Source organism: Streptomyces sp. NPDC088261, from assembly GCF_044740805.1.
GTDB lineage: Bacteria > Actinomycetota > Actinomycetes > Streptomycetales > Streptomycetaceae > Streptomyces.
On the sequence record NZ_JBIURL010000001.1, the window covers coordinates 800,951 to 916,293 of the forward strand.

General features: G+C 72.1%; 80 protein-coding genes, 10 tRNA genes, 1 other RNA gene, 1 pseudogene and 1 riboswitch (2 of these 93 running past the window's edge). Of the genes and pseudogenes, 43 read left to right on the forward strand and 49 right to left on the reverse strand.

All coding sequences use genetic code 11. The features are described 5' to 3' along the window. The 4 genes from ACIODU_RS03465 to ACIODU_RS03480 all read right to left on the reverse strand — a co-directional run. On the reverse strand, positions 1-3,292 hold the beginning of the coding sequence (locus ACIODU_RS03465) for an amino acid adenylation domain-containing protein (RefSeq protein ID WP_401763314.1). The gene continues 7,652 nt to the left of window position 1, outside the view; 3,292 of the gene's 10,944 nt are visible here — the first part of the coding sequence; its start codon is at positions 3,290-3,292; its stop codon lies beyond the left edge, outside the window. Positions 3,293-3,391: 99 nt separating this feature from the next. Further along, a complete protein-coding gene (locus tag ACIODU_RS03470; RefSeq protein ID WP_401763316.1) occupies positions 3,392-4,213 on the reverse strand; it encodes a sterol desaturase family protein in 822 nt (273 codons plus the stop codon). Between the two features lie 605 nt (positions 4,214-4,818). Beyond that, positions 4,819-4,980 (reverse strand): hypothetical protein, encoded by a 162-nt coding sequence (locus tag ACIODU_RS03475; RefSeq protein ID WP_401763319.1) that lies wholly within the window; start codon positions 4,978-4,980, stop codon positions 4,819-4,821. Between the two features lie 211 nt (positions 4,981-5,191). Then, a complete protein-coding gene (locus tag ACIODU_RS03480) occupies positions 5,192-6,703 on the reverse strand; it encodes an amidase family protein (protein ID WP_401763321.1) in 1,512 nt (503 codons plus the stop codon). Between the two features lie 572 nt (positions 6,704-7,275). Between ACIODU_RS03480 and ACIODU_RS03485 the strand changes: the two genes are divergently transcribed. Both ACIODU_RS03485 and ACIODU_RS03490 read left to right on the forward strand, forming a co-directional pair. Continuing rightward, positions 7,276-8,505: a damage-control phosphatase ARMT1 family protein gene (locus ACIODU_RS03485; protein ID WP_401763324.1), complete on the forward strand. Its 1,230-nt coding sequence runs from the start codon at positions 7,276-7,278 to the stop codon at positions 8,503-8,505. Between the two features lie 217 nt (positions 8,506-8,722). Next, positions 8,723-12,031, forward strand: coding sequence for a type ISP restriction/modification enzyme (locus ACIODU_RS03490; RefSeq protein ID WP_401763326.1), 3,309 nt, complete (start codon positions 8,723-8,725; stop codon positions 12,029-12,031). 7 nt (positions 12,032-12,038) lie between these two features. On the opposite strand, the gene ACIODU_RS03495 is transcribed toward ACIODU_RS03490, so the two are convergent. Beyond that, entirely contained in the window at positions 12,039-12,428 is a 390-nt protein-coding gene (locus ACIODU_RS03495; protein WP_401763329.1) for a hypothetical protein, read from the reverse strand. 460 nt (positions 12,429-12,888) lie between these two features. Here ACIODU_RS03495 and ACIODU_RS03500 point away from each other — a divergent pair, with 460 nt between their 5' ends. The 5 genes from ACIODU_RS03500 (at position 12,889) to ACIODU_RS03520 (ending at position 15,152) form a co-directional block, all read left to right on the forward strand. Then, on the forward strand, positions 12,889-13,218 hold the full coding sequence (locus ACIODU_RS03500; RefSeq protein ID WP_401763332.1) for a hypothetical protein: 330 nt from the start codon (positions 12,889-12,891) through the stop codon (positions 13,216-13,218). Positions 13,219-13,349: 131 nt separating this feature from the next. Further along, the gene (locus ACIODU_RS03505) at positions 13,350-13,598 is read left to right on the forward strand and encodes a hypothetical protein (protein ID WP_401763335.1); all 249 of its coding nucleotides are present in this window, start codon (positions 13,350-13,352) and stop codon (positions 13,596-13,598) included. A gap of 67 nt (positions 13,599-13,665) precedes the next feature. Further along, positions 13,666-14,298 (forward strand): asparaginase domain-containing protein, encoded by a 633-nt coding sequence (locus ACIODU_RS03510; protein ID WP_401763337.1) that lies wholly within the window; start codon positions 13,666-13,668, stop codon positions 14,296-14,298. Then, positions 14,243-14,668: a hypothetical protein gene (locus ACIODU_RS03515; RefSeq protein WP_401763339.1), complete on the forward strand. Its 426-nt coding sequence runs from the start codon at positions 14,243-14,245 to the stop codon at positions 14,666-14,668. The genes ACIODU_RS03510 and ACIODU_RS03515 overlap by 56 nt, the downstream gene beginning before the upstream one ends. Before the next feature lie 25 nt (positions 14,669-14,693). Further along, on the forward strand, positions 14,694-15,152 hold the full coding sequence (locus tag ACIODU_RS03520) for a PPC domain-containing DNA-binding protein (protein ID WP_401763342.1): 459 nt from the start codon (positions 14,694-14,696) through the stop codon (positions 15,150-15,152). Here the strand turns inward: ACIODU_RS03520 and ACIODU_RS03525 are convergent. From ACIODU_RS03525 to ACIODU_RS03540, 4 genes and pseudogenes are all read right to left on the reverse strand, one after another. Continuing rightward, positions 15,139-15,761, reverse strand: a pseudogene (locus ACIODU_RS03525) (nucleotidyltransferase domain-containing protein). The gene ACIODU_RS03520 and the pseudogene ACIODU_RS03525 sit on opposite strands and share 14 nt — an antisense overlap. Before the next feature lie 334 nt (positions 15,762-16,095). Next, positions 16,096-17,088 carry a BsuBI/PstI family type II restriction endonuclease gene (locus ACIODU_RS03530; protein ID WP_401763345.1) on the reverse strand — a complete coding sequence of 331 codons (993 nt, stop codon included), beginning with the start codon at positions 17,086-17,088 and terminating at the stop codon, positions 16,096-16,098. A 100-nt stretch (positions 17,089-17,188) separates the two neighbouring features. After that, the gene (locus ACIODU_RS03535; protein WP_401763348.1) at positions 17,189-18,952 is read right to left on the reverse strand and encodes an Eco57I restriction-modification methylase domain-containing protein; all 1,764 of its coding nucleotides are present in this window, start codon (positions 18,950-18,952) and stop codon (positions 17,189-17,191) included. 305 nt (positions 18,953-19,257) lie between these two features. After that, positions 19,258-19,345: transfer RNA gene (locus ACIODU_RS03540), tRNA-Ser, on the reverse strand. 73 nt (positions 19,346-19,418) lie between these two features. On the opposite strand from ACIODU_RS03540, the gene ffs reads away from it, so the two are divergent. The 4 genes from ffs to ACIODU_RS03560 all read left to right on the forward strand — a co-directional run bounded on the left by ffs (position 19,419) and on the right by ACIODU_RS03560 (position 27,151). Continuing rightward, positions 19,419-19,513: signal recognition particle sRNA small type (gene ffs, locus ACIODU_RS03545), an RNA gene on the forward strand. A 110-nt stretch (positions 19,514-19,623) separates the two neighbouring features. Continuing rightward, on the forward strand, positions 19,624-22,107 hold the full coding sequence (locus ACIODU_RS03550) for a DNA polymerase III subunit gamma and tau (protein WP_401763350.1): 2,484 nt from the start codon (positions 19,624-19,626) through the stop codon (positions 22,105-22,107). Between the two features lie 1,578 nt (positions 22,108-23,685). Next, positions 23,686-24,942, forward strand: coding sequence for a phosphoribosylamine--glycine ligase (purD, locus tag ACIODU_RS03555; RefSeq protein WP_401763353.1), 1,257 nt, complete (start codon positions 23,686-23,688; stop codon positions 24,940-24,942). Positions 24,943-25,282: 340 nt separating this feature from the next. Next, positions 25,283-27,151 (forward strand): hypothetical protein, encoded by a 1,869-nt coding sequence (locus ACIODU_RS03560; RefSeq protein WP_401763355.1) that lies wholly within the window; start codon positions 25,283-25,285, stop codon positions 27,149-27,151. A 171-nt stretch (positions 27,152-27,322) separates the two neighbouring features. Here the strand turns inward: ACIODU_RS03560 and ACIODU_RS03565 are convergent, their stop codons facing one another. Continuing rightward, positions 27,323-27,730 (reverse strand): AQJ64_40280 family protein, encoded by a 408-nt coding sequence (locus ACIODU_RS03565; protein WP_401763357.1) that lies wholly within the window; start codon positions 27,728-27,730, stop codon positions 27,323-27,325. Between the two features lie 1,604 nt (positions 27,731-29,334). On the opposite strand from ACIODU_RS03565, the gene ACIODU_RS03570 reads away from it, so the two are divergent. Continuing rightward, the gene (locus ACIODU_RS03570) at positions 29,335-30,795 is read left to right on the forward strand and encodes a N,N-dimethylformamidase beta subunit family domain-containing protein (RefSeq protein ID WP_356431226.1); all 1,461 of its coding nucleotides are present in this window, start codon (positions 29,335-29,337) and stop codon (positions 30,793-30,795) included. A gap of 177 nt (positions 30,796-30,972) precedes the next feature. Then, positions 30,973-31,872, forward strand: a complete 900-nt coding sequence (locus ACIODU_RS03575) for a phosphoribosylaminoimidazolesuccinocarboxamide synthase (RefSeq protein WP_401763359.1) — start codon at positions 30,973-30,975, stop codon at positions 31,870-31,872. 69 nt (positions 31,873-31,941) lie between these two features. Here the strand turns inward: ACIODU_RS03575 and ACIODU_RS03580 are convergent. The 8 genes from ACIODU_RS03580 to ACIODU_RS03615 all read right to left on the reverse strand — a co-directional run bounded on the left by ACIODU_RS03580 (position 31,942) and on the right by ACIODU_RS03615 (position 36,763). After that, positions 31,942-32,014: transfer RNA gene (locus tag ACIODU_RS03580), tRNA-Gly, on the reverse strand. A 22-nt stretch (positions 32,015-32,036) separates the two neighbouring features. Continuing rightward, positions 32,037-32,681, reverse strand: a complete 645-nt coding sequence (locus ACIODU_RS03585; protein ID WP_401763362.1) for a response regulator — start codon at positions 32,679-32,681, stop codon at positions 32,037-32,039. Next, on the reverse strand, positions 32,678-34,018 hold the full coding sequence (locus tag ACIODU_RS03590; RefSeq protein ID WP_401763365.1) for a sensor histidine kinase: 1,341 nt from the start codon (positions 34,016-34,018) through the stop codon (positions 32,678-32,680). Before ACIODU_RS03590 ends, ACIODU_RS03585 begins: the two co-directional genes overlap by 4 nt. Before the next feature lie 95 nt (positions 34,019-34,113). Next, positions 34,114-34,926 carry an ABC transporter permease gene (locus ACIODU_RS03595; protein WP_401763548.1) on the reverse strand — a complete coding sequence of 271 codons (813 nt, stop codon included), beginning with the start codon at positions 34,924-34,926 and terminating at the stop codon, positions 34,114-34,116. 17 nt (positions 34,927-34,943) lie between these two features. After that, on the reverse strand, positions 34,944-35,882 hold the full coding sequence (locus ACIODU_RS03600; protein ID WP_401763367.1) for an ABC transporter ATP-binding protein: 939 nt from the start codon (positions 35,880-35,882) through the stop codon (positions 34,944-34,946). 142 nt (positions 35,883-36,024) lie between these two features. Beyond that, a tRNA-Gly gene (locus ACIODU_RS03605) sits at positions 36,025-36,097 on the reverse strand. Between the two features lie 84 nt (positions 36,098-36,181). Then, positions 36,182-36,253, reverse strand: a tRNA-Gly gene (locus ACIODU_RS03610). A gap of 174 nt (positions 36,254-36,427) precedes the next feature. Beyond that, positions 36,428-36,763 carry an Lsr2 family protein gene (locus tag ACIODU_RS03615; protein ID WP_356431218.1) on the reverse strand — a complete coding sequence of 112 codons (336 nt, stop codon included), beginning with the start codon at positions 36,761-36,763 and terminating at the stop codon, positions 36,428-36,430. A 430-nt stretch (positions 36,764-37,193) separates the two neighbouring features. Between ACIODU_RS03615 and purS the strand changes: the two genes are divergently transcribed. The 5 genes from purS (at position 37,194) to ACIODU_RS03640 (ending at position 41,661) form a co-directional block, all read left to right on the forward strand. Continuing rightward, positions 37,194-37,445 (forward strand): phosphoribosylformylglycinamidine synthase subunit PurS, encoded by a 252-nt coding sequence (gene purS, locus ACIODU_RS03620; RefSeq protein WP_161310479.1) that lies wholly within the window; start codon positions 37,194-37,196, stop codon positions 37,443-37,445. After that, positions 37,442-38,122 (forward strand): phosphoribosylformylglycinamidine synthase subunit PurQ, encoded by a 681-nt coding sequence (gene purQ / locus ACIODU_RS03625; protein ID WP_356431216.1) that lies wholly within the window; start codon positions 37,442-37,444, stop codon positions 38,120-38,122. The genes purS and purQ overlap by 4 nt, the downstream gene beginning before the upstream one ends. Positions 38,123-38,210: 88 nt before the next feature. Beyond that, the gene (gene purL, locus ACIODU_RS03630) at positions 38,211-40,460 is read left to right on the forward strand and encodes a phosphoribosylformylglycinamidine synthase subunit PurL (protein ID WP_356431214.1); all 2,250 of its coding nucleotides are present in this window, start codon (positions 38,211-38,213) and stop codon (positions 40,458-40,460) included. An 84-nt stretch (positions 40,461-40,544) separates the two neighbouring features. After that, positions 40,545-40,760 carry a DUF4177 domain-containing protein gene (locus ACIODU_RS03635; RefSeq protein ID WP_356431212.1) on the forward strand — a complete coding sequence of 72 codons (216 nt, stop codon included), beginning with the start codon at positions 40,545-40,547 and terminating at the stop codon, positions 40,758-40,760. A 100-nt stretch (positions 40,761-40,860) separates the two neighbouring features. Continuing rightward, on the forward strand, positions 40,861-41,661 hold the full coding sequence (locus ACIODU_RS03640; protein ID WP_401763372.1) for a sterol carrier family protein: 801 nt from the start codon (positions 40,861-40,863) through the stop codon (positions 41,659-41,661). A 50-nt stretch (positions 41,662-41,711) separates the two neighbouring features. Here ACIODU_RS03640 and ACIODU_RS03645 read toward each other — a convergent pair whose 3' ends face one another. The 3 genes from ACIODU_RS03645 to ACIODU_RS03655 form a co-directional block, all read right to left on the reverse strand. Beyond that, positions 41,712-41,930: a DUF397 domain-containing protein gene (locus ACIODU_RS03645; RefSeq protein WP_356431208.1), complete on the reverse strand. Its 219-nt coding sequence runs from the start codon at positions 41,928-41,930 to the stop codon at positions 41,712-41,714. Positions 41,931-42,093: 163 nt separating this feature from the next. Then, positions 42,094-42,312, reverse strand: a complete 219-nt coding sequence (locus ACIODU_RS03650) for a DUF397 domain-containing protein (RefSeq protein WP_401763375.1) — start codon at positions 42,310-42,312, stop codon at positions 42,094-42,096. Continuing rightward, entirely contained in the window at positions 42,309-42,764 is a 456-nt protein-coding gene (locus ACIODU_RS03655) for a DUF5753 domain-containing protein (protein WP_401763378.1), read from the reverse strand. The genes ACIODU_RS03650 and ACIODU_RS03655 overlap by 4 nt, the downstream gene beginning before the upstream one ends. Before the next feature lie 107 nt (positions 42,765-42,871). Here ACIODU_RS03655 and ACIODU_RS03660 point away from each other — a divergent pair, with 107 nt between their 5' ends. The 3 genes from ACIODU_RS03660 to purM all read left to right on the forward strand — a co-directional run bounded on the left by ACIODU_RS03660 (position 42,872) and on the right by purM (position 46,587). Beyond that, positions 42,872-43,717, forward strand: a complete 846-nt coding sequence (locus tag ACIODU_RS03660) for an META domain-containing protein (RefSeq protein ID WP_401763381.1) — start codon at positions 42,872-42,874, stop codon at positions 43,715-43,717. 191 nt (positions 43,718-43,908) lie between these two features. Continuing rightward, complete coding sequence (gene purF, locus ACIODU_RS03665; protein ID WP_161310484.1) at positions 43,909-45,432, forward strand: amidophosphoribosyltransferase; 1,524 nt, start codon at positions 43,909-43,911, stop codon at positions 45,430-45,432. Positions 45,433-45,516: 84 nt separating this feature from the next. Beyond that, positions 45,517-46,587, forward strand: a complete 1,071-nt coding sequence (purM, locus tag ACIODU_RS03670; RefSeq protein WP_401763384.1) for a phosphoribosylformylglycinamidine cyclo-ligase — start codon at positions 45,517-45,519, stop codon at positions 46,585-46,587. A gap of 213 nt (positions 46,588-46,800) precedes the next feature. Here the strand turns inward: purM and ACIODU_RS03675 are convergent, their stop codons facing one another. Together ACIODU_RS03675 and ACIODU_RS03680 are read right to left on the reverse strand one after the other, a co-directional pair. Continuing rightward, positions 46,801-47,052 carry a DUF3073 domain-containing protein gene (locus ACIODU_RS03675; protein ID WP_161310486.1) on the reverse strand — a complete coding sequence of 84 codons (252 nt, stop codon included), beginning with the start codon at positions 47,050-47,052 and terminating at the stop codon, positions 46,801-46,803. A 279-nt stretch (positions 47,053-47,331) separates the two neighbouring features. Next, entirely contained in the window at positions 47,332-48,414 is a 1,083-nt protein-coding gene (locus tag ACIODU_RS03680) for a Glu/Leu/Phe/Val dehydrogenase dimerization domain-containing protein (RefSeq protein WP_356431200.1), read from the reverse strand. A 154-nt stretch (positions 48,415-48,568) separates the two neighbouring features. Between ACIODU_RS03680 and ACIODU_RS03685 the strand changes: the two genes are divergently transcribed. Then, positions 48,569-49,408 carry a hypothetical protein gene (locus tag ACIODU_RS03685; protein WP_401763389.1) on the forward strand — a complete coding sequence of 280 codons (840 nt, stop codon included), beginning with the start codon at positions 48,569-48,571 and terminating at the stop codon, positions 49,406-49,408. Positions 49,409-49,976: 568 nt separating this feature from the next. Further along, on the forward strand, positions 49,977-50,183 hold the full coding sequence (gene bldC / locus ACIODU_RS03690) for a developmental transcriptional regulator BldC (protein ID WP_003949541.1): 207 nt from the start codon (positions 49,977-49,979) through the stop codon (positions 50,181-50,183). A gap of 429 nt (positions 50,184-50,612) precedes the next feature. On the opposite strand, the gene ACIODU_RS03695 is transcribed toward bldC, so the two are convergent. The 8 genes from ACIODU_RS03695 to ACIODU_RS03730 form a co-directional block, all read right to left on the reverse strand. Then, positions 50,613-50,798, reverse strand: a complete 186-nt coding sequence (locus ACIODU_RS03695; RefSeq protein ID WP_356431196.1) for a DUF6274 family protein — start codon at positions 50,796-50,798, stop codon at positions 50,613-50,615. Positions 50,799-51,051: 253 nt separating this feature from the next. Next, a tRNA-Asp gene (locus ACIODU_RS03700) sits at positions 51,052-51,126 on the reverse strand. A gap of 88 nt (positions 51,127-51,214) precedes the next feature. Then, positions 51,215-55,183, reverse strand: coding sequence for an ATP-dependent RNA helicase HrpA (gene hrpA / locus ACIODU_RS03705; RefSeq protein ID WP_401763391.1), 3,969 nt, complete (start codon positions 55,181-55,183; stop codon positions 51,215-51,217). 268 nt (positions 55,184-55,451) lie between these two features. Then, on the reverse strand, positions 55,452-58,169 hold the full coding sequence (locus ACIODU_RS03710; protein WP_401763394.1) for an amino acid adenylation domain-containing protein: 2,718 nt from the start codon (positions 58,167-58,169) through the stop codon (positions 55,452-55,454). Continuing rightward, complete coding sequence (locus tag ACIODU_RS03715; RefSeq protein ID WP_401763397.1) at positions 58,153-65,151, reverse strand: SDR family NAD(P)-dependent oxidoreductase; 6,999 nt, start codon at positions 65,149-65,151, stop codon at positions 58,153-58,155. The genes ACIODU_RS03710 and ACIODU_RS03715 overlap by 17 nt, the downstream gene beginning before the upstream one ends. After that, the gene (locus ACIODU_RS03720) at positions 65,144-67,345 is read right to left on the reverse strand and encodes a beta-ketoacyl synthase N-terminal-like domain-containing protein (protein ID WP_401763400.1); all 2,202 of its coding nucleotides are present in this window, start codon (positions 67,343-67,345) and stop codon (positions 65,144-65,146) included. Before ACIODU_RS03720 ends, ACIODU_RS03715 begins: the two co-directional genes overlap by 8 nt. Further along, positions 67,342-68,613 carry a cytochrome P450 gene (locus ACIODU_RS03725; RefSeq protein ID WP_401763403.1) on the reverse strand — a complete coding sequence of 424 codons (1,272 nt, stop codon included), beginning with the start codon at positions 68,611-68,613 and terminating at the stop codon, positions 67,342-67,344. Before ACIODU_RS03725 ends, ACIODU_RS03720 begins: the two co-directional genes overlap by 4 nt. Before the next feature lie 99 nt (positions 68,614-68,712). Continuing rightward, entirely contained in the window at positions 68,713-69,930 is a 1,218-nt protein-coding gene (locus ACIODU_RS03730) for a beta-ketoacyl-[acyl-carrier-protein] synthase family protein (RefSeq protein ID WP_356431185.1), read from the reverse strand. A 708-nt stretch (positions 69,931-70,638) separates the two neighbouring features. Between ACIODU_RS03730 and ACIODU_RS03735 the strand changes: the two genes are divergently transcribed. Further along, the gene (locus tag ACIODU_RS03735; protein ID WP_401763406.1) at positions 70,639-73,206 is read left to right on the forward strand and encodes an AAA family ATPase; all 2,568 of its coding nucleotides are present in this window, start codon (positions 70,639-70,641) and stop codon (positions 73,204-73,206) included. A gap of 60 nt (positions 73,207-73,266) precedes the next feature. Here ACIODU_RS03735 and ACIODU_RS03740 read toward each other — a convergent pair whose 3' ends face one another. Beyond that, on the reverse strand, positions 73,267-75,090 hold the full coding sequence (locus tag ACIODU_RS03740; RefSeq protein WP_401763409.1) for a 3-hydroxyacyl-CoA dehydrogenase family protein: 1,824 nt from the start codon (positions 75,088-75,090) through the stop codon (positions 73,267-73,269). A 13-nt stretch (positions 75,091-75,103) separates the two neighbouring features. Beyond that, positions 75,104-76,447 (reverse strand): crotonyl-CoA carboxylase/reductase, encoded by a 1,344-nt coding sequence (ccrA, locus tag ACIODU_RS03745; RefSeq protein WP_401763411.1) that lies wholly within the window; start codon positions 76,445-76,447, stop codon positions 75,104-75,106. 292 nt (positions 76,448-76,739) lie between these two features. Between ccrA and ACIODU_RS03750 the strand changes: the two genes are divergently transcribed. Beyond that, positions 76,740-77,501, forward strand: coding sequence for a thioesterase II family protein (locus ACIODU_RS03750; RefSeq protein ID WP_401763414.1), 762 nt, complete (start codon positions 76,740-76,742; stop codon positions 77,499-77,501). 87 nt (positions 77,502-77,588) lie between these two features. Here ACIODU_RS03750 and ACIODU_RS03755 read toward each other — a convergent pair. From ACIODU_RS03755 to ACIODU_RS03775, 5 genes are all read right to left on the reverse strand, one after another. After that, positions 77,589-77,665, reverse strand: a tRNA-Phe gene (locus ACIODU_RS03755). Between the two features lie 20 nt (positions 77,666-77,685). Then, positions 77,686-77,760, reverse strand: a tRNA-Asp gene (locus ACIODU_RS03760). A 39-nt stretch (positions 77,761-77,799) separates the two neighbouring features. Beyond that, a tRNA-Glu gene (locus ACIODU_RS03765) sits at positions 77,800-77,872 on the reverse strand. Positions 77,873-77,953: 81 nt separating this feature from the next. Continuing rightward, the gene (locus ACIODU_RS03770) at positions 77,954-79,603 is read right to left on the reverse strand and encodes a metallophosphoesterase (RefSeq protein WP_401763416.1); all 1,650 of its coding nucleotides are present in this window, start codon (positions 79,601-79,603) and stop codon (positions 77,954-77,956) included. Positions 79,604-79,664: 61 nt separating this feature from the next. Next, positions 79,665-80,015 (reverse strand): metallopeptidase family protein, encoded by a 351-nt coding sequence (locus ACIODU_RS03775; RefSeq protein WP_356431175.1) that lies wholly within the window; start codon positions 80,013-80,015, stop codon positions 79,665-79,667. 236 nt (positions 80,016-80,251) lie between these two features. Here ACIODU_RS03775 and ACIODU_RS03780 point away from each other — a divergent pair, with 236 nt between their 5' ends. From ACIODU_RS03780 to ACIODU_RS03810, 7 genes are all read left to right on the forward strand, one after another. Continuing rightward, the gene (locus ACIODU_RS03780) at positions 80,252-80,824 is read left to right on the forward strand and encodes a CrcB family protein (RefSeq protein WP_401763419.1); all 573 of its coding nucleotides are present in this window, start codon (positions 80,252-80,254) and stop codon (positions 80,822-80,824) included. Further along, positions 80,821-81,189 carry a fluoride efflux transporter CrcB gene (gene crcB / locus ACIODU_RS03785; protein ID WP_356432208.1) on the forward strand — a complete coding sequence of 123 codons (369 nt, stop codon included), beginning with the start codon at positions 80,821-80,823 and terminating at the stop codon, positions 81,187-81,189. The genes ACIODU_RS03780 and crcB overlap by 4 nt, the downstream gene beginning before the upstream one ends. 164 nt (positions 81,190-81,353) lie before the next feature. Beyond that, positions 81,354-81,938, forward strand: coding sequence for a hypothetical protein (locus ACIODU_RS03790; protein ID WP_401763422.1), 585 nt, complete (start codon positions 81,354-81,356; stop codon positions 81,936-81,938). Positions 81,939-82,154: 216 nt separating this feature from the next. After that, the gene (locus tag ACIODU_RS03795; protein WP_401763425.1) at positions 82,155-84,509 is read left to right on the forward strand and encodes a DEAD/DEAH box helicase; all 2,355 of its coding nucleotides are present in this window, start codon (positions 82,155-82,157) and stop codon (positions 84,507-84,509) included. Positions 84,510-84,677: 168 nt separating this feature from the next. Beyond that, positions 84,678-84,750 (forward strand) — tRNA-Lys (locus tag ACIODU_RS03800). A gap of 210 nt (positions 84,751-84,960) precedes the next feature. Next, a complete protein-coding gene (locus ACIODU_RS03805) occupies positions 84,961-85,305 on the forward strand; it encodes a hypothetical protein (protein WP_401763428.1) in 345 nt (114 codons plus the stop codon). A gap of 50 nt (positions 85,306-85,355) precedes the next feature. Then, positions 85,356-85,937 carry a hypothetical protein gene (locus tag ACIODU_RS03810; RefSeq protein WP_401763429.1) on the forward strand — a complete coding sequence of 194 codons (582 nt, stop codon included), beginning with the start codon at positions 85,356-85,358 and terminating at the stop codon, positions 85,935-85,937. Between the two features lie 149 nt (positions 85,938-86,086). On the opposite strand, the gene ACIODU_RS03815 is transcribed toward ACIODU_RS03810, so the two are convergent. Next, positions 86,087-86,890: a RimK family alpha-L-glutamate ligase gene (locus ACIODU_RS03815; RefSeq protein WP_401763431.1), complete on the reverse strand. Its 804-nt coding sequence runs from the start codon at positions 86,888-86,890 to the stop codon at positions 86,087-86,089. Positions 86,891-86,900: 10 nt separating this feature from the next. Next, positions 86,901-87,791, reverse strand: coding sequence for a RimK family alpha-L-glutamate ligase (locus ACIODU_RS03820; protein ID WP_401763434.1), 891 nt, complete (start codon positions 87,789-87,791; stop codon positions 86,901-86,903). Positions 87,792-88,065: 274 nt separating this feature from the next. Between ACIODU_RS03820 and ACIODU_RS03825 the strand changes: the two genes are divergently transcribed. Then, positions 88,066-88,920, forward strand: coding sequence for an LLM class flavin-dependent oxidoreductase (locus ACIODU_RS03825; protein ID WP_401763437.1), 855 nt, complete (start codon positions 88,066-88,068; stop codon positions 88,918-88,920). Between the two features lie 278 nt (positions 88,921-89,198). Further along, positions 89,199-89,411, forward strand: coding sequence for a hypothetical protein (locus tag ACIODU_RS03830; protein ID WP_161310611.1), 213 nt, complete (start codon positions 89,199-89,201; stop codon positions 89,409-89,411). A 113-nt stretch (positions 89,412-89,524) separates the two neighbouring features. Here ACIODU_RS03830 and ACIODU_RS03835 read toward each other — a convergent pair whose 3' ends face one another. Further along, a complete protein-coding gene (locus ACIODU_RS03835; RefSeq protein ID WP_401763551.1) occupies positions 89,525-90,178 on the reverse strand; it encodes an HAD family hydrolase in 654 nt (217 codons plus the stop codon). Between the two features lie 86 nt (positions 90,179-90,264). Between ACIODU_RS03835 and ACIODU_RS03840 the strand changes: the two genes are divergently transcribed. The 5 genes from ACIODU_RS03840 to ACIODU_RS03860 all read left to right on the forward strand — a co-directional run bounded on the left by ACIODU_RS03840 (position 90,265) and on the right by ACIODU_RS03860 (position 94,877). Further along, positions 90,265-90,477, forward strand: a complete 213-nt coding sequence (locus ACIODU_RS03840) for a hypothetical protein (RefSeq protein WP_401763440.1) — start codon at positions 90,265-90,267, stop codon at positions 90,475-90,477. 95 nt (positions 90,478-90,572) lie between these two features. Then, positions 90,573-90,646: transfer RNA gene (locus tag ACIODU_RS03845), tRNA-Met, on the forward strand. A 572-nt stretch (positions 90,647-91,218) separates the two neighbouring features. Beyond that, the gene (locus ACIODU_RS03850; RefSeq protein WP_401763554.1) at positions 91,219-92,355 is read left to right on the forward strand and encodes a PP2C family protein-serine/threonine phosphatase; all 1,137 of its coding nucleotides are present in this window, start codon (positions 91,219-91,221) and stop codon (positions 92,353-92,355) included. A 264-nt stretch (positions 92,356-92,619) separates the two neighbouring features. Then, positions 92,620-92,773, forward strand: a riboswitch (cyclic di-AMP (ydaO/yuaA leader). A gap of 11 nt (positions 92,774-92,784) precedes the next feature. Beyond that, entirely contained in the window at positions 92,785-93,843 is a 1,059-nt protein-coding gene (locus ACIODU_RS03855) for a M23 family metallopeptidase (RefSeq protein ID WP_356432193.1), read from the forward strand. Positions 93,844-93,932: 89 nt separating this feature from the next. Further along, the gene (locus tag ACIODU_RS03860) at positions 93,933-94,877 is read left to right on the forward strand and encodes an aldo/keto reductase (RefSeq protein ID WP_356432191.1); all 945 of its coding nucleotides are present in this window, start codon (positions 93,933-93,935) and stop codon (positions 94,875-94,877) included. Between the two features lie 15 nt (positions 94,878-94,892). Here the strand turns inward: ACIODU_RS03860 and ACIODU_RS03865 are convergent, their stop codons facing one another. From ACIODU_RS03865 to ACIODU_RS03880, 4 genes are all read right to left on the reverse strand, one after another. Then, positions 94,893-96,182, reverse strand: coding sequence for a PrsW family intramembrane metalloprotease (locus ACIODU_RS03865; RefSeq protein ID WP_401763444.1), 1,290 nt, complete (start codon positions 96,180-96,182; stop codon positions 94,893-94,895). Between the two features lie 50 nt (positions 96,183-96,232). Beyond that, positions 96,233-97,048 carry a tRNA (guanosine(46)-N7)-methyltransferase TrmB gene (trmB, locus tag ACIODU_RS03870; RefSeq protein WP_401763557.1) on the reverse strand — a complete coding sequence of 272 codons (816 nt, stop codon included), beginning with the start codon at positions 97,046-97,048 and terminating at the stop codon, positions 96,233-96,235. Between the two features lie 630 nt (positions 97,049-97,678). Then, on the reverse strand, positions 97,679-98,959 hold the full coding sequence (lhgO, locus tag ACIODU_RS03875) for an L-2-hydroxyglutarate oxidase (RefSeq protein WP_401763445.1): 1,281 nt from the start codon (positions 98,957-98,959) through the stop codon (positions 97,679-97,681). 274 nt (positions 98,960-99,233) lie between these two features. Continuing rightward, positions 99,234-100,772 (reverse strand): sporulation protein, encoded by a 1,539-nt coding sequence (locus ACIODU_RS03880; protein ID WP_401763448.1) that lies wholly within the window; start codon positions 100,770-100,772, stop codon positions 99,234-99,236. A 645-nt stretch (positions 100,773-101,417) separates the two neighbouring features. On the opposite strand from ACIODU_RS03880, the gene ACIODU_RS03885 reads away from it, so the two are divergent. Then, positions 101,418-103,619, forward strand: a complete 2,202-nt coding sequence (locus tag ACIODU_RS03885) for an asparagine synthase-related protein (RefSeq protein ID WP_401763450.1) — start codon at positions 101,418-101,420, stop codon at positions 103,617-103,619. 1,016 nt (positions 103,620-104,635) lie between these two features. On the opposite strand, the gene ACIODU_RS03890 is transcribed toward ACIODU_RS03885, so the two are convergent. From ACIODU_RS03890 to ACIODU_RS03900, 3 genes are all read right to left on the reverse strand, one after another. After that, on the reverse strand, positions 104,636-106,600 hold the full coding sequence (locus ACIODU_RS03890; RefSeq protein ID WP_401763560.1) for a sigma-70 family RNA polymerase sigma factor: 1,965 nt from the start codon (positions 106,598-106,600) through the stop codon (positions 104,636-104,638). 1,166 nt (positions 106,601-107,766) lie between these two features. Further along, complete coding sequence (locus ACIODU_RS03895; protein WP_401763453.1) at positions 107,767-108,213, reverse strand: hypothetical protein; 447 nt, start codon at positions 108,211-108,213, stop codon at positions 107,767-107,769. Positions 108,214-109,211: 998 nt separating this feature from the next. Then, positions 109,212-109,955: a helix-turn-helix domain-containing protein gene (locus tag ACIODU_RS03900; RefSeq protein ID WP_356432180.1), complete on the reverse strand. Its 744-nt coding sequence runs from the start codon at positions 109,953-109,955 to the stop codon at positions 109,212-109,214. A 344-nt stretch (positions 109,956-110,299) separates the two neighbouring features. On the opposite strand from ACIODU_RS03900, the gene ACIODU_RS03905 reads away from it, so the two are divergent. Together ACIODU_RS03905 and ACIODU_RS03910 are read left to right on the forward strand one after the other, a co-directional pair. Continuing rightward, complete coding sequence (locus ACIODU_RS03905) at positions 110,300-111,757, forward strand: NAD(P)/FAD-dependent oxidoreductase (protein WP_401763457.1); 1,458 nt, start codon at positions 110,300-110,302, stop codon at positions 111,755-111,757. Between the two features lie 254 nt (positions 111,758-112,011). Then, positions 112,012-113,736: a SpoIIE family protein phosphatase gene (locus ACIODU_RS03910; RefSeq protein ID WP_401763460.1), complete on the forward strand. Its 1,725-nt coding sequence runs from the start codon at positions 112,012-112,014 to the stop codon at positions 113,734-113,736. A 20-nt stretch (positions 113,737-113,756) separates the two neighbouring features. Here ACIODU_RS03910 and ACIODU_RS03915 read toward each other — a convergent pair whose 3' ends face one another. After that, entirely contained in the window at positions 113,757-115,067 is a 1,311-nt protein-coding gene (locus ACIODU_RS03915) for an MFS transporter (protein ID WP_401763563.1), read from the reverse strand. A gap of 135 nt (positions 115,068-115,202) precedes the next feature. Between ACIODU_RS03915 and ACIODU_RS03920 the strand changes: the two genes are divergently transcribed. Continuing rightward, positions 115,203-115,343: the 5' portion of a MarR family winged helix-turn-helix transcriptional regulator gene (locus ACIODU_RS03920; RefSeq protein ID WP_401763463.1), read on the forward strand. 426 nt of this gene lie beyond the right edge of the window; 141 of the gene's 567 nt are visible here — the first part of the coding sequence; the start codon lies at positions 115,203-115,205; the stop codon falls past the right edge of the window.

Below are 115,343 nucleotides of genomic sequence, written 5' to 3' on the forward strand. Positions count from 1 at the left end.
GCACGCCCCCGCGCACCACGCCGCACGCGTGCACGGCGGGGGTGTCGCCGCCGGTCGCCACGGTGAAGGCGGAGGTCTGCGCGGAGAGCGACAACTGGACCGCGCGGGGGGCGTCGTCGGGCAGGAAGAGGGCCTTGCACAGTTCGACGTCCGCCAACTCGGCGTCCGTACCGCCGGTCAGGGCCCGTACCGCCTGATAAGCCATCTCCACGTACCCGGCCGCCGGGAACAACGTCCTTCCTTGGATGCGGTGATCGGCGAGGTACGGCGTGGTCTCCACGTCGAGCGCCACCTCCCACGCGGGCTCGGCGGTGGCGAGGCGCCGGCCCAGCAGCGGATGGTCGACCCGGCCCAGCCTGACCTGCGCCACGGGCGCGGGCTCGGTCCAGTACCGGTCCCGCTTCCACGGGTAGCGGGGCGGCGGCACCCACCGCCCGCCCGGGTGCAGCGCCTCCCAGTCGACGGCGCAGCCGAGGGTGTAGAGCGAGGCCAGGGACGTGGCGAAGCGCAGCGCCTCGCCCTCGGCGCGGCGGATCGACGGCAGCGCGGTCACGGTCTGGCGCGGCCCGCCGGCCCCGGACGTGCCCGAGCTCCCGGCCCCGGACGCGCCCGCGCCCCCCGCCCCGGAGGTGCCCGCCCCCGCCCCGGACGCGGCGTCGGTCAGGGGGGCGCCCTCGCGGGCCTCGCGCGCGGCGAAGCACTCCTTGATGGAGTGCCCGAGGACCGGATGGGGCCCGATCTCCAGGAACGTACGGTGCCCGTCGTCGAGCAGCGCGTCGACCGCGTCGCGGAACCGTACGGTGTCCCGGACGTTGTCCCACCAGTACCCGGCGTCGAGTTCGGGCCCCTCGGCCCGTCCCTTCCGGCCGGTGAGGTGGAGGGGCACCCGGGCGGGACGCGGGTCGATCCCGGCCAGCTCCGCCAGCAGTTCGGCCTTGATCTCCTCCATCGCGGCACTGTGGTACGGGACTTCGACGTCGAGGAACTTGGTGAAGACCCCCTCGGCCCGCAGCGGCTCCGCGTACGCGGCGAGCGCCTCCCGGTCCCCGGCCAGGGTCAGGGCGCCGGGGCTGTTGACGGCGGCGACGGACAGGCGGTCCCCGAAGGGCGCCGCGCGCCGCGCCGCCTCGGCCTCGGGCAGGCCGACGGCCAGCATCGTGCCCGCGCCGGCGAGCCGGTGCTGCAAGCGGCTGCGGTGCAGGACGATCCGTACGGCGTCCGGCAGGCTGTAGACCCCGGCCTCGTAGAACGCGGCGACCTCGCCGGTGCTGTGGCCGACGATCGCGCCGGGACGGACCCCTTGGGCGCGCCAGAGGGCGGCGAGGCCGATCTGGACGGCGAAGTTGGCGGGCTGGGCGAGCCAGGTCTGCGCCATCCGGGAGACGTCCTCGTCGGCGTTCAGTTCGGCGGTCAGCGACCAGCCGGCCTGCGCGGCGATCTCCCGGTCGACGGCCTCGACGGCCTCCCGGTAGACGGGCGAGGTCGTGAACAACTCCCGACCCATCGCCCACCACTGCGGCCCCATACCGGTGAACACCCAGGCGGGCGCCTCCTGTTGCCCTTCCCTGCGTCTGCCTCGCAGTACGCGGGGGTGCTCCTCACCCCGTACGTATGCCGCCAGCGCCCGGTCCAGATCGTCACGCGTCTCGTAGACCACGGACAGCCGGGCGTCGTGATGCTGCCTGCGGCAGGCGAGGGAGTGGGCGAGGTCGGTGAGGGCGGAGTCGGTGAGGGCGGGACCCTCGTGCGATCCCTGGGCCGTCACATCCGCTCGTACGGACTCGGCCAGCTCCGGCAGTACGGAGGCGTCGTGGGCGCTGAGCGGCAGCACGGCGAACGGCAGACCGCCGGCCGCGGGCGCCACCCCGGCCGTCGGCGGCGCCTCCGCGGCCGCCACCGGCGCCTCCTCCAGCAGCACATGAGCGTTGGTGCCCCCGAACCCGAAGGAGTTGACGCCCGCGCGGGCCGGCCCCTCGTGGGCGGGCCAGGGCGTGACCCGGTCCGGGATCTCGTACGGCGCGGCGTCCAGGTCGATCGCCGGATTGACGCGTTCCAGGTTGATGTGCGGCGGGATCAGCCGGTGTTCGAGGCTGAGCGCCGTCTTGATGAGCCCGGCGATCCCGGCCGCCGACTCCGTGTGCCCGATGTTCGTCTTGACGGAACCGACGTAGCACGCGGCGCCCGGCTCGCGGCCGACGGCGAGGGCGCGCGCCAGCGCGTTCGCCTCGATCGGGTCGCCGACCGGGGTGGACGTGCCGTGCGCCTCCACGTACTGGAGGCTCCCCGGGGTGATCCCGGCCCGCGCGCAGACCTGCTGGATCAGCGCGGTCTGGGCGTCGGCGCTGGGGACGGTGATGCCGTGGGTACGGCCGTCCTGGTTGACCCCGGTCTCGGTGATGACGGCATGGATGGGGTCGCCGTCGCGGACCGCGTCCGTAAGGAGTTTTAGGGCGACGATCCCCACGCCCTCCGCCCGTACGTAGCCGTTGGCTCCGGCGTCGAAGGTCCGGGAACGGCCTTCTGGCGAGAGGAAGCCGCCCTTGGTCTCGGCGATCGTGTACTGCGGCGCCAGGTGCAGCAGCGTGCCGCCGGCCAGGGCCAGCGCACTCTCCCCGCGCCGCAGGCTCTCGCAGGCGAGGTGCACCGCCACGAGCGACGAACTGCACGCGGAGTCGATGGAGAGGCTCGGGCCCCGGAAGTCGAAGCAGTGCGAGAGACGGTTCGAGACCATCGTCATCATCGTTCCGGTGGCCGTGTGGGCTTCGAGGGTGTCGAAACGGAGATCCGAGAACTGAAGGATCTTGTAGTCCAGGGTGAACGCCCCGACGAACACCCCGACGTCCCGCCCGGCCAGCTCGCCCGGCTTCTGCCCGCCGTCCTCCAGGGCCTCCCAGGCGACTTCGAGCAGCTTGCGCTGCTGCGGGTCCATGGCGTGCGCCTCGCGGGGGCTGATGCCGAAGAACGCCGGGTCGAACTCGTCGAACCCGTCGATGTAGCCGCCGCGCCCGCCGACGAGCCGGCCCGGTTTGGTCTTGTCCCTGCTGCCCAGGCCCGCCGCGTCGTACCGGTCGGCGGGCGTCGGCGTGATGCAGTCCTTGCCCGCGACCAGGTTGCGCCAGAAGGACCGGTGGTCATTGGCTCCGCCGGGGAAGCGGCAGCCGATGCCGATGACGGCGACCTTCTCGCGGGGCGCCACGGACACAGCGGGGGTGGCCGACGGGGACGCCGCGGGGGTGGCCGCCGCGGACGCCGCGGGAGTGGCCGGCGGGGACGTGCGAGCTTGTGCAGACATGATCGTTCCTTGGGTCGCCAAACAGGCGCACGCGAACGGGAGCGGCGCGCCGTACGAACGTGAACGGACAAGAAACAGAGGGGCGGAGGGGAGAGCCCGTCACCCGGCGGAGCGGCGCCAGGGGTGGACGAGTGTGGTGAGGATGCGACCGGTGTCCGGGAAGGTGCGGGGATCGGCCAGTCCGACCGCCGCCGGCTCACGACCGGGACGCCAGGTGAACGTACCGAAGAGCCGGTCCCACACGGACAGGTCGGAGCCGTAGTGGCCGGCTTCCGCCAGGTCGGTGCTGTGGTGCAGCCGGTGCTGCTCGGGGCCGGCGAGGACGTGGTTCAGGGGCCCGAGCCGCACGCGGACGTTGGCATGGACGAAGTACCCCTGCGCCACCACGAAGAGCCCCACCGCGAAGACCGCGCGCTCGGAGAATCCGACCAGCGCGAGGGCCAGTTGGACGAATCCCTGTGAAATGACGACGTCGGCCACGTGGTTGACGCTGTTGTTGCCGACGTTCACCTTGTCCGGCACATGGTGCACTCCGTGCAGCCGCCACAGCCACGCGTAGGTGTGCCCGGCCCGGTGCACCCCGTAACTCGCGAGGGAGCCGAGCAGCAGCGCCAGCGGGATCTCGCCCCACAGCGGAAGCACGGGATACGGATTCGCCACCGCGCCGACGGCCAGGAGCACCAGATTCTGCCCGAGCGCGCCCCCGGCGGCGGTGAGGACGTAGTACACGGCGTAGTGCCCCCACTCCCGCCGGACCGGCCGCCACGCGGGGTTGTACGGAATCACGAACTCCAGCACCAGGAGCAGCCCGAGCACGGCGAACTGGAAGAGGAAGGTGGCCACGCCCGGCTCCCATCCGCGCCACACGGTGGGGACGAAGACGGCGACGGCGGCGAGCAGCAGAAGGGGTTGGGCGGCCACAGCCAGTACTTCTCGCACCGTTAGCCGGGGCATGGCGCACTCCTCTTCAAGGTGACGGAGGGGACACGTATGAGAGCGCTCCCGGCACACGAAAAGCCAAAGAGGCGATTACAGTATGTAGTTTGATGAACACGGAAAGCAATGCCCACCACCCCGGCGCACGATGCCCCCAGCGCACATCCCGCACCCCACACGCCCCCGAGGCGCACACCCAAAACCCGTCCCAACCCGGCATAGTTCGCGACGCGTTGACATGCGCGGCTTCGCAGCCGGCCGTCCGTGACCTTCCTGTACGAATGCGTACTAATACGTACGAGCGCGTACGAGCGCTCACGCGGGGGACGGGCCGGTCACGTCCAGATCGGCGCGCATGGTCGCGCGCATCCGTGAAAGGTCCGCCCAGCACGTCTCGATCCCGGCTCGCGCGGCGGTCACGTCCTCGCCCTCGCGTGCCGTACCCCGCGTGACAGGCCAGGGCGCCGTAGACCGACCCCAGCCCGGCGTCGACCCGCCGCACATCGGCCAGCACCTCGGTCAGCACCGCGTCCGGCGCGAGCACACGGCCGCCAGCAGGCCCGCCACCGCCGAATCCATCATGGCCTCCCTCAGTGTCCCCGCCAGGAGAAGGCCGCCCACAGTTCCAGCGCCGCCGAATCGCCGTCGTGCAGGACGTCGGCCACTGTGCGCGGCATGTCCCCGGGGACCTCACGGTCCGGGTCCAGCAGCCACACTGCGCCCCGGCGAGGACGGCCGGGGGCCCTGCTCAAGCCGTCGTCGGACCCCTCGCTGGCGCTAACACCCCTGCGAACCGGTACTACTTGAACGACCTCCTCGCACCACTGCGCATCCGGGTCGAACACCCCCGCCGACGCGCGTGACCTGGGCTCCCTCGTGGCCGGGCCCGCCGGCGCCCGGCCGGCGGACCCTCGCGACGCAACTGCCGGGGATGCCGCGGACCCCCGCTGAACCGGCGCGCCGTCAGGGCGCGCAGGTGTCCCCGGAGCCCCCGGAGTCCCCGAGGCCCGTAAGAGCCGTGCAGCGATACGGCGCCGGATTGATCACCGTCGGCGGCCGGCGCAGCTTGGTGGCCTGCTCGTAGTCGTGGGCGTAGCCGACGAGCGTGGGCTCGCTCCACGCCTGGCCGAGGAACGAGATGCTGAACGGCCGCCTGTTGGCCGCCTGGTAGCCGGCCGGGACGCTGATCGAGGGGTATCCCGCCTTCGCGCCGATGCCCGCGCTCCCGCTGTTGGCGAAGAGCAGTGCCGTCAGGTCGTTGTCCTTCATGACGGCGTCGATACGGTCCTTGCTGTCGGCCAGGTCCTGGGCCCGGCTCGCCTTGTAGGCGGCCGTGTCGGCGCTGTCGGGGCCGAGGTCCTTGGCCTCCGAGTTGAGCGCGTTGACCTGCCCGAACTTCAACGCCGCCGGTGCGTGTGCGCTGTTGTACGCGATGATGTCGGCGAGGCTCTTCATGGGCGCGTTCCTCGGCAGCCGCGCCAGATACGCGTTCAGGTCGCGCTTGAACTCGTACGACAGGACCGTCGAGGAGCGGCCCGAGGTGTCCAGGCTGACATCGACGAGCGTCGCGCCCTGGTCCGTGAGAGCGGTGACGGCGGCGTCCCAGAGGGTCCGGTTGTCGGTTCCGGCGGCCGGGACCTGGCTCGCGACGACGCCGATACGGGCCCCGCGCAGCGCGGTGGTCGACAGGTCCTGGCCGAAGTCGTGCCCGACGAGCGGGTTGGCGGCGGTGGCGGGGTCCGCCGGATCCTTGCCGTCGAGCGCGGTGAGCGTGGCCGCGGCGTCGGCGACCGTACGGGTGAGCGGGCCGGCCGTGTCCTGGCTGGCGGCGATCGGCACGATGCCCGTACGGCTGACCAGCCCGACGGTCGGCTTGATGCCCACGACGGAGTTGGAGTACGCGGGACTGAGGATGGACCCGGAGGTCTCGGTCCCGACGGTGACGGCGGCGAACCCGATCGAGGCGGCGACACCCGACCCGGCGCTGGACCCGCTCGGGGTCTGGCTCGTGTCGTAGGCGTTGAGCACCTGCCCGCCGAGCGAGCTGTAGCCGCCGGGCATCCCGCTGGTCAGGTAGTTGGCGAACTCGGTGAGGTTGGCCTTGCCGAGGATGACCGCGCCGGCTTTACGGAACCGCGCGACGATCGGCGCGTCCTTGGCCGGGTACGAGTCGGCGAGCGCCACCGAACCGGCGGTGGTCGGCATGCCCGCGACATCGATGTTGTCCTTGACGATGACCGGGATGCCGAGCAGCGGGCTGTGCGGCCCCTTGCCGCGCAGCGCCTTGTCGGCGGCCGCGGCTTCCTTCAGCGCGTCGGGATTCACGGAACGTACGGCGTTGAGCGAGGGCCCCTGCGAGTTCAGGTCCCGTATGCGCTCCAGGTACGCCTTGGTGAGCGCGGCACTGGAGATCTTGCCGGAGCCGAGCAGCCCGCCCAACTGCGCCACGGTCGCCGTCTCGAGGTCGACGGACACGGGTCTCCCGGAGGGACGCCCGGTCGCACCGGCTCTGGACGTGGTCGCCGACGCCGTACCGGCGACCAACAACACGGCTACGGAAAGGGCTACGGCGTGGCGCCGGTCGAACCGTTCACGAGCCGAGAGGTAGTTCTTCACCGCAAGCTCCCATCGAGGCACGAATCTCTGGCCCCAGCATGCAAACGGCGATCCGCGTCCACCACGTATCCCCCCGATATCGATCAAGTTGCCATCCCCGCACGCGCGTCCGGCCCCCCCGGCCAACGTGGACGTGACGGCACCCGACTACGCGAAGTCGGGGGCGTGGCCGTCGGCGACGACCCGCTGAAACCTGCGCCCAGGACGAGGGAAGGGAAGGGCGGCCAGGTGGCACCGACCGCGTCGGCGGACCGCGACCGCGCGGTCGACCGCCGCGGTCGGCCTCGACAGTCGGCCGGAGGGCGGGCCCGGCCTGTCACCATGGACGGACCGGGCAACCGGTGGCGGTCGGGGCGGGAACCGGCGATATCGCGGTACGGCTTCAGCGGACAGACAGACTCACCCCCCACCACCCACGAAGGGCTTGGACCATGAGAGAGAAGACCTCCGGCGCCTCGGCCGAAGAGGTGGCTCACACCTCCCCGTCCGCCGTCGCGTCGAATGCTCCGGTCATCCTGAGCAACGAGCCCGGATCGTTCGCCTGGAGTGTGCTGGCCAAGCGCCACCCCGCGCTCATCCAGCAGGTACGGGACGCCTTCCCGTACGGCCCGCGCCAGCACGAGGCACTCGACGTCTTGCTGGAGGAGATCACCAACGGTGTCGTCCAACCACTTCCCCCCGAGGAACACGACCACGAGAGCTGGGCGGCTTGGGGGGAGGAGCACTTCGGCCGTTCCTGGTACGACGCTCCGTTTCTGTGGGCGGAGAGTTACTTCTACCGCAGACTCCTCGGCGCGGTCGGGTACTTCGGCACCGGCCCGTGGCAGGGAGTCGACCCGTTCGCTCCGTTCAAGAAGGCCGAACTGCGAGGCGACACGGTGGAAGAGGAACTGCGCGCCCTGGACGCGCTCGCGCACGTGCCGCCCCAGGAACGGGCCACGGCCCTGCTCCACGCCTCGCTCTGGGGCAACCGCGCGGACCTCGGCTTCCGCGTCACGTCGGCGGAGCCGGAGGCCGGGGACGCCGCCGCCCCCGCGCTGGTCGCCGACGACAGCGACCTGCTGTGGCAGCTCCTGCCGGTCGGAGCCGGCTCTACGGTCGCCGTGGTGGCGGACAACGCGGGTCGAGAGCTGCTCCCCGACCTGATCCTCATCGACCACCTCCTCGCAGAGCGGCACGCCGAACGGGTCGTGCTCCACGTCAAGCCGTACCCGTACTACGTCTCCGACGCGATGACGTCGGACGTCGCCGACTGCCTCCGCCGCCTCACCCACGCCCCCGGCGAAGCCGGCAGGGTCGGCGGCCGCCTGTGGGAGGCCATGGCGACGGGCCGCCTGGACGTCCGTACCCACTCGTTCTACTGCGCTCCGCTGCCGTACGAGGAGATGCCCGAGGACCTGCGCAAGGAGTTCGAGGCCGTCACGCTCACGATCCTGAAGGGCGACCTCAACCACCGCCGCCTCGTGGGCGACCGGATGTGGCACGCCACGACACCCTTCGCGGAGCGCACGGCATATTTCCCAGGACCGGTCGCGACACTCCGAACCCTGAAGTCCGACGTCGTCGTGGGCCTGAAACACAAAACGCTGGAGTCCCTCGACCAATCCAACACCCCCTGGCGCACGACCGGCACCCACGCACTGATCCTGGTCCGGCGGTAGACCCCACCCCCAAGAGCCCACGGCGGGAGGCACCGCCACCCACTTTCACGGGTCGGCCGGGCCCCTGTCGTGTGCAATGGGCCACTTCGCGGGGCGAACGAACACCGGTCTCGGTCGGGTGCAACCAAGTTGGCCCCGTGGGGAGTTGGCGCCTTCTCCCACCCCTTTGGGACTGACATACTCCTCACGCCATGATCGATAGCGCGGGGGTACGACAGTGACGCACGACCAGGAACTGGGCTGGCTCACGGAAGCCATATCGGCCTTCGGGGCATCATGCAAGGCCATGGTGAATGGTCCAGGCGACCCCGAGGCGTCCATCCGTCCACCTCTGCAGAACCTCTTGGAGGCAGTGGGCAGTCACGACGCCATGGACGGCGTCTTATGGCACTCCGAAACGCCTCTGCGTGATGTGGGCGTGCGCCCCGACTACGCGGTCGAGGTGCACGGTGACATCGTCGGCTACATCGAGGTCAAGCGCCCCGGTCACCCGGTCGATCCGGACAAGTTTACAGGGCGTAACAAGAAGCAGTGGGAACGGTTGCGTGACCTGCCGAACGTGCTCTACACCAACGGCACCGAATGGCGTCTCTTCCGCACCGGGGAATTAATCGGTTCCCCGGTCGTCTTCAACGGCGATCTGGCCAGTGCGGGACGCTTGTTGACCGCCCGCGAGCCTGCCGCGTTCCATAGCCTCCTGAAGACCTTCTTGCACTGGGTTCCCGAGCCGATCCGTCACGCCTCCGCTCTGGTCCGGCGCACCGCGCCGCTGTGCCGCCTGTTACGTGCGGCGGTACTGGAGCAGTTGGAGCGGGAGGGGCGGTACGCGGCAGAGGGCGCACGTCCCGAGGAACTGCGTTTCACCGGGCTCAAGAATGACTGGCGCAGGCTGCTCTTCCCAACGGCCGACGACGCCACCTTCGCCGACGGATACGCCCAGGCGGTGACCTTCGCGCTGCTGCTCGCGCGCACGGAGGGCATCTCCCTGAAGGGGGTGGGGCTGCACGAAGTCGGCCGACGCCTCGACGCCGGACACGCCTTGATGGGCAAGGCTCTTCAGCTCCTCACCGACAACATCACGGTGAGCTTCGAGGTCAGCCTCGACCTCCTCATCCAGGTGATCGACGCGGTCGACTGGGCGGCGATTCGCAAGGGCCGACGGGATGCGTACCTGCACCTGTACGAGTCGTTTCTGGAGGTGTACGACGAGAAGCTGCGGCAGAAGAGCGGCTCGTACTACACCCCACGCGAAGTGGTGGAGGAGATGGTGCGCCTCACCGAGGACGTGTTGCGTACCCGTCTGGGACGCGCGGACGGATACGCGGACGAGAGCGTACGCATCGTCGATCCGGCGATGGGGACGGGCACGTACCTTCACGCGGTCATCGAGCACGTCGCCGCCTGGGCGGCGGAGAACAACGGCCCTGGTGCGACGCCGGACGCGATAGGCGGCCTGGCGCAGCGCCTGATCGGGTTCGAGCTGCAGATGGGGCCCTTCGCCGTCGCCGAGTTGCGAACTTCCGATCTGCTCAAGCGGCATCACGCGGTCGCACCGCCGGACGGCATGAAGCTCTTCGTCACCGACACGTTGGACGACCCGTACCTGGCCGAGGAAACGCTCGCTTCGACGTACGGCGTGATCTCGGAGTCACGCAGGCGGGCGAACCAGGTGAAGGCCAGAACGCCGGTCACCGTCGCGATCGGCAACCCACCCTACGACGACAAGGCCAAGGGACGCGGTGGCTGGGTCGAGAAGGGAACCCCCGCGCGAGGCACCGCCCCCATCGAGGATTTCAAGTGGCCCGGCAACGGCCGCTACGAGCACGTGCTGAAGAACCTGTACGTCTACTTCTGGCGCTGGGCGGCATGGAAGGTCTTCGATGCCCACCCCCAGGACCAGCAGGGGGTCGTCTGCTTCATCACCCCCTCCGGCTTCACCACCGGACCCGGCGGGCGAGGCATGCGGAACTACCTGCGGCGCACCTGTGACGAGGGCTGGATCATCGACCTGTCACCGGAAGGGCACCGCCCGGACGTGGCCAGCCGAATCTTTCCCGGCGTCGCCCAGCCTCTGGCCATCTGCATCTTCGTCCGTAGCAAGGATCCTGATCCTGAGCGGCCGGCCCGTATCCACTACCGCGCTGTGCACGGTAAGCGAGTCGTCAAGTACCGCCAGCTCAAGGAGATTCAACTGGATGACGACGGCTGGCAGGACGCGCACTCCGACGCCATCCGTCCTTTCCGCCCTGTCACGGAGACGGGGTGGGAGGACTATCCGGCTCTCGATGATCTTTTCGTCTGGGGAAGTCCCGGAGCCAAGGCCAACCGTTCGTGGGTGAATGCCCCCAGCGAGCAAATTCTTCAGCGACGCTGGGCGCGTCTGATCCACGAGACCGATCCGGTGAAAAAGTCGGAGCTGTTCAAGGAGACGAGAGATCGCTCGCTGCACGACACCCGGGCCCCTCTGCCCGGGCAGCCGAATCACACCCAGGAGCTCGCGAACGAAACCGAGCTGGCGCCCGACCTGGTGCGCATTGCCATGCGCAGCTTCGACCGGCAGTGGCTGATCTCCGACAGCCGTGTCATCGACTTCGCCCGGCCCACGCTGTGGGAAGCCCTTCAGCCGGGCCAACTCTTCCTCAACCAGCAGTCCTCCCATGAGATCGAGACTGGGCCGGCGATCGTCGCCACCGCCCTGCTCCCCGATACTCACCACTTCAACGGTCGTGGCGGCAAGGTAATGCCGATCCTCCATCCGGACGGCACCCCCAACGTGCACCCGCGCCTCCTTGCCCACCTGGCGACCGAGCTGGGCCTCGACCACCGGATCACGGTGCACGACCTGGCCGCGTATGCGGCTGCCGTCGCCGGGCACGCCGGATTCACCGAGCGGTTCACGGAAGAACTGCTCACCCCTGGGGTACGGCTGCCGCTCACTCGCGACCCCGCCCTTTGGCGCGAGGCGGTGCAACTGGGCAAGCACGTGCTGTGGGCTTCGACGTACGGGGAAGCCTATGCCGATCCAGACGACGGCCGGCCGGCCGACGACATCCTCTTCCCGCAGGGCGACCCGCGTCGGCTCCGTTACGACCAGCACATCGGGACGGATGTCCCTGCCGAGATTCGCTACGCCGAGATGAACCGGACCCTGCACCTGGGTGCCGGATATGTCAGCCCGGTTCCCGCAGAGGTGTGGAACTACGACGTCGGCGGCATGCAGATCGTCAAGAAGTGGTTCGGTTACCGCAAGGCAAGCCCCAACAGCCGCAAGACCAGTCCCTTGGACGACCTGCACGTGGAGTCCTGGCCGGCCGGCTGGTCACGCGAGCTGATGGAACTGCTCTCCGTGCTGCGCCGGCTCGTCGACCTCGCTCCCGCGCAGCAGGATCTACTGGACCGGATCGTCGCGGCCCCCACGGTGACGGCAGCCAGCCTTGAGACGTCCGGCATCTTGCCGGTGTCCGTCAAGGCCCGCAAACCGCGGCGTCGAGTGGAGCTCCTCGCCGACGCCGACGATGAGTCGTAGAGGTGGCTCAGTGCTCCTTCGCTCGGCGGTCCACATATGCCGCTGCTTCCGTCACGCTCCACGCTCCCTCGGCGAGCTGACGGAGAGCGTGCATTTGCGCGTCGAGTGAGGGCGTACGGCGCTGCAGTTCGTCGGCGAAGACGCTCACCTCGACCAAACGTTCCGCAAGCGCGGCGCACTCGGCTTCGAAGTGCGCTGCCTTGCCGCGCGGCGTGATGGTCAGACGCGTACCCGTGACCTCCAGCAGGCCCATCCAGCTGAGAGTCCGCACGTCATCCGTGACGCTTGCCTCGTCGAGGTCCCGGACTGCCACCGCTGTCGCGTCGACGGATGGAATCTCCGCGGTCACGAGGTGGCGCAGGAGGTGAAGCTGCGAAGGGGAGAGAGCGGAGTGCACGGTTCCTGTTTAGCAGCAGTCGGGACCGTCCCGCGCATCAGGACTGATCTCGATCACATGACATCCTGATCGGATCGGTATCTCCGGCCTGCCCGGCGTCTGGCAGGGTCAGGGCCCACCGCGTCCGCCGCGTGCCAATGGGAAGCTGTTGGAGTTCTTGGCAGAGTCCAGGCTCATTACGGTCAGCACCTCAGCGGGGTCGATGGCCAACGCGAGCGAAGCCGGGTTTGCGGGACATCGTCGGGTAGCGACTCCCAGCGGCTTCGTTGACCGGACCGCGTGGTCGCCAGACCGCTACTGGGTCCTTGCCCGGCGTCGCGGACGTATGCGGCAGTGAAGTCGCCGCCGATCAGTCTGGATCTTCTTCGGTGGCTGCGAACAACAAGGCTGACCGCCCCGGAGTCACGAGGTCGTCCTTCACGTCGTGGGCGGGGCCGCCGAGGGGTGACTGCCCGTCGACGTGGCGCATGAGGCAGGCTCCTGGATGCTCATCGGCTCGGAGACCGCGGCCCGGTCCATCCTGGGCAACCGGGACCACCTGGGCGACGCACCCGTCTTCTGGACCAGGGAACAGCGTGGTGAAGAGGCCGCCACATGGCTGTTCTTCGGGCACAAGCGCCGCTACCTCGAACGAATGGCCCCCCGAACGACCGGGCGGCACCAGCGGCCGGGGATTCTGCGTCCCCGAGACGGCGATTGCCTCCTCGCCGGCATACGGACGCGTCTGCTGTTCCTCGCCATCGCGCTCATGGAGTCCTTCGGCATCCGCACCTGGGTGACCAACGGCTGAGGCTTCGCACACATTGACGGTTTCGCCTCTCCCCCGGGCGCCGGGCTGTCATCGCCTCTTGGGTACGGACCCAGGGAGCGTCCCAGCTCGCGGTCACCGCGCGGCCGGGAGCCCTGCGGACGTTCGCGGATGTGACGGGCCACGTCAGCCAGCACTCGGCCACGGCGGCCGAGCAAGCCGGACAGCACCTCGCGGCAACTGCGGAGTACCTCGGCCTCGACGGTTCCTGGCTCGGCCGCCGGTTCGCACAGTTGTCGGCCGTCGGCACGGAGGCGCTCGCCCGGCCACGCAGTCGGTTGCACGGCCTCGAAGGGCTGGAGGCGGCCTGCCGGTTCGTGGCCAAGCAGCTGGTGATCATTCCGCGTCCTGGACGGCGCTGACCCGATAGCTTGCGTGAACCACTCGTGAGACCGTGCTCGGCGGGGTCCGGACAGGGGAGCAGGGGATATGACGGAGTCGGTCAGGAACGTGGCGGTCTTCTCTCTCGGCGGCACGATCGCCATGACCACTGATCCCACCACCGGAGGTGTCGTACCCGCGCTCTCGGCCCCCGAACTCCTCGCTGCGGTACCCGCCCTGGCCACCAGCGGCATCGGCCTCAAGGTACGGGACTTCCGACGTCTGCCCGGCGCCTCCCTGAACTTCGAGGACCTCACCGCACTGTCGGTCGCGATCGCGGCGGAGCTGGAGACCGGAGACGTCGATGGCGTGGTCATCACCCAGGGCACCGACACCATCGAGGAGACCGCTTTCCTCCTGGACCTCTACCACGGCCACGAGCAGCCCCTCGTCGTCACCGGCGCGATGCGCAACCCCACTCTGCCCGGCGCCGACGGTCCGGGCAACCTCCACGCCGCCGTCCTGGCCGCCGCCGATCCCGGACTCAGCGGCGCCGGCTGCCTCGTCGTACTCGGCGACGAGATCCACTCGGCGCGGACCGTCCGCAAGTCCCACACCACCAGCCCCAGCATTCACTTCGCCGGCGAGTGGCCCGATCGCGCAGATCGCGGAGAACCGGGTGTGGATGGTGGGGGGCGGCCTGCCGTCCCGTGGCCCCCTGGTCGGTGCCCCCGACCGTGAGGCGCGCGTCGGGCTCTACACCGTCACCCTCGGCGACGACGGCACTCTGCTCGACCTGTGGGACGGCAACTGCGACGGACTCGTGGTCGCGGCCTTCGGCGTCGGCCACGTCCCGGACCGTCTCGCCGAAGGGCTCACCAAGCTCGCGTCCCGCATCCCCGTGGTCCTCGCCTCCCGCATCGGCAACGGGCCCGTCCTGTCCGACACATACGGCTTCCCCGGCTCCGAGAAGGACCTCCTCGGGCGAGGACTCATCGGCGCCGGAGACCTCAGCCCGTACCAGGCGCGGCTCCTCCTGCATGCTCTGCTCGCCCAGGGCGCCGACGGAGCGACGGTCCGCGAGACCTTCACCACCGCCTTCGCCCGCTGATCAGCTCGTCAGGAGACACCCGCACATGCGTGCTCACGAGCTGACCGTCGGCCGTACCTTCGGCGTCACCTTCGAACACGGGGAGGACTTCTTCGAGGCGCTGTCCACCTTCTGCCGGGACAACGGCGTACGGCAGGGCTACATCCCCTCGTTCATCGGAGCATTCGCGGAGGCCGAGATCGTGGGCGCCTGCGAGAAGCTCGCGGACCCGGACGCACCGGTCTGGGCGAAGACGTACGTCACCAATGTCGAGGCGTTCGGCGCTGACACCCTCGCCCACGACCCGGCCACCGGCGGGATACTCCCGCATATCCACGTCTCCGCCGGCCTGAAGGCCCAGTCGGCCGCCAGCAGGACGAGCCACCTCCTCAGCGCCAAGGTCCAGTTCCTCAGCGAACTGCTGATCGTGGAGGTCACGTCGCCCACGACGACCCGGCCCCGGAACCCTGACCTCTACGACGTTCCGCTGCTCACGTTCGGCTGACCGGCAGGAGCCGACGGAGCCAGGGATCATTGGGCGCGATCACCTTGATCGCGCCCGCAAGCCAAGCGCGTGCGGGAGCGTCGAGCAGCGGCAGTACCGCTTCGAAGTCTGTTCGTCCTTGTCCCGGGTTGCCTTTGCCTTGTAAAAGAGCTGCACTTCGGGCGCGAGATACGGGATGCCCTCCTTGCTCGTTCGCCCGAGCTGGTCGATCGGGAGCCGGACGACAGGGGCGCGCCGAGAGACCCACTGGGCGCCCTCGACGTCGTCCAGCATGAGCTGCACCGACCAAGGCGCTTTGGGCGTGCGGCGGCACCAGATGTCGTGCAGCGGCGGCCGAAGGACCTCACCAGGACGCCAAGGTCGCAACTCCCCCTGGCCGGGCGGATCCGCCACGTGCAGGTCCCAATCGGCCAGCGGTTCATGCACGAGTACCAGGTCACGCCAGGGGACGAGGACGTCGAGATCGTCGTGTGCGCGCAGCTCGCGGCCGACCACGAGTTCGATCGCGTAGCCACCGGCGATCCACCATGGGAAGTCCGCCTTGGCGAAGACCGCGGCCACATCCTCGGGGCGCTCCGTCACCCAGCGTCCCAGCACGTCAGCACTCACCCGCCCATACTCCCAGCGATCTAGACGGGCGGAGGCGAACCGACGGCGGGTCGGCGGTCTCGCTGAAGTGCCTTCCCGGGCTGGTCAGGATTAATCGTACCCACGGCTTCCGGATTTTACGCGGGCCTGCAACGAATTGGTTAGGGGCTGTCACCCAGACCCTAGACCAGGAATCAGAATAAGAATTCGATCATGCCCTCGCCGTACCCGAACGGCCATGCAGTAGTCGCGGAGACGGCCAGTCACCTTAGGGTGCCGCTCGACCTCTCACTCGGCCGTTCTTCACCTCGGGATCCGCGAAATGCATGGGGCGTGAAACAGTATAGCCGTGGAGCTACTCATCCGATCCGGGAATTATCTGATACCAGGCCAACTCATGACCCGGCTCGTCAGCGAACCACGCCCAAGTGCCGGTGGCCAAGTCTTTGAGGCGCTTCTTGGCTGGTGCTGCATTGCGGGATTGAAAGGCGCTCAGGAACGAACAGTCGTCGGCTTTAATGTTCTGCTGCGCGGCCCATTGCAACAGTGCCTTCTTGCGTTCGTTAGTCACCGGGCCATCAGACGACACCGCTTCAATGATCCAAAATTGGACTGGATCTGGATTGGTATCAGCCATCAGCACGTCAGGGAGGAGTTCTTTGGGATCAATTTTGATACCGAGCGCCTGCAGCGTCTTTTTGTCTCCAAGGTGCACTTTATCGCCCGGCTCCGAGATGGCGAGAAGGACCGGTTGCCCCAGACGTTGGTGTGACCACTCCTCGACAACGCCCTTGATGATCAGGGACGAAACGCCAGCCTCAAGGGTCCTTGTTGTGCCGTCAGGAAGATGAACGATGACAGCATGCTTAGCTGATTCCGTATCAAGCGCGCGGAGCGCTCTGAGTTTGGCGCCCGGAGTCATGTTCTTGTTCCGCCATTGATCAGCGGCTTCTGAAAAATCCTCATCGGTCATATCCGGGTCAAAAAGATCCGCGAAATCCGCCAATAGTGACCATCTGGGCCGACTGCTGTTGTTCGGGATTCCGGGCCGCTTGCGAATAGCGTTGTGCTGACGCCAGGACCGGAACGTCTCGTCGCGCAGCGTCTCGCGAGTGTTATCTTTGTACTTCGGGTGAAATGGGATATCCCATGAATCCTGAACCTCTGTCACCTGCTTACTGCCCTTGGCGGCAGCAGTGCGCCACGCGAGACGTTCGTCGACCGAGGTTCGGCTCAAGACAGTTTCGGACATCCATACGACGGTGGAAGGGCGTGCCCACTGGGCGCTCTCCGCATCATCAGTTACTTCGCATACGGCATCGACGTAGACCAGCGCTGCGACAGCCATGCCTGCAAGAGGTGATGAAAGCACAGGGTCGAAGGCGGCCCGAGGGAAGATAACTCGGAGTCTCCTCTCCGCTTCCTCCGGACTGATTGTCTTCCTCATCTCAACTGCCTTCCAGCCTGTATGCGGAGGCAACAGCGCCTTCGAGCGCTTCGCCTTCCAATTCGTTCCAGGTCCGCACAACATCGCGGTCTGGCAATGGAATTGACTCCAGCTCATAGGCGCTAAGCGCAACTGATCCTGAAATGCATCGGACGACGCGATCGAGCGTCTTAGTAGCCAATAGTCGCGTCATCGCCTCATGCGTGAGTTCGGGCTCAGGAACAGTAGGCCGCAGCACGTTGACGTGGTTCTCAACTGTGACGCGGCCGTTCCGCTCGTTCAGCGCCTCCTGGCTCAGGAGAGCTGCAACCAACCTCCGTGATTGCTCGGGTGCCGTCGTGCGCTGAACCAAGATCGCTGGCTTGTCCAATACCATGACCTTGGGATCCGAAGGCGCGGTAAGCGACATATAGCGCATCGAATCGCGGGCTGCGTCACGATGCAATATCCCACCGTCAAGGTCGGCTGCCCAGACGACATGCGAGCGGGTCGGCCCCCAGGCTGCGTGTAGGTCTGCGCTCCGACGATTCCAGACAAGCGGACCAGTAGACGCGCTCCAGCCAAACGAGGCGAGGGACTCGGTCATAGCTGAGGCTGCTGCGGCGATAACTGCATCATCAGACCGACGCGGCAGAACCCAGGGCTCGCCAGTCCGCTGCGCTTTCACGCTTGCGATCGTTGTCTCGGAGCTGCCCAGGCTGCTGATCCGCGTCTTCCTTCGCCTGCGTCGTTCGAAGGTGGCGAGGCAAGTCTCTTGAAGGACCGACGTGAATACGCCGCTGCGGTCTTCCACGAATGTGACTGCACTCATCCCAGCTTCTCGCCCCAAATAGGTGCGTAGCTTTGAGAAATAGCGTCCGCTCGTAAAGCTGGTAGGTACTAGTGCCGCCAGCACTCCCTGACTATCCAGGCTCGCGACGGCTGCCGCCATGAACAGGCCGTACAGATTTGCATGTCCGTACAGTACGTGCGCGTATTTATCGCGTTCGCTCGGTGAAAGTCGGACCCGGCCGTACGGCGGATTTAGTAGCACGACTCGACTTGGTTGCTGAGCGTCCGTAAGGCCATCGCCCACTCGAGCCAGTGCGGGTAGGGGTCTCCGTACTTTGTCGGGCACACGAGCGAGCGTAGGAAGCATTTCCGCAGCAAAAACAACGTTGGCCACCCACACGGCGGCCGGGTCTGTATCGACGCCTCGGACCAGGTTCGGAAGGCGGGCCAGCGTCAGGGCGGGGTCCACCTCGAAGGAAGCACGCAAATGCTCACGCAGCGCCGGCAGCAGCAGAGCCCCCGCTCCACAGGCTGGGTCGACTACCAGTCCAGGCAGCACCTGGTTCGTCGGAGGGAGGTCCAGGGACGTGCGGGCCAATCCCCACAGGCTGCTTGCTAGCTCTGGTGGCGTGTAGTGGCGGCCATGACGGGAGCGGGTGGAGGCGGAAAGAGCCTCTACGTAGGCAGCCCCGACTTGCTCTGGGATGAGTTCGCTCCAAGAGTCCCCCAGTGGGGGGTCGTTCGGGACATCGACGGGTGGGCGAGCCTGTAGTGCCGTCTCGATATCCAGCCAGCGGCCTTGGAGCCCGGCCGCGGTAGCTTGCGCTGCCCACCATGCTGGAATCTCGCTCAACACGGCCAAAGCTGTCGGCGTGAGCTCGGCAGGACCGCCGTCTGCAAGCTCGCCCCGTGAGCCTCTGGAACCAAGGGGACGTGCGGCCGAGGCGTTTTCCGCGGCCTCTGACAGTGCCGCGACAACGAGCAGGTCGGGCATCACGACAGCGTCCTCCGAAGATAGGAATCCGAGCCACACTATCCAACGGGATCATGGGATGTCTGCATCACGGAACGGGGAGACGAGGAGCATCTTCTCCGGGCTCAGATGACGTCATGGCGCCGAACGCCGAACCGCCAGGCACCGTCTGAAGGGCTGACCGCGACGCGACAGTCTCCGTGGGCAACATAGGTGCAGGTAGCGGGATGTGCGGGGGTGTCGAATGAGACCAGAACTGAGACCACACGCGTTGATGGCCCCCGCTGCGAGCAGCGGGGGCCATCAACGCGTGCCCGGTGAGGCACTGGCGGAGGATACGAGATTCGAACTCGTGAGGGGTTGCCCCCAACACGCTTTCCAAGCGTGCGCCCTAGGCCACTAGGCGAATCCTCCGCGACGAACCATACAAGATCCTGGGGTGTGCTCGCGAACTCGTATCGGGGGGTGGGGATCGGGTATTGTGTGCGGAGCCCCTCACGTGGCGCTATCTGACTGAACTCCCCCAGGGCCGGAAGGCAGCAAGGGTAGGTTGGCTCTGGCGGGTGCGTGGGGGGCGCTTGCGTGTGGGGGGTAGGGAGTGGGTGGGGGAGGACGTGGTGGGGGACACCGGGTGGGGATGTGGGGGGCGCTCGGCGGGGGCGTTGTCCTAGGGGGCCGATATCGTCGTAGGTGTGTCGTCCCTTGCGTTGTATCGCCGCTATCGCCCCGAGTCGTTCGCCGAGGTCATCGGGCAGGAGCATGTCACTGACCCGTTGCAGCAGGCGCTGCGGAACAACCGGGTCAATCACGCGTACCTGTTCAGTGGCCCCCGCGGCTGTGGGAAGACGACCAGCGCCCGGATCCTCGCCCGCTGTCTGAACTGCGAGCAGGGGCCCACGCCGACACCGTGCGGTGTGTGTCAGTCCTGCCGGGACCTGGCCAGGAACGGGCCGGGGTCGATCGACGTCATCGAGATCGACGCCGCGTCGCACGGTGGCGTGGACGACGCCCGTGACCTGCGCGAAAAGGCGTTCTTCGGGCCGGCGAGCAGTCGATACAAGATCTACATCATCGACGAGGCGCACATGGTCAGCCCGGCGGGCTTCAACGCCCTGCTGAAGGTCGTCGAGGAGCCCCCGGAGCATCTCAAGTTCATCTTCGCGACGACCGAGCCCGAGAAGGTCATCGGGACGATCCGTTCGCGTACGCACCACTATCCGTTCCGGCTGGTGCCTCCCGGGACGCTGCGCACCTACCTCGGCGAGGTCTGTGCCAAGGAGCAGATCCCGGTCGCCGACGGCGTGCTGCCGCTGGTCGTGCGGGCCGGCGGCGGTTCCGTACGTGACTCGATGTCCGTCATGGATCAGCTGCTCGCGGGCGCGGCCGAGGACGGTGTGACGTACGCCATGGCCACCGGCCTGCTCGGTTATACGGACGGGTCGCTGCTCGACGCGGTCGTGGACGCGTTCGCCTCCGGGGACGGGGCCGCCGCGTTCGAGGTGGTGGAGCAGGTCATCGAGGGCGGCAACGATCCGCGGCGCTTCGTCGCCGACCTGCTGGAGCGGCTGCGGGACCTGGTGATCCTCGCCGCAGTGCCGGACGCCGCAGAGAAGGGGCTCATCGAGGCGCCCGCCGACGTGGTCGAGCGGATGCAGGCCCAGGCGTCGGTGCTCGGTGCGTCCGAGCTGAGCCGGGCGGCCGATCTGGTCAACACCGGGTTGACGGAGATGCGTGGCGCGACCTCGCCACGGTTGCAGCTGGAGCTGATCTGCGCGCGCGTGCTGCTGCCCGCCGCCTTCGACGACGAGCGGTCCGTGCAGGCACGCCTCGACCGGCTGGAGCGGGGGGCCGCGAACGCGGTCTTCTCAGGTGGGCCGGGGGTTGGGGGCGGGGGTCCCGGGCCGGGAGGCGCGGGGGGTCCGGGGAGCGCGGGAGGCCCCGGTGGTGGGCTTTCCGTGGGGTACGTGCCTGGGCCCGAGGGGCATGCGCCTCCCGCGCCCCCGGTGCCGGCCGCGAATCCCGTACCGCCGACCCATTCCGTACCGCCCGCCCCTCCCGTACCTCCGGCTGCCGCCGAGCCTCAGCGGCCCGGGGCGTGGCCCGGTGCCGCCGCGCCCAGCCCTGGCGCGCCCGCGCCGTCCGAGGCCGCGCGCCGGCCCGGCGGCTGGCCCACGGCCTCCACGCCCGGGCAGGGGCCGGTGGCGCCGGCGCCGGCTTCGGGTCCGGCCGCTGCCTCCGGGGCCGGCGGGCAGCAGCCGTCCGGGTCCGCCGCCGCGCCCGCGCCCTCTCCCGCCATGGGGCAGGGCGCCCAGCAGGTACGGAACATGTGGCCGGACATCCTGGAGGCCGTGAAGAACCGCCGCCGCTTCACCTGGATCCTGCTCAGCCAGAACGCGCAGGTGGCGGGCTTCGACGGTACGACGCTCCAGATCGGCTTCATCAACGCCGGCGCCCGGGACAACTTCACCAGCAGCGGCAGCGAGGACGTGCTGAAGCAGGCGCTCTCCGAACAGTTCAACGTCCAGTGGAAGATCGAAGCCATCGTCGACCCGTCGGGTGGTACCGCCGGGCCGCCCCTCTCGGGCGGTGGCGGTGGCGGCAGTGGTGGGTACGGCGGAGGTGTCGGCGGCGGTACGGGCGCCGGGGGGTACGGCGGGAACGGTGGCGGGTACGGCGCCGGCGCGGCCACGGGCGCCGGGCCCGGCGCGGGGTCCGGCTCAAGTGGCGGTGCGGGTGCAGGTGTTGGCGGAGGTTCCGGAGGCGGTACGGGGGGGATGGGCGGCGGCGGATACGGTTCCCGGGCCACCGGCTCCGCCCAGGCCACCGCATCCGGCTCCACCGCCCCCGGTCCGTCGGGGGCGTCCGCGTCCTCGGGCGGGTACGGATCCCAGGCGTCTGCCCAGGGGCAGGGGCAGGGGCAGCGACAGGGCCAGGGTTACGGTCAGGGCCAGGGTCAGGGCCAAGGTCATGGCCCGGCGTCGTCCTCGTCCGGCGGTCCCGGCGGCCCGGGCCGTCCAGCCGCCGGGCCGGGTTTCTCCGCGCCCAACCCCGTCGCTCCCGAGGACGACACCCCCGAGGAGGACGACCCCGACCTGGTCGACTCAGCGCTCTCCGGCCACGACCTGATCGTGCGCGAGCTGGGCGCGACGATCGTGGAGGAATACTCGAACGAGTAGAAGGCCCTTGCTGGCGCCCCTGCCCCTGCCAGCGACCCGCCCCCCTGTGGGGATGGCCCCCTGGGACAACTCCACGCTGCGGGGGATCACCGGCTCCCGGCTCCCAGCACCTGCGGGGATGGACCCGCTGGGGTGGGCCACACTGCCGGCACGATCAACTGCTCCCCGCGCCTACGGGGGATGAACCCAGGTGCGACTGCCGGACGGTGGACTGCGGCCCAGCGCCCCGTCGGCCCCCCCGCCGGCCAGCGCTGCCCAGCGGTCACCCCCAGCACCTCCAGCGCCCCCACTACGGCCAGCGCGGCCCCCCACCCCCGCCATGGCCAACGCTCCCGCCCCTCGCCAGCCCGTCCCAGCCCGGGCCAGCGACCCCGCCCCGCCGCCGATGTCCTCGTCGCCCCCGACCTTGCCCCGCCAGCACCCTGCCGCGCCCCCGCCCGGGCCGCCGCCCCCCGCCAGCACCCGCCTCGCCAGCGCGCCCCCTCGCCGCCCCCGCCCCACCGACAACGTCCTTGCCACCATCGACCCCGAACCGCCCCGCCGCCAGCGTCCCCGCCCCGTCGCCGACGTCCTCGTCGCCCCGACCTCGCCGCGCCAGCGCCCCTCCGACGCCCCCGCGCCCGCCCGGGCCAGCGCGCCCCTTCCGGTGCCCCCCGCCAGGTTCAGCGCGCCCCGCCCAGCCGCCGCTGCCGCTTGCCCTCCCGCCCCGCCGACGATGTCCGCCCCGCCCCGCCCTCGCCGACGCCCCTGCCCCCACCGGGGCCAGCGCGCCCCGTCCCGGACGCCGCCCTTCCCGCCCCGCGCGGTCACCCTCGCCACGGCCAGCGCGCCCCCCGCCGCCGCCAACGTCTCCGCCCCTCGCCGGCGCCCCCACCCGGGCCAGCGCCTCCGCCCCACCACCCACCGACGCCCTCGCCCCGGCACCGCCCCACTGGCGCCCCCGGCACCTCCAGCGCCTCCGTCGACGACCTTGCTGCCGTCGCCCCGCCCCACCGACGACGTCCTCGTCGCCTCGACCTCGCCCCGCCCCGCCCCGCCGCCAGCGTCCCCGCCCCGCCGCCGACGTCCTCGCCGCCCCGCCCTCGCCGGCGCTCCTGCCCCCACCGGGGCCAGCGCGCCCCACCCCCGACACCGCCAAGGCCTCCGCCCCTCGCCAGCGCGCCCGCCCGCGCCAGCACCCCGCCGCGCCCCCGCCCGGGCCGCCGCTCCCGCCAGCACCCCCGCCGCGCCAGCGCGCCCCCTCGCGGCCCCCACCGACAACGTCCTCGCCGCCCTCGACCTCGCCCCACCGACGCTGCCGCCGGGCCCCCGCCACGGCCTGCACCCCCGCGCCGCCGATGCCCCTGCCAGGGCCAGCGCGCCCCGACACCGCCCCGCCGACGGCGTCCTCGCCGCCCCACCCCCGCCCGGGCCGGCGCCCCCCGCCCCGCCCGCCAGCGCCCCCTCCCGGGTCGACGCCCCCGCCAGCACCCCCGCCCCGCCCCCCGCCACCGCCAGCGCCCCCACGGCCAGCGTCCCTGCCGACGCCCCCGCCCCGCCGCGACACCCCCCCACCCCCCGCCCCGCTAGGCTGCCCCCGTGAAGGTCCTTGTCATTGGCGGCGGTGCCCGCGAACACGCCCTGTGCCGCTCTCTCTCCCTCGACCCCCAGGTCACCTCGCTCCACTGCGCGCCCGGCAACGCCGGAATCGCCGACGTGGCCGAGCTGCACCCGGTCGACGCCATGGACGGCGCGGCCGTCGCCCGCCTCGCCACCGAGCTGGAAGCCGGGCTCGTGGTCGTCGGCCCCGAGGCGCCCCTGGTCGCCGGGGTGGCCGACGCCGTACGGGACGCGGGCATCCCCTGCTTCGGCCCGTCCAGGGAAGCGGCCGAGCTGGAGGGCTCCAAGGCCTTCGCCAAGGACGTGATGGCCGCGGCGAACGTCCCGACCTCCCGTAGCTACGTCTGCACCACCCCCGAACAGATCGACGACGCCCTCGACGCGTTCGGAGCCCCGTACGTCGTCAAGGACGACGGTCTCGCCGCCGGCAAGGGCGTGGTCGTCACCGACGACCTCGCCGTGGCCCGCGCGCACGCCCTCGCCTGTGACCGGGTGGTCATCGAGGAGTTCCTCGACGGCCCCGAGGTCTCCCTCTTCGCCGTCACCGACGGCGTCACCGTCCTCCCCCTCCAGCCCGCGCAGGACTTCAAACGCGCCCTGGACGGCGACAAGGGCCCCAACACCGGTGGCATGGGCGCGTATTCACCGCTCCCGTGGGCGGACCCCAAGCTGGTCGGCGAAGTCCTCGAGACGGTCCTCCAGCCGACCGTGGACGAACTGCGCCGCCGCGGAACGCCGTTCTCCGGACTGCTGTACGCGGGCCTCGCGATCACCAGCCGCGGCGTACGGGTGATCGAGTTCAACGCCCGCTTCGGCGACCCCGAGACGCAGGTGGTCCTGGCCAGGCTCAAGACCCCGCTGGCGGCGGTCCTGCTCGGCGCGGCGGAGGGCACGCTCGCCGACCTGCCGTCACTGACCTGGCGCGACGACGCGGCCGTCACCGTCGTGGTCGCCTCGCACAACTACCCGGACACCCCCCGCACCGGCGACCCCATCGGCGGCCTGGACGAGATCGCGGAGCAGGACGCGCCCGAGGCGTACGTACTGCACGCCGGGACCCGCCTGGACGACAACGGCACGATCGTGACCGCGGGTGGCCGGGTGCTCTCCGTGACGGCGACGGGCAAGGACCTGGCGCAGGCGCGGGAGCGCGCGTACCAGGCGCTGGGCCGCATCCGCCTGGACGGCGCGCAGCACCGTACGGACATCGCGCGGGCGGCGGCGGAGGAGGCGTAGGGCCTCAGTGGCGGGCACCAGCCAGGAACAGTAAGCCAGCAGGAACAGCAGAGGTACGGGCGGCTCGGTCAACCGGGTCGCCCTTCGCCGTCCACCCCGTCGTTTCCCCGCTCCGCCGGCCCCGGCGAAAACGCTGCTGTCCGGCCGTGTCAGCAGCTCTGACCAAAGCCATTCCATCGAGTGACGAGTAGGCCATCCGGATGACGGTCGGCACAGCGCCAACTAGGGTGCGGCGCAAGCATTCCGGCACTTGGCCCACCGGCATTGCGATGTCAGTGGCGGGTGCCACAGTGGGGGAGTGAGCAATCCCAGCGCGGGGCGGAGGGGGTGAGGTCCGGCCATGTCAGGTTCGGTTGTCGGTGAGGAGATCGGCATGCGGGGCGCCCGTTCCCGGGCCCTCGCCGTGCTGCGCGTCCGCGGCAGAGCGCTGGGGATCGCCGTCCTGCCCGCGGCCGTCGCCGTCGTGCTGCTCGCCGCCGGTGCGTCGGGTCATCTGGTCGGCGGGGGATGGGACACGGCCCGCTGGGCGGTGACCGCGCTCGCGGTCCTCGTGCTGGTGCTCGCGGCCGCCGTGGGCTTGGTGATCGCCCACGCCAGGCCGGCCCTCAGCCCCACCGTCCCGGTCACGGAGCGTGCCGCGCCCGACCTCTACCGGCTGGTCCGGGACCTCGCCGACCGGCTCGACGTCCCCATGCCCTCCGCCATAGCGCTCACCCCGGACTGCGACAGCTGGCTGGAGGACCGTACGCATCCGGCACACGCCCGCCTCCTCTCCGGCGGCGCCCGCCGGCGCCGCGTCCCCGCCGCGCCCGTCCTGGTCATCGGATCGCCCTTCCTGTGGTGGATGCGCGTCGCGGAGCTGCGGGCGGTGCTGGCTCCCGTGGTCGCGGGTACGGGGCCGTCGGCGCATCCGGACATAGCCGCCGCCCGCCGGTTCGTACGGGGGCTGGACGCGGCGGTGGCCGTGGCGACCCGCCCCGGTCGGAGTGCGGTACGGCGCGTGCCGCTCGTTCTCGTCGGCCTGGTGGCCCGGCTGCTGCTGCGCGCCTGCGGCGAGCACGCCGCGCTGATGGAGCGGGGGGTCGCGGCGGCGGCGTCCGAGCGAGCGCAGGGGGTCGACTACGGGCTGCGGATCCAGGCGCAGGAACAGGTCGGCCTCGCCTACGCCGGCTGGGACCGGCTGCTGACCCGGGTCGCGCTGCCCGCGTGGCGCATGGGCCGGTGGCCCTCCCGGCTGGACGCGGGCGTGGTTTCCGCGCTGACGGAGCTGTCCCGCCGCGACCGCCTCGCCGAGGGCTTCACGTCGCGGCTCGGCGAGCGTCCCGCCTGCGACCTGCTCGAAGAGCCCGGTCTGGTGGACGAGGCCACGTCGCTGCTGGCCGCCCGCCTCTTCCACGGCGGGCCGGCGGAGGCGGGTCCCGACTGGTCGCCGGTGGACTGGCAGCAGTATCCGGAGGAGGTCGTGGACCGCAAGTGGCGGGCGGAGGCGGCGCGGCTGCACCGGGTGCTGGACGGGATGGGGGTACGGCGGTCGCCGGGCCAGCCGGGGCCGACGCTGGACCGCGTGATGGATCACCTGTCGGAGGCGGGGGCCCTGGGGGGTGCGGGCTCGGATGCACGCGCAGGCGAGGGTACGGAGCGTGCGGGGCACGCGGCCGGTGACGAGGCCCGGGTCCCGCACCTGGGTCAGGACGGCATGTCCGCGGCCGCCAGCGCGTCGTCCGGCCCGTCCGGCCCGTCCGGCCTGAGCGAAGACGAAGGCGACGACAACGCGGGTGACGCGGACGGTGACGGTGACGTTGAGCCTGGTGGTTCCCCCCGGGGTGACGCCCTCGCCGCTGGGATCAGCGCGGAGGTGGCCCGGGAGGAGGCCGCGACGCCGCCGGTGCCCGCGGAGGCGGTGGGCGAGGTGCTGGTGCCGTGGGGGACGGACCCGTTGCCGCTGTTCCCGCTCCAGCCGCCCCGTACCGGCCGTGAACTGCTCGCCGACCACGTCACCGCGATGGTCTGCTGCTCCGCCGTCGACACGGCGGGCGCCGCGCCCGGTCTGGACTGGCTCGACGGCCCGACCCTCCTGATCGGCGGCGAACGCCGGGTGGACCTGGCGGGTCCGGTGCTCAGCCTGGTGGAGGACGGCGACGCGGGGCCGCTCCGCTCCTGGCTGACGGCGGTGGGCGTACGAGCGGAGAAGCCGGTCCGCCTCGTCTAGGGCGTGTCCGCGAAGCGGTGTCCGGCTCGCGGAGTCTGGCATACGCGCTCGCGGCGTTGCCGGACGGAGCGAGTACGTCCCGCACGCGCTCGGCCCTCCGCCTTGCGCTCGCACGCACCAGACACCGCGAGCCCCCCCTCCGGGCGAACGACCCCACTTCGCGGACACCCCCTAGGGCGCTCCCCGCTCTTTGCGCGTGACGCCGGGTGCTTGGGGCAGGGCTGCGTGGAGGGCGGGTTGTGCGGCGGCGCCCAGGATTTGGCGCTCCGAGGTGCCCGGGAGGACCGGCAGTTCGGCCCAGTGGGTGACCTGCTCGGGCGTCGAACCGCCGTACGGCAGGCGCACGACCCTGTCCGAGTCCACGAAGCAGTTGTGGAACAGCGTTCCGGTGCGCTCGTCGGTGTGACGGGAGTGGAAGTAGGTGGGGAGGACCAGCCAATACTCCTCGCCCGCCCGCGAGTCGGCGTCCTCCCCTTCGGGATCGCCGGGATAGCGGCCGGTGATCGCCCCCATCACACAATCGCTGTCCTTGGGCAGCCGGTCGAGAGCACTGACCCATTCCACTTCCACGGTGTGCACCGCGCCGCCCCTTCTCCGCTACCGTCGAAACGGCGTATCGCCGAATCGCCGTACCACTCGCCGAGTTGACCACCGTCGCACCGACGGGACCGTGCCCAGGATGCCACCGCGCCCTAGCCCTGTCCGACGAATATCGCCCGCCGCGCGACGCCTGGCACGCGCGTTCGCCACGGTGTGGGAGCCGTCCGCGTATGTCCGGTACGAGCACGGTCCTCCGGGCGGAGGCGGTGACGGCCGAGGCCTGGTCGCTCACGCCGAGACGCCTGTCCGGCGCGACGCCGGTCGGTCCTGAGGCACCAGCGCGACACTTTGGCCGCCCCTGCCTCGCGCTGTTCGCGGACGACCTCAATCCCCGGCTGCGGCACGTCGCTTGGACGACCCGGAACCCCCCACGAGCCGCCGTCGCCGCCGGCGGACGATCCGGATGCCGGGGACGGGGGCGGTACGGGACCCGAGGCTTCGGTTCCGGCCGGCGCGTTCGCCGTTGCGGCGAATCCGGCGTTGCTGAACGGACTGCCCCGTCGCTGGGGACATTCGGCGCCGGCAAGCATGGCCATCTCGGTCCGGAGCTGCTCCTGCGGGGAATCCCGCCGATCCGGACGCCTCACGGAACCGCATGCCGTCGCGGCCCTGATCAGGGCCTGAGCCGGTCCGGTTGCCCCCGAAGCAGACCCGCCCCATCGACCAGGGCGGATACGTCCTCCGCAACCTCGGTCACGTCCCAGAACGCCCCCTGAGGACCCCTCCCCGACGCCCACGGCCGATCCGGCACTCGAACGCGACGCGCGGGGACGCCGTCCCCCGCGGTACGAACTCGCGGCTCCATCCCCCCACCCCCGGCGCGCCCGTCCCCAACGCCCACCCCCGCGCGCCCCCGGCGCCCCCCACCCCACCCCCCGCCCCCTCCCGCTCCAACGCGCCCCCCACCTCCCTCGGCACCTTCGACCGCGCCTCCGCCCCTGCCCCCGACCTCCTCAACGGCCCCCCATCTCCTCCGCCGAGTCCGCCCCACACCACGCCCCGCCCTCGCCTTCCCGGCCCCTCCGTCCCCCGCCGCCCAGGCGGGGCCCTCCGGTCGCGGTCCAGCGAAGAAGCGCGGTGGACGGCCACCAGAAGCGCCACCAGAAGCGCCACCAGAAAGGCTGCCAACAGGGCCGCTACAAGGCCCGGAAGCGGCAGGGAAGGCGCCGGGAGGGCCCCTGGAGCGGGCCCGGGAACGGCGCGGAAGCGGGCCGAAAGCGGCCCGGAAGGGCGCAGAAAGGCCCGCCAAGGGCGCCGCCAACGGCCAAACCATCCGCGGGCCCAGGAGCCAGACACACCGCCCCCTCCCCCGCCCACCCCCGCCACCCCTCACCCCCCACCGCCAACTCCCCCCGCCCCCGCCCGCATCCGGACCCGGGGCTTCCACTCTCGGCAATTCGCGACGAACGGTGACGGAGCGAGTGCGTTATGTGATGTGCTGGGGACCGGCGCTGACAGTCGACCGCAGAACCGGCCGGGCACCGGCCGCCTTCACCTGAGCCCCGGCGGTCGAACCAGCGGTCCCATTCACCAGTTATCACCAGTTGTCTCGGGGGCTCGGGGGCTCGAAAGAGGGGCGCACCATGGTGGCGGAGCAGATCCGGCGATGGGAATCGGGCGCTCTCGCCCATGCGGTCAGCGACCCCTTCGGACAGGGCCCGTTACCGTGGCTGCGCGGCAGTGAGAACTACTTCGACGACACCGGCCAGGTCGTCCCCTGGTACGCCGCCCCCACCCTCGGCCGCGAGCGCAGCCCCGGCCCCCGTACCGCCGACGACGTAAAGCGCCAGATCAAGGGCTTCGCGTCCACCGGCGCCGCCGCCCCCGGCGAGTCCATCGACTTCCACATCACGGTCGACCCGCCCCAGCAGTTCTCCGTCGACATCTACCGGATCGGGCACTACAGCGGCGACGGCGCCTCCAAGATAACCACCAGCCCCCGGCTCTCCGGGATCGTCCAGCCCCCGCCCCTGGCCGCGGACCGTACGGTCTCCTGCCATCACTGGTGGCTCTCCTGGCGGCTCCAGATCCCCTCGTACTGGGCGCTCGGCGCCTACGTCGCCGTCCTCACCACCATCGACGGCTACCGCTCCCACATCCCCTTCACCATCCGCGACAACCGCCCCGCCGACCTCCTCCTGCTCCTCCCCGACATCACCTGGCAGGCGTACAACCTCTACCCCGAGGACGGCCACACCGGCGCCAGCCTCTACCACGCCTGGGACGACCAGGGCCGCCTCCTCGGCGAGGAGGACGCCGCCACGACCGTCTCCTTCGACCGCCCGTACGCGGGTGCGGGCCTGCCCCTGCACGTCGGGCACGCGTACGACTTCATCCGCTGGGCCGAGCGGTACGGATACGACCTCGCGTACGCCGACGCCCGCGACCTGCACGCCGGCCGCGTCGACCCCACGCGCTACCGGGGCCTGGTCTTCCCCGGCCACGACGAGTACTGGTCCGTCCCCATGCGCCGTACGGTCGAGCAGGCGCGCGACCACGGCACCTCGCTCGTCTTCCTCTCCGCCAACACCATGTACTGGCAGGTGGAGCTGGGCCCCTCCGCCTCCGGCGTCCCCGACCGCCTCCTCACCTGCCTCAAACGGCGCGGCCCCGGCCGGTCCGCCCTCTGGCGGGACGTCGACCGGCCGGAGCAGAAGCTGCTCGGCATCCAGTACGCGGGCCGCGTCCCGGAGCCCCACCCCCTGGTCGTACGGAACGCCGGGCACTGGCTCTGGGAGGCCACCGGCGCCGCCGAGGGCGACGAGATCGAGGGGCTGGTGGCGGGGGAGGCCGACCGGTACTACCCCCGGATCTCCCTCCCCGAGCACGAGGACCGCATCCTCCTCGCGCACTCCCCGTACCGCGACAGCGAGAACGCCCGCCGCCACCAGGAGACTTCGCTCTACCGCGCCCCCTCCGGCGCCCTCGTCTTCGCCTCGGGCACCTTCGCCTGGTCGCCGAAACTGGACCGGCCCGGCCACGTCGACCCCCGCGTGCAGCGCGCCACCGCCAACCTCCTGGACCGCATCTGCAAACGGGACTGAGGGGCGAGAGGATGGGAAGGGGAGGGGGTTCCGGCCCCCATGGCGGCGGGGTTCCCGCCGTCCCTGGACGAGGGTTCCCGCCCGCGCGCGGCGGGGGTTCCCGCCCCCGTGGACGCCGCGACTTCCGGTGTACGGGAGAATCGAGGCGATCTTGAAGACCCACCCCTCGGAGGAACCGTGTCCGGATTCGTGGAAAAGCCCGAGCCCCTGGAGGTTCCGGGCCTCGTGCATCTGCACACCGGCAAAGTGCGCGACCTGTACCGGAACGAGGCCGGCGACCTTGTGATGGTCGCCGGCGACCGCATCTCCGCGTACGACTGGGTCCTGCCCACCGAGATCCCCGACAAGGGCCGGGTCCTCACCCAGCTCTCGCTCTGGTGGTTCGACAAACTCGCGGACCTCGTCCCGAACCACGTGATCTCCACAGACCTCCCGCCGGGCGCCCCCGGCGACTGGGCGGGCCGCACTCTCGTCTGCAAGGCCCTGGACATGGTCCCGGTGGAAGCGGTCGCCCGCGGCTATCTGACCGGCTCCGGACTCGTCGAATACCGGGAGAGCCGTACGGTCTGCGGGCTCGCGCTCCCCGAAGGTCTCGAGGACGGCTCCGAGCTGCCCGCGCCGATCTTCACCCCCGCCACGAAGGCCGCGGTCGGCGAGCACGACGAGAACGTGTCGTACGAGGAAGTCGCCCGCCAGGTCGGCGCGGAGACCGCCGCGCTGCTGCGCAGGACCACGCTCGACGTGTACGGGCGGGCCCGCGACATCGCCAGGGAACGCGGGATCGTCCTGGCCGACACGAAGTTCGAGTTCGGCTACGAGGGCGAGCAACTGATCCTCGCGGACGAGGTGTTGACCCCCGACTCCTCCCGCTTCTGGCCGGCCGACACCTGGGAGCCGGGGCACGCCCAGCCGTCGTACGACAAGCAGTTCGTCCGCGACTGGCTGACCTCGCCCGCCTCGGGCTGGGACCGCGCGAGCGAACAGCCGCCCCCGCCGCTCCCCCAGGAGATCGTGGACGCCACCCGCGCGAAGTACGTGGAGGCGTACGAACGTCTCACCGGCCTCAGCTGGACGTAGCCGGAGACGGAGGAGGGCGGCAGGCACGAGAAAACCCCCGGTCGGACGACCGGGGGTTTCCCCTTCTTGAGCGGACGACCAGGTTCGAACTGGCGACCTCAACCTTGGCAAGGTTGCGCTCTACCAACTGAGCTACGTCCGCAAGCGCCTCGGCGCGAGAACTACTATACCCAACCTCGCTCCCGTGCGAGACGCACTGCCGTATGCCGGTTCTCCGCCCCCAGTTTGGAGGCCGCCGAGGACAGGTAGTTCCGTACCGTTCCCTGGGACAGCGAGGCGCGCTGCGCGATCTCCGCGATCGGCGCCCCGTCAGCCGCCAGCTCCAGCACCTCCGCCTCCCGCGCGGTCAGCGGCGAGTCCCCCGCGGAGATCGCGTCGGCCGCCAAATCCGGGTCCACGTAGCGGTTTCCGGCGTGGACGGTACGGATGATCTCGGCGAGCCCGCGCGCGCTGACCGTCTTCGGGACGAAGGCCCGCACCCCCGCCGCCAGCGCCCGTTTCAGGTGGCCGGGGCGGCCGTGGCTGGTCACGATCATCGTCCGGCAGCCGGGCAGTTCGGTACGGAGAGATGTGGCGACCCTCACACCGTCGGCGCCCGGCATCTGGAGATCCAGGACGGCCACGTCCGGCCGGTGGGCCCTCGCCATGGCCAGCGCCTCGGGGCCCGAGGCGGCCTCGGCGACCACGACCAGGTCGTCCTCCAGCGCGAGCAGCGCGGCGAACGCGCCCCGGATCAGATGCTCGTCGTCGGCGAGCAGTACCCGTACGCGCCCGTCCGTGTCGTCCGTGTCGTGCCTGTCGTCCGTCATGCCGTCGCCTCTCCTCCGAGCGTGACGGACTCGGCTCCGGACGCCGGTACGGGCCCCGGCCCCGGCAGCGCCAACGGCAACGGCAGCGGCACCCGCGCCGTCAGGCGGAACAGGCCGCCCTCCACCCGCCCCGCGTCCAGCGTCCCGTCCACCACCGCCAGCCGCTCCCGCAGCCCGTCGAGACCGGAGCCCTTCCGCACCTGGCCCCGCCCGCCGCCCGCCGAGCCCCCGGCCCCGGTCCCCGCCTTCCCGCCGGCACCCTCCGCCGCCCCGTCGTTCTCCACCACCAGAACCGCCGCCGGCGCGTCCCCGTAACCGGCGTCCCCGTCCCCGTACCCCTCCGTCAGCCGTACGGTGCACCGCCGCGCGTCCCCGTGCCGCAGCACGTTCGTCGTCGCCTCCCGGACCACCCACGCCAGCGCCGACTGCACCCCCGGCGACAGCCCGCCCCCGTCGTCCCCCTCGATCCGGCAGTCGATGCCCGCCGCCTTCAACACCCCGCGCGCCCCTTCCATCTCGGTGTGCAGATCCGCCTCGCGGTATCCGCGCACCACGTCCCGTACCTCCCGCTGCGACTCCCGGGCGATCCGCTGCACCTCGGCCATCTGCACCACCGCCTCCGGCCGCCCGCGCTTGGCGAGCTGCACGGCCAGCTCGCTCTTCAGCGCGATCACCGCCAGGTTGCGGCCCATCACGTCGTGCAGATCACGCCCAAAGCGCAGCCGCTCCTCCGCGACCGCGAGCCGGGACTGGAGTTCGCGGGCCGCGTCCAGCTCCCAGACGGTGTTGAGCAGCCACACCGAGAGGATGTACGTGACGACGATCGCCGCGCCCGCGGACAGGACGGCGAGCACCAGCCCCAGGACGTGGGACGGGGGCAGCCGCAGCGCCGTCGCCGCGACCCCGGTTCCGGCGATCGTGGCCAGCAGCGCGTACGCCATGTGCCGGGAGGTCCGCAGCGTCAGCGACATCGCCCCGAGGCCGTAGGTGGCGAACGCGACCAGCAGCACCGCGGCCGACCCGTCGTCGGCGACGGCACCGGCCTTGATCAGGACGAGCACCACCAGAGCGCTCACCACCGTCACGGCCGCCGTCGCCAGACCGAGCCGTACGGGCCGCTCGCGCCTCCCGCGCCGCCAGTCCAGCGCCCGGCCCTGGAGGACGACGCACATCCCGGCGTGCAGGCCCGACAGCAGGACCAGCCAGCCCTGGAGCGGGTCGACGCTCCAGACCAGGCTGACCTCGACCAGGCCGAAGGTGTGGAACGTCCACCGGGTGTAGCTCTCGACCTTGCCCGGCTTGCTCTTCCGGTGCCATCGGTCCGTCAGCCGGGACATCGCGTCCTTTCCGCCTCATTCTCGTCGTTCCGGACCCCGCCCCATTCTCGTCGTTCCGGGCGCCCGTCTCAGCCTCGTCGGCCCCGGCCCCCGCCTCAGCGGCGCGGCTCCCAGCGGAACCAGCGCCGCACGGCGTACGCCGCGAGCACCGTCCAGGCCACGGCGCTGATACCGGCGCCGAGCAGATCCGCCCCGTCCACCCCGCCTATCCAGCCTGCCCTGACCAGCGTCATCACGCCGGTCATCGGCAGCAGCTCGCACACGGACGCCACCCGGTCGGGCAGCGTGTCCAGCGGCACGAACAGGCCGGAGCCGAGCAGCGAGACCAGGAACATCGGCATCGTCGTGATCTGCGCGCTCTCCACGGTACGGGTGAGGACGGACGTCGTGGCCGCCAGCGCCGTGAGCAGCACGATCGCGGCCAGCAGCCCGGCGGCGAGCAGATCGGGCCGCCGGACCCCGCCCACGTCGAGGAACAGGCTGCCGGCCGCCACCAGGACCACGCACTGCACGAGCGCCAGCGCGGCGGCGGGCAGCGCGGTCCCGGCGAGGATCTCGCGGTCGGCGGTCTCTCCCGTGCGGAGCCGCTTGAGCACCAGCTCCTCGCGCCGGGAGGTGTACGCGGAGACGAGGTTCGCGTACACGACCATCAGCAGCACCGTCCCGACGCCCCCGGTCAGGGCCGCCTCGGCGACGGTCACCCCGGCGCCGCCCAGGTCGGTGCCTTCCAGCGAGACCTTGATCGACCCCATCATCGCGATGGGCACGAACAGCGCGGTGAACAGCGCCGTCCTGTTCCGCACGAGCAGCGTCAGCTCGGCGCGCCCGAGGGCGGCGAGCCGCCCGGCGGACGTGGTGAGCCCACCCGTACCGCCCTCGGTCCCTGCCTTTTCCGCCGTCCCCGCCATCACTGTCTGCGCCGTCTTCATCGTGCACCCGCCGTTTCCGCGCTGCGCGCCGCGATGTCGAGGAAAGCGTCTTCGAGCGAGGCGGACCGCGCGTCCAGCTCCGCCAGCTGTACGTCCGACTCCCGCGCCCACCGCAGGAGTTCGTGCAGATCCTCCTGGAGCCGTCGGGTACGGATCTCGATCCGCCGCCCCTCCGCGCCGGCCCGCAGCGACAGGGGCAGCCGTTCGGGCAGAACGTCGTGGGGCAGGACGAACCGGATCGTGGCCGGCCGCTCCTCGGTCACCTCGGCCGGTGTGCCGGTGGTCACGATGCGCCCCTGGTGCATGATCGCCAGCCGGTCGGCCAGGGCCTCGGCCTCCTCCAGGTAGTGCGTGGTCAGGAGGACGGTCGTGCCCTCGTCCCGCAGCTCCCGGACCAACTCCCAGGTGTCGCGGCGCCCTTCGGCGTCCAGCCCGGTCGTCGGCTCGTCCAGGAAGAGCACTTCGGGGCGGCCCAGCAGCGCCAGCGCCAGATCCAGGCGCCGCCGCTCGCCGCCCGACAGCTGCTTGACCCGGACCCGGGCCCGCGCGGTGAGCCCGACCAGGCCCAGCGCCTCGTCCGTCGGCCGCGCGCCGCTGGTGCAGCCGGCGCACATCCGTACCGTCTCCGCGACGGTCAGGTCGGAGGGGAAGCCGCCCTCCTGGAGCATCACGCCGATCCGGGGGCGGACGGCGGCGCGCTCCGCGTACGGGTCGCGGCCGAGGATCCGTACGCGTCCGCCGCTCGGGCGGGCGAGGCCTTCCAGCACCTCCACGGTGGAGGTCTTGCCCGCGCCGTTCGTGCCGAGCAGGGCGAACAGCTCGCCGCGTCCGACGGCGAAGGAGACGCCGTCCACGGCGGTGAAGCCGCCGCTGTACGTACGGCGCAGCTCGTCGGTCTCGATGACAGGGTCGTCGGGAGGGGAAGTCGGTGTCATGTCTTCCAGGCTTCCGCCCGACCGGACCACCCGACAGTGCGCGCTGTCATCGCCGCCGATGACATTTGTCATCGCGTACAGCACTCATGCCCACACCCACGAAGAAGCCCCCGGTCGAATGACCGGGGGCTTCCCCTTCTTGAGCGGACGACCAGGTTCGAACTGGCGACCTCAACCTTGGCAAGGTTGCGCTCTACCAACTGAGCTACGTCCGCACGGCACCGAGATCGAGCAATCGATGCGTACTTCGCATCACCCTACCCGATCCACCGGAGTGGACCGAAGATCGAGCGATGCAGAGCGGGTGACAGGAATTGCACACTGCGCCTCCCCCTTGGAAAGGGGGCGTTCTACTACTGAACTACACCCGCACGCTGCTTGGGGTCCGGCCCTTCGGCCTTGCCCTTCGGCGTGCTCCAGACTCTAGCCGATCAGCGAGGGTGGTTCCAACTCGGTTCGCCGCCGCGTCGCCCGGCCGTCACGTGGCGCCGCCCGCGGGTGCCGGCGACCACCTCCGGCCCGGCACCCGGGCGGCGCCCCGGGCATCAACTCGCTTCTCTGAAAGCCTCGTAGACGCGCTTGGGGATCCGGCCCCTGGCCGGTACCGCCATCTTGTGGGAGAGCGCCCACGCCCGGACGGCCGCCGGATCGGGGGCCAGGGCGGTGTGCCGGTAGGTGACGCGGTTCTTGCCGTTCTTGGCGGCGTTCGTCTGCCTGCGGCCCGCGGCCAGGTAGGGAGCCAGGGCCTTGCGCAGTTTCTTCGCGTTGGCGGGATTGAGGTCGATGACGTACGACTTCCCGTCCAGGCCGAACGCGACCGTTTCCGCCGCTTCTCCGCCGTCGAGATCGTCGGAGAGTGTGACCACTACGCGCTGCGCCACGGATATCGGTCCTTTCTTGCGGTATCGCCTCGCCCGGGGCCGTCCGGAAACACGGCTGACGTGCGGTGATACCGGCCTTCCGGCTGTTAAGGGACAATGCGGCTTTCCGCTGTATTCCTTTGTACAGCGGTCGGCCCGGCATTGTGAAGCCCAGCCAATTGCATCAGCGTGTCTCGCGGCAATGGGGGAACCCGACTTTTTCCCGGGATTTTCCCTGGCGTACCGCCCTCCGGAAATCATGGCCTGATCTGCGGCGGGGCTTCGGGGGCAGCGTATCCCTGTTCATATCTACTCGCGTAGATTTTCCGGCCGGGTACGCTGAGGGGAGCTCGGGGGGCCGAGGGGGATTCCCCTGGAGAACACGGCAGAACACGGCAGAACACAGCAGAACGCGGCGGAACACAGCCGCACCACACCACCGGGAGTGCCCGTGGCACGCGTCGTAGTCGACGTCATGCTCAAGCCGGAGATCCTCGACCCGCAGGGCCAGGCGGTGCAGCGCGCGCTGCCCCGGCTGGGCTTCGAGGGGATCGCCGACGTCCGTCAGGGAAAGCGCTTCGAACTGGAGGTGGCGGGGCCGGTCGACGAGGCCGCCCTCGCCCGTATCCACGAGATGGCCGAGACCTTCCTCGCCAACACCGTCATCGAGGACTTCGTCGTGAAGGTCGAGGAGTCGAAGTGACCGCTCGTATCGGAGTCGTCACCTTCCCCGGCACGCTCGACGACCGGGACAGCCTGCGGGCCGTCCGGATCGCCGGCGCGGAGCCCGTCGCGCTCTGGCACCGTGACAAGGACCTCCACCAGGTCGACGCGGTCGTCCTGGCCGGCGGTTTCAGTTACGGCGACTATCTGCGGGCCGGGGCCATCTCCCGGTTCTCGCCGGTCATGGCCACGGTGATCGAGCAGGCCAAGGCCGGTATGCCGGTCCTCGGAATCTGCAACGGCTTCCAGATCCTCACCGAGTCGCATCTGCTGCCGGGCGCCATGCTGCGCAACAATCACCTGCACTTCATCTGCCGCGATCAGAAACTGCGGGTGGAGCGCGCCGACACCGCCTGGACCGCCGACTATTCCGCGGGCCAGGAAATCTCCGTCCCCCTCAAGAACATCGACGGCCGGTACGTCGCCGACGAGCGCACGCTCGACGAGCTGGAGGCCGAGGGCCGGGTCGCGTTCCGCTACCTGGACGGCAACCCGAACGGGTCGCTCCGCGACATCGCCGGCGTCTCGAACGCGGCCGGCAACGTCGTCGGCCTGATGCCGCACCCCGAGCACGCCGTGGAGCCGCTGATCGGTACGGGCCGTACCGACGGCCTGGGATTCTTCACCTCGATCCTGAAGAAGCTGGTAAGCGCCTGATGACCCTGGATACCGGAACAGCCGAGGGAGCGACTGACCGCTCCGAACTGCATCAGCTGGACCACTGGACGCGAAGGAGCGACCGAGCGTGACCCTCGACACCGTCAAGCACGCGAGCGGCACGCCCGACGTCGAACTGCCCTGGAAGGAGCTCGGCCTCAAGGAGGACGAGTACCTCCGGGTCCGCGAGATCCTCGGCCGCAGGCCGACCGGCGCCGAGCTGGCCATGTACTCCGTCATGTGGTCGGAGCACTGCTCGTACAAGAGCAGCAAGGTCCACCTCAAGCAGTTCGGCGACAAGGTCCCCGCCAACGACGCCATGCTCGTCGGCATCGGCGAGAACGCGGGCGTCGTGGACGTCGGCCAGGGGTACGCGGTCACCTTCAAGGTCGAGTCCCACAACCACCCGTCGTACGTCGAGCCCTACCAGGGCGCGGCCACCGGCGTCGGCGGCATCGTCCGCGACATCATCGCGATGGGCGCCCGCCCGGTCGCGGTCGTGGACCCGCTGCGGATGGGCGCGGCCGACCACCCCGACACGCGGCGGGTCCTGCCCGGCGTGGTGGCGGGCATCGGCGGGTACGGCAACTGCCTCGGTCTGCCGAACATCGGCGGCGAGCTGGTCTTCGACGCCTGCTACCAGGGAAACCCGCTGGTCAACGCCGGTGCCATCGGCGTCATGCGGCACGAGGACATCCACCTCGCCAAGGCCTCTGGCCCCGGCAACAAGGTGATCCTGTACGGCGCCCGCACCGGCGGCGACGGCATCGGTGGCGCCTCCATCCTGGCCTCCGAGACCTTCGACGACACGAAGCCGTCGAAGCGTCCCGCCGTCCAGGTCGGCGACCCCTTCCAGGAGAAGCTCCTCATCGAGTGCACGCTGGAGGCCTTCGCCGAGAAGCTCGTCGTCGGCATCCAGGACCTCGGCGCGGCCGGCCTGTCCTGCGCGACGAGCGAGCTGGCGTCGAACGGCTCCGGCGGCATGCGCGTCGAGCTGGACGACGTACCGCTGCGCGACTCCACGCTCTCGCCCGAGGAAATCCTCATGAGCGAGTCGCAGGAACGCATGTGCGCGGTGGTCGAGCCCGACAAGGTCGACCGGTTCCTCGCGATCTGCGAGAAGTGGGACGTCATCGCCACCGTCGTCGGCGAGGTCACGGACGGCGACCGGCTGGAGATCTTCTGGCACGGCGAGAAGATCGTGGACGTCGACCCCCGTACGGTCGCGCACGACGGTCCCGTCTACCACCGCCCGTACGCCCGCCCGTCCTGGCAGGACGCCCTCCAGGCCGACGACGCGAACAAGCTGCCGCGGCCCGCGACCTCCGCCGAGCTGCGGGAGCAGGTCCTCCGGCTCCTCTCCTCGCCGAACCAGGCGTCGAAGGCGTGGGTCACGGACCAGTACGACCGGTTCGTGCAGGGCAACACTGTGCTCGCCCAGCCCGAGGACGCGGGCATGATCCGCGTCAACGAGGAGACGGGCCTGGGCGTGGCCATCGCCACGGACGGCAACGGCCGTTTCACGAAGCTCGACCCGTACACCGGCGCGCAGCTCGCGCTGGCGGAGTCGTACCGCAATGTCGCCGCCTCCGGCGCCAAGCCCCTCGCGATCTCCGACTGCCTGAACTTCGGCTCCCCCGAGGACCCGGACGTCATGTGGCAGTTCGCCGAGGCGATCCGCGGTCTCGCGGACGGCTGTCTCCAGCTGGGCACGCCCGTCACCGGCGGCAACGTCTCGCTCTACAACCAGACGGGCGACGCGGCCATCCACCCGACGCCGGTCGTCGCCGTCCTCGGCGTGATCGACGACGTGGCGCGCCGTACGCCGATCGCCTTCAAGGAAGAGGGCCAGCTCCTCTACCTGCTCGGTGACACCCACGAGGAGTTCGGCGGCTCGGCCTGGTCGCAGGTCGTCCACGACCACCTCGGCGGTCTGCCGCCCAAGGTGGACCTGGAGCGTGAGCGGCTGCTCGGGGACATCCTGATCTCGGCGTCCCGCGACGGCATGATCGACGCGGCGCACGACCTGAGTGACGGTGGCCTGATCCAGTCGGTCACCGAGTCCTGCCTGCGCGGCGGGAACGGCGCCCGGCTGGTCGTGCCGGACGGCCTCGACGCCTTCACCTTCCTGTTCAGCGAGTCGGCCGGCCGCGCGGTCGTGTCCGTCCCGCGCAGCGAGGAACTCCGCTTCACCGACATGTGCGGGGCGCGCGGTCTGCCCGCGACGCGCATCGGTGTGGTGGACGGCGAGGAGATCGAGGTCCAGGGCGAGTTCGGCATCCCGCTGAGCGAGGTCGCCGAGGCGCACCGGAGCACGATCCCCGCGCTCTTCGGCTGAATCCGGCCGTGGTTGGCTGGGCGCGCACGTGTTCGGACGTGCGTACGCGTCCCGCCGTGCGCACGGGACACGCAGGACCGAGGGATGGACCGCATGGCGTTCGAGTACAAGGTCGTGACGTTCCGGGAATCGCTCATCGGCGACGCCCTGGACAGCGACAAGCTGGAGAAGACGCTCAACAAGCACGCCGAGGACGGGTGGGCCCTCAAGGCCATCACGGCGGCGGACGTCAAGGGCCGCCTGGGCCCCGGCGCCGTCGAGGGCCTGCTGCTGACGCTGGAGCGCCCGCGCCAGGCGTGAGACCGATGTGGTGAAAAGGCCCTGAGCCTCCGCCCGGACCCACCGGCCGGAGGCTCAGGGCCTTTCCGCCCCCGTCCGCCCCTCCGTTAGCCTCGCGGTCATGCCCCCGGCCAAGAAGCGCACGCGCAAGTACGACTCCGAGAAGATCCGGGCCGCCGTCCTGGCGCAGTTCGCGGCGGTACGGGAAGCCGTCGCCGGGCTCTCCGACGAGCGGCTGGCGCTGCCGGCCACCGGGCTCGACGGCTGGACGGTACGGGACCTGGCCGCGCACCTCGCGATGGTCGTCGAGTCGGTCACCCGCGCCGCGGAAGGGCCGGAGGTGGCGCCGGGTGGACCGGTGGTCGGGCTGGACGAGTGGCCGTTCGCGACGGCGGCGTACGCGGACAGCATCAGCGAGGACGTACGGGCGCTCGCCGCGTCCGGGCCGGTCGAGGAGGTGTTCGCGCGGGCCGCGGACCGGGTGGCGGCGGCGCTTTCCGGTGCGGCGGACGAGCGGTTGGTGCCGGTACGGGTCGGGACGATGCGGCTGGCGGACTTCCTGGTCACCCGGACCGTCGAGCTGGTCGTCCACACCGACGACCTGAACCGCGCGACCGGCCTGACCGTCCCGTACGACCGCCAGGCCCTCGCGGCCTGTACGCGACTGCTCGCCGACGGCCTCGCGGCGAAGGCGCCGGGCGCGTCGACGGAGGTGCGGATCCCGCCGTACGCGGTGGTCCAGTGCGTGGCGGGCCCTCGCCACACCCGCGGCACCCCACCGAACGTGGTGGAGACGGACCCGCTCACCTGGATCCGGCTGGCGACGGGCCGCACGACGTGGGCGGCGGAGGTGGACGCGGCGCGCGTCAGCGCGAGCGGGGAGCGCGCGGACCTGTCGGGCCTGCTGCCGCTGATGGGCTGATCGGCCAACCCTGCGGCGGCCGGTCCCGGGCGTTCCGATCCGACAGGCCCTTAGCGCAGGTCCGTCTCCGCCGCGAGGGCGACCAGGCCGGTCCACGCGGCGGGGGTCAGCATGAGGACCGGGCCCGTCGGCATCTTGCTGTCCCGGACGGGGATCAGTCCGGTGGTGGTGAGGGCGGCGGGGGCGAACTCGACGCAGTTGCCGCCGTCGGTGTTGCTGTAGCTCGACTTGATCCACTCCACGTGGGACGTCTCCTGCGAAATGCTCATGTGGGAAGTGCCTCCATGGCGGATGCGATGAGGGCGCCGGTCTCGCGGGGAGACAGCGCGCATCGTTCGGGATCGCGGACAGATAGGGTCGAGCCGCTCCTTACGGCAGGTTAATCGGCCGACTTAGCGGCGGCCGTCCCGGGCGTTCCGATCCGAGAGGCCCTTAGCGCAGGTCCGTTTCCGTCGCGAGGGTGACGAGGGCGGTCCACGCGGCGGGGGTCAGCATGAGCACCGGGCCCGTCGGCATCTTGCTGTCCCGGACGGGGATCAGTCCGGTGGCGGAGAGGGCGGCGGGGGCGAACTCGACGCAGTTGCCGCCGTCAGTGTTGCTGTAGCTCGACTTGACCCACGTCGCGCAGGAGAGATCCGGTGTCGTGGTCATGTGGACAGTTCCTCCATGGTGATTCGGATGAGGTCAGCTGTCTGAACGATGCCTCTGGGGCTGTCCGCGAGCCGGAGCAGCGCTTCCAGCTGTGCCCGTATCACCACAGGTGCGCCGATGGTCCGTCGCAGGACAGCTTCGTCCAGGATCACGGACAGGTAGGGCGCCGGAACGGCCCCAAGCAGTGTCTGCCTTCCCATGCGGGCCGCGACCCTCTCCTCGACCTCCTCCGGGGTCAGTTCCGGGTCCCCGAGTCGGAACACCGCGCGGGCGTAGTCCTCCGTCTGGACGAGGCCCGGCACCAGATGCCCGGCGTACTCGTCAATGGTCCGCGCCCGCGCCTCCAACTCCATGCGCCGCCGGTACTTGTCCGGATGGACCTCGTTGCGCGCCATGGCATACAGCTTCACGATTCTCTGTGGGCCCTTCGAGACGTCTGAGACGTCGGTCACTCAGGATCGTAGGCAGGGGCGCCGCCCTATTTCATACGGATGGTGATTCTCTGGTCACGGAGAGGTCCGGGCCCCGGGTGCCCGACCGTACGGAACCGACCGCGCGCGTGATCCGTCCCACCCCCATGCAGAAACAGCAGAGCACCGCAGTCACCGCGATCACCGCACTCGCGCTGCTCACCCTGGCGGCGTGCGGGACCGAGACCAGTTCGACCACGACCACGGGAGCGTCGGGGGACGACGCCTCCGTGCGGGAGTCGGCGCTCACCGGGGTGCGCTGGAGCGTGGAGAGCGTGACGGTCGGCGGGAGAAGGACCGCCGGGGTGGCGGGGACCTCGCTGGAGTTCGGGGACACCACGCAGGCGACGCTGGCCACGGGCTGTGACGAGTACGAGGTGGACGTGTCCGTCGCGGACGACACCGTGACCGTCGGCAAGAAGCGCATGACGGCGACCGCCGACTGTGTGCTGAACCTCGACGCGCTGAACAAGGCGCTCGACGCGGCCTTCACCGGGAAGCTCACGTCGAAGGTGACCGGTGATCGGCTCACTCTCACGTCATCCGACGGGGATTCCATGGCTCTGACCAGCGGGCCTCCCGCGCCCCTGACCGGCACGAAGTGGACCGTGAACGCCCTCGCCTCCGACGGGAGCGCCGCCCGTCTGCCGGCCGGGACGGACGGCTCGGCGTCCTTCACGCTGGCCGCCGACGGTTCCGTACAGGGCAATCTGGGGTGCAACGGATTCGGTGGCAGGGCGAAGGTCTCCGGCGACACCATCACGTTCAGCCGGGTGATCTCGACAAAAATGGCCTGTACCGGCCCTCGGGCGGCGGTCGAGAAGCACCTGCTGAAGGTCCTGCGCGGCAAGGTCACGTATGAGGTCAACCACGGCGGGCTGTGGCTGACCGGGGCGGACGGCGGACTCGCCGCCCTGCCCGCCACGACGGCCTAGGCGCCACCCGCCGGGCTTCCGCACCGGCCCGCACGGGTGGCCGATACCCGCCGGCACCCGTGCGCCGATGCACCCGACCGGCTACGCAACGGAGTAGGAGAGGAACGGAGCGTACGGTCCGGAGGGGCGATATCCGGCCACGTCCCATCCCCAATTCGGACCCGTGGTCGATCTCGCCTACACTCGATGGCGTGCCTCGTGGTGATGGACGACTCAACCACGACCTGCTCCCCGGCGAGAAAGGCCCCCAGGACGCGTGTGGCGTCTTCGGAGTCTGGGCCCCGGGCGAAGAGGTCGCCAAGCTCACCTATTTCGGACTGTATGCCCTACAGCACCGTGGACAGGAGTCCGCGGGCATCGCAGTGAGCAACGGGTCCCAAATCCTGGTTTTCAAGGACATGGGCCTTGTCTCGCAGGTCTTCGACGAAACCTCCCTCGGCTCCCTCCTCGGTCATATCGCGGTGGGCCATGCCCGCTACTCCACCACCGGAGCCTCGGTGTGGGAGAACGCGCAGCCGACCTTCCGGGCCACGGCCCACGGCTCGATAGCGCTCGGCCACAACGGGAACCTGGTCAACACCGCCCAGCTCGCCGAGATGGTCGCCGACCTCCCCAAGGAGAACGGCCGGCCCACGCGCGTGGCCGCCACCAACGACACCGACCTGGTCACGGCGCTCCTCGCCGGCCAGACGGACGACGACGGCAAGCCCCTCACGGTCGAGGAAGCCGCCGCCAAGATCCTGCCCGACGTGCAGGGCGCCTTCTCGCTCGTCTTCATGGACGAGCACACCCTCTACGCCGCCCGTGACCCGCAGGGCATCCGCCCGCTCGTCCTCGGCCGGCTGGAGCGCGGCTGGGTCGTCGCCTCCGAGGGCGCCGCCCTCGACATCTGCGGCGCCTCCTTCGTCCGCGAGATCGAGCCCGGCGAGCTGATCGCCATCGACGAGAACGGTCTGCGGACCCAGCGATTCGCGGAAGCGAAGCCCAAGGGCTGTGTCTTCGAGTACGTCTACCTGGCGCGTCCCGACACGGACATCGCCGGTCGGAACGTGTATCTGTCCCGCGTGGAAATGGGCCGGAAACTCGCGAAAGAAGCGCCCGTCGAGGCCGATCTGGTCATAGCGACCCCGGAGTCCGGCACCCCGGCCGCCATCGGCTACGCCGAGGCGAGCGGGATCCCGTACGGCTCGGGCCTCGTCAAGAACGCCTATGTCGGCCGGACCTTCATCCAGCCGTCCCAGACCATCCGCCAGCTGGGCATCCGGCTGAAGCTCAACCCCCTCAAGGAAGTCATCCGGGGCAAGCGCCTGGTGGTCGTGGACGACTCGATCGTCCGCGGCAACACCCAGCGCGCGCTGGTCAAGATGCTCCGCGAGGCGGGCGCCGCCGAGGTCCACATCCGGATCTCGTCCCCGCCGGTCAAGTGGCCCTGCTTCTTCGGCATCGACTTCGCGACCCGCGCCGAGCTGATCGCCAACGGCATGACGATCGACGAGATCGGCGTCTCGCTGGGCGCCGACTCCCTCTCGTACATCTCCCTGGACGGGATGATCGAGGCGACCACCATCGCCAAGCCGAACCTCTGCCGTGCCTGCTTCGACGGCGAGTACCCGATGGACCTCCCCGATCCCGAGCTGCTCGGCAAGCAGCTGCTGGAGACCGAGCTGGCCGCGGGACCGGCCAACGCGGCGGCCGAGGCGCTCCGCCGCCCGTAGTTCCGCATCCGCCGCAGGTCCGCGTCCGTTTGCCGACCACGACGACCGAACGACGACAGCATGACGACAGGAAAGTACTCAGCCATGTCCGATACGACCACTGGTGCCAGCTACGCCGCCGCGGGCGTCGACATCGAAGCCGGTGACCGCGCGGTCGAGCTGATGAAGGAGTGGGTGAGGAAGACGAGGCGCCCCGAGGTCCTCGGCGGCCTCGGCGGCTTCGCCGGCCTCTTCGACGCCTCCGCCCTCAAGCGCTACGAGCGGCCGCTCCTCGCCTCCGCCACCGACGGCGTCGGTACGAAGGTCGACCTGGCGCGCAAGATGGGCGTGTACGACACGATCGGTCACGATCTGGTCGGCATGGTCGTGGACGACCTGGTCGTCTGCGGCGCCGAGCCGCTCTTCATGACTGACTACATCTGTGTCGGCAAGGTCCACCCCGAGCGGGTCGCCGCCATCGTCAAGGGCATCGCGGAAGGCTGCGTCCTGGCCGGCTGCGCGCTGGTCGGCGGCGAGACCGCCGAGCACCCGGGGCTGCTCGGCGAGGACGACTTCGACGTCGCCGGCGCCGGTACGGGGGTGGTCGAGGCGGACCAGCTGCTGGGGCCGGATCGTATCCGTACGGGTGACGCGGTGATCGCGATGGCGTCCTCCGGTCTTCACTCCAACGGGTACTCACTGGTCCGGCACGTGGTCTTCGACCGGGCCGGCTGGTCCCTGGACCGCGAGGTCCCGGAGTTCGGCCGCACGCTCGGCGAGGAACTGCTCGAACCCACGAAGATCTACTCGCTCGACTGCCTGGCGCTCACCAGGACCACCGAGGTGCACGCGTTCAGCCACGTCACCGGCGGCGGTCTCGCGGCCAACCTCGCCCGGGTCGTCCCGGACGCCCTGCACGCCCGGGTGGACCGCTCGACCTGGACCCCCGACGCGGTCTTCGACGTCGTCGGCCGCGCCGGGAACGTCGAGCGGCTCGAACTGGAGAAGACGCTCAACATGGGCGTCGGCATGATCGCCGTCGTCCCCGGGGAGTCCGTCGACACGGCCCTGACCACCCTCGCCGACCGGGGCGTGCACGCCTGGGTCGCCGGCGAGATCACCGAACGCGGCGGCCACGCGACGGGCGCGGCGCTGTCCGGTGACTACGCGAGCTGAGTTCCGGGGGCCTGCGCGAGCTGAGGCCGGGTGGCCGGTCCCGTACCGGCCGCTTCACCGGCCCGTACCGGCCACCGCACCGGCCGGTACGGCACCGGGCAGCACAGAACCCGGTCCGGGACCGAAGTCCTGGACCGGGTCGGTGTGAGAACCGCCGGAGAGATCCGGAGATACGCGGACGTCGGAGGTACGGACGTCAAGCGGGTACGGACGTCAAGCGCCGCGGCGCTGCGCCGAGGGCCCGGACTCGTCGTCCTCGTCCTCGTCGTCGTTGTACCGATCCGCATACTGTGCGTACGGGTCATCTTCCTCGTCGTCATCCTCGAACGGCTCCGCGTTCGGTGGCTGACTCGTAGGTGATGCGCCCAGCTCGTTGGCCAGACGCGACAGATCTGTCCCGCCGCTGTTGTACTTCAGCTGGCGGGCGACCTTCGTCTGCTTGGCCTTGGCCCGGCCGCGCCCCATGGCTCGACCCCCTCGGTGACGGGGCTCGACGGCCCCAGAGTCTTGACACGCGTTCATAATTCAGAACGAGCTCTCCGCGGAGAGACCCGTCCGTAGGCTTCAACGGTACCTGCTTCCGCGGCCATACGGTACGCCGCCCGCAGGACGCGCCTCGGCTCCGGACCTGCGAAGCGCGCCGTCCTCGCTGGTCAGCTGCGATTTTAACCTCTTATTGAGGGGCGACCCGCCGACCGGGGGTGAGTCTCGTCTCCCCGCGGGGGTGCGGCCGCCCCTCCACGCTCACCGGGGGCGGGCTTCGGCCATCCGGTGCTCGGCGATCCGGTCGGCCGCGGCGGCCGGCGGAATCCCGTCCTTCTTCGCACGTGCGAAGATGGAAAGAGTGGTGTCGAAGATCTTCGCGGCCTTCGCGCGGCACCGCTCGAAGTCGAATCCGTTCAGCTCGTCGGCGACCTGGATGACGCCGCCCGCGTTCACCACGTAGTCGGGCGCGTAGAGGATCCCGCGGTCGGCGAGGTCCTTCTCCACCCCCGGGTGGGCGAGCTGGTTGTTGGCCGCCCCGCACACCACCGTCGCGGTGAGGGCGGGCACGGTCACGTCGTCCAGCACGCCGCCGAGCGCGCAGGGCGCGTAGATGTCCAGGCCTTCGGTACGGACCAGCGTGTCGGTGTCCGCGACCACGCCGACCTCCGGGTAGAGGTCCGTGAGGCGCCGTACGGACTCCTCCCGCACGTCCGTGACCACCACCCGCGCGCCGTCCTGGAGCAGGTGCCCCACCAGGTGGTGCCCGACCTTGCCGACGCCCGCGACCCCCACGGTCCTGCCGCGCAGCGACGGGTCGCCCCACTGGTGCTCGGCGCTCGCCCGCATGCCCTGGAAGACCCCGAAGGCCGTCAGCACGGACGAGTCGCCGGCGCCGCCGTTCTCCGGGGAGCGGCCGGTGGTCCAGCGGCACTCGCGCGCCACCACGTCCATGTCCGCCACGTACGTGCCGACGTCGCAGGCGGTCACGTACCGGCCGCCGAGCGAGGCCACGAACCGCCCGTACGCGAGGAGCAGTTCCTCCGTCTTGATCTGCTCGGGGTCGCCGATGATCACGGCCTTGCCGCCGCCGTGGTCGAGCCCGGCCAGGGCGTTCTTGTACGACATGCCCCGGGAGAGGTTCAGCGCGTCGGCGACGGCCTCCTCGTCGGAGGCGTACGGGTAGAAGCGGGTGCCGCCCAGGCCGGGGCCGAGGGCGGTCGAGTGGAGGGCGATGACGGCCTTGAGGCCGCTGCGGCGGTCCTGGCAGAGCACGACCTGCTCATGGCCACCCTGCTCCGATCGGAACAGGGTGTGCAGGACGCCGTCGGTCACATCGGTCACGGTGGTGACTCCCAAGGTACGAAGCGGCGGAAAGCCCCTCCGGCGGGTGGGGAGGGACCAGTTGGGCACGAGGGTAAGTCCCCCGGGGGGCGTGGTTCGGCCGCAGTGCCCAGGATCACCCTCCCGGGGGGTGCGGGCATGGGACGATCCCGTCATGCCGGCGGTGTCTTCTGTACTTGTCCCTTACGCGTCCTACCTGCGGGTGTACGAGCCGCTGGCCGCCTTTCCCGAGCCCGAACGGAGCCACTGGGCGCGATATGCCCGGCGGGACCGTACGCCGACCGCACAGGACGAACTACGGCGTTCCCTGGCCGACTTGCTGCCCACACCCCCGGTCCCCGTGCCGGTCCACGAGAGCGGCGACGCCTTCGTGACGGAGGTCGACGGGGTGGTGTGCGTCTGCCCGTGGCGGACCCGGCTGCGCGGCTGGCTGGCGCTGGAGGAGCTGGGGGACGTCCTGCCGCTGCCGCTGCTGGACGCGGTGCTGCCGCCGGTGGTGCGCGGGCAGGCGGCGGCGGACTACGAGCGCTGGCGGGACCGGAACCCGGACGCGCGGCCGTGGATCAGGACGGCGGTCTGGCAGGTGCCGGTGCGGTGGTTCACGCTGTTCTCGGACGCCGAGCGGCTGTACGAGGCGGCCGGCGACGGCGCGCCCGTGATGCGCTACCGGACCGAGATGGTCCAGGCGCGGCGGCGGCTGGCCCGCGCGCTGAAGACGCTGCGGGAGTCGGTCGACGACGGGCCGCTGATCGACGGGCTGGTGGACGTCGGGCGGTGGCTGGAGGAGTTCCACCCGCGCTCGCTGGTCGAGCTGGACTACGGCGGTCTCGTGTACGTCCTGTCGGAGGCGCAGCTGGCGGGCGACCGCTCGGCGGCCGACGTGGCGGCCGGGATCGCGGCGTTGCGGGACGGGGACGGGGCGGGCGCGGGGGAGGCGTACGGGCGGCTCACCGAGCGCTGGAAGGCGATCCGGGACATGCAGTTCGCGAACTGACGCGCCCGGCGGACCTCGGGCGCCTCTCACGCGCCGCGCGGAAAGGTCGCGCGGAAGGGTCGCGCGGAACGGGGCGCGCTCCTTGGTTCAGACAGGTGTGAGCATGTCTGAACCTGTCCAGGCCGGAGGTCCCGATCCGGGCCTATACCCCTCAAGCGTGACGGACCGCACTAACGGGGCTCTTGCGCCGATCACCCCTCCTCGTGTCAAAATAGGACAAGGAGTCCGGGGAGGGCTCCTTCCGTCCAAGTGGGGGCGGAATACTCAGCATTGCACGCTATGCGGGGGGTGTTGGTGACTCCCGATGACTCTGTGACTGATCGTCACTGGGGCATGACTGTCCGCTATGGCATGGTCCATCGGCTTCCGCCGCTGATGAACACCTCAGAGGGCAATTCCATCGGTTTGGCCGACGTGGCTGGACGGATGGTGTAGTTGTAGTGCCGAGGACAAGCCGTTCGTCCTATAACCGACTCGGCCCGCGTCTGCCATTTCGGGCAACGTGGGTCAAGGTGCAGAATTTAGAGGAAAGAACCGAGATGGTTCGGTTCTCCCGAGGAGGCCGCTCATGACCGCTCGCACCCCTGACGCCGAGCCGCTGCTGACCCCGGCTGAGGTTGCCACGATGTTCCGTGTGGACCCGAAGACGGTCACACGCTGGGCAAAGGCCGGCAAGCTCACGTCCATCCGCACGCTCGGTGGGCATCGCCGGTATCGCGAGGCAGAGGTTCGCGCACTGCTTGCGGGCATTCCGCAGCAGCGCAGCGAGGCCTGACCGACCGATCAGGGCTCAACCGCCTGACCTCACCGTCAGGTATCGACCAACCAGGGAACAGCCGGGCCCCCAACTCGGTCTCCCGCCCCCTTAGCTCCACACGACGGGCGCCTGCCCCAACAGGCCCCATGCCCTCGCCATTTGGGCAAGTCGTCGGCCGCGCTGGACTCCGCCGAGTTCAGCGCGGTCTTTTTTGTGCCCCCGGGAGAGGGCTGTCCGGACCCTGTCAGCGCGCTGTGTGGAGGGTGGGACTGGTGCTTCTGGAGGGGTTCGGGGGAGGGTGCAATTGCACATATTAAATTGCCGGATTGTAGGGCGGGCGTAAGTGACCCTCTGGTAGAAAATGGTTCGGTGACTCCCGTCACACTTCTCGGGCCTTGCCAACGACGGTTCGGCTCCTGCCCCGATCACCATGATTCAGTCCTGAAGTCACTCTTCCGTGTCTGTGGCCGTGTCCATAACGGTCGCGGACGCCGGTTCCATGGCGAGCCGTTGGAGGCGGTGGCAGATCGCACAGCGCCGTGTGAGGTGCCGGTGGCCCGACGCGGCCGCCAGATGGGCGCGCAGCAGTGCGCCCGTCTCATGTCTCGGCTGTCTGGTCGTCGGTGCCGCCATGCCCACCACCCCCGGTGCGGTCCCCGGCTGCGGAGGGGGCCCTCATCTGTAGGTACCCCCGCCGGAAGACGTCGTCAAGGCGGCTCGGAGCCCCGGCGGCGGATTTGGACCTTCCGTGACTGCGGCGTTGACGGGCCTTTTCCCGTACGAGAGAACCGCTTGCCCACCCCGTGAGGACCGGCCGGGAAGCGCGGACCGAAGCGCGCGCACGAAGAAGGCCCCGCGTCCACGACGCGGGGCCTTCTCGATACTGCGGTCCTGACGGGATTTGAACCCGCGGCCTCCACCTTGACAGGGTGGCGAGCACTCCAAACTGCTCCACAGGACCAGATTCGCGGCCGGTTCACCCGGCTGCGAAACGAGACTCTACAGCAGCTCGGAGGGTGCGGTCGAACTGACCGGCGGCCCGGCCCCGGTCATGGGGCCGCCGCGTCGATCGCCTTCACGATGCGCTTGTCCGAGACGGGCTGCGACGTCCCCAGCGCGTGCGCGAAGTAGCTCACCCGCAGCTCCTCGATCATCCAGCGGATGTCCAGGACCTCCCGGGGCACCGGCCTCCCGCGCGGCAGCTGTTCGAGCAGCCACGCGTACTCGTCCTGCATCTCGTGGACCTTCTCCATGCGCGTCGTGTCGCGCTGGACGTTGGTCGGCATCTGCTGCAGGCGCCGGTCCACCGCGACCAGGTAGCGCATCAGGTCGGGCAGCCGGCGCAGTCCCGTACGCGTGACGAAGCCGGCCGGCACGAGGGCCGCCAGCTGGTCCCTGACGTCCTGCACGTTGTTGATCAGGACCAGGCTGTTCGTGGCCTTCAGACGGCGCTCACAGGCCTGCCAGGCCGCCAGGATCTGCTGCACCTGGCCGACCGTCCGTACCGTCGCGTCCACGAGGTCGGCGCGGACCCTGTCGTACAGCTTCCGGAACGATTCCTCGTCCCAGGCCGGGCCGCCGTGGTCGGCGATCAGCTTGTCCGCCGCTGCCGTGGCGCAGTCCTCGAACAGCGCTTGCACGGAGCCGTGCGGATTGCGGGACAGTGCCAGCTTGGCCTGGTTGGTCAGCTTGTCCGAGGCGAACTTGGCCGGGTTCACCGGGATGTTGAGGAGGATCAGCCGCCGGGTCCCGGCCCACATCGCCTGCTGCTGCTCGGCCTCCGTGTCGAAGAGCCGTACGGACACGGACGCGCCCTGGTCGACCAGCGCCGGATACGCCTTGACCGGCTGGCCGGCCCTGCGCGTCTCGAAGATCCGTACCAGCGAACCGATCGTCCAGTCCGTCAGCCCCGACCGCTCGATGGCCTCCCCGCCGTCCCGCTCCGCCGTGGCCGCGGCGGCCTTCGAGAGGGCCTGGCGGGCCTTGGGGCGCAGCTGGAGCTTGAGCGCGTCCAGATCCTTGTCCTCGGCGATCCGCCTGCGCCGCTCGTCCACGATGCGGAACGTGATCTTGAGGTGGTCCGGGATCCGCGAGAGGTCGAAGTCCTCGCCCCGCACGGGCACCCCGACCATCCGCTGGAGCTCCCGGGCCAGCGTGACCGGCAGCGGCTCCTGAAGGGGCACCGCGCGCTCCAGGAAGGCCTTCGCGTAGTTCGGGGCCGGTACGTAGTGCCGGCGGATCGCCTTGGGCAGCGAGCGGATCAGCTCCACCACGACCTCCTCGCGCAGGCCCGGGATCTGCCAGTCGAAGCCCTCCGAGGTGACCTGGTTGAGCACCTGGAGCGGTACGTGCACGGTGACGCCGTCCGCGTCCGCGCCGGGCTCGAACTGGTACGTCACCCGGAACTTGAGGGCGCCCTGCGCCCACGAGTCCGGATAGTCGTCCTTGGTGACGGACCCGGCGGCCTTCTCCCGGATGAGCATCGACCGCTCGAAGTCGAGCAGCTCCGGCTCGTCCCGCCGCTTCGCCTTCCACCACGCGTCGAAGTGCGCCCCCGAGACGACGTCGTCCGGCACGCGCTCGTCGTAGAAGTCGTACAGCGTCTCGTCGTCCACGAGGATGTCGCGGCGCCGCGCGCGGTGCTCCAACTCCTCGACCTCGCCCAGGAGTTTGCGATTGTCATGGAAGAACTGGTGGTGCGTGCGCCAGTCGCCCTCCACCAGCGCGTTGCGGATGAACAGCTCGCGCGAGACCTCCGCGTCGATCCGGCCGAAGTTGACCTTCCGCTGGGCGACGATCGGCACGCCGTACAGCGTGACCTTCTCGTACGCCATCACGGCCGCCATGTCCTTCTCCCAGTGCGGCTCGCTGTACGTCCGTTTGAGGAGGTGGCCGGCGAGCGGCTCGATCCACTCCGGCTCGACCTTGGCGTTGACCCGGGCCCACAGGCGCGAGGTCTCCACCAGCTCGGCGGACATGATGAACCGGGGCGGCTTCTTGAAGAGCGCAGAGCCGGGGAAGATCGCGAACTTGGCGTTGCGGGCGCCCAGATACTCGTTCTTCACCGAGGCGCCCTTGCCCGTCTCGCGCCCGGCCTCCTTCACGTCCTTCATGCCGATGTGCGACAACAGGCCCGCCAGCAGCGAGACATGGACGGCCTGGTCGGGCGCGTTCGTGTCGTCGTCGCTCAGCCGCAGGCCCATCTGCTTGGCGACCGTGCGCAGTTGGGAGTAGATGTCCTGCCACTCCCTGATCCGCAGGAAGTTCAGGAACTCCGACTTGCACATCCGGCGGAACGCGGAGGACGACAGGGCCTTCTGCTGCTCGCGTACGTACCGCCACAGGTTGAGGAAGGCCAGGAAGTCGGACGTCTCGTCGCGGAAGCGGGCGTGGTGCTGGTCGGCCTGGGTCTGCTTCTCGGCGGGGCGCTCGCGCGGATCCTGGATGGAGAGCGCGGCGGCGATCACCATCACTTCCCGTACGCATCCGTTGCGGTCGGCCTCGATGACCATCCGCGCCAGGCGCGGGTCGACGGGGAGCTGCGAGAGCTTGCGCCCGAGGGGCGTCAGCTTCTTTTTGGCGTCCTTATGCTCCGGGTCGAAGGCGCCCAGCTCCTGCAACAGCTGCACGCCGTCCCGGATGTTGCGGTGGTCCGGCGGGTCCAGGAAGGGGAACTTCTCGATCTCGCCGAGCCCGGCGGCGGTCATCTGGAGGATGACGGAGGCCAGGTTCGTACGGAGGATCTCGGCGTCCGTGAACTCGGGGCGCGCGTCGAAGTCGTCCTCCGAGTACAGCCGGATACAGATGCCGTCGGACGTACGGCCGCAGCGGCCCTTGCGCTGGTTGGCGCTGGCCTGCGAGATCCGCTCGATGGGCAGCCGCTGGACCTTGGTGCGGTGGCTGTAGCGGGAGATGCGGGCGGTGCCCGGGTCGATGACGTACTTGATGCCGGGGACGGTCAGCGAGGTCTCGGCGACGTTGGTCGCCAGCACGATCCGGCGGCCGCTGTGGCGCTGGAAGACGCGGTGCTGCTCGGCGTGCGAGAGCCGGGCGTAGAGGGGGAGCACTTCCGTACCGCGCAGCTTGCGCTTCTCCAGGGCGTCGGCGGTGTCGCGGATCTCACGCTCGCCGGAGAGGAAGACCAGGATGTCGCCGGGGCCGGCCGCCTGGAGTTCGTCCACGGCCTCGGAGATCGCGGTGATCTGGTCGCGGTCGCCGTCGTCGCCCTCCTCCTCCAGGAGCGGGCGGTAGCGGACCTCCACGGGGTACGTACGGCCCGAGACCTCCACGATGGGCGCGTCGCCGAAGTGGCGCGAGAAGCGCTCGGGGTCGATCGTCGCCGACGTGATGACGACCTTGAGGTCGGGGCGCCGGGGCAGCAGCTGGGCCAGGTACCCCAGCAGGAAGTCGATGTTGAGGCTCCGCTCGTGGGCCTCGTCGATGATGATCGTGTCGTACGCCAGCAGGTCGCGGTCCGTCTGGATCTCCGCGAGCAGGATGCCGTCCGTCATCAGCTTCACGAACGTCGCGTCCTGGTTCACCTGGTCGGTGAAGCGCACCTTCCAGCCGACGGCCTCGCCCAGCGGGGTGTCCAGCTCCTCGGCCACCCGTTCGGCGACCGTACGGGCCGCGATCCGGCGGGGCTGGGTGTGGCCGATCATCCCGCGGACGCCACGGCCCAGTTCCAGACAGATCTTGGGGATCTGCGTCGTCTTCCCCGACCCGGTCTCGCCCGCGACGATCACGACCTGGTGGTCGCGTATCGCCTCCAGGATGGTGTCCTTCTTCTGGCTGACGGGCAGCTGCTCGGGGTACGAGACCGCGGGCACGCGCGCACCGCGTGCCCGCGTCCGCCCGGCGGCCTTCTCGGCCTCGCGGGCGATCTCGTCGAGCACGGCCTGCCGCGCCTCGGGCTTGCGGATGCGCCGGGAGCCTTCGAGCCGGCGGCCGAGCCGCTGCGCGTCGCGCAGCGAGACCTCGTCCAGCAGGGTCGACAGGTCGGCGAAGGAAGTAGACATACCGAGCCCAGGATCTCACCCCGCGCCGGAAGTCGGCGAATGTGTTTCTCCGTCGTTCTCCGTCGTTCTCCGCCGGGGGCAGGGGGGTGGCCGGGGCCGGGGCCGGGGCGGCGGGCTCTCGTCCTCCGGGGGATCGCTCCCTGTTGGCGGCCCGCTACTCTCCGGTGTCCGTACCGCGTGGGGGGTCTGTGGGGGACAGCGGACCGGGCGGCCGTCCCCGGTGGAGCGGGGGTGGCCGCCCGGCGCCGGGCGGTGGGGAGGCGGCCCGCTACGCGGGTGCGGCGGCTCCTTCCAGGATGTGGTGCAGGGCCGCCGCGACGGCCTCCACCTGGGGGGACTTGAGGACGGTGTAGTGGTCACCGGGGACGGTGACGACCTCGAAGGCGCCCCGGCACAGGACACGCCAGCTGTCGGCCGTCTCGGGGGTGGCGCCGGACTCGGCCCGCAGGAAGTGGACCGGTCCTTCGTACGCGGCGGGGCGGTAGCCGTAGAGCGCCCGCGCGTTGCCCGTGAACCGGGCGACGAGGTCGTCGAAGTCGCGCCGCGCGACCTCGGTGGGCAGGATGCCGCGGGAGCGCAGCGTCGCGAACAGCTCGGCCGGGGAGAGGGCGGAGCCGGTGGGTGTCCGGCCGTCCGGGGCGCCGGTCCCGTCCTGCCAGGAGTTTCCCGTCAGGCCGGCCAGGTCGCGGCCCAGCCAGTGGAGCAGCTGCGCCTCGCCGACCGGCCTGCGCAGCCCCTCCGGGGTCTCGATGACGTCGATCGCGGTCACGAGGTCGACGGTGCGGCCGAGGGCGGTGAGTTCGCGGGCCGTCTCCAGGGCGAGGAGGCCGCCCATGGACCAGCCGCCGAGCCGGAAGCGCTCTCCGGGCACCTCGCGCACGATCGCCCTGGCGTAGTCGGCGGCGAGTTCCCGGAGGGTGGGCTCGTCGCCGGTCCCGCCCGGCGACTGCAACGCGTAGAACGGCTGGTCGTCGCCGAGGAGCCGGGCCAGCTCGGCGTAGCAGAGCACGTCGCCGCCGATGGGGTGGGCGAAGACGAGCGGGACGGCCGTGCCCGTGGTCCGGACGGGGACGAGCGGGGTGCGTCCGGCGCTCCGGCCCCCGGCCTCGCGGTGGTCCCTGAGTTCCCGCGCGAGGGCGCGGATCGTCGGGGCACCGAACAGGGTGGACACGGGTATCTCCTCCCCCGTCTCGGCGCGCAGGACGGAGACGAGGCGGACGGCCAGCAGTGAATCGCCGCCCAGCTCGAAGAAGTTGTCCGTGACCGAGAGGGAGGGCACGTCGAAGAACGTGCTCCAGAGGGACAGGAGGAGTTCTTCCTCGGCGTCCGACGGCCGCTCGTTCCCGGTCGGCGACGCGGACTCCGTGCGCCGGGTGGCGGCCAGGGCCGCGCGGTCCACCTTTCCGTTGCTCGTGAGCGGGAAGGCGTCCCGTACGGAGACGACCGCGGGCACCATGGAGCGGGGGAGGGCCTCCGCGGCGAGCCGCTTGAGCCCCGGTTCGGTGAGGCGCGCGCCCGGTGCGGGCAGGACGTGTGCGACCAGGCGGGTCCTGCCCCGGTCGCCCTCGGCGGCGACCACGGCGCCCGCGACGCCGGGGCAGCCGAGCAACGCGGCCTCCACGTCGCCCAGTTCGATGCGGTGGCCGCCGATCTTGACCTGCGTGTCCTCGCGGCCCAGGAACTCGATCTCGCCGCTTGGCAGGAGCCGGCCCAGGTCGCCCGTACGGTAGACGCGTTCGCCACCAGGACCGGTGACAAAGCTCTTCGCGGTGCGCTCCTCGTCGCCGAGGTAGCCGCGGGCGACACCGGCGCCCGCGATGCAGATCTCGCCGGGCACCCAGCACGGCCGGGGCCGCAGCAGGCCGTCGGCCACGAAGACCCGCTGGCCGCGCATGGCCGTGCCGTACGGGATCGAGGTCAGCGCGGCGTCCGCCGGCGTGATGCGGTGCCAGATGGACCAGATGGAGGCCTCGGTGGCGCCGCCGAGGCCCCACAGCGCCGCGTCCGGGAAGTGCTGCCGGATCTCCTCCGGCAGCGCCACCGGAATCCAGTCGCCGCTCATCAGCACGGCGCGCAGCGGGGGCAGGCCGGAGGCCCCCGCGCCGGACGCCAGATGGGCGCAGAGCATGGACATGAGCGCCGGGACGCTGTTCCAGACCGTGACGTCGTGGCCGGCCATGAGGCGCAGCCACTCGGCGGGTTCGCGGGCGTCGGCGGGCGCGGGAAGGACCACGCACGCGCCGACCGAGAGCGGGCCGAAGACGTCGTACACGGACAGGTCGAAGTGCAGCGCGGAGAGCGCCAGCACGCGGTCCTTCCCGGTGAGCGCCAGCTCGTTGTTCACGTCGAGGACGGTGTTGACGGCCGGCCCGTGCTCGATCATCACGCCCTTGGGGACGCCGGTGGACCCGGAGGTGTAGATGACGTACGCGAGGTCGCGCGGCGACACCGGTACCCGTGGGGGCGCCGGGGTGTCCGCCGTACCCCCGGTCGAGCCGTCGACGTCGAGGACCGTCACCGCGGCGGGCCAGTCGATCCTCCCGCGCAGCCGGGGCTGCGTCAGCACCGCCGTGACGCCCGCCGAGGTGAGCACGGCGGACAGCCGCTTGGCGGGCCAGGCCGGGTCGACGGGGACGTACGCCGCCCCGGCGCGCAGCACGCCGAGGCAGGCGACGACCTGCTCCCAGCCCTTCTCCATGACCACGCCGACGAGAGCGCCCCGGGCCACGCCCGCGTCCGCGAGCAGGCACGCGGCGTGCGCCGACTCGGCGTCGAGTTCCGCGTAGGTGAGCGAGCGGGCCGGGCTCACGACGGCGGCGGAGTGCGGGGTGCGCGCCGCCTGCTCCTCGAACCTGTGGTGCAGCAGGAAGTCCTCGCCGAACGTCCCGTCGAATGTTCCATCGGATCCGGTGCGTGACGCGGCGGTGGGGTCGGGGTGGTGGGACCACGCGGGGGCCAACCAGGCGGAATCAACAACAGAGTTCACGAATCAGCCCTTCATACGCCGCGAACATGGCGTCCACGACACCCGCCGGGAAGACTTCCTCCACCACGTCCCAGTTCAGGATCAGACCGTCGTTCTCCTCGAACGCCGTGTGGTCCAGGATCACTTGGGGGGTACGTACACCGCTCCAGACCGGCGTGCCGCCCTCGCCCATGCGGCACAGGGCGCCGACCGGGCCCGCCGCCGCCGCGCCCCTGGCCGGCGCGCCGGTGATCGTGCTGTTGAAGACGACGGGCATGCGCGCCCGTCCCGCGCCCGCGTCCAGGCGGCCGAGGTCGCGCAGCACGTCGAGCCCCGTGTACGCGGTGTGCTCCATGTCGAGGATGAGCTGCCGCTGGATGCGCGCGGCGACGTCCTTGAACGCCGCCGTCTCGTCCACGTGCACTTCGAGGAGGCTCGTGGAGGAGAAGTTGCCCACGGTCCTCGACATGTCCTCGCCGGTGAGGCCCGAGCGGTGGGAGACGAGCACGTTGACCGTGAAGTCGGGGGACTTGGACCAGCGGGCGAGCACCTGGCAGTAGGCCGTGAGGATCGCGCCCGACGCGGTCACCCCGGCCGCCGCGGCATGGCGCTTGAACCGTTCCCACTCCGGGGGCTCGACGCGCGTGAAGCGGTTGGCGAAGACCGGGGTGGCCACCTCGCCGAGCCGTACCGCGAGCGGCAGTTCGGGCGCGGGCGGCAGCGAGGCCGCCCGGGAGCGCCAGTACTCCCGGCTCGGCTCGATCTCCTCGGACTCGCCGAAGGCGCGCATCGCGAGGACGTGGTCCTTGAAGGACCCGCCCGGCCCTTCGAGGGCGCGGGACGGGTCGTGGTACAGGTCGGCCCACTCCTGGAACAGCAGGGCGCTGCTCCCGCCGTCGGAGATCAGCACGTCGATGCCCAGGTGGAGCCGGGTGACGGTCTCGTCGACGCGGGTGGCCCGCACGATGAAGAGCGGCCAGGACGCGGTGTCGAAGGTCTGCGCCCTCAGCTCCTCCCGCACGGCGGCGAGCCGCTGTTCCCGCTCCCCGGCGGTGAGACGGCGCAGGTCCTCCACCGGGATGGTGTACTCCGGGACCCGGGAGAGGACGCGCTGGCCGCCCGCCGGGTCGAACACGGCGCGCAGCATTTCGTGCCGCTCGACGAGCCGCCGCAGGGCGCGTTCCGCGGCGCGCACGTCGAAACGGACGAGGTCGACCTCGACATAGAGGTACGTGGACACGTTGCCGAGCTCGAAGTCGCTCCCGCGGCCCGCCAGATAGGCCTCTTGCAGCTTGGTCAGCGGGAACGGCTCGGAGGCGACGGCGTCCCACGCGGGCGCGGAGCCGGGGCCGCCGCGCGGGGTCGACCGAGGGCCGGTGACGGCGGCGGTGCCGGTGTCCTTGCCCGTGACGGCGGCCGGTGTCGCCGGGGCCGCGGACGCGGGGGCGGCCGTCGCCCCGGTGGCCGGCGGAGCGGGCTCCACGGCCGTGGGCGCCGTCTCCGCCGTCTCCGCCGCCTTCTCGCGGGCCGGCGCGAACTGCTCCACGACGTGCCCCGCCAGTGACTCGGGCGTCGGGAAGTCGAAGACCACGGTGGCGCCGAGGCGCGTGCCGAGCCTGCGGCCGAGCCGTACCCGCAGCTCCATCGACGTGAGCGAGTCGAAGCCCATCTCGTAGAAGGACCGCTGGGCGTCGACCTTGCCGGGCGCCAGGCCCAGGAGCCCGCCCACGCACTCCTTCACCAGGGCCAGCAGCCCGGCGATCCGCTGGTCGTCCGAGGCGTCCGCCGACTTCAGCAGAGCGAGGACGTCGGCGGCCTCCGTGGTGTCGCCTCCCGCCGGGGCCGGGGTGGCGGGGGCGGGGTTCAGGTGCTCCGAAGGGGGCCCGGTCCGGGGCGTGTTGGGCCCCTGCGGCGCCCTCGGTCCCTTCGGCGCGCTCAGGCGGCGCGCCGGGGTGACCGGCGCGGCCGTTCCCGTACCCCGCAGGGCGGCGAGCCCGCCGAGCAGGAACGGTCCCTCGTACGTGCCGTCGGGCCCCGAGGCCTCCGGCACCGCCAGGCGCGCGCCGACCAGCGCCGCCGGGCCGTCCGCGAGCGCCCCGTCGAAGAGCGCGAGCCCCTCGGCGACCTCGAACGGGGCCACGCCGTTGCGGCGCAGGCGCAGCAGGTCGCCCTCGCCGAGGTGGCCGGTCATGCCCGTCGCCTGCGCCCACAGGCCCCAGGCGACCGCGTTGGCGGGACGCCCCCGGGAGCGCCGCCAGTGCGCGAACTGGTCCAGGAAGGTGTTGGCGCCCGCGTAGTTGGCCTGGCCGGGGCCGCCGAGCACGCCGTACAGGGAAGAGAACAGCGTGAAGAAGCGCAGTTCGTCCCCGGCCGTCGCGGCGTCCAGGTTCAGGGCCGAGTCGACCTTGCTGCGCAGCACCCCGTGGAGCTGGTCCGGTGTCATGTTCGAGACGAGGGAGTCGTCGAGCACACCGGCGGCGTGCACCACACCCACGATCGGGCGCTCGGAGCGCACCTGGGCCAGGGCCGCGCCGACGTCCCGCGCGTCCGAGACGTCGGCGCGGACGACCCGCACCTCGGCGCCGAGGGCGGTCAACTCCCCGCGCAGCGCCTCGATGCCGGGCGCCCCGCCGCCGCTGCGGCTCAGCAGCGCCAGGGAGCGCGCGCCCCACCGGGTCACCAGATGCCGCGCCAGTTCGCGGCCGATGGTGCCGGTGCCGCCCGTGATCACGACGGTGCCGTCGCCCAGTTCCGGCAGGGCGGGGCCGGCCGCCGGGTGCGGGGCGAGCCGGGGCCGCAGGATCCGGCAGGACCGGACGGCGAGCTGTGCGTCCGTACGTTTCAAGGCGGCCGCGAGCACGTCGGGTCGGGAGAGGCCGGCGGCGCCGACGTCGACGATCCTGAACTGCCCCGGGTGCTCGGTCTGGGCGGAGCGGACCATGCCCCACAGCACGCTGGAGCCGAGGTCGAACGTGTCGTCGCCGGGGACCGCGACCGCGTCCCGCGTGACGCAGGTCAGCAGCACGCGGCCCTCCAAGTCGGGCGCGCCCAGCCAGCGTTGGACCGTCCTCAGGGCCCACGAGGCGGAGGCGTGGACCTGCTCGTCCACGCCCTCCGGCACGGCGGGGGCCGCGAGCACGACCTGCCAGCTGCCGGGCAGCCCCTTCACCACCATGATCGCCTCGTCGAGCGTCGCGACGGCGATGCCTCCGCGCGCGGTCTCGCGCAGCGCGGCCGAGAGCGGGCCGTCGTCACCCGCGACCACGCACAGGCGGTGCCCCTCGCCGTCCGCGCCGGGGACCTCGTCCCACGCCATCGCGTACAGCGCGGCCGCGTCGAGGTCCGGCGCCGTACCGGGCAGGGCCAGGCCGCGGACCACCATGCGGTCGACGGACAGCAGGACGCGGCCGTCGTCGTCGGTCAGCGTGAGGGTGATCGCGTCCGGGGCGACCCGGCGTGCCACGGCGTAGCACGCGTCGGCGGCCGCCGCGTCCGGGTCGTCGGTGCGCGCGCCCACGCGTACGCCGCTGAAGACGAACGGTACGGAGACGCTCCCGGCGGCCGCCTCGCCCAGCAGGCCGCAGCGCACCGCGGCGTGCAGCGCGGCGTCGGCCAGCGCCGGGTGGACCGCGAAGCCGCGGTGGTTGACGCGGGCCGCCTCGGGGAGCACGACGCGGGAGCGGACCCGGTCCCCGTGGTACGTACCGGAGCACACGCCCTGGAACGCCTCTCCGTACCCGTACCCGAGGCCCCGCAGGTCCTCGTACAGGCCGTCGGCGTCGAGTTCGGCGGCGTCGGGCGCGACGGACAGGTCGTCCTGGAGCGGGGTGGCGGCGGTGCGCGGGCCGGCCAGGAGGCCGTCCGCGTTGCGCAGCCACGAGTCCCCGCCCACCGGGCGGGAGAAGACCGCCGCCGGTCGCGAGGCTCCCTCGCCCCCTTCGGGAGGCTCGACGGACACCTGGATGTCGACGGCAGAGCCGTCCAGGGGCAGTAACAGCGGGTCGCGCAGCAGCATTTCGTCCAGGCCGTCGCAGCCCAGCTCGCGGCTCGCGGACAACAGCAGCTCCGCGAAGGCGGTGCCGGGCAGCAGCACCGTGTCCCCGACCCGGTGGTCCATGAGCCAGGGATGGCCGCGCAGCGAGAGGCGGCCGCTCATCAGGACCGTGCCGTCGGCGGCCTCGACGACGGAGGAAATCCACGGGTGCCCGCCGTCGGCGAGCGGGACCACGGGCCTGCGGGCGGCGCGGTCACCCTGCGGGGAGGGCTTGGTGCTCATGCCGTCCGTCTGCGACGGCAGCCAGAACCTGACTCCCTCGAAGGGGTACGTGGGCAGGTCGGCCGGGGCCGTACGGGCCGGGGCGTGGGCGGCGCGCAGCACGTTCCAGTCGACGGAGTGGCCCTGGACGTACGCCTCGGCGGCGGCCGTCATGAACCTCTCGTACCCTCCCTGGTCGCGTTTGAGGGTGGCGCAGACCGGGGCGTCCGTGTCGGTCCCGCGCAAGATCGACTCCAGCGAGCCGAGCAGGACGGGGTGCGGGCTGATCTCCACGAAGGCGTCGTAGCCGTGCGACGTCAGCTCCGTGATGGTCTCCGCGAAGCGGACCTGGCCGCGCAGGTTCCGGTACCAGTACGCGGCGGTCATGTCCTCGCCGCGGAACGGGCGGGCCTCGACCGTCGAGAACACCGGTATCGCCCCGGCCGAGGGCGTGATCCCGTCCAGACCGGCCATGATCCGGTCCTGGAGCTCGGCCATGACGGGGGAGTGCGAGGCGCACTTGGCGGGCACCCGGCGCGCGTACACGCCCCGGTCCTCGCAGAGGTCGAGCAGCCGCCGGATGCCGGGCTCGTCGTCGCCGGACAGGATGACGAACTCGGGCCCGTTGGTGGCCGCGACGACCAGATCGGCGGCGGCCTCGGCGGCGAGCAGCAGGGCCTTCTCCCGGGAGGCGGCGACGGCGGCCATGCCGCCGCGCCCCGACTCCTCCAGGATCCGGCTGCGAACGGCCACCACGCGGGCCGCGTCCGCCAGGTCCAGGGTCCCGGCCAGGGCGGCGGCCGCGACCTCACCCTGCGAGTGGCCGACCACCGCGGCGGGCTCGACGCCGGCCGACCGCCACAGCTCGGCGAGCCCGAGCATCATGGTGAAGATCAGCGGCTGGACGACGTCGGTGCGCTCCAGGTCGGTCTCCTGGTCGGCGCCGGACAGGACCGCCTGGAGGTCGTAGTCGAGGTGCGGCGCGAACGCCGCGCGGCACTCCTCGACGCGTCGGCGGAAGACCTCGGACTCGTCCAGGAGGCGCGCGGCCATGCCCGGCCACTGCGAGCCCTGCCCGGGAAAGACGAAGACCGGGCGCCGGACGCGCCGCGCCTCGCCCCGGACGACGGCGGGGTCCTCCTCCTGCGCGGCGAGTGCCCGCAGTCCGCCGAGGAGTTGGCCGAGGCCGGAGCCGGCCACGACGGCGCGGTGGTCGAAGTCCTCGCGCGCGGTGGCGAGGGCGTGGGCGACGTTCGGCACGGGGTCGGCACCGGACGCCAGCTTCTCGGCGACGGCCGTGGCGTAGGCGCGCAGGGCGGACGGGGTCTTGGCGGAGATCTTCAGGAGATCGGTGCCGGAGGAGTCGGAGGGGGCGGAGGCGGAGTCGGAGGTGGCGGGGGCGGAGTCGGATGAGGCGGCGGCCCCCGTCCGTGGCTCCCGGGGTTTGGCGTCCCACCCCTCCAATATGACGTGGGAGTTGGTCCCGCTCACGCCGAACGAGGAGACGGCGCACCGCCGCACCCCGTCCCGGGTCGTGGGCCAGGGGCGGGCCTCACGGAGCACGTCCACGGAAGTCGACCAGTCCACGTGGGAGTTGAGCGCGCCCTCGACATGGAGCGTCTTGGGCATGGTGGCCGCCCTCATCGCCGTCAGGCACTTGATGACGCCGCCGACCCCGGCCGCCGCCATGGAGTGGCCGACGCTGGACTTGAACGAGCCGATCCAGACCGGCTCTTCGCGCTCGCCCCGGCCGTACGTCGCCTGGATGGCGTTGGCCTCGATGGGGTCGCCGAGCTTGGTGGCGGTGCCGTGCGCCTCGACGAGCTGGATGTCGCCCGGGCGCAGCCGCGCGTCGGCGAGGGCCTGATTGATCACCTTGACCTGGGCGCGGCCGCTGGGCGCCGTCAGGCCGTTGCTCGCGCCGTCCTGGTTGACGGCGGTCCCTTTGATCACGCCGTGGATGCGGCGCCCCAGGCGCTTCGCCTTCGCCAGCGGCTCCAGGACGAGGACGCCCGCGCCCTCGGCCCACACGGTGCCGTTGGCGGTGTCCGCGAAGGTCCGGCAGCGCCCGTCCGGCGACAGGGCGCCCTTCCTCGCGTAGTCGACGAACATGCCGGGCCCCGCGAGCACGGTGCAGCCGCCCGCCAGCGCGAGGTCGGTCTCGCCGGTGCGCAGCGAGCGGACGGCCTGGTGGATCGCGACGCCCGAGGAGGAGCAGGCCGTGTCGATGGTGATGGCCGGGCCTTCGAGGCCGAGCAGGTACGAGATGCGCCCGGACGCGACGCTCGGCGAGGTGCCGGTGCCCATGAAGCCCGCGGTCTCGTCCTGCCACCGCCACAGCGGCTGCCCGTACTCGTTCGGCATCACGCCGACGAAGACGCCGGTGGACGAGCCCTTCAGGCTCGACGGGAGGATCCCGGCCCGCTCGATCGACTCCCAGGCCACTTCGAGGAGGATCCGCTGCTGCGGGTCCATCGCGATCGCCTCGGCCGGCCTGATGCCGAAGAACGCCGCGTCGAAGGTGTCCGCGTCGTGCAGGAACCCGCCCTGGCGGACGAAGCTCGGGTCGTACAGCTCCTCGGTGTGCCAGTCGCGGTTGCCGGGGAACTCCCCGACGCCGTCCCGGCCTTCGGACACCAGTTCCCAGAGCCGGTCGGGGCTGTCCACACCGCCGGGGTAGCGGCAGGCCATCCCGATGACCGCGATGTCGTCCCGTCCGGTGCCGTCGATCATGTCGTCCTCAGCCACGCCGCGTCTCCGTCCTCTCCATCAGGGTGTTCAGGTGTGTCGCCAGTTCGTTGATCGTCGGGTGGTCGAAGAGCACCGTTCCCGGGAGGTCGAGCGCGGTCGCGTCGGTGATCCGGTCGAGGAACTCCAGCTGGGTCATCGAGTCGACGCCCGTGTCCTGGAACGTGCGGTCCGGGTCCGGCCGGGTGGCCGATCCGCCCAGGACCGTGAGGAGTTCGTCCTCGAGGAGGGTGCGGGTCAGCCAGAGGCGGTCGGTGGGGCCGGGGGCGGCGGTCCACCGGTCGGTGAAGGCGGGGGGCGGGGTGGCCGCGGGAGCCTGGGTGGTCGGCGGAGCTGGGCGTACCTGAGAGGTCTGAGAGGTCTGAGGGCCCTGAGAGGTCTGGGAGGCGCGCGAGGTGTGGGAGGTCCCGGGCGAGGTCTCCCAGGCGAACGTCTCGCGCGCGAAGGGTGTCGCCGGCAGTGCCGGGACCCTGCGCTGCCCGAAGCCCAGCGCCTCGCGGATCTTGGTCAGTTCGCCCGTGTACGCGTACTCCGCGGCGAGCGCCACCAGTGACGCGCGGTCGGGTCCCGCCTCCTCCAGCCAGGACTCGGGAACGGCGAGTCCCTGCCCGGCGGCCGCCTTCTCCAGGCCCCGCCTGATGTCCGCCCAGTCGCCGCCGAGCACGGCGGCGCGGTGTTCGCCCTGGGCGCGGTGGGCCAGCGTCCACCCGATGTCGGCCACGGAGTGCCGCCCGGCGGGGAAGGGGTGGTCGAGCAGGGCGCGGGCCAGGCCCTGGACCACCTCCCGCGACCGTCCCGACAGGCACCAGACGGTGTCCTCGCGGCCGCCCACGGCGGCCCCTGCCGGGCCGGCGGCCGCCGTGGGCGACACGCCGAGGACCACATGGACGTTGGTGCCGCCCATGCCGAGCGAGCTGACGCCCACGGCGTCCGCCCGCGTGAAGGAGCGCTCCTCGCCCTCCGTGACGACCCGGAGGTTCAGCTCGTCCAGCGGCGTCCCGGCCGGGCTCCGTACGAAGTTGAGGCTCGGGGGCAGGTGTCCGTGGTGGAGGACCAGGCAGGCCTTGAGGAACCCGGCGATCCCGGCGGCCGACTCCAGGTGCCCCAGGTTCGTCTTCACCGATCCGACCCGCAGGGGGTCGCCCGGCGGGCGCCCGCCGCCCACCGCCGCGCCGAGCGCCCGCGCCTCGACGGGGTCGCCCACGGGCGTGCCGGTCCCGTGCAGTTCGACGTACGCGACGTCGGCGGCGCGCACGCCCGCGGCCGCGTGGGCCGCCGCGATCACCTCCTGGTGGGCCTCCTGCGAGGGGACCCCGGGGCCGGACCGGCCGCCGTCGTTGTTGGTGGCGCTGCCGCGGACGACGCAGTAGACCGGGTCGTTGTCGCGGATCGCCGCGTCCAGGGGCTTCAGTACGACGCAGCCGCCGCCCTCGCCGCGTACGTAACCGTTGGCCGCCTCGTCGAAGGTGTGGCACCGGCCGTCCGGCGACAGGCCGCCCCACAGCTGGATCTGGTCGGTCACCCGCCCCAGGAGGTTGAGGTGGATGCCGCCGACCAGCGCCGCCTCGCACTCGCCGAGCCGGATTCCGGACAGGGCGCGGTGCAGGGCGGCCAGGGACGAGGACTGGCCGGTGTCGATCACTTCGCTCGGTCCGCGCAGGCCGAGGACGTGCGAGACACGGTTCGCCAGCAGGGCGCGGCTGGTGCCCAGGTGGCCGGAGCGGTCCAGGTTCCCGGCGGCGAAGTAGCTCATCCGGAAGTCGTCGGCGGAGGCCCCGACGAAGACGCCCCAGCGCGAGCCGCTCAGCTCGGCGGCGTCCAGGGACGCGTCCTCGACGGCCTCCCAGGCGAGTTCCAGGAGGACGCGCGCCTGCGGGTCCATGTGCCGGGCCTCGCGGCGCGAGATGCCGAAGAAGCCGGCGTCGAAGTCCATGACGCCGTCGACGAACCCGCCGGCGGTGACGCGTCGTCCGGCGGAGGGCCCGTAGGACGGCCCGTAGGACGGCCCGTCGGAGGGCTCACCGGCGGCCTCGTCCGGGAGGTCGGTCCACCGGTCCGCCGGGACCGGACCCACCGACGACGTACCGGACCTGAGGTTCTCCCAGAACGCGGCCGGGTGGGCGGCGCCGGGGAAGCGGCAGGACATGCCGATGACGGCCACGGGTGGGGCGGGGCGTAACGCGTCCGCCGTCATCGTGCCGCCGCCCCGGTCTCCGCGCGCCGCGGTACGGGGCCGGGCCCGACCGTGAGGCGCTTCAGGCCGCGGAAGGTCGGGCTGGCCTTCCACTCCCTCTCCGCCGCGGGGGTCAGGGACGCCAGGTCGGGGCAGCGCTCGATGAGGACGTCGAAGGCCTCCTCGGCCTCCAGCCGGGCGAGGTGCTTGCCGATGCAGTTGTGGATGCCGCCGCCGAAGGCCAGGTGCTCGCGGCGCGGCTCCGCGAGGGTGAAGTCGTCGGGCCGCTCGAAGCGTTCGTCGTCGCGGTTGGCCGCGGCGAACGCGAGGAACACGATCGAACCGGCGGGTATCTCCACGCCGTTGACCTCCGCCGTCTCGGTGACGTACCGGTAGAGCGAGAGGTTGAACGGCGACTGGTGGCGCAGCATCTCCTCGACGGCGCCCGGTACGAGGGAGCGGTCCTTCCACAGCTTCTCGCGCTGGAGCGGGTTGGCCTCCAGGGTGAGGAAGCCCGTCACGATGAGGTTCGCCGTCGTCTCGTACCCCGCCGCGAGCAGCGCGTACGCCTGGGCGACGGCCTCGGGGCCGTCGAGCGAGCGCGCGAGCAGGGACAGCACGTCGTCGTCACCGGCGGTGCGCTTGCGCCCGATCAGGTCGCTCAAGTAGCCCACCATCAGCCCGGCGTCGCGCTTGAGGACCTCCGGTGCGGCGTCGCTCGTGATGGTCTGCACCCAGGAGTCGAAGGTGCCCCGGTCCTCCTCGGGCACCCCGAGGGTGGCGCAGATCACCGCGATGGAGAAGGGGAACGCGAAGTCCCGGACGAGGTCGAAGGTGTCCCGGCCCGCCACCGCGTCGAGGGTCTCCTCGGCGAGCGCGCGTATTCCGGCCCGCTTGGTGGCGACGGCCCGGGCGGTGAAGGCGCCGTTGACCGGCTTGCGGAGCGCGGTGTGCTTCGGCGGGTCGTTGTTGGCCATGTTGTCGTAGAGCAGGGACGAGCGCGCCGTCGTGTCGCCCCCGCCCGGGGCGTTCGCCGCGAACAGCGGCATGGCCTCGTTGATGCTCTTGCGGAACCTCGGGTCGCGCAGGACGAATTCGACGTCCGCGTACGACGTGATGAGCCAGGCCTTCAGGTTCGGCGGTATGTAGGCCATGCCCGTTTCGAGCACGATCTCGGTGGGTTTGTTCCCGGCTCGCTTGATGTCCCGGTACACGGGCTGCGGGTCCCGGTAGAAGTCGTAGCCAAGACTCAGGGGACACGAAGCCGCCCCGGTGGAGTGCGCTGTCATCTCAGCCTTTCGTGAGGTGCGTCTGTGAGAGCGGTGCGGGCGCGCTGATCCGTCCGGGGGGTGGGGCGTACGGGAGTGGTGGCGTGGCGCGGTCGCGGCTCAGGCGCGACCGAAGACCAGCGAGACGTTGTGGCCGCCGAAGCCGAAGGAGTTCGAGAGCGCGCTCCGCCACTGGCCGGGGCGCGCCGAACCGGCGACCACGTCGAGGGCGACCTCGGGGTCCTGCTCGGTGAGGTTGCGGGTCGGCGGGACGCTTCCGTCGCGCAGGGCCAGGACGGAGGCGATGGCGCCGAGCGCGCCGGACGCGCCCAGCAGGTGGCCCGTCATGGACTTCGTCGCCGTCACCACGGGGTGGGCGCCGACGGCCTGGGTGATGGCCTGGGCCTCCGCCACGTCGCCCTGCGGGGTCGACGTGGCGTGGGCGTGCACCAGCTCCACGTCCGCCCCGCTCATACCGGCGTCGCGCAGCGACTGGGACATCGCCCGGACCTGGCCCGCCACGTCGGAGGCGGTGATGTGGAGGGCACTTGAGCTGATGCCCGCGCCCAGGAGGGTGCCGTGCGCGCGGGCGCCCCGGGCCCGGGCGTGGTCGGCGCGCTCCAGGACGACGACGGCGCCGCCCTCGCCGAGGACAAATCCGTCGCGGTCCTTGTCGAAGGGGCGGGACGCGAGTTCCGGGGTGTCGTTGTGGGTGGACAGCGCCATCATCTGGGCGAAGGCGGCCAGGGGGAGCGCGTGCACGCTGGCCTCGACGCCGCCCGCCACGACGACGTCCACGCGGCCGGCCCTGATGAGGTCGAGGCCGAGCGCGATGGCCTCCGCGCCCGAGGCGCAGGCGCTGACCGGGGCGTGGGCGCCGCCCTGCGCGTTGAGGTCCATGCTGACCCACGCGGCGGGGCCGTTGGCCATCAGCATCGGCACCGTGTGCGGGGAGACGCGGCGCGGCCCGGACGTCTCCAGGATGTGATTCTGGCCCAGCAGTGAGGTGACCCCGCCGATGCCCGTGCCCAGGACGACCGCGACCCGTTCGGGCTCGATCTCGGGGGTCCCGGCGTCGGCCCAGGCCTCCCGCGCGGTGACGAGCGCGATCTGTTCGGACCTGTCGAGCTTGCGGGCCTCGGTCCGCTTCAGCGAATCGGCGGGATTCACGGTCAGTTGACCGGCGATACGGACCGGAAGTGCCTCGGCCCAGCTCTCTTTGAGTACGCCAATTCCGTTCTCGCCGCTCCGCATTGCGGCCCAGGTGTCATTCGCGTCGGCACCCAGCGGTGTCATCGCGCCAAGGCCGGTTACCCACACATCCACTGCGTTCCACATAGCGCCACACGCTAGCCAACGGTTCAGTTGGGCCGCAAGTAACCATGGTCCGGGTCGATTCAGAGTTAGGGGTTATCCCGGGTTCTCCCTCCCCTATTCGCGGCGGCCGCCGGCGGCGGACGTAGGGGGGTGCGAATTGCGCATCCGTTAATGAAGGGGAATGGCCGGCGAGGATATGCGCGGCGGCTGGAATGACCGGTGTCCAGGCGTTCCGTGCCGCGAAGTCGCGCACCGTGAAGTCCCTGGCCGAGATCCGTCTTCCGCGCCGCCGTGAACACGAACGCATCCCGCGAACGGACCCGGCGAATCCCCCGAACGCCTCCGCGAACCGGCCCCGCGAGCGGCGTTCCGGCGCCCGCCACACCTCCTCGTACCGCGCCGAACGTGCCCTGACCGACCGCGCGTTCCGCCCCGCGAATGGGCTTACGCCGACCCCTGACTTCCGGACAGGAACGGCGTGACGTATTCCCGGGGCGGCCGGCCGCCCACCTACAATCACGAGTGCGGACACACCGCGCCGCAAGACACCCCCTAGGGGGGCGGCCAGTCCTGTCAAGATTGACTAGGGGTCCTCCCCGGGGTCCGTCCCCGGCTCGTACGCGCGCTGGTCCACCCGACAGGTTCCGGCCCCGGGCGGGCTTTGATCTACCTGGCCCACACGCAGGGGCTGGCTGGAAGTCGACTGCCTGGCGAGGAGTGGCGATGGACATGCTGGAGCGATGTCGGGCGAGACACGGTATCGAGGGCCTGTTCTCGCGGGTACGGGAGGGCGCGGGCCGCGCCGCACTCGTGACGGGGGCGCCCGGAATGGGCAAGACCTCACTGATCCGCCACGCCCAGGAGCTGGCCGACGAGGCCGGAGCGGTCGTCCTGACCGCGGTCGCCTCCGCGGCGGAGCGCGACCTTCCCCTCGGCGTCGTCAGCCAACTCCTCGCGGCCGCCCCGCTCCCGCCCGGCCGGGCCGAGGCGCTCACCGAGCCCGCCGAGGGCCCCGCCCCGGTCACGGCCACGCCGGCCGACACCCTCTACCGCCACCTCGCCCACCTCGCCCAGCGGGCGCCCGTGGTCCTCACCGTCGACGACGCGCACGACATCGACGAGCCCTCGCTCCAGTGTCTCCAGCACCTGATACGCCGGGTGGGCGCGCTGCCCGTCCTCGTCGTCCTCGGCGAGCGCGCGGTCGGCGGCCGGCAGGGCAGCTCCGCCCTGACCGCCGAATGCCTGCGCAACCCCGAGTGCACCCTGATCCGCCTCTCCCCGCTGTGCGCGGACTGCACCGTGAGCCTGGTCGCCGAGCACCTCGGCGACGACCGCGCCGCGCGGGTGGCCCCCGCCCTGCGGCGTGCCTCGGGGGGCAGTCCGCTGTTCCTCCAGGCGCTGCTGTGGGACTCCTCCGCCGACCGGCTCACCGGGACCGGGACCCCGGCCGGCGGCGAGCTCTTCCGCGTGGCCGTCCAGTACGTGCTCGACCAGCTCGGCCCCGAGGAGCTGCGGGTCGCCTCCGCTCTCGCCGTACTCGGTGCGTCGGCCACGCACGACTGCCTGGACCGGGTCCTCCAACTCCGCGCGGGCCCCGCGATGTCCGCGCTCGACGCCGTCGGCCTCACCGAGGGCGGGCGGTACCGTACCGAGGCGGCGCGTACCACCGTCCTGGAGCGAACGGCGCCCGGGGAACGCGCCGCCCTGCACCGCGCGGCGGCCCGGGTGCTGCACGAGAGCGGCGCCTCGGCGGCCCAGGTGGCCCAGCACCTCGTCAGCGCCGACCCCTGCGAGGACCCCTGGACCCTCCCGGTGCTGCGCGAGGCCGCCGCCCAGGCGCTCGCCGACCACGACGTGAAGCGGGCCGTCACCTGCCTCCGGCGGGCGTACGACACGAGTACGAGCGCGCGGCAGCGGGCCGCGATCCGCGTCGAACTCGCCCGTGCCGAGTGGGAGACCGACCCCGGCGCGGTCCGGCGCCATCTCGGTGAGCTCCTGGACGACCACGCCCACGGCCACCTGAGCCGCGGGCAGAGCATGACGCTGATCACCTACCTCCTCTGGCTCGGCCGCCCGGAGGAGGCGGCCGCCCTCTTCGCCGATCTGGACGGTGTACGGGACGAGTTGTCCGGCGGACTCCGGGTGCGGCTGGACACCATGCACGTCTGGTTCGCGTACTTCTACCCGGCGCTCGGCGCCCACGAGCACGCGGCGGTGCCCGCCGGGGGATCCGGTCCCGGCGTCGGCGTCATGGCCGTGGACCCGCACCTGGACGGCGCCCTCGTGCTGTCGTCGCTGCTCTCCGAGGGGCCGACCGGCGGGGCGCTCGACGCCGCCGAGCGACTTCTCGAAGGGGTGGTCCTGCACGATCCGCCGGTGGCCCCCGCCATGGCCGCGCTGGTCTCCCTCATCCGGGCCGCCCGGCTCGACCGGGCCGCCGAGTGGTGCGAACTGCTCGTACGCGGAGCCCGTACCCGTACCCCGCAGGTCCGGGCGGTCTTCGCGGCGGCCAGCGCCACCGTCGAGAGCTGGCTGGGCAACTTCGAGGTCGCGCGGCGGCGGGCGGACGAGGCACTGACGCTGATCCCGCCCCAGGCGTGGGGTGTCGCGCTCGGCCTGCCGCTGTCCGCCAAGGTCCTGGCGTGCGCCGAACTCGGCGACATCGACGCCTCGGCCGAGTGCTTCCGCGTCCCCGTGCCCTCCGTGATGTTCCAGACCCTGCCCGGCCTGCACTACCTCCAGGCGCGGGGCCGCCACCACCTGTCCGTCGGCCGGTACCAGGCGGCGCTCGGGGACTTCTACGCCTGCCGCGACCTGATGGCCGCCTGGAAGCTCGACGTCTCCGTGTTCACGGCCTGGCGGGTGTACGCGGCCGAGGCACTGATCAAGGTCGACAGCCCCGGCCGGGCCCGTGAGCTTCTCGCGGCGGAGCTGGCCCAGCCGGACCCGGGCAGCGGCTGGCTGCGCACGCGCGCGCTGACGCTCTTCGCGGAGGTCGACTCCCCGGCCCGGGGCGCGGCGCCGGCTCCGGCCCGGGCCCTCGGACGGCCCGTGAGCCCGTCGCCCGTACGGCCCCCCGAGCCCGCGCCCCCGTTCGCCGAAGGGCTCACCCGCGCCGAACACCGGGTCGCCCTGATGGCCTCGGACGGGCTGACCAACCGCGACATCGCCGAGCGGCTGTTCATCACGCCCAGCACGGTCGAGCAGCATCTCACGCACATCTACCAGAAGTTGGGCGTGCGGGGGCGACGGGCCCTGCCCCAGGCGCTCGCGGACCGGACCGGCCTCCGGCACTGAGCGCCCGGCGTCAAGGACCGGGCGGTCGGTCGGTCGGGAGCAGGGTCCGGGCGGCCGGCGTCAAGGACCGGGCGGCCGGGTGAAGCCGGCACCGGTCTTGCGGCCGAGGCAGCCCTGCGCCACCAACTGCTCCAGTGCCACCGGCGGTTCACAGCCGTTCTCCGGGAACTCCAGGTGCAGCCTCCGCAGGATGGCGAGCGAGACGTCCAGGCCGATGCCGTCGAGCAGCGTGAAGGGCCCCAGGGGGAAGCCGAAGCCACGCCGTACCGCCGCGTCGATCTCCTCGATGCCGGCGTCCGCCCGGTCCAACAGCCGTACGGCGTCGGCGAGATAGGGGAACAGCAGGTGGTTCACGATGAAGCCCGCGCGGTCCCCGCATTCCACCACCATCTTGCCCAGCCGGTCGCAGAAGGCACGGGCGACCGCCATGCTGTGATCGCTCGTCGCCGGGGTACGGACCAGCTCGACCAGCCTCATGACCTGAGCCGGGTTGAAGAAGTGCAGGCCCAGGGCGTCGCCGGCGCGCCCGGACACCTGGGTGCAGTGCTCCACCGACAGGCTGGACGTGGTGGTGGCGAGCAGGGTGCCGGGACGGCACACCGAGCCGAGCGAGGCGAAGAGGGACCGTTTGACCACAAGATCCTCGGTGGCCGCCTCGATCACCAGGTCGCAGTCGCCCAACGCCGCGGTGACGTGCGTGCTTTCGAGTAACGAGAGGGCGCGCGCCTTGTCGTCGGCGTGGATCCTGCCCCGGCGTACGGACCTGGTGAGCGAGGCCTCGACGGCGGCCATGGCGAGCCGCGCCTTCTCCGGGGAGCGGGCCACCAGGACGGTGGACACCCCGGCCAGCGCGGCGCACTCGGCGATGCCCCGGGCCATGGTCCCGGATCCGAACAGGCCCACCCGCCCGACGGCCACGCCCGGTTCGGCCGCCGCGGTCCCGCCGTCCTGGCCGGTCCCGCCGGTCCCGCCGGTCCCCGTACCCGCTGCAAGGCGGCCGCCCTCCTTGTCGTACGGGTAGAAGCCCTGCCCGCTCTTACGGCCGAGGGCGCCGCCCCGCACCATCGAGGTGATCAGCGGCGCGGGCAGGAACCTGGCGTCTCCGGTACGGGAGTGCAGGTCGGACAGGACCGCGTGCGCGGTGTCCAGGCCGATGTCGTCGAGCAGTTCCAGCGGCCCCACGGGCAGGCCGCAGCCCAGGCGCATGGCGGTGTCGACCGCTTCCCGCCCGGCGTACCCCTGCGCGACCATGGCGACGGCACGGTTGAGGAACGCGTACACGAGGTCGGTCGCCGCACGGCCCGCCGCCCCGCCCAGGGAGCCCGGCGTGAGGCCGGCCGTCGCCAGCAGCTCCGCCAGGACGGCCAGGGCGTCGCTCTCGCTCATGGAGGTCGGCACCGCCTCGACGGCCGCACCGGCGCGCACGGGCCGCAGCATCCGCAGCCCGAGGGTCCGGCCCGGGCGCCCCGAGGCGATGGCGAGGCGGGCCAGCGGCAGCGAGGCGGTGACGCTGACCAGGACCGTGGCGTCCGGGCAGACGCTGTTGAGGCGGCGCAGTACGTGGGACTTGACCGCCAGGTCCTCGGACACGGCCTCGATCACCAGGTCGGCGGAACCGAGAGCCGCGGTGTCATTGGTCAGCCGGTACGCGCCCGGACGGTCCGCGACCTCCGGTCCGCCCGAACCGTTTGAGCCGCCGGGGCCGCCCGATCCATCCGAACCGCCCGGGCCGTCCGCCTTCATGCGCTGGTCCACCGCCGCCACCACGTCGAGTTCGCGGTCCACGCCGACGACGTCGTACCCCGCCCTGTTCAGCAGGCGGAGCAGGGGTTCCCCCACGGAGCCGAGACCGACGACTCCCACCACGGATGTCTTCCGGGCCATGTTCGTGCTCTTTTCAGTTCGCCGCGACGCGGAAGCGGTTGATGGCGTCGAGGTGCTGGGCGCGCTTGTCGTGGTCGCGGACGCCGAGGCCTTCGGCGGGGGCGAGGGCGAGGACGCCGACCTTGCCCTGGTGGAGGTTGCGGTGGACGTCGTAGGCGGCCTGGCCGGTCTCTTCGAGGGGATAGACCTTGGAGAGGGTGGGGTGGATCTTGCCCTTGGCGACGAGGCGGTTGGCCTCCCAGGCTTCGCGGTAGTTGGCGAAGTGGGAGCCGATGATGCGCTTCAGGGACATCCACAGGTAGCGGTTGTCGTACTCGTGGGTGTAGCCGGAGGTGGAGGCGCAGGTGACGATGGTGCCGCCCTTGCGGGTGACGTACACGCTCGCGCCGAAGGTCTCGCGGCCGGGGTGTTCGAAGACGATGTCGACGTCCTCGCCGCCGGTGAGTTCGCGGATGCGCTTGCCGAACCGCTTCCACTCGCGCGGGTCCTGGTGGTGCTCGTCCTTCCAGAACGCGTAGTCCTCGGCGGTGCGGTCGATGATCGCCTCGGCGCCCATCCGGCGGCAGATCTCCGCCTTCTGAGGGCTGGAGACGACACAGACGGGGTGGGCGCCGCCGGCGAGGGCGAGCTGGGTGGCGTACGAGCCGAGTCCGCCGCTCGCCCCCCAGATCAGGACGTTGTCGCCCTGCTTCATCGCCGCGCCGTTGCGCGAGACGAGCTGGCGGTACGCGGTGGAGTTGACGAGTCCGGGGGCCGCCGCCTCCTCCCAGCTGAGGTGCTGGGGTTTGGGCATCAGCTGGTTGGACTTGACCAGGGCGATCTCGGCGAGTCCGCCGAAGTTGGTCTCGAAGCCCCAGATCCGCTGTTCGGGGTCGAGCATGGTGTCGTTGTGGCCGTCGCTCGACTCCAGTTCGACGCTCAGACAGTGCGCGACGACCTCGTCCCCGGGGTGCCAGGCGTTCACGCCGGGTCCGGTGCGCAGCACGACACCCGCCAGGTCCGAGCCGATCACGTGGTACGGCAGGTCGTGGCGCTTCGTCAGGTCGCTCAACCTGCCGTACCGCTCCAGGAATCCGAAGGTCGGCAGCGGCTCGAAGATCGAGCTCCACACCGAGTTGTAGTTCACCGACGACGCCATGACGGCCACCAGGGCCTCGCCGGGGCCGAGTTCGGGAACCGGGACCTCTTCGACGTGCAGTGACTTCCGCGGGTCCTTGTCCGCGGACCGCATGCCGTCGAACATCCCCGTGTCTCCTTTGCGGATGACGACGCCCCGATAGCTCTCCGGAACCCTCAGGTTCGCGAAATCGCCGGACGTCGCCTCGCGGGAAAGGACGGCGCTCACTATGTCTTTCACGTGGGATACCTCAAGGAAGGAGGAAGGAAGAGGAGTGGGCCGGGGAATCGCGCGGGTATCTGTCCATCACCTTGGAGCCCGCCACCCAGGACCCTAGGCCCCGCCAAGGAGCCGTAATACCCCTAAATTCCGGCTCCCCGTTCCGTACCCCCTACAGGTTTTCCCCGTGCCGAAGCGCCCGGGGAAATAGGGGGTTGCCGGTGGGCCGCGCGCTCCCGCAGTGTCGTCGCGCGGCCGCGCGGCCGCGCGCCGTACGGACCGTACGGCGCCACCGGAATCAGGCGGGGCGGGAATGACCGACACCAAGAATGACGGCGCGGCGTGGATACGACGGTTCCATCCATCTCCCGCCGCCGACGCGCGACTGATGTGTTTCCCGCACGCGGGCGGCTCGGCGAGTTTCTTCTTCCCGGTGTCGAAGGGCCTGGCGCCCCGCGTGGAGGTGCTGGCGACGCAGTACCCCGGGCGCCAGGACCGCCGGGCGGAGCCGAACGTCCCCGACATGGGCCAACTGGCCGACAGGGCGGCCGAGTCGCTGCTTCCCTGGACCGACAAGCCGTACGCGCTGTTCGGGCACAGCATGGGGGCCACGCTCGCCTACGAGGTCGCGCGCAGGCTCCAGGACGCCGGGCGGCCCGCCCGGGCGCTCTTCGTGTCCGGCCGGCGGGCGCCGCACCGCAATCGGGACGACGGGCTGCACCTGCTCTCCGACGAGGAGATCGTCGCCGACATCGGGGCCCTGGACGGCACGGGCGACCAGGTGTTCGGTGACGCGGAGCTGATGGGCCTGCTGCTGCCCGCGATCCGCAGTGACTACCGGGCGGCGGAGACCTACCGGTACGCCCCCGGGCCGGTCCTGACCAGCCCCGTGCACGCCCTGACGGGGTTCTCCGACGCGCGGGTCGACGTGGGGGAGCTGCACCACTGGAAGGAGCACACCGAGGCCGGGTTCGAACTGACGGTGTTCTCCGGCGGCCACTTCTACTTGGTCGAGCGGCACGAGGAGATCCTGGAACTGGTCCGCGCCCGCCTCTTCGAGGGCGCCGTCACGTGACCGCGTACACGCTTCCCGCGGCCCCCGCCGGCGACACCGGGAACGAGAACGCCCCGGACGGCGTGCCGTCCGGGGCGTTCCTGTCTCTGGTGGCTGGGGCCGGGATCGAACCGGCGACCTATCGCTTTTCAGGCGATCGCTCGTACCAACTGAGCTACCCAGCCACGCGGCCTCACGGCCGCAGCGGTCCTGACGGGATTTGAACCCGCGGCCTCCACCTTGACAGGGTGGCGAGCACTCCAAACTGCTCCACAGGACCAAGCAATGTGCGAGAACGAGTCTCGCACACGGTGACACGTACCCCCAACGGGATTCGAACCCGTGCTACCGCCGTGAAAGGGCGGCGTCCTGGGCCACTAGACGATGGGGGCTAATGGGCCCGCCTGGGCGCTTCGGCAGCGCGTCGGGGACGTGAGAAGCATATGGGATCGCGGAGATATCGCCAAAACGTATTAGGGGGAGGGGGTGGGGGGCCGTGAGGGGGCGGCGGGCGAGGGGGTCCCGGTGCTCGCCGGCGCGCTCGGGGACGGGCCTCCGCCCGGGGGGCCCGCCTCCTGGGGGAGGTGGCGGCTCACCTCCGCCGTCGTCAGGCCCAGCCCGCCCAGCGTGATCTCGTCCCAGGCCTGGAGCCGCTTGGTCGTCCGGTCCAGGTAGAGGATCGAGGCCCGTACCTTCTCCGGCTTGTCGTTCTGTACGGCGCGCAGCCCGCCGCCGCCCGTCGACCCCTCGATCTTCAGGCGCGTACCGAGCGGCATGATCTCGGTCTCGCGGTGGTGGACGTGCCCCGCCAGGACGAGCGGGACCAGGCCGTCCGTCTCCCGCGCCGCCACCGGTTCGTGCGCGACCGCGATGTCCACGGGCGTGCCGGCCTGCCGCTGGTCGCGGAGGGCCGAGGCGAAGCGGATGCCCGCCATGCGCTCCGCCGGGTCGCCCTGCGCCTTCACCGAGCGGTCGGGGGTGAACTGCGGGTCGCCCGTGCCCGCGATGCGGACCCCGCCGACGGTCACGGCCCGGCCCTCGTCCAGCACCCGGACGTTCTTCATGCGCTGGAGGTAGCGCTGGGTGGTCAGGGAGTCGTGGTTCCCGCGGACCCAGACATAGGGGACACCGAGGTCCGCGATCGGGTCCAGGAAGCCGTTCTCGGCGGCGGAACCGTGGTCCATCGTGTCGCCGGAGTCGATGACGACGTCGATCCCGTACTGCTCCACGAGCGACCCGATGATGTGCCAGGCGGCCGGGTTGAGATGGATGTCGGAGACGTGCAGGACGCGCAGGGTGGTGGGGTCCGGGGCGTACGCGGGGAGGGTGGCGGTCGCGTCGTACAGCTTCGTCACATTGGTGACCAGCCGCGCCAGCTCCTTCTGGTAGACGTCGAAGTCGGTGACGATCGAGCGCGCGCTGCCGACGACCTGCGGGGCGGAGGAGAGCAGGCCGGAGAACCTGGGCTCCAGGACCGATTTCGGGTTCCAGGTGGCGTACGCGCCCGCGGCGGACGCCACCAGCAGCGTGAACGCGAGGCCGCCGGCGGCCAGGGCGCGGCGGGGACGGCGGTAGACGGCGAGCGCGAGGGCGGTCGCGCCGGAGACGACGGCGACACCGGACCGTACGGCCAGCTCCGTCGCCCCGGCCCCGACGTCGTGCGCGACCTCCTCCTGGAGGCCCGAGAGGCGCTCGGGGTGGTCGACGAGGGCCTGGGAGCGGACGGGGTCGAGGCGGTCGACGTCGACGTCGAGGCGCAGGGGCGCGTGGTGCGAGGCGAGTTCCAGTGAGCCGAGGGGCGAGACGTTGATCTTGGTGCCGCCGGTCAGGGACGGCCGGAGGGCCATCTTGGTGTCCATCGGGCCGATGGGCGTCCTGACGCCGCCGACCGCGAGCAGGCCGAGCCAGGCGCCGAGGAGGACGACGGCGAGGAGGGCGACGGAGCGGGTGAAGGGGTGGGGGGCTGGGAGGAGGGTGTGGGCGGGAGTGGGGCGGCCGGGCTCGGGGCGGGTCGGGACGAGGCGTGCGAGCCGGGCCCGGAGGCCGGTGGGCGTGGCGCGGACGGGGGAACGGTCTGCATCACGGGCCATTGGGCGCGTATGCCCAAGGCCGGGTCGCGCCATGCGCGGCGGGTGGGGGCGTGCGGCGCGGGTGGGGTCGGCGGGGCCCGTGGGAGGCGCGGCGCTACCCCCAGCCGAGCTCGTGGAGGCGTTCGTCGTCGATGCCGAAGTGGTGGGCGATCTCGTGGACCACGGTCACGGCCACTTCGTGCACCACGTCCTCCGTGGTCTCGCAGTAGCGGAGGGTCGGGCCCATGTAGATGGAGATGCGGTCGGGCAGGACCCCCGCGTACCACTCGCCGCGGTCGGTCAGGGGGGTGCCCTCGTAGAGGCCGAGGAGTTCGGGGTCGTCGGCGGCGGGTTCGTCCTCGACGAAGACGGCCACGTTGTCCATCACCCGGGTCAGCTCCGGCGGGATCCGGTCCAGGGCCTGGCTCACCAGTTCTTCGAACGCGTCGCGCGTCATCTCCAGCACCCGGCCATTGTCCGTGAAGATCGCGTGTCGTGGGGGGCCGGGACGAGCGGGATGTGGGCGAGCACAATGAGCGTCATGGCCGTACGTCCCCCGACCTCGCCCGCCGCGGGGCCCGCATGAGCCCGCCCGCTTCGGGACCGGCGGGTCCGGAGCCGCCCGATCCGGAGCCGCCCGATCCGGAGCCGCCCGATCCGGAGTCGTCTGTTCCGGATCCGCCGGGGGAGCGCCCGGGCCCGATGGACCCGGACGTCGACCTGCGCCTGCCCGCCCACCGCGCCGAGACCCGCGCGGGCCGGCGGGGCCCGGTGCTCGCCGTCATCTCGGTGGGCGGCGCCGCCGGGGCCTCCGCGCGGTACGGCGCCGACGTGCTCTGGCCCACCGCCCCCGGCGCCTTCCCCTGGACCACCTTCGGGATCAACGTGCTCGGCTGCGCGCTGATCGGCGTCCTGATGGTCCTGATCACCGAGGACGGCCGGTCGGCGCATCCGCTCGTACGGCCGTTCCTCGGGGTGGGCGTGCTGGGCGGCTTCACGACCTTCTCCACGTACTCCCTGGACTTCCACGACCTGCTGAGACGTCACGAGGACGCCAGGGCCGCGGCGTACGCGGCCGGGACCCTCGCCGGAGCGATGACGGCGGTCTGGGCGGCGGCGCTGGTGACCCGGTGGGCGGTACGGCGCGGGGGCGGCGGCTCGCCCGGGCCCGGGGGCGGTACGGCCCGGCCCGGCGGCGGTTCGCCCCGATCCGGCGGCGGTTCGCCCCGATCCGGCGGCGGGGTGGCCCGGCCCGGCGGCGGGGCGGTCCGGTGAACTGGCTGCTGGTGATCGCGGGCGCCATGGTGGGCGCGCCCCTGCGGTACCTGACGGACCGTACGGTCCAGGCGCGGTGGACCGGCCGCGAGGACTTCCCCTGGGGCACCTTCACGGTGAACGCCGGCGGGAGTCTGGTCCTCGGCTTCGTGTCCGGCGCGGCGGTCTCGTCCGGGACGTTCGCGCTGATCGGTACGGGCTTCTGCGGCGCGCTGACGACGTACTCGACCTTCTCGTACGAGACGCTGCGGCTGGTCGAACTCGGCCGCGGGTTCCTCGCCGCGGTGAACGTGGCCCTGTCGGTCCTCGCCGGACTCGGCGCGGTGCTCCTCGGCGTCGAGCTGGCGCGGAGCTGGGTGGGATAGGCGCCTCCGCGCGCGCCGGTCGCGCCCGCACGCCCGGGTCGGCGCCGGTCGCGTCCTCACGGCCGTGTCCCTCGCGGCGCAAAGGGAGTTGGACGGGAAAAGCAGTGAACCCTTCCCTCCGCCGTCGGCGGGGGGCTCCGTCCCGTGTCCCGGAGGTGCCTCTCGTGCGCCAGTTGTCCGCCCCAGGCCGTCTCGTCGTCGGCCTCGTCACCTCCCTGGCGGTCGCGTCCTCCACGGGATGCATGAGCGTCGGCGCCGACGCGGGGAAACCGGCCCCCTCGCGCTCGGCGGGGAGGCACGGCGCCGCGGTCGCACCGGACGGTGGTACGGGCGAGGCGCCCGGCGGCTCCGGCGGAGAACCGGGGCGTACGGAACCGGGCGGCGGCGACCGGGTCCACGCGGACCGGGAGGGCACGGCCAAGGAGGTCTCGCCGACGCCCAGTTCCTCGCACCGGCCGGCCTCGCCCGCGCCGTCGAAGGGCGTACCGCCGCAGCCGGGGAAGCCGACCCCGCCGCCGTGGAACGAGCCGCAGCCGACGAAGGAGCCCACCCGCCCGGCCCCGCCGCCGTCCGACCCGCCCCCGCCGCCGCCGCCGAGCCCCGAGCCCCAGCCGGAGCCCGATCCGGAACCGACCGTACTGCCGTCGGCGTCTCCCGCCGCCAACCTGCGGGCGGTCGAGCTGTTCCCGGGAGACGGAACCGGAATGCGGAAGATGCCAACGGCGTCCCCACAGGTGGGGCCGGTGTGACGGGAGGCCCGGACCAGCCCGCCTGCCTGCTGGTTTGCCTAAGTGGGGGGAAGGTGCGTATGGTAGTAGATCGTTTGATCATTGCCTGGCGCCGACACAGAAGAGCGCCGCGTGGCGCGTACTCTCCCTTGCCGTGGCTGACCGCATTGAGGCGGTCGATTTGCGAATCACGGAGTTTGGGCGCGTGCCGAGACTCCGGAAGGTTTCGCATTTCGCATGTCCATTTCCAGTACTGACCACACCGTCATGCCCGAGAACGAGTCCACCGGGACCGTCGCGGGAAGCACCACCGAGATGTCCGCCGAGATCACCGCGATCGTGGAGATCGTGGAGGACGACGCGGAGACGGCGGTCGCCGAAGAGGCGGCCGACTCCGACTCCACCGAGACCGTCACCGACGCCTCGGACACCACCGACCTCGGCGAATTCTCCGACGACGACCCTGAGCTTCCCGAGGTCCCCGCCGGCCCGCCCGGCGTCACCTTCGGCGACCTCGGCCTCCCCGAGGGCATCGTCCGCAAGCTCGGACAGAACGGTGTCACCGCGCCCTTCCCGATCCAGGAAGCGACCATCCCGGACGCCCTGGCCGGCAAGGACATCCTGGGCCGCGGACGTACCGGCTCCGGCAAGACCCTCTCCTTCGGCCTGCCGCTGCTGGCCACGCTGGCCGGCGGCCACACCGAGAAGCGCAAGCCGCGCGGCATCATCCTCACCCCGACCCGTGAGCTGGCGATGCAGGTCGCGGACGCGCTCCAGCCGTACGGCGACGTGCTCGGCCTGAAGATGAAGGTCGTCTGCGGCGGTACGTCCATGCAGAACCAGATCTACGCGCTGGAGCGCGGGGTCGACGTCCTCGTCGCCACCCCGGGCCGGCTGCGCGACATCATCAACCGCGGCGCGTGCTCGCTGGACCAGGTCCAGATCGCGATCCTCGACGAGGCCGACCAGATGTCGGACCTGGGCTTCCTGCCCGAGGTCACCGAGCTGCTCGACCTGGTGCCGAGCGGCGGCCAGCGGATGCTCTTCTCCGCCACCATGGAGAACGAGATCAGCACGCTGGTCAAGCGCTACCTGACCAACCCCGTGCACCACGAGGTCGACAGCGCCCAGGGCAACGTCACGACCATGACCCACCACGTGCTCGTGGTGAAGCCGAAGGACAAGGCGCCGGTCACGGCCGCGATCGCCGCCCGCAAGGGCCGCACGATCATCTTCGTACGGACGCAGCTCGGCGCCGACCGTATCGCCGAGCAGCTCAGCGACTCGGGCGTGAAGGCCGACGCGCTGCACGGCGGGATGACGCAGGGTGCCCGTACCCGCGTGCTGGAGGACTTCAAGAAGGGGTACGTCAACGCGCTCGTCGCGACCGACGTGGCCGCGCGCGGCATCCACGTGGACGGCATCGACCTGGTGCTGAACGTGGACCCGGCCGGGGACCACAAGGACTATCTCCACCGCTCGGGCCGTACGGCGCGCGCCGGCAAGTCCGGTGTCGTCGTCTCGCTGGCGCTGCCGCACCAGCGGCGCCAGATCTTCCGGATGATGGAGGACGCGGGCGTCGACGCCTCGCGCCACATCGTCGCGGGGGCCGGCGTGTTCGAGCCGGAGGTCGCCGAGATCACCGGCGCCCGTTCGCTCACCGAGGTCCAGGCGGACTCCGCGAACAACGCGGCCAAGCAGGCCGAGCGCGAGGCCGTCGACCTGACCAAGCAGCTGGAGCGCGTCCAGCGCCGTGCCGTCGAACTCCGCGAGGAGGCCGACCGCCTGGTCGCCCGCGCGGCGCGCGAGCGGGGCGACGACCCGGAGGCGGCGGTGGCCGAGGTGGCCGCCGAGGCCGAGCGCGCGGTGGCGGAGGCCGCCGCGGCGGCCGCGGCCGTACCGGCGCAGCGCGAGGAGCGCCGCGAGAGCCGCGACGACCGGGGCAACTTCGGCCGTCGTGACGACCGGGGCGGCGACCGCAGGGACGACCGCGGCGACCGCCGGGACGACCGGGGCGAGCGCAGCGGCCGGGGCGGCGCGCGGGGCTACACGCCGCGTGACGGCGGCGGCAGGGAAGGCGGCTTCAACCGCGACCGTACGAACAGCGACCGTCCGAGCGGTGGTTTCCAGCGTCGCGAGGACCGCCCGAGCGGCGGCTTCCAGCGCCGTGACGACCGCCCGGCGGGCGGCGGCTTCAACCGCGACCGTACGAACAGCGACCGTCCGAGCGGTGGCTTCCAGCGTCGCGAGGACCGTCCGAGCGGCGGCTTCCAGCGCCGTGACGACCGCCCGGCCGGCGGCGGCTACAACCGCGACCGTACGAACGACCGCCCCGGCGGCGACCGTCCGGGCGCGGACCGCCGCGACGACCGTGGCGGCCGCCCCTTCGAGCGCCGCGAGCACCGCCCCACGGGTGACCGCCCGGTCAACCGCGACCGCCGCGACGACCGCCCGACGACCGGCTTCCGCGCCGCCGCGTCCCACGACCGCCCGACGGGCCGCCGTGACGACCACCGGGGCGGCACGACGGGCACCGGCACCGGCTCCTTCGGCCGCCGCGACGACAAGCCCCGCTGGAAGCGCGGCAACTGACCCGCACCCCGCACCACCCCGCTGAGTGAGCAGGGCCGGCCGGACACCCCCTCCCAGGGGCACCCGCCCGGCCCTGCCCCACCTCCGCACAAGAACGCGACGCCCCCACACCCGATACCCGATCGGCTCCCGCCGCCGGGCGGGCTATGCTCGTGGGTGTCGCGCCGAGGGCCGTTAGCTCAATTGGCAGAGCAGCGGACTTTTAATCCGTTGGTTGTGGGTTCAAGTCCCACACGGCCTACTACGTCAGGCGCCGCCTCAGGGCGCCCTTGACCGGCGATTTGAGTGCCCCGGCCGTCTGCGGACAGCCGGGGCACAGTGCTGCCGGGGCTGCGGCTCGTAGCGGGGGATCACTCGCCCGTACGGACGCCATCGCCTCCTCGCGCGGCCCCTCCGGAGCAGAACGCGGAAGTCGCCGTGAGGCCGGGGAAGTCCGGCGATGATGAGGGGCATGACGAATGGGCAGCGGCTGGCGCTCGGGGCGACCGGGCTGGCGATGGGACTGCTGGCGGGAGGGTTCTCCTTCCTCAGCTGGGAACGTGCCGATCAGCTCGCGGGCGTGATCTCCGCGCTGGTGACCGTGGCCGCGCTCGGGGTCAGCGTGTGGGCGGCCCTCGCCGGACCCGGCGGGTCCTCGATCCGGGTGTCGAACACGGGGACGGCGAGCGCGACCGGGGGCGGGAGGGCGAACAGCGGAGCCATCACGTCGGTCCCTCCCGGCACGGTGACGGTCGAGGGGACCGGTGAAGCGCGGGCCGACGGCGGATCGGCCAACACAGGGTACGAACAGCGGTAGTCGACCAAAACCGTGGGGCAGGACGGGTGGCGGGGGTAGAACGGTTGCGAGTGGCGCGCACCGGTCGGGCGGATGCTTCGGGTCTGCTCGCGCTGGCGAACAGCGGAGTGATGGGCGATGTCACGTTGAGCCCTCCGAAGGTTCCCCGTTCGGGTTATCTGTTGCAGGTCGAGGCCATCTCCGCCGCTGCATTCGCCGACCGCGGCGACGAGTTGGAGGACATGGCCGCCTTCTGCGCGGCGGAGGACATCCCGGGATCCGAGGATCCCGCCCTCTCCTACTGGCGGTGGCTCGCTCCGGCCTGGGCGGGGAAGTCCGCCCTGATGGCCCACTTCGTCCTGCACCCACCGCCGGACATCGACATCGTGTCCTTCTTCATCACCGCTCGGCTGGCACGGCAGAACGACCGTGCGGCGTTCTGCGAGGTCGTCCAGCGTCAGCTGTACGCGCTGATCGGCGAGGAAGAACCCATGGCCACCGCGTACGGCGGTGACGAGCAGCTCCGCCTCGCCCTGGACCGCGCGGCGCGGGTCTCCATGGAACACCGAAGCCGAACTGGACGGCTACCGCGACCGTCTGCACACCTGGGCCGAGTCGTGGCACCGGCGTGGCTGGCCCGAGCGATCGCCTGAGTATCTTCTCCGGGGTTAACGCAGCGCGATGGGACCGCATGGTGGCGGCCGTCGGCCACCTCGCACCCCAGAACCTGACGACGTTCGCCGACCGGTTGATGCAAGCCGGGCGCTGAGGCCGCGTGAGCGGACGTGCGGACACGGCCGACTCAGCGCGCGCGTCCCGTCGCCAGGGCCGCCAGGGCCTCTGGGGCGCCCGGTTGGTTTCTTATGCCGGGGAACGCGTTGATGTCCACGATCAGCGGGGTGCCCGTGGGGGTGGTGATCAGGTCTACTCCGTAGACCTCCAGGGCGAAGACCTTGCCGACCGTACGGACCAGGGTGAGCCAGGCCGGGGGGAGCGTGGTGGGGGTCAGCGGGGGTGGAGGAGGGGGCGTGGGGGTGGTGGCCAGTTCTGAGCGGCGGTGGGTGGCGAAGATCTGGTCGGCTATCACCCAGAGTTTGTGGTCCCAGCCGCTGTTCGGGGTGAACTGCTGGATCACCACGGGTTCTTCCGGCCACCGGGTCGCCAGGGCCCGGAGCTGGGTGGGGGTGTCCGCCCTGGTCACCAGGTCCTCCCGGCGGCTGTGGCGGCTCTTCACCATCAGGGGGAAGGGGAGGGCGAGCGTCGGCCGGGACGTCAGGTCGGTCAGGGTGCCCGGGGTGTGGGTCCGGGCGAAGGGGAGGCCCGCCCGCAGGGCCAGGTCCGCCATCGCCGTGCGGTCCTGGCACAGTTCCGTCGCCGCCGCCGAGTTGAGCACCCTCGCGCCGCGTTCCTCGAACGAGCGCGCCAGGGCCAGCGCCCGGGGCGTTCTGGACTTCAGCAGGTAGACGTCCGCCAGGGGCGTGGTGGGGTGCGGGGGACGGGGATCTGCCGGGTTCTGGTGCGTCACCTTGTGGGTCGGTTCGAGGAGGGTTTCCGTTGCCGCCAGCAGGGGGTGGTCCGGGCGGGGGGTCAGAAAGCAGATTCTCATCGGCGGTCGCTCATCTGCCGTCCCCCGCCACCGCGGGGACCGGAGTCTGGTGCGGTGGGAGGGCCGGGAGAGGCGGGGGTACGGACTCGCTTCCCCCGCGCGCCAGGTTCAGGATCGCCCTGCCCACCCTCGCCGCCGCGTCCGGCACCTGGCGGAAGCTGGGGAAGTCGTTCACGTCGACCACCACCGGGCCGTCCGGGCCCAGGAGGACGTCCACGCCGTACAGGTCCAGTCCGTACACCGCCCCGACCTCGGTGACGATTCCGGCCACTTCCGAGGAGAGCGGCACGCGCCGCTCCCGGGTCGCGCGGTCCGGGTGGAGCGGGGAGTCGCGCTCGGTGGCGTACAACTCGCCCCCGACGCAGTACACCTTGAGGTCCGTTCCCGAGTTCGGTACGTACGGCTGCGCTATCAGCATGCCCTCGGCGGCCAACTCCCCCCGTATCTCGGCCATCCGCTCCGGCGACGCCACCAGCCGTACCGCCCGGCCCGAACTCCCGTCGGCCGGCTTGACCACCAACGGGTAGGCGGAGGAAGGGATGTCGGCGAACGCGTCCGGGTGCGACGCCGCGTACGTCATCGGCAGCGGAAGGCCCCGGTCGTGGCCGATCGCCGCCGCCACCGCCTTGTCCCTGACCCCCCGTATCGCCCTCGCGTCGTTGACCGTTGTCAGGCCGGCGCGGGCCGCCGCCTCCAGCAGCGACAGGCCGGGACCACCCGAGACCGTTTTCAGCACCCAGGCGTCGTGACTGCCCGCCCGTACGACGTCGGACAGCGGCAGCAGCGCGCTCCCGGGACGCAGGACGTCCACCCGGTGCCCCCACGCGACGAGTTGGGCGATCACCTCGACGGGCATGCCGTCGTAGCGGTACTGCTCCTCCACCAGAAAGCAGAGTCTCATCGAGCTTCCCCGTAACCCCGGACGACCGAGACGACCGAGCATCGTGGCCGAAAACGCTGTGACACTACAGAGGTCATGATCCGCCTCGCGGTTCCCCGCCCACGCACCAGCCCCGCCGCGGAGGGTGGTCGGGGAGGTTCGGTGGGCCCGGGGAACGCGGGAGGAATCCTCCTCGGGGAAGGCGAGGCGTCGAGGCGGTGAGGGGTCGCCCGCCGGACAATCGGCCTGAGCCGGATGTCGTCCGGACGCCCGTCGACCGCAAGGAGCGCAGTTCGTGAAAATCGGTATCGGACTCCCGAACCAGACCCGTGACGTGCGATCCACCGTCATCCCCGAGTGGGCCCGGCGGGCCGAGGAGGCCGGGTTCTCGACGCTGGGCAGCGTCGGCCGGATCGCCTACCCGGGGGTGATGGACACGGTGGCGCTGGCCGTCGCCGCAGGGGCCACGCGCCGTATCGGTCTCCTCAGCACCCTCCTGCTCGGCCCGGTGTGGCCCCCGGTCCTGCTGGCGAAGGAGGCGGCGAGCATCGACGGCGTCTCGGGCGGCCGGCTCACCCTCGGGCTGGGCCTCGGGGGGCGCCCGGACGACTTCGTCGTCGACGGTCTCGGCGCGCGCGGCACCGGCAAGCGGCTCGACCGGGACGTCGAGACGTACAAGAGCGTCTGGCGCGGCGAGGTGCCGGACGGCTGTGACAACCCGCTGGTGCCGGCGGGCACCCGTGAGGTGCCGCTGCTCTTCGGCGGCGGCGTACCGGCGTCCTTCGCGCGCGCCGCCCGGTCCGGTCAGGGGTACATCGGCGCTTCGCTGCCGCCCGCCATGATCGGTCCGGCTTTCGACGGGGTACGCGCGGCCTGGCGGCAGGCCGGCCGCCAGGGGTCGCCGTACCTGGTCGCCATCGCCTACTTCGCCGTCGCGGACGCGGAGGCGGGCACGCACAGCGTCCGTGACTACTACACGACGGCCGGTCCCGAGGCCGCCGAACTCCTGGCCTCCACCGTGCGGGGAGGGGCCGCGGCGATCAAGGAGGTGGTGCGGGCCTTCGAGGACCTCGGCGCCGACGAACTCATTCTCAATCCGACCAGTGATGACCTGGATGAAGTGGCGCGCCTGGCCGACATCGTCCTCTAGGGCGTGTCCGCGAAGGGGGGTCGCCCTGGGCCGGCCTCGTCGGCTGGCGCCCCGCCTGTGCCCCCGCCTCCGCCGGCGGGTGGGCGCCGACGGGGCGCCCGGTGGGCGGCGGGTGGGCGGCGCTCGGTGAGCGGTCGGTGAACGGTCGGGAGTAGCGGCCGGGAATGGCGGCCGGGAGTGGCGGTCGGGGTGGGTTTGTCCGGGGCGGGGGGCCGGGCCGGCAAAGAAGTGGGCCCCAGATGCTGCGGTCGGGGCGAGATCGTCGCACTCTTGGCCGTATGAATGACATACCGATCGTCGTACACCGGGCGTCCGGGACAGGCGGCCGTCGGGTCACCGTCCGCGGGCGCATCATGGGGCTCGCCCACTCGGACGACCACCTGGTCGAGTTCCTGCGCCTGGCCGGCCTGCCCGACGCGTGGGATCTCCTCGACGATCCCACCTGGGTGGAGTGGCAGGGCGGTCAGGCGCACGAGTACGCGGCGGGGTGAGGCGGCCCGTCCGGGGCGACCCGTCCGAGGTGACCCGTCCGAGGTGACCCGTCCCTCGCGGGCGTGAGCCGAGGCGGCCCGTCCCTCGTGGGCGTGAGCCCGTCCCTCTCCCCTCACCCCTTCTCGCGCGCCGCCCGCACGATCGGCGTCAGCTGCGTCAGGTTGTCGACCCGCCAGTCCGCCGCCGCGACCACCTCCGGGTCGTCCGCCCACCGGTAGCCCCACGGGCCGCGCCGCAGATGGGCCGTGCGCAGGCCGGCGAGCTGGGCGGGGAACAGGTCGTACGCGGGATGGTCCCCCACGTACAGCGTCCGCTCGGGCGGTGCCTGGGCCGCGTCCACGACCCGGGCGAAGAACTCCCGGGTCGGTTTGGCGACCTCCCAGTCGCCCGAACCGGTGACGAGGTCGGTCGGGAGGTCTAGGCGGCGCAGCAGCTCCAGGGCCCGTACGGTCTGGTTCCCGGCCAGGACGACCCGGACGCCGAGCGCCCGTAACGAGGCCAGAGCGGGCCGTACGTCCGGGTAGAGGTCCGACTCGTCGAGGTGTTCGCCGCGTCCCGCGCTCTCCCTGGCGCGGTACGCCTCGCCGATGTCCATGCCGGGTTTGATCAGCCGCAGGGCGTCGTCGCCGTCCCTGTTCTGCGCCGTCACGACACCGACCAGGGCGGAGATCGTGTGCCGGGGGACGCCGAGCCAGTCGGCCCAGGAGGCCCACTGCCGGTCGTCGCGTACGAGGGTCTCGCCGACGTCGAACACGATGGTTTCAATCACCGGTGCCACCCTAGGGGCTGACGGGTGGCGGTCAGGGGGACACGCTCTGCCGATTGTCAGTGGCCCCCCGTAGCCTTACCTCCATGTCCGCTTCATCGTTCGACTCGTCCGCGTCCTCCGGTACCGGCACCCCCGCCGGCGCTCCCGTGCGTTCCGCCGCCGTCGTCAATGTGGAGATCCGCGCCCTCTGGACGCGCGCCGGCGGCGCGCTGTCGGCCGCCGAGCAGGAGCGCTACCAGCGGCTTCTCGTGGAATGGGCCGCCGCCGTGCGGGCCGATGTGGTGGAAGCGGCGTAGGGCCAGTTCGGCAGGGGGAGGCGGGGCCCGGCGGCCCGGGGCACCCGTAAATGGGAATGATCTTGGTCTGGATGGCGTAGAGTCAGGTTTACCGACGCGGGGTGGAGCAGCTCGGTAGCTCGCTGGGCTCATAACCCAGAGGTCGTAGGTTCAAATCCTGCCCCCGCTACTCAGTAGGACCGAAGGCCCGGATCCCGGTGGATCCGGGCCTTCGGCGTTCGGGGCCTCCGCGCTCCCGGCGTCCGACGCTCCCGGCGTCCCCGCTCTCGGCGTCCCCGCTCTCGGCGTCCCCGCTCCCGGCGTCCCGCTCCCCGCGTTCCCGCGCGCGGTGACGCCTCCGCGCGGGCCGCCGCGTACGGTGAAGGGGCAGAGGTGGAGCGATCGGGCCGTAGCCCACTCGGTCGATGGCGACTCGCCGCCCGGCGCGGCGGCGACCAGCCTGAGACGAGCGCGGTACCGTCCGCGGCCGAAGCCGGACCGGGCAGGAGACCACAGGTGGGGAAGCTGAGGAAACCGGGGCTGAGAAGGCCGGGGAAGGGCAGCGGTGGCGCGGGCTCCGGCTCGGGCGGTACGCGCCCCGCCACCGGTACGCCCCGGCCGCCCGGCCCCGCCACCGGTGGTCCCGCCACCGGCCCCGCCGGCAGCTTCGGCACCCGCTTCGAAGGCGGCTTCGACCCCTCCGGCGGTACCGGCAGCACCCCGGTCGCGGCCACCGGCGGCCGGATCCCGGACGGCGGCTTCATCGACCGGGGCGTGACCGCCGAGCCCGGCCGTATCGGACGCAGGGTCGTCCGCTACCTGCCCGCGCTGGTGATCGTCGTCGGAGTGATCTTCGACTCGGCGACCCCCACCCGCTTCACCGCGTCGCCCTTCTTCTGCTCCGCGCCCCTGGTCGCGGCCCCGTTCTTCACCCCGCTGGGCACCCTGCTCACCGGCGTCGCCGCCCTCTGCACCGAACTGGTCCTGCGCCTCGTCGACGGTACGGTCGGCAGCGCCGACGCCATCACCGAGCTGCTGACGGTCCTCACCGTCTCCGTCCTCGCGCTCGGCATCAACCGGGTCGTGCGCCTGAGCGGCGAGCGCCTCGCGTCCGCCCGCATCATCGCCGAGACGGCCCAGCGCGCCGTGCTGCCCAGACCCGCCGACCGGATCGGCGGACTGCACATCGCGGCGCGGTACGAGGCGGCGCAGGAGGGGGCGTTCATCGGCGGGGACCTGTTCGCCGTCCAGGACACGCCGTACGGGGTGCGTCTGGTGGTCGGGGACGTACGGGGGAAGGGCCTGGAGGCGGTCGAGACGGTGGCGGTGGTCATCGGGGCGTTCCGGGAGGCGGCCGAACAGGAGGGGTCGCTGGAGGGGGTCGCGCAGCGGCTGGAGCGTGCCCTCAGACGGGAGGGGACGCGGCGGGACGGGGTCGACGTCTTCGAGGGCTTCACCACCGCCGTACTCGCCGAGATCCCGAACGGCGAGGCGGTGGTACGGCTGGTCAACCGCGGCCACCCCGAGCCGCTGCTGACCCACGCGGACGGCGCGGTGGTGATGCTGGCGCCCGGCGACCACGCGCTGCCGCTCGGGATGAGCGAACTGGGCGCGTGGCCGGACCGCGCGGACGAGGAGCCGTTCCCGCCGGGGGCGACCCTGCTCTTCTACACGGACGGCCTGTCCGAGGCGCGCAACGCGCTGGGCGTCTTCTACGACGCGCGGGAGCGGCTGTCCGGCCGGATCTTCCCGGGGCCCGACGAGATGCTGGACGCGCTCATCGGGGACGTACGCGTGCACACGGGCGGCGGCAACACGGACGACATGGCGCTGCTGGCGGTCAGCCGGCCCGTCCAGGGGCAGCCGGAACGGCGCAGGACGATGCCGGTCGTGCCCTAGGCATCCCTTCGTCCGCGCCGTCTTCGGGACGCTCCGTGATCGCCGCGTACCGCTCCGCACAACGTCTGACCGGCCGTCAGAAACCTCTGACCCCCCGGGTGGCCACCGGAGACGAGCAACTCGCCCGCTTGCGCCTCGATGTGTCCCGGTACGTCCGTTGCGGATTCGTTAACGATCATCCGGAACAGCTTGGAATAAAGCCCATGTCTCTATTAACGTTCGATAACGCAGCGCGGTCGTCCCAGCCGTCGTAAGGACGGCGCCGTGCCGCACGCGCCGAATCCCGCGAGGGAACCGGGGAACCACCAATTGGGGTGAATCGGGAGCTTCTTGCTGCCTTGTGCCGCGAGAGCACCCGTAGGAGACCTTCCTGCTCCGAACCCGTCAGCTAACCCGGTAGGCGAGAAGGAAGGAAAGGAGCGCGCCCCCGTGGCGTCCAACAAGCCTGCCCTCGAAGCCCCCTTCGAAACCGAAACCTTCGAACCGCCCGCCTTCGGCGCCGAAGCGGACCGGACCTGGGGCGAGTGGAATCCCACCGAGGACTCCCTGCTTCCCCCCGTACGAGGCAGGCACCGCGTCGCCAAGCAGCGCGGCCTCGCCCGCAGTTCCACGGTCCTCGGCGTCGGCGTCCTCGCCGCCGTCGGTGCGGGCGGCATCGCCACCGCGCAGGACAAGCCCGCCGTCTCCATATCCCTGCCCGATGCCATCACGGACAACCTTCCCGCGGCCAAGTCGTTGCCGGGCGTGGGTTCCCTGGGTACGGAAGAGGCCAAGCCGAGCGCCCTCGCCACGGACCCGCTGACCACGGCGGGCATGACCACCGCGGACTTCCAGTCGGGCGCCACCGACGCCGGCGAGGCGCTGCGCGCCCGGATCCTCCAGCAGGCCGAGTCGCAGCAGGCCGAGGCCGACGCCACGGCCAAGGCGGCCGAGCAGGCGGCGGCGGCCGAGAAGGCCGCGGCGGACGCGGCGAAGCGCCAGACCGAGGCCGAGAAGAAGATCCAGGCCGCGAAGGACAAGGCGGAGGCCGAGGCCAAGGCCAAGGCGGCCGCCAAGGCCGAGAAGGAGCGCCTGGCCAAGCTGGCCGAGAGCTACACCCTCCCCGTCGTCTCGTACACGATCACCTCCACCTTCGGCCAGGCCGGCTCCATGTGGTCCTCCGGCTACCACACCGGGCTGGACTTCGCGGCCCCGACCGGTACGCCGATCAAGGCGGTCCACAGCGGCACGGTCCAGTCGGCCGGCTGGTCGGGCTCGTACGGCTACCGGACGGTGCTGGAGCTGGACGACGGTACGGAACTGTGGTTCTGCCACCAGTCCTCGATGACCGTTACCGCCGGCCAGAAGGTCTCCACGGGCGAGGTCATCGGCCGCGTCGGCGCGACCGGCAACGTGACGGGCCCGCACCTGCACCTGGAGGTCCACGCCCCGGGCGGCACGGACATCGACCCGATGGGCTGGCTCCAGAGCAAGGGCCTCAACCCGTAGCAAGGGCCTCAACCCGCAGCGTTGTTGACGGGGGGCCGGAATGACGGGGGCCGGAATAGCGTCCGGCCCCCGCGTCGTTGGGGCAGTTCATGACAGATCTCCGTACCCTCGGCTCCTCCGACCTCCGGGTCTTCCCCCTCTCCCTCGGCGGCAACGTCTTCGGCTGGACCTCCGACGAGGCCGAATCCTTCGCCGTCCTGGACGGATACGCCGCCGTCGGCGGCAACTTCGTGGACACCGCCGACACGTACTCCTCCTGGGCCCCGGGCCACGAGGGCGGCGAGTCGGAGACCGTCCTCGGGAACTGGATCGCCGCGCGCGGCAACCGCTCCGAGGTGGTCGTCGCGACCAAGGTCGGCTCCCACCCCCGGTTCAAGGGCCTGCGGGCGGCCACGATCAAGGGGGCGGCCGAGGAGTCGCTGCGCCGGCTGCGTACGGACTACATCGACCTCTACTACACGCACTTCGACGACCCCGAGGTGCCGGTCGAGGAGATCATCACCGCGCTGGACCAGCTGGTGAAGGACGGCAAGGTCCGGGCGATAGCCGCCTCCAACCTCAGTACGGAACGGCTCGCCGCGTCCCTCGCCTTCTCCGAGAGCGAGGGGCTGGCCCGGTACGAAGTCCTCCAGCCGCGCTACAACCTGGTCTCCCGCGACACGTACGAGGGCCCGCTCCAGGACCTCGTGGCCGAGCATGGCCTGTCCACCGTGCCGTACTCCTCGCTCGCGGCGGGCTTCCTCACCGGCAAGTACCGCCCCGGGACGACGGTCGACAGCCCGCGCGCGGCGGGGGCGGGCGCGCACCTGGAGACCGAGCGCGGCCGGGCCGTGCTCGCCGCGCTGGACCGGGTCGCCGGGGCCCGCGGCGTCGAGGTCGGCACCGTAGCGCTGGCGTGGCTGGCGGCGCAGCCCACCGTGGTGGCGCCCCTGGCGTCCGCGCGGACCGTCGAGCAGCTGCCCGTACTGCTGGCGGCGACCGGACTGGAGCTGACGGCTGAGGAGTTGGCGGACCTGACCGCCGCGTCTGCTTAGCCTGTACGGGAGTTGTCAGTCGCGGTACGGGTTGTAGCCGTCGTAGTCGATGTACGGCGGCGGCACCCGTACCCGGCCCGTGGCCCGCGCCGCGTACGTGAGCGCGGGCCCCGCGATTCCTCTGCGCTGCCACAGGTGGTGCAGCAACTCCCGTTCCCGCTCGGCGAAGTCGGGCGCGCCGGCCTCCCGCTCGGCCCGGTGCCGCAGGAAGGCCAGGGACGTCGCGAACGCCTCGTACTCCCCGACGGCCCTGGCCGCCCGCGCCCCGTACGTACGGCCCGCGAAGTCCCGTGCCATCGTGCGCGCCCGCATCGAGGAGAGCGCGAGCGGCGCGGCGGGGACCAGCCAGCCGGCGGCGGAGTACGCGGGCAACTCGGCGGAGATCGTGCGCAGTTCGCGCTGCCTGCTCCAGATCGCCAGCCAGGTGACCAGACCGAGGACCGGGACCATGAACGCGGCGTACACCAGGTAGAAGCCGTACGGGCCGAAGAGCGACGTCGAGCCGTTCCACAGCGCGTGCAGGCCCATCGCCAGCACCAGGCCCAGCGCCGGCAACACCCCTCTGCGCAGCCTGCGGTGACGGGGTGTCACCGCCGCCAGCCCGAAGCCGATGCCCGTCAGCACGGTGAAGAGCGGGTGGGCGAAGGGCGACAGCACGATCCGTACGACGAAGGTGGCGACGGTCATCGAGGTGAGGCCGGAGCCGCCGGTGTACTGGTCCTCACCGAAGGCGTTGCCGAGATAGAGGATGTTCTCGGTGAACGCGAAGCCAGTGGCGGAGAAGCCCGCGACCACCACGCCGTCCACCAGCCCGGTGAACTCCCGTCTGCGGAACAGGAAGATCAGCAGGATCGCGCCGGCCTTCGCGCTCTCCTCCACGACCGGCGCTATCACCGTGGCGCCGAGGGACTCCGCGCCCCGTGGGTCGGCCGTCGCGCTGGCGATCCAGCGGGTGGCCAGGGAGTTGGCGAGGATCGCCACCAGGGCGGCGGCGCAGGCGCCCCAGGCGAACGAGAACAGCAGGTTGCGCCACGGGCCCGGCTCGACCCGGTCCAGCCAGCGGAAGACCGTCATGAGCAGCGGTACGGGCAGGACGGCGAGGCCGAGGCCGACGAGGAAGCCCTCGGTGCCGGTCTGGTCGCGGACGAGCAGGAGGATCACCAGCCCGCACAGCGCGAGCGTGGTGATCACCGCCGTCGCCCTGACCGCCCGGTGGGCCCAGAACGTACGGCGGCGCCAGAACACGCGGCGCGGCAGGGCGGGCCCGCCGTCGGGCGCGGGGGACTGCGGGGGCGGTGCTGACACCTGTCGACCCTAACCAGCGGCACCGGCGTCTGGCGACGGCGCCTGATCGACTACTCCGCGTCACCCGGGGGCAGTTGGGCCGCCGGGGTGGGGCGCGGGGCCGACGTGGGCGGGGGCGTGGACGCGGGCGCGGGCGTGGGCGCCCGGCGGAACAGCACGTCGTGCACCGCGTGCCCCTTGTCGAGCCCCTGGCCCTCGAACCGGGTCAGCGGCCGGTACGCGGGGCGCGGCGCGTAACCGCCGTCCTCCTGGGTGTTCTCGAAGCCGGGGTGGGCCGTGAGGAGTTCCAGCATCTGTTCCGCGTACGGCTCCCAGTCGGTCGCGCAGTGCAGTACGGCCCCGGGCCGCAGCCGGTCCGCGGCGAGGTCGAGGAACTCCGGCTGGATCAGCCGCCGCTTGTGGTGCCGGGTCTTGGGCCAGGGGTCGGGGAAGTAGACGCGCAGCCCGTCGAGGGAGGCGGCCGGCAGCATCTCCCTGAGCAGGATGATCGCGTCCCCGTTGGCGACCCGGATGTTGGACAGCCCGTTCCGCTCCGCGAGACGGATCAGGTTGCCCTGCCCGGGGGTGTGCACGTCCACGGCGAGGATCCCGGTGCCCGGGTCGGCGGCGGCCATCTGCGCGGTCGCCTCGCCCATCCCGAAGCCGATCTCCAGGACGACGGGCAGCCCGCCGAACAGCGCGGCCGGGTCGACGGCGCGCTGCCCGTCGACGTCGAGCCCCCAGGAGGGCCACTTGCGGCGCAGCGCGTCGGCCTGCCCGGCGGTCACCCGGCTACGGCGCGGCTGGAAGCTGCGGATACGCCGCTCGAAGTGCGACCCGGCCGGGTCGGCGGCGGGTCCGGTGCCGTTGGGGAACATCCGGCTCATGACCGTGCCGTGGTGGGCGGCGATCCGCTTGGCGGTGTTGTCCGTGGAGCGGGCGTCGTCGGCGGCGGCGCCGCTCGCGGGTGTCTCGGCGGTCTGGGTCATCTCGGTCTTCTCGGGCTCGGCCACAATGCTCCAATCCTACGGAGTCCCGGACCCCACCCATCCGGTGAGCCCACCGGCCCCGAGGCGACCCCCGGCGCCCGAGCTTCCGACGCCCCGGCGCGTCGGGCCCCGACGCCCCGACGCCGCAGGTCCTGGTGCCCCGCGCCTCACCCCGGCGTCCCGCGCCTCTGCTCCCAGCGTCGGGCGTCGGACGCCCAGGCGTTCCGTACCTCAGGTCCTGGCATCCCCGTACCTGAGGCCTTGGCGCCCGGCGCCTCCGGTACGGGCGTCGCGCGCCTTGTCCGGGCGTTCCGTGTCTCCGGTACGGGCGTCGCGCAACCGACCCCGGCGTCCCGCGTCTCAGGTACCGGCGCCCCGCGTCGCACGCCCGGGCGTTCCGTACCTCAGGTCCCGGCAGCCCCGCACGTGAGGGCCCGGCGCCCCCCGCCCCGGCGTCCCGCGCCTCGCTCCGGCGCCCCGAGCCCCCGCCCCGGCGCCCCTGGGCGCCCCCGCGCCCCCGCGCCCCCCTCACCTCTCCGCCAGCACCTCCAGCACCCTCGCCGCCACCTCGCGGCCGATCGGGAGTGCCGCCGTCGCCGCCGGGGACGGGGCGTTCAGCACGTGGACCGTACGAGCCCCCCGGCGGATCAGGAAGTCGTCCGCCAGCGTGCCGTCCCGCAGGACCGCCTGGGCCCGTACCCCGGCCGGCGCCGGGCGCAGGTCCGCGTCCGTCACCGCGGGGAGCAGCCGCCGTACCGCCGTGGCGAACGCCCGCTTCGACAGCGAGCGGTGCAGCTCGCCCGCTCCGTACCGCCAGTGTTTCCGGGCCGTACGCCAGGAGCCGGGCCAGCCGAGCGTGCCCGCCAGCTCCCCGGGGCGTACGTCCGACCACCGGTAGCCCTCCCGGGCCAGCGCGGGCACCGCGTTCGGCCCCACGTGCACCCCGCCGTCCACGGACCGCGTCAGATGCACGCCGAGGAACGGGAACGCCGGGTCGGGCACCGGATAGACCAGCCCCCGGACCAGGCCGGGCCGCGCCAGCTCGAAGTACTCGCCCCGGAACGGCACGATCCGCATCCCCGGGTCGTCGCCCGTGAGCCGCGCCACCCGGTCGCACTGGAGCCCCGCGCAGTTCACCAGCGCCCGCGCCCGCACCACGGCCCCCGCGTCCCGCGCGCCCGTCCCGTCCCGCGCGCCCGTCCCGTCCCGCGCGCCTGCCCCGTCCCCCGCGCCCGTACGGACCGCGACCCCCCACGCGCGGCGGTCGACGACCGTCACCTCCGCGCCGTACCGCACCTCCGCGCCCGCCGCCCGCACCGACTCCGCGAGCTGCTCCGCGACCGCCGTGAAGTCGCACACCCCCGTCGTCCCGACGTGGATCGCGGCCAGGCCCCGTACCTGCGGTTCGTACTCCATGATCTGCGCCGGGCCCAGCTCCCGCACCGGAATCCCGTTCTCCCGGCCCCGCTGGACCAGCGCGTGCAGCCGCGGCAGCTCGTCGCGCCGCGTCGCCACGATCAGCTTGCCGGTGACCTCGTGCGCGATGCCGTACTCCGCGCAGAACTTCACCATCTCGGCCGAACCCCGCACCGCGTACCGCGCCTTGAGCGACCCCGGGCGGTAATAGATCCCGCTGTGGATCACCCCGCTGTTGTGGCCCGTCTGGTGCCGCGCGGGCCCCGCTTCCTTCTCCAGCACGACCACACGGGTGCCCGGAGCGGCGCGCGTGATCGCGTACGCCGCCGACAGGCCGACGATCCCGCCGCCGATCACCAGCACGTCGCAGTCGAAGCCCGCGCGTCCGTCCATCGTGTGCCACCTCCCACCCCGATAGTGCACTGGCCCGCTGACAACGCCGCCAAACCACGTGCGGGCGGGCAGGAGCGGCGGAAGCGTTCCGGGGGCGTACGACCGCGCCCGCCTCCGGACCGGCCCGGAGGGGGCAGGGAGGGAGGGGGCAGGGACGGACGGGGCAGGGACGACTGCGGGCGGACACAGCGGACACGGCGGGCGCGCACCGGGGCCAAGGCCCCCGCCGGGACGCGCACCAGCGCCCGCCCCCGCGCCAAAACGCGGCCCGGCGCTACGCCGGCGACACCAGCAGCGGCCTCGCACGCTCCCGCAGCTCCACCACACGCGGCTCGTCGCCGTACGGCTCCAGGCGGTGCAGCAGATCCCGTACGTACTCCGTCGTCCTCGCCGACGAGATACGCCCCGCCACCTCCACCGCCCGGGTGCCCGCCGCGCACGCCGCGTCGAGATTCCCCGACTCCAGCTCCGCCACCGCGCTCACCACGAGACGTAAACCGTGCGACCGTACGAACTCCTCCGTCGGCCGGGACAGCGCCTGCTCCGTGAACCGCCGCACCTGGCGCGGCGCCTTCAGATCGCGGTAGCACTCGGCGGCGTCGGCCGCGAACCGGTCGTACGAGTAGAAGCCCAGCCACGCCGGATCCGCGTCGCCGTCGCGCGACCGCTCCAGCCACCCCTCCGCCGCCTTGAGCGCCGCCCCGGCCGCCACCGCGTCGCCCGCCTTGGCGTGCGCCCGCGCCTCCACCAGCCGGAAGAAGCTCATCGTGCGCGCCGTCGCGAGCCCCCGGTTGCGCTCCAGCGCCGCCTGCGCCAGGTCCACGCCCTCGTCGGCGAAGCCCCGGTAGGTCGCCTGGAGCGACATCGACGCCAGTACGTACCCCCCGAGCGGCACGTCGGCCGCCGCGCGCGCCAGCCGCAGCGCCTGGATGTAGTAGCGCTGCGCCGCCTCCTGCTGCCCGGTGTCGAAGGCCATCCAGCCGGCCAGCCTGGTCAGTTCGGCCGTCGCGCCGAAGAGGCCGCGGCCCACCTCGTCGCTGTACGCCCCCAGGAGCAGCGGCGCCGCGTCCACCCGCAGGCACTCGGGCACCATGGAGGAACGCCAGTCCCCGCCCCCGTACTTGGAGTCCCAGCGCCGGGCGTCGGACGCCGCCTCCCGGAGCTTGGCCACATCGCTGTGACCCACCCGCAACGGTGAGATCTCTCCCGCGGAGTCGCCGCCGGACCCGCCGCCGGACCCGCCGCCGGGCGAGCCGGCGGACCCGCCCTGACCGGCCGACACGCCGTGCGCGCCAGGGCCGTTGTGCGCCCCTTGCGCGGCCCGCGCGACCGTCGGATCCCGTGCCACGGACGAGTCCGCGGGTGTTATCAGCCACCGCGACGCGGGCGTCGCGTAAGCGCTCACTGCGAAGGATCCGGCCAGCGACTGCCAGATGCCTCCGCTGCCCGCCCTGCGGCCCGCCAGGTCCAGCCGGTACAACTCCGTGGCGGAGCGCACCGCCTCGCCCACGTCGCGCGGGAAGGCGAGCCCGACCTCGGGGGCCGGATCCGCGTCGGCCAGGCCGATCTCGTGGAGTGGGACGGGGCGTCCCAGTTTCGCGCCGATGGCGGCGGCGATGAGATGGGGCGCGGCACCCTGCGGCACCATCCCCTTCGACACCCACCGCGCCACGGAGGTCTTGTCGTAGCGAAGGGTCAGCCCGCGCTGCGCCCCCAGGTCGTTGACCCGCCGGGCGAGGCCGGCGTTGCTGATTCCCGCGAGGGCGAGAACGGTTCCGAGCTTTTCGTTCGGCCCGCGTAGCTCCCTGGACATGCGCCACCCCTCGACACACAGACGGCCGCCACGTCGCGGCATAGGCGCGCGGCATTCGTAAACCCAGCGTAGTTCGCCACATCCCGACCGTTAAGGGGCGGACTTCCCTATGGCGGGATTGTTGTCCGTGCGGGAGTCCGCGCGTAAGACCCCGTCATGATGTTCGTGCTCCGGGTGTGTGGCCGTGCGCCCGGCCGTGCGCTCTTGGCCCCGGAGGAGCGGGAGCGCTTCCATGAGTCCTGCGTGGGTCGGCCCACTGCGTACTGGAACCAGTGGGCTGGGGGACACCGCCGCCCCAATCCCCGCGGGCGGTGGATCAGTCCGGGAGGCGGAAAACGCCTCCCGGACTGAACGTATGACGGCGTTTCGGAGCCGTGTCGAGCCCGGAGATTGGCTGAATGCTGCCTGTCTGCCGAGGGCTGTTTCCTGGCCATCCGGCCCATGCCAATGGCGCATTCGCATGTTCGCGCCTGTCGCGCGTCCGCCCCCCGGGGGCTACCCGCGGCCCCTCCTGTGTGCTGTTGTCGTGGCAGCATGTCCCCGAACGGCTCGGATCGGGCTTCGGATCGGGCTAAGGTCCACGCTTCGGACCGAGCTGCCGGGACGGCCCTCGATGTGACTTGTCCACAGGCTGTGGAGGCGGCGATGCGCTGGTTGGTGGGGTGGAGCAGTATCGCCGCGCGGTTCGGAACGGCGGGCACGGCGGGGAGCGTCGGCGGGTCCGTGGCCGGCGCGGTCGGCGGGCACGCGGGCGGCAACGGCACGGCGGGAGCCGTCGGGTTCGCCGACGGCGACGTCTTGGGGGGCGGTACGGGAGGCGGTACGGGGGGCGGTACGGTCCACCCGGTCGGCTCCCAACTCCTGTGGGGCGACCCCGATCCGCTCTGGGCGGTCGGCGACTGGCGCCCCGACGAAGTACGGGTCGTCAGCATCGACGCCGTCAACCGCCTCGCGATCCTGGGCTGTTGCGGCGCCACCGACGAACAACTCCGCGTCGGCCTCTTCGCCGCGCGCGGCGGGGCGCTGCGCCATCTCACGGCCTGGCCCGGGAGTTACACCGCCGTCGCGCAGATCGGCCGCCGCATCACCGTCGTCGGCGACCTGGCCGGCGCCCGGCCCGTCTTCTACACGCCCTGGGCGGCCGGCACCGCGTACGCCACCGCCGCCCTGCCCCTCGCCGACCTCATCGAGGCACAGCTCGACATCGGCTACCTGGCGGCGCTCCTCGCCTGCCCGGAGAGCCCGGAGGCGCTGCGCGACGCCACGCCGTACGACGGGGTCAAACGCATCCCGCCCGGGCACGCCCTGATCCTGCGCGAGGGGTCCCGCGAGATCACCGGGTACGAACAGGTCGCGTCGCTCGCCGTCGCCGCGCCCCAACTCGACCCCGACCGGGCCGTCGAAGGCGTCCGGGACGCGCTCGTGGAAGCCGTACGGGCGCGGCTCACGGCCCCGCGCCACGCCCCCGAGACCCTGCCGCCGGACCCCGGGCCCGTCCCCGGCATGGGGCCCGCCGAACGGCGCGCCGCCCGCGGGGCGCCGGTCCCCGGCATCGGCGCCGACCTGTCGGGCGGCAGCGCGTCCGGGACCCTCGCGCTGCTCGCCGCCGGGCTGCCCGGCGCGCCCGGCACGATCCTCGGGCACGGCACCGGCGCGGGGGAGCGGCTGCTCGCCGTCACCTTCAACGACCTGGCCACCGGCGGGCGCGACGAGGCGGAGCTGGAGCGGGCCCGGTCCATCGCCGCGAACCCCCGGCTGCACCACGTCGTCGTCGCGGCGGGCGAAGAGGCCCTGCCGTACGCGGAGTTGGAGGGCCCGCTCACCGACGAGCCGGGCCCCTCCCTCGTCCTGGCCGAACGCAACCGGCGCAGACTCGCGGCGGGCAGCGCCGACCACTTCACCGGGGCCGGCGCGCGCGAGGTCCTGGACGCGCACCCCGCCCGCCTCGCCGACCTGCTCCTCGACCGGCGCAGACGCCACCTCCTGTCGCCCGTCGCGGCCGTCGCGAAGGCCGAAGGCGCCTCGCCCGCCTCGCTGTTCGTCCCGCTCACCGTCTACCGGGCGGCCCGCCGCCTGGCCCGTACGCCGTACCGCACCGGCCTCGAAGCCGCCGCGGCCCGCCTGCCCGAGGCCAACCGCTCGCCGCTCGCCCCCGCCGCGGACGGCCCGCTGGGCGCGTCGCTCGCGGCGCTCACCTGGTCCCGGCCCGGTCCGGCCGCCCGCTGGCTCACGGGCGAGGCACTCGCCGAAGTATCGGTTCGCCTGTCGACCGCGGCGGCCCGCCCCACGTCCGTACCGCGCCCCGGCGAGGCCCGTGCGCGGGCGGCGCTCGCCCGGTACGCCGCGGACCACCGCGTGCTGGAACAGGCCGCCGAGATCCGCAGCCAGCGCCTCCACGCCCCCTTCCTCGACAACCAGGTCGTCCGGGCCTGCCGCCTGCTGCCGGAGGCGCTGCGCGTCCAGCCGGGCGCCCGCGCGGACGTCCTGCGCACGGTCCTCGCGGGCGCCGGCATCCACGACCTGCCGCCCGGCTGGGGCGCGACGTCCCGGGCCGGCACGGCGGCGGCCACCCGGGCGGGCCTGCGCCTGGCCATCGGCGACCTGCTGGCCCTCTTCGACGCGCCGCTCCTGGCGGACGCGGGCCTGATCGAGGCCCGCGTCGTCCGCAAGGCGCTGCGCGCGGCGGCGGAGGGCGAGCCGGTCCCCCTGGACGGCCTGGCGGACCTGGTCTCCACGGAGCTCTGGCTACGCCGCCTGCTGTCGCGCCGGGGCACGTGCTGGACGGGCACGGCGGCGCCGCGACGCCGAGCGGTGGGGGTGGTGGCGCGGCCGACGCTGCGAGCGTGACGCTTGACGCGCGGCCCGGTTTTTGGCTGAGCTCCTTGCTTGTCCTCGCGCCGGACGGGCGTCTGCGGCCCGGTGGTGGGCGCGCCTTACAGATGTCCTCAATCGCCGGACGGGCTTGGGTGTGCCGTGGTGCCGGGGGGCGGGGCCTGCGGAGGCACGTATGTCCGGACTGCATGTTTTACGGCGCGTGCACGAACTCGTTTCGTTAACGGTAGTCATGCGCCACAAAACACGCTTTACGTCCGGACACACGCACCTCCTCCGACCCCACCCCCCTCACGCCGCCGGGAAAGGTGAACGCCCCCCCCCGCCGCAGGGTCCCCGCCTCTCCAAGCCCGTAAGGCGATTGAGGACATCCCTGACCCGCACCAGCGCACCGGCTGGGGGTGCGTCGGGATGGGCGGGAGGTGCCTCCGGGAGGGCCCGGGTTGCCCCCGGTGCGGGTCACCGGTTCCGCCCACGCCCGACGGGAGCGGGTTGTCTTGTGCGCGGGCCTGGAAGGGGGACGGGCAGGGGTCGTGTCCGGAACGTAAAGCGTGTTTTGTGTCGCATGGCTACCGTTACGCAAAACAAGGGCCCGCACGCGACGTAAAACATGCAGTGCAGGACACGACCCCTGACCGGCCCCCGGCGACAAGCCGCGCCCGGGGCACCGGCCCGCAGCGGGCACCACCAAGCCCGTCCGGCGATTGAGGACATCAGTAAGCCGCACCCGGCCACCGAGCAGAGGCCAAACGGAGCCCGTCCGGCGCTTGAGGACAATCAGTGAGCCGCGCCCGCGCACCGCGCAGACGCCACAAACCAGCCCGTCCGGCGCTTGAGGACGCAGTAAGCCGCACCCGGCACCGGACGCGCGGGCAAAATCAAGCCCGTCCGGCGCTTGAGGACATCAGTAAGTCGCGCCGCCTACCGGGCCGCAGACGCCTGTCCGGCGCGAGGACAAACAGAAAGCCGCGCCCACCACCGCCGCGCACACGCCCGTCCGGCGCGAGGACAAAGCCCGGCCGCCAGGCCGTTCAACGACACGCGATACGAGACCGCGCCCAATCCCCCAACGCCACCCCACCCACCGCCCCCTCAGGATCCACCACCAGCCGAATCGTCCGCTGCCCCCCGATCCCCACGAACACCCGCACCGCCGCCCCACCCCCCTTCAGCACCGGCGACCGCCACAACCGCCCCCCGTCCCCGTACACGGAGAAGCGGACGGAACCGAGCCCGAGGGTCATGTCGTCCACCCCCACCATCGCCTCGTACGAGGAACAGCTCCGGTTGAGGTCGATCGTCACGGAGGATCCGGCGTGCATCGTCACGCCGTATGCGTAGCGGGTGCCGCCGATCGAGACGCCCGACCGCTGCCACAGCCAGCCGCTCCCGCCGAGCCGCACCTCGGGCGCGGTGCCGTCCCCGAGGACGCCGTACTCCAGCTGGTTCACCTGGTACACGGCAGGCGGAGGCGCAGGCACCGGAACGGGCTTCGCCGGCTTGGGCGTAGGCCCAGGAGCAGGCCGCACCGAAGGCCGCCGAGTCACCCCCGCAGGCGCGGACGACGCCGCCCGCCCCGGCGCGGCCCGCCGCTCGGGCGCGGGCGTACGCGAAGGAGGGGCCGGAGGCGAGGGCCTAGACACCCGCGGCGCGGGCGCGTCCGGCTTCGCCGGGGACGAGGACGGCACCGGACCACCGGGAAGCACCGGCTGCGCCGCCGGCGGCTTCGCGTCCGGCCGGGCCGCGTGCTCCGGGCTGCCCGCCAGCGCCCACACCAGACCGGCCGTCGCGACGACGACCAGCCCCGCGATACCGGCCTTCACCGGCGCCCCGAGCCCCTCGGAAGCCGCAGCCCCTCCGGCGGCCCCGGAGGCGGAACCGGCGGCCGCCCCACCGGAGGCACCACCCGCAGCACCCCCGGCCGCGCCACCCGCCGCCGCAGCGGCCCCCGCGGCGCCCGCCGCCCCCGCGGCCCCGCCGCCCGCGATGATCGCCGCCGCCTTGAGCGAGTAGCCCGCCGCGAACCAGCCGATGACCGCGATCGGGACGAGCGCCGGGATCCCGGAGTTGACGTACGCCAACTCCCCCGCCGCGACCCGGCACTTCCCGCACGACTCCAAGTGCTTGCGCAGCCCCCGCTCGGCCCGCATCCGCAGCCCGCCGCGCGCGTACGCGCCGAGCCGGTCGGCGTAACGGGCGCAGTCGCCGCCCGAGGTGAGCGCGGTGCTCACATGGGCCTGGAGGTACGCCTGTTTGAGACCCTCGCGTGCCCGCCCGGCCAGCACGGCCGTGGCGTTGGCGGTCAGCCCGAAGAGCGGCGCGACCTCGCTGGGCGACTCGTCCTCGACCGTGGTGTGCCAGAGCACCGCCTGCCAGCGCTCGGGAAGGCTGCGGAACGCCTGCATGGCGAGGGACTGCTCGGCGTCGTGCATGGCCCGTACGTCCGCGCCCAGATCGAGCGTGTCGACGTCGGAGACCTCCGCGATGCGCGCGGCCTGCGCGGCGAACAGCGCGAAGTCGTCGACCAGTTGCTCGCGCTTCGCGGACTTCGTCCAGGACGCGGCGACGCGCCGTACGGTCGTCAGCAGGTAGGCGCGGACCGCCTGCTCGGGCCCGGCCCCGCCGCGTACGGCCTGGAGCGTACGGGCGAACACCTCGGCCGTCAGGTCGTCGGCGGTGTGCGCGTCACGGCAGCAGGTACGGGCGTAGCGCCGCACCGCGTCCGAGTGCCGGCGGAACAGCTCCTCGTACGCGCTGTCGTCGCCGTCCCGCATCCGCTGGACCAGGTTGGCGTCCGACCGGGACAGCGCGGCGGCGGGCAATTCCAGCGTCGGTACGTCGACGTCCTCACCGAACCAGGGATCGTCCTCGCTCCCCCGCTCCCGCTGCGCCGGCACGCAACCGTCCCCATCCCCCCCAGCCGAACGCCCCCCACTACGGCCCCCGGACACCCCCCCACCCCCGAAGAACCCACGCCCCCCACCCTGCCCCGGCACACCCGCGCCGCGGCGCCCGCCGCGCCCCGCCAAACCCGCGTCACCACCCCCACCCTGCTCCGGCACCCCGGGCACCCCGGGCACCCCCGGCACCCCGCGCACCCCGGGCACCTCCGGCACCCCGGGACCACCCGGCGCACCCGGCGCACCCGGACCACCCGACACACCCGGACCACCCGACAAGCCCGCGCTGTCCGAAGCACCAAGACCACCAGGCCCGTACGAGCCACCAGAATTGCCGGGACCACCAGCCCCACGAGGCCCCCCCAGCCATCCAGCACCACCAAGTCGCCCCGACCCACTGAAACGACCACGCCCACCAGACCCCTCGCCCCGAGGAGGCCCTTCCACACCACCAGAACGCCCAAGGCCCCCTGGCGACCGCCCAGGCCCACCAGGCCCACCCGTCAGACCAGGACTTCCCGGTCCCCGTGGGCCACCGGGCCCACCAGAGGCCCCTGACTCACCCTGTCGACCAGGGTGTTCCGGCCCGCTGGGACGACGGCGCCCACCAGGCCCCTCGTGCCGAGGGGGGCTCTTCGGTCCCTCCGGCAGCCCAGGGCCGCCCGTAGCTCCTGGCCTGCCGGGACCACCAATGGTCCCCGGTTCACCTGGCCGGCCAGGGTTCCCCGGCCCGCTGGGACGGCTGTGCCCGCCGGAACCCTCGTGCCGACCGGCGCTTTCCGGGCCTCCTGGCCCACCAGACCTGCCAGCGCCGCCAGGCCCTCGAGAGGTGTCCGGCCCACCAGGCCCACCGGCGCCCCCGTGCCCTCCGTGGATGTCCGGCCCACCGGGCCCGCCTGCGCCTCCGGGACCACGAGGGGCCCGTAGTTCGCCTGGTCGACCGGGGCCTCCCGGTCCGCTGGGAGGGTTGGGCCTGTCAGGACCCTCGTGTCGAGGGGGGCCTTCCGGACCACCCGGGCGACCAAGGTCTCCTGAGCGACTGGGACGGTCAGGCTCGCCGGGACCACCCGGCAGGCCAGGACTTTCCGGGCCCCCAGGGCCAGCAGAGGCCTCAGGCTCACCTGGTCGGCCGGGTTCCCCCGGCCCGTTGGGACGGCTGGGCCGGCCAGGACCCTCGTGTCGAAGGGGGGTGTCCAGACCACCAAGGCCTCCTGGCCCACTGGGACGACCAGGCTCGCCAGGACCCCTGTGCCGACCCGGACTTACCGGTCCCTCGGGGCCACCGGGTCCACCCGCGTCCCCGGGCCCATCAGAGGCCCCCGGTCCACCCGGCCGAACAGGGCCTCCCGGTCCACCAGCCCGAACAGGGCCACCGGGACGACCAACGCCACCGGGCTCACCAGAGGCACCCGGCTCACCCGGTCCACCAGAGCTTCCAAGCCCACCGGAACCATCGGGCCCACCAAGGCCTCCCGGCCCGCCGGGACGGTCGGCCCCACCGGGACCTCGGTGCCGACCGGAGGCTTCCGGACCGCCCAGGCCGCCGGGCCCAACAGCGCCTCCCGGCGTGGACGGCTCTCCACGCCTGCCGGGTCGACCCGGGCTTTCAGGTGGACCGGAACTATCAGGCTGGCCAGGCATCCCCCGAACGTCTCCTGGGGTCGATGGCTCTCCGCGCCTGCCGGGTCGGCCCGGGCTTCCAGGTTCATCGGAACCGTTGGGTCGGCCAGGCGTCTCCGGAACGCCTCCCGGTGCGGATGGCTCTCCGTGATTGCCGGATCGGCCCGGGCTTCCAGGTCCACTGGAACCATCGGGTCGGCCAGGCGTCCTCGGAACGCCTCCCGGCGTGGACGGCTTTCCGCGACTGTCAGGTCGGCCCGGGCTACCAAGTTCACCGGAACCGTCGGGCCGGCCAGGCACTGCCGGAACGTCGGGGCCACTCGGGGCGACCCCCGGAACACCAGGAACCCCAGGACCACCCGCGCCTCCCGGCGCGGACGGCTCTCTGGGGCCGGCCTGGTTCGGTACCTGCCGGGACGTCGGGCCGTCAGACTCCGTGCCCCCCTCGGCGTCGCCACCACGTGGCTCGTCCCGTCCATCACCGCTCATCGCGGAAGCCCCCGCACGCACTGTCCGACCCAAACACCCGGTCAGCGTGCCACAGCGCGCCGCGCCCAAGCCGTCTCCAGCTCCGCAACCACTCGTCCGGGGTCGTTTCCCGGGCCGGAGCCCCACACTTCACCCGTTCGGGGAAGCCTCAACAGGCCCTGGAAGTACGCCAGTTCGAGCCGAAGTCAGGCGACGAAGGCCACCCGGCGCCGACCGCCGAAGGCACCCGCTCCGGACCGGTGAGGCCGCCCGGCACAGGTCGGAAAAGGGTTCCCGTGCGAAGACCCGTAGGCCCCGCAAGGTCCCCGTAGAGCCCCGGCCTCGGCCGCCGAGCGCACCCCGCCTCGGCCGCAGGCCACACCTCGGCCACCGAACGCCGAAAGCCGAAACGCCTGCCGTCGGCCGCCAGCCGCACCCCGCGTCGGCCACCGAACCCCGAACGCCAAAGGCCGAGCGCCGAAACCCCACCCCCCGCGCCGCCCGCCCAACGCACCGACCCACCCACGAGCCCCCGCGCACCCCCACGAGCCCCGCGCACACCCCGCCCCGCTGTCCGCTCCCCGCGCACCCCCACGAGCCCCCGCCGCCCACGCCCACCTCACACCGGGCGCGACCGCAGCCCCTCCAGCAAGATGTCCAGCAGCCGCGCCGAAGCCGCCGCCTGTTGTGCCGCGTCCGGCAGGGACGGGGCCGCCGTCGCGATCACCAGGAGGACGTCCGCCACCGTCACATCGACCCGCAGCTCGCCCGCCTCGCGCGCCCGCTCCACCAGCTGGCCCACGACCTCCAGCAGCTCCACCGCCCCCGGATCGTCCAGGTCGTCCACCGACAGGCGCGGTTCGACCACCCGTAGGTCGGGCTGGCCCGCCTGCCGTTGCTGGGGCACCCGGCCCTCGGGCGCCTGACCGCGCGCCCCCGCCGGGTCGTCACCGTCCACGCCCACCCGTAACACCTGGGGAGGCAGCAGCCGCCCGGCGCCCGACGCCACCGACGTACGGAGGAAACAGGAGAGGGCCGACCAGGGCTCCTCCTCCTGCCCCAGCGCCGTACGCGCCTGGTCGGTCAGCCGGGAGGTCTCCTCCTCGGCTATCCGCCGCACCAGCACGTCCTTGCTCGGGAACCGCCGGTAGACCGTACCGACACCCACCCGGGCCCGGCGCGCCACGTCCTCCATCGGCGCCCCGTACCCCAACTCGCCGAACACTTCGCGAGCCGCTCGCAGTACATGCTCCAGATTGCGCTGTGCGTCCACGCGGAGCGGAGCCGATCGCCCGCCCGCGCCCAACCGGCCTTCCCCGTCCGAGACGACGGCAGCCTGCCAATGCGAATCCTGAATGTGCATAAGCGTTCCCCCGGTAATGATGTCTCCCCCCGGAGACTCCCCGCTTGACAGTCGACGATGTGAGCCTGTCCCGTCACAGGCCGTACACCCCGACGAGGTACGAACATAGTTGAGCCCGGGTCAATTCAGAAGGGGGTAGTTCCGCACGGAGCATGCCCCGATCGGAGCAAGGACCGGAAGATGAGTGATTCAACCATCTCCCTCACCCCCCTCCACCCGCTCTGACCTGGCTTCCTCCGGCATTACCGGCGCATTTGCGCACCCCGCTCCGCCGACCGGCTCCGGTCACACAATTTGTCGGGGCTGTGGACAAAGCCCTGAGGGCGTTGCGTCATGGGGGAGTGATGGCTGAGATCTCCCGGGGGACGACCCCCGCACCCCCGCCCGCCGCGCCTCCCGCGCGCATTCTCGTCGTCGGTGGCGGCTACGTCGGCATGTACACCGCGCTGCGCCTCCAGCGGAAGCTCAGAAGCGGCGAGGCCGAGGTCACCGTCGTCACCCCCGAGCCCTATATGACGTATCAGCCGTTCCTCCCGGAAGCCGCGGCCGGGAACATCTCCCCCCGCCACGTCGTCGTCCCGCTCCGGCGCGTGCTGTCCGGATGCAGGATCGTCCTCGGCGAGGCCGTCTCCATCGACCACGCCCGGCGCACCGCCACCCTCAGGACCCTCGGCGCCGAGGAGGAGGGCGACGGCACCGTCGACGTCACCTACGACGAACTCGTCCTCGCCCCCGGCTCCGTCTCGCGCACCCTCCCCGTCCCCGGCCTCGCCGAACACGGCATCGGCTTCAAGACCGTCGAGGAGGCCATCGGCCTGCGCAACCACGTCATCGAGCAGATGGACATCGCCTCCTCCACCCGCGACCCCGCCCTCCGCGACGCCGCCCTCACCTTCGTCTTCGTCGGCGGCGGCTACGCGGGCGTCGAGGCCCTCGCCGAACTGGAGGACATGGCCCGCTACGCCACGCGGTACTACCACAACCTCAAGGCCGGGGACCTGAAATGGATCCTCGTCGAGGCGACCGGCCGGATCCTCCCCGAGGTCGGTGAGGAGATGGGCCGCTACGCCGTCCGCGAGCTGCGCGCCCGCAACATCGACGTACGGCTCGACACCCGCCTCGACTCCTGCGAGGACCGCGTCGCCGTCCTCAGCGACGGCACCCGCTTCCCCACCCGCACCCTCGTCTGGACGGCCGGCGTCAAACCGCACCCCGTCCTCGCCGCCACCGACCTCCCCCTCGACAAACGCGGCCGCCTCACCTGCACCCCCCAGCTCGGCGTCGAGGGCGCCGAGCACGCGTGGGCCGCCGGCGACGCCGCCGCCGTACCCGACCTGACCGCCGCCGAACCGGGCACGGACTGCGCGCCCAACGCCCAGCACGCCGTCCGCCAGGCCAAGATCCTTGCCGGGAACCTCCTCGCCTCCCTGCGCGGCGAACCCCTCCAGGACTACCGTCACAAGTACGCGGGCTCCGTGGCGTCCCTCGGCCTCCACAAGGGCGTGGCGCACGTCTACGGCCGCAAGCTCAAGGGCTATCCGGCCTGGCTGATGCACCGCGTGTACCACCTCAGCCGCGTCCCCACCTTCAACCGCAAGGCCCGGGTCCTCGCGGAATGGACCCTCTCGGGGCTCTTCAAGCGGGAGATCGTCTCCCTCGGCTCACTGGAACACCCGCGCGCCGAATTCGAACTCGCCGCGGGAGGCCGCAGGACCGACGCCGCGGGGGGCTGGAAGACCAACACGGCGGAGGGCTGGAACACCGGGGACACGCGCAAGGACACGCCGGGCGACCCGTCCTAGGACGGTGTACGCCGGCGCCGGCGGACGGGTCGCGCCACCGGCTGCATCACCGGTGATCCCGGCGCCCGGCACTCCGCCGGTGCCCGCCGCCCGTCCGGTCGGCGACACTGGAGCCGTGACCCGCGTGTGACCATAGGTGGGCTCACCTCCGCACAGAGTGAACCGGTGCACCGACTGATCCGGCACGCTCGGCTCGGCTCGGCTCCGCTCGGCCAAGACGAACAGCAACACGACCCCATGAGGCCTGAACAGACGTGAATTTCACGCGTTGGAGCGCCCGGCTCCCCGGTACGCAGCGCCGCGCCGCCGCGCGGACCGACCGCGGCTCCGTGCCCGCGGCCCGTGGTGAGTACGAGCGGCAGCCCGACCCCGCGCCGGACGGCGTCCCCTCCTTGGAGGACCTCTCCGTACGGGAGATCCTGGGCGAACTACCCGCCCTGGTGGCCCTGGTGTACGGCCCCGAGCACCGCCTCGCGTACGTCAACGACGCCTACGCGGCCGCCTTTGGCCCCCGTACCGCCGGCATGCCCGCGGCGGACAGCTGCCCCGAACTCGCCGAGCTGGGCCTCCTGCCGCTCCTCGACCAGGTGCTGCGCAGCGGCAAGCCCCGTACGGTCAGGTCCCGCAAGGTCCACGTACGCGGCCGGTCCGACCGCCACCAGGACGGCCCCGACCGCCAGGACCGCCAGGACGGCCCCGACCGCCACGACGGACCCGACAAGCCCGACAGGCCCGAGACCGGCGAAGGCTCCTACACGGTCACCTGCACCCCCGTACGCTGCGCCGGCTCCGGCGGCGTCCTCATCTTCGCCGCCGACGTCACCGACCACGCCGAGGCCGCCGAACGGCTCCGCACCAGCGAGCGCAGACACCGGCAGACCGCCGTCACCCTCCAGCGCTCCCTCCTGCCCCAGGAGTTGGAGCAGCCCGACGACCTGCGCGTCGCCGCCACGTACCAGCCGGGCGGCAAGGACGCCGCGGTCGGCGGCGACTGGTACGACGTCATCACCCTCGGCGCCGGCCGTACGGCCCTGGTCATCGGCGACGTCATGGGCCGGGGCGTCCGCGCCGCCGCCGTCATGGGCCAACTCCGCACCGCCGTACGCGCCTACGCGCGCCTCGACCTGCCCCCGCACGAGGTGCTGCAACTCCTCGACGGACTCGCCGCGGAGATCGACGCCAGCCAGATCGCCACCTGCGTCTACGCCGTCCACGACCCGGACGAGGGCCGCCTCGTCTACGCCTCCGCCGGCCACCTGCCGATCCTCGTACGCGACGAGGACGGCGCGGTCGAACGGGCGGCGGACCCCACGGGCCCCCCGCTCGGCACCGGCGGCTGGCAGCACACCTCCGGCAGCATCGCGCTCCCGCCCGGCTCCACCGCCGTCCTCTACACCGACGGCCTCGTCGAACGCCGGGGCGAGGACATCGACGAGGGCATCGAATCCCTGGAGCGCGCCCTCGCGGGCGCCAAGGGCTCACCCCAGGTCGTCTGCGACCGGCTGATCCGCTCCCTCGGCGTCACGGCCGACCACGATGACGACGTGGCCGTCCTCGTCCTCCAGTACCCGGCGCGTACGGGCCCGGACGCCGAGCTGTTCCACAACGCGGCGCTCGACCTCCTGGGCGGCGTCGAGGCCGCCCCGCGCGCCCGCGCCTTCGCCTCCGGAGTGCTCTCCTCCTGGCGGTTCCCGGTCGAACTGCGCGACCTGGGCGTGCTCGCCACCAGTGAACTGGTGGCCAACTCCCTCCAGCACGGCACCCCGCCCATGCGCCTCAGACTCCGCCGCACCGACCGCCGGCTGATCATCGAGGTGACGGACGGCGACGACCACCTGCCACGCCGCCGCCGCGCCGAACCGGCGGACGAGGCGGGCCGCGGCATCTCCATCGTCGCGACGATCGCCTCGTCCTGGGGATCACGCCGCACCCTGGGCGGCGGCAAGGCCGTCTGGTGCGAGTTCGCCCTACCGCGCTGACGGGCCGCCGTTCCCGGCTGTCACCCCACCCGCTCCGGTACGGGTTCCCTCGCCGCGGGCTCGGCCGTCTCCGCGCCCTCCGGCAGCCGCCGCGCGACCACCCGCGAGACCGACACGACCGAAGGCCGGTCCTGCGCGGGTGTGAGCCGCCGGCCGAGCCGCAGCGCCAGCACGGTGATCCCCAGCGAGAACAGTACGAACGTCACGATGTACGGCCCGTGCAGCGACGCCCCCATCGGACCGCCCACCGCCGGACCGACCGCCAGCGCCAGTTGCTTGACCAGCGCGAAGGCCGAGTTGTACTGCCCGACCATCGATGTCGGCGCCAGATCGGCCACCAGCGGCGCGACGGTCGGCGCGAGCATCGCCTCACCGAGCCCGAAGAGCGCGTACGTGGAGATGAACGCGGCCGTCGCCATCGTCGTACTCCCGTGCCCGAGCCCCGCGTACCCCGCGACGATCCAGGCCACGGTCCAGATCAGCCCGACCGCCGCGATCACCCGGGTACGACTCCGCCGCTCGACCAGCCGCAACACCACGAACTGCGCGATCACGATCACCGCCGTGTTGGCGGCCAGCGCGACCCCGAGCGTCGACGGGTCGATCCCCGCGGCCTCGGTGCCGTACGCGGCGAGCCCCGACTCGAACTGCCCGTAACAGGCGAAGAACACCACGAAGCCCAGCCCGAGAAGCCGCACCATCGCCCGGTGACGCAGCAGCGCCCGCAGCCCGCCCCCGGCGGAACCCTTGTCCTCCTTGGACAGCGCGCTCACGGCGAGGGCGGCCGGACGGGGCAGCCGTACCGAGGCGGCCATGCCCGCCAGGACGAGGAACATCACGGCCTCGACGGCGAAGAGCAGCGTGAAGCTGCCCGGCCGGTCCTGGTCGACGATCTGACCGCCGACCAGCCCGCCGACCCCGAGCCCGAGGTTCGCGAGGAAGAACTGGGTCGCGAAGGCCCGCGTCCGGGTCGCCGCCGTCGAACACCACACGATCATCGTGGCCAGCGCCGGCTGCATCACGGCCGTGCCGGCACCGAGCAGCGCCGCCGACATCACCGCCGCCGGCACGCTCCCCGAGAACCCCATGGCGAGCGCCCCCGCCGAGGCCAGCACCGCCCCGCTCACCAGCACGGGCAGCGGACCGCGCCGGTCGATGATCCGGCCGGTGAAGGGGAGGACGACCAGCGCGGCCATGGCGAAGACGGCCAGCACCACACCGGCGGTACCGGCCCCCAGGTCCCGCACCTGAGCCACGTACACATAGAGGTACGGAACCGTGAACCCCAGCCCGAACGCGCTCAGCGCGTTGCCCGCCTGGATCCTGCGCATGGCCGCGCCCCACTCCCTGGTCACACTCACCCACCTAAGAACTGACGTCCGAAGACTTAGAAGCTAAAGTTAAGACCTCAACAATACACATCGAAGGACTTAGAAGCCAACGCGCACCCGTGCGATACTTCCCCGATGTCCGACACCCCGGCCAAGCCCGCCCGACAGGGCCTCCAGGAGCCGAGCCTCGACGAGCAGATCGCCGCCTACCAGCGCGAATTCCGCGACCTCGACCCGCAGGTCGAGAAGATCGTCTCGGCGCTGGGCCGCCTGAAC

Coding starts and splice junctions, on each gene's coding strand:
- ACIODU_RS03590 (WP_401763365.1), bottom strand. CDS start 34,018: ATGTCCCGGCTGACGGACCGATGGCACCGGAAGAGCAAGCCGGGCAAG.
- ACIODU_RS03830 (WP_161310611.1), top strand. CDS start 89,199: ATGAATGACATACCGATCGTCGTACACCGGGCGTCCGGGACAGGCGGC.
- ACIODU_RS03900 (WP_356432180.1), bottom strand. CDS start 109,955: ATGCACATTCAGGATTCGCATTGGCAGGCTGCCGTCGTCTCGGACGGG.
- ACIODU_RS03600 (WP_401763367.1), bottom strand. CDS start 35,882: ATGACACCGACTTCCCCTCCCGACGACCCTGTCATCGAGACCGACGAG.
- ACIODU_RS03485 (WP_401763324.1), top strand. CDS start 7,276: ATGAGAGAGAAGACCTCCGGCGCCTCGGCCGAAGAGGTGGCTCACACC.
- ACIODU_RS03635 (WP_356431212.1), top strand. CDS start 40,545: ATGGACCGCATGGCGTTCGAGTACAAGGTCGTGACGTTCCGGGAATCG.
- ACIODU_RS03520 (WP_401763342.1), top strand. CDS start 14,694: ATGCGTGCTCACGAGCTGACCGTCGGCCGTACCTTCGGCGTCACCTTC.
- ACIODU_RS03510 (WP_401763337.1), top strand. CDS start 13,666: ATGACGGAGTCGGTCAGGAACGTGGCGGTCTTCTCTCTCGGCGGCACG.
- ACIODU_RS03795 (WP_401763425.1), top strand. CDS start 82,155: ATGTCCATTTCCAGTACTGACCACACCGTCATGCCCGAGAACGAGTCC.
- ACIODU_RS03915 (WP_401763563.1), bottom strand. CDS start 115,067: ATGCGCAGGATCCAGGCGGGCAACGCGCTGAGCGCGTTCGGGCTGGGG.
- trmB (WP_401763557.1), bottom strand. CDS start 97,048: ATGAGCCGGATGTTCCCCAACGGCACCGGACCCGCCGCCGACCCGGCC.
- ACIODU_RS03530 (WP_401763345.1), bottom strand. CDS start 17,088: ATGGCTGTCGCAGCGCTGGTCTACGTCGATGCCGTATGCGAAGTAACT.
- ACIODU_RS03805 (WP_401763428.1), top strand. CDS start 84,961: ATGACGAATGGGCAGCGGCTGGCGCTCGGGGCGACCGGGCTGGCGATG.
- ACIODU_RS03860 (WP_356432191.1), top strand. CDS start 93,933: ATGACAGATCTCCGTACCCTCGGCTCCTCCGACCTCCGGGTCTTCCCC.
- ACIODU_RS03560 (WP_401763355.1), top strand. CDS start 25,283: ATGTCAGGTTCGGTTGTCGGTGAGGAGATCGGCATGCGGGGCGCCCGT.
- hrpA (WP_401763391.1), bottom strand. CDS start 55,183: ATGTCTACTTCCTTCGCCGACCTGTCGACCCTGCTGGACGAGGTCTCG.
- ACIODU_RS03895 (WP_401763453.1), bottom strand. CDS start 108,213: ATGAACCTGGAAGCCCGGGCCGACCCGGCAGGCGCGGAGAGCCATCGA.
- ACIODU_RS03720 (WP_401763400.1), bottom strand. CDS start 67,345: ATGACGGCGGACGCGTTACGCCCCGCCCCACCCGTGGCCGTCATCGGC.
- ACIODU_RS03650 (WP_401763375.1), bottom strand. CDS start 42,312: ATGACCACGACACCGGATCTCTCCTGCGCGACGTGGGTCAAGTCGAGC.
- ACIODU_RS03570 (WP_356431226.1), top strand. CDS start 29,335: ATGGTGGCGGAGCAGATCCGGCGATGGGAATCGGGCGCTCTCGCCCAT.
- ACIODU_RS03695 (WP_356431196.1), bottom strand. CDS start 50,798: ATGGCGGCACCGACGACCAGACAGCCGAGACATGAGACGGGCGCACTG.
- ACIODU_RS03840 (WP_401763440.1), top strand. CDS start 90,265: ATGTCCGCTTCATCGTTCGACTCGTCCGCGTCCTCCGGTACCGGCACC.
- ACIODU_RS03780 (WP_401763419.1), top strand. CDS start 80,252: ATGGACCCGGACGTCGACCTGCGCCTGCCCGCCCACCGCGCCGAGACC.
- ACIODU_RS03820 (WP_401763434.1), bottom strand. CDS start 87,791: ATGAGACTCTGCTTTCTGGTGGAGGAGCAGTACCGCTACGACGGCATG.
- ACIODU_RS03685 (WP_401763389.1), top strand. CDS start 48,569: ATGCCGGCGGTGTCTTCTGTACTTGTCCCTTACGCGTCCTACCTGCGG.
- ACIODU_RS03735 (WP_401763406.1), top strand. CDS start 70,639: ATGCTGGAGCGATGTCGGGCGAGACACGGTATCGAGGGCCTGTTCTCG.
- ACIODU_RS03585 (WP_401763362.1), bottom strand. CDS start 32,681: ATGACGGACGACAGGCACGACACGGACGACACGGACGGGCGCGTACGG.
- ACIODU_RS03730 (WP_356431185.1), bottom strand. CDS start 69,930: ATGTGGAACGCAGTGGATGTGTGGGTAACCGGCCTTGGCGCGATGACA.
- ACIODU_RS03640 (WP_401763372.1), top strand. CDS start 40,861: ATGCCCCCGGCCAAGAAGCGCACGCGCAAGTACGACTCCGAGAAGATC.
- purM (WP_401763384.1), top strand. CDS start 45,517: ATGTCCGATACGACCACTGGTGCCAGCTACGCCGCCGCGGGCGTCGAC.
- ACIODU_RS03595 (WP_401763548.1), bottom strand. CDS start 34,926: ATGGCGGGGACGGCGGAAAAGGCAGGGACCGAGGGCGGTACGGGTGGG.
- ACIODU_RS03740 (WP_401763409.1), bottom strand. CDS start 75,090: ATGGCCCGGAAGACATCCGTGGTGGGAGTCGTCGGTCTCGGCTCCGTG.
- ACIODU_RS03880 (WP_401763448.1), bottom strand. CDS start 100,772: ATGTCCAGGGAGCTACGCGGGCCGAACGAAAAGCTCGGAACCGTTCTC.
- ACIODU_RS03725 (WP_401763403.1), bottom strand. CDS start 68,613: ATGACAGCGCACTCCACCGGGGCGGCTTCGTGTCCCCTGAGTCTTGGC.
- ACIODU_RS03770 (WP_401763416.1), bottom strand. CDS start 79,603: ATGGCGCGACCCGGCCTTGGGCATACGCGCCCAATGGCCCGTGATGCA.
- ACIODU_RS03815 (WP_401763431.1), bottom strand. CDS start 86,890: ATGAGAATCTGCTTTCTGACCCCCCGCCCGGACCACCCCCTGCTGGCG.
- ACIODU_RS03750 (WP_401763414.1), top strand. CDS start 76,740: ATGACCGACACCAAGAATGACGGCGCGGCGTGGATACGACGGTTCCAT.
- ACIODU_RS03675 (WP_161310486.1), bottom strand. CDS start 47,052: ATGGGGCGCGGCCGGGCCAAGGCCAAGCAGACGAAGGTCGCCCGCCAG.
- ACIODU_RS03645 (WP_356431208.1), bottom strand. CDS start 41,930: ATGAGCATTTCGCAGGAGACGTCCCACGTGGAGTGGATCAAGTCGAGC.
- bldC (WP_003949541.1), top strand. CDS start 49,977: ATGACCGCTCGCACCCCTGACGCCGAGCCGCTGCTGACCCCGGCTGAG.
- ACIODU_RS03515 (WP_401763339.1), top strand. CDS start 14,243: ATGGTGGGGGGCGGCCTGCCGTCCCGTGGCCCCCTGGTCGGTGCCCCC.
- ACIODU_RS03885 (WP_401763450.1), top strand. CDS start 101,418: ATGCGCTGGTTGGTGGGGTGGAGCAGTATCGCCGCGCGGTTCGGAACG.
- ACIODU_RS03535 (WP_401763348.1), bottom strand. CDS start 18,952: ATGCCCGACCTGCTCGTTGTCGCGGCACTGTCAGAGGCCGCGGAAAAC.
- ACIODU_RS03905 (WP_401763457.1), top strand. CDS start 110,300: ATGGCTGAGATCTCCCGGGGGACGACCCCCGCACCCCCGCCCGCCGCG.
- lhgO (WP_401763445.1), bottom strand. CDS start 98,959: ATGGACGGACGCGCGGGCTTCGACTGCGACGTGCTGGTGATCGGCGGC.